A 114210-nucleotide genomic window follows, 5' to 3' on the forward strand; every position below is an offset into this window, starting at 1 on the left:
ATATTGGACCCGGACGCCATCGCCGAGGCATACTGGCAGCTGCACGTGCAGCCGCGCTCGGCCTGGACGCATGAGCTGGATCTGCGACCCTGGATGGAGAAGTTCTAGCGCCTCTGGATCAAGTGCGGGGCAGGCATCCAGGTAGAGCCCCCGCGAAACTCTACGCCCCCAACACGATCGGCAATTTCCGCACCGGTTTCCCGGTCAGCACGAACAGGGCATTGCACACCGCCGGCGCAATCGGCGGCAGGGGCGGTTCGCCGACGCCGCCCATGGGTTCGCCGGATTCGATGATGTGGCAATCGATGCGCGTCGGCGCGTCGGGCATGCGCAGTAGTTGGTAGCTGTCGAGGTTGCGGGTGGCGGCGGCTCCGCCTTCGATCAGCACGGCTTCGCCGAGTGCGGTGGAGAGGCCCTGCACCACGCCGCCTTCGATCTGGCTTATGGCGCCGTCGCGGCTGACGATGCTGCCGCAATCGATGGCGACGGTGACGCGGTGGACCTTCGGCTTGCCGTCGACGATGCTGACTTCGGCGACTTCAGCGCAGAGGCTGCCGTAGCTTTCCATATAGGCGAGGCCGCGGGCGCGGCCTGCGGGAAGCGGGGTGCCCCAGCCGGATTCCCGCGCTACGACATCCAGCACCTTCAGCGCGCGGGGGTCATGCGCCAGCAGCTCCCGGCGCAGCGTCAGCGGGTCTTTCCCGGCGGCCTTGGCGACCTCATCCAGAAAGCATTCGAGGAAGAAGCCGTTCTGCGTGGAGCCGACCGCGCGCCATGGGGCGGAGGGCACCGGCTCGCGGTGCATCGCATATTCCAGCAGCAGCGCGGGCGGCTTGTAGCGGGTGTCGGCGATGGATTGCAGGCTGGAGCCATCGAGGCCGCCCTCTTGAATCGGGGTGGCGGGGGCGGCAAAATCCATCACCATCGACGTGCCGGCCGCGCGGAACGACAGGCCCGTCACCTTGCCGCCGGCGTCCAGCGTCGCCTTCATGCGGGCCATCTGCGCCGGGCGATACCAGCCCTGCCCGATCTCGTCCTCGCGCCGCCAGAAGTAATGCACGGGCTTGCCCACGGCCTTCGCCACCAGCACGGCATCGCGCACGCCTTCCACATCGCGCAGGCGGCGGCCGAAGCCTCCGCCGAGCAGCGTGGTGTGAATGGTCACCTTGTCGGCTGTCAGGCCCGAGGCGGCGGTGATTGCGCCCAGAAGCCGGTCCTGCGCCTGCGTCGGCGCCCAGACTTCCAGCGTGCCGTCGGCGTTGAAGCGGACGACGGCGTTCCACGGCTCCAGCGGGGTGTGGGCGAGGAAGGGGACTTCGTAATCCGCCTCCACGACTTTTGCGGCGGATTTCAGCGCGCCGGCGAAATCGCCGTCGGCGCGGGGGGCGACTGCCGGTTTCGCGCTGCCGAGGGCGGCCTTCATGTTGGCGGAGATCGTGGCGCTGTCCAGCTTGTCGTGCGGGGTCGGCTTGAAGCGGATGGCGAGGGCATCCGCGCCCTTCATCGCCGCCCAAGTGGAATTGGCCACGACGGCGGCACCGCCGGGCAGCGCCACGACTTGCGTTACGCCCTTCACCGTCTTCGCGCTGGCCGCGTCGAAATCCTGCAGCTCGCCGCGAAACACCGGAGAGAGCCGGGCGCAGGCATAGACCATGCCGGGCATCTCCATGTCGAAGCAATAGATCGGCTCGCCCTTCACTTTCGCGGGCAAATCCAGCCGGGGCTGCCGCGTGCCGGTCAGCTTGCGCGTTGCCTTGTCGCGCAGCTGCGGCTCGGCCGGGGCTTCGCGCCGGGCAGCCCCTGCGGCAAAGGCGCCGATCGGGCCGACGGCCTTGCCGCCGCGCATCACCACGCCGTCGACGATGTCCAGCTCGCCCACAGGCAGCTTCTTCGTCTCTGCAGCCTCGGCCAGCAGCATCGCCCGCGCCTGCGCTGCGGCTTTCCGCAGCGGCACATGCCAGGCCCGCATCCCCCAGCTTCCGCCCGAGCTCATCGCGCCGGGGTTGGTCGCCGTCACACCGCGCCGGAAGGCGGGGGCAGGGTTTGCGGTTTCCACGCTGATGCGCTGCAGCGGCACGCCCAGCTCTTCGGCGATCAGCATGGCGTGGCCGGTGTGGATGCCCTGCCCCATCTCGGTGGTGGGCGACCACAGCTTCACCCGCCCGTCGGCGGCGATCTCCAGGAAGGCGGTTAACTTTGCGGCTGCGCCTTGCGCAAAGACCGGCGCGGCGCTGACACTCAGCGAAACCACCAGCGCGCCTGAGCCGGCGATGAAGCTGCGGCGGGAAAGCATCTCGTTCATGCCGCTACACCCCCGCTGCCTGCTTGATGGCCGCGCGGATGCGCACATAGGTGCCGCAGCGGCAGATGTTGCCCGCCATGCCGGCGTCGATCTCTTCGTCGGTCGGCTTTGGAATGTCCTTCAGCAGCGCCGTCGCCTGCATGATCTGCCCCGTCTGGCAATAGCCGCATTGCGGCACCTGATGGTCCAGCCAGGCCTGCTGCAGCTTGCTCAGCCCCTTCGCGCCAACGCCTTCGATGGTAAGGACGTCTGCGTCCGCCAGCGCTTCCACCGGTGTCACGCAGCTGCGGATGGCGGCCCCGTTCGCGATCACCGTGCAGGCGCCGCATTGGGCGATGCCGCAGCCATATTTCGCGCCCTTCAGGTCCAGCGTGTCGCGCAGCACCCACAGCAGCGGCGTATCCGGTTCCACATCCAGCCGATGCGTCTTTCCGTTCACGGTGAGGTTGATCATGGAGATGGTCCTGTTGCGGGGCCGTAACATACTAGCCGACACAGGCAGGCGGGCAAGCGCCCAATTTCAGTGCGAGCGATTGGGCCTGTAGGGTTCGCGCCCCGCGCTCGCCACAGCGGCAGCCTCGCAGGCTGCGCGGAAATCATAGAATTCCGCCACTTCCGCCACGCAGTCGGGCCATGCCCCGGACTGTGTCCAATAGTCATGCAGCCCCAGCCGCACGCACAGCTCCGCAAAGCGCGGATCCTGCCGCAGCCTGAGGCCCACCGGAGAGAATAGCCCCACAGACGCCAGCGCGCGCGAAAATCCACGCCCGTCGGGTGCCGGATCGAATGCCAGCGGGCGCCCCTCGTCGATTGCGGTGAACAGCAGCTCGAAGGCGCGGTCCATGTCTCCCAGCCGCGCCGTGCGGCCCACATGCACAAGGTAGAGCACCGGGTGCGCCTGCTGGATGCGCTTCTCGATATGCGCCTGTGCAGAGGCCCGCTCGCTTTCGGCGACATCGACAATCAGATTCGCGCGCGAGCGTGTCAGCTGGTCCAGCATGAAGCGGGCATAGGGCGAATCCGGAAAGTCGCGCACGGCGCCTTCGGCCATCTCGTGCGCCTTTTCCAGATGCCCGGCGCTGTGGTGGAAGAAGGCGCGAATGGCCCGCGAATAAGGGCTGGCGGGTTCGTTGGCGGCGATCTCGTCAAAGATCCTGCAGGCCTCGCCGTTGCGCCCCACGCTCATCAGCGCGCCGACATGGATATGCGCCACCGAACTGTCGTTGGTGGTCAGCGAAAAACCCCGCTCGGCCAGCCGCACCCGCTCGGCATGATCCTGAAAGGCAGGCGTCAGCAGCGCCAGCGCGGTGAAGGCAGGGCCGCATTCCGGGTCCAGCGCCAGGGCCCGCTGCGCTTCGCTCAGCGCCACCGGACGGATCAGCGCACCATCCGCATCGCTGCTCTTGGGCAGGCTGAAGCCGCGGAACATCGCCAGCTGGCCCCAGGCGGTGGCGAAATCCGGCGCCAGCGCCACCGTCTGCTCCAGCAGTTGCACGCAATGCACGCGGTCCTGAATGGTCGAATCCTGCGCATAGATCGCACGCGCCTGCAGGAAGAGATCGTAGGCGGCAGGGTCGATCGCGCCCATTTTCGGACCCGGCGTGAAATGTGCGTCCAGCTGGGCGGCGATGGCGGCGGCAATCTCGTCCTGCAGTTCAAAGATGTCTGTCAGCGAGCGATCGTAACGCTCGCTCCACAGCGTCATCTGGCTGTCGGTATCGACCAGCTGCGCCGTGATCCGCACGCGGTCTCCGGCACGCCGCACCGAGCCGTCCAGCATGTGCGTCGCCCCCAGCTCGTCGACGATGCGGCGCGCCGATTTCTCTGTGCCGCGAAACTGGAAGCTGGAGGATTTGCCGATCACCCGCATCCCCTTGGACCGGGAAACCGTGTGCAGGATCTCCTCGCTGATGCCGTCGGAGAAATAGGCCATTTCCGGATCGTGCGAGAGATTGTCGAATGCGAGCACGGCCAGCAGCGGCTCGGTCGGCATGCGCCGGGTTTCCTCGCCAGGCTGGCCGGGGGAAACCGGCCCGGTCAGCTCGGCGATGCTGGCAAGCACCTTCCGCCAGCCGACATTGTCGGCCTCGCCATCCCAGCCGGCCATGTCGGCGCACTGGATTTCGCTGAACGGAATGGGTGGCACCAGCGGCACCAGCCGAAGCTGCACCAGCTTGCCGGCCTCGCGCGCGAAATTCGCCTCGGCCCGCACCCACTGCGATTTCAGCGCATCCGGCGACCAGATCACCAGCACGGCGCGGGCGGCGCGCAGCCTCTCCTCGATCACCTCGGCAAAGGCGCGGTGCGCCGGCAGCTCGTCGTCGCGCCAGACGGAATAGCCCAGCGCCCTGAGCGCTGCACTGATCTGCCGGGCCTCTGCCTCCGTGGAGCGGGCATAGGATATGAAGATATCCGCCATTTCGCGGTTTCCCTATCACACAGCGCGCGTATGACCAGCCTGTAAGCCGCTAGGTTTGCAGCGGTTGTCGTGCCATGATGCGGCATCTCAGGGGGGAATGAGGATGGCCGTACCACAGCCGAGGGCGCCCGATGTGACGCTGGCCGATATCCGCCGTCAGGTGTGGATGGATGCCTATGGGAAGGAGGTGCAGAGCGCCGCCACCTATAGCTACACCTGGATGGCGGATCAGGTCGGGCACATGGGCGTCGGCATGCTGCTGGCCTTTGCCCTGATCGCCCTGTTCCAGCATCTGCCGGTGCTGTTCGGCTGGCATTGGTCGACGCTGATGTGGCCCGAGCTGCTGGGCCTTGCCGCGTCCGCCGCTCTCGTGGCCCTGTGGGAATATAATGCCTACAGCAGCGACGTGAAGCGCGCGCACGGCTCGCAGTTTCCGCTGCAGGTGGGGCTGCTTCGGCGCAATGCCGTCATCGCCACCTTCTATATGGCGCTGGGCGCGGCGATGGGCTGGGCGCTGCATCAGGATTGGTATTATTCTACGCCGCTGATCCTGGGGATGATCGTGCTGGGCGCCTGGCTGGCGATCCCTTGGGTGCGGCAGAAGATCATCTGGCAGAAGGCGTCGCTGCCCTATCTGTCGCGGCTTGCCGACATAAAGCCCAACATGCCGAAGAAGGATGCCGAAAAGCTGTGGGCCGGGATCTGCGATGCCTATCCGCCCGCCGGGCCGCCGCGCGTGGTGGTGCTGGGCGGCAAGGTGGGCAGCGGCCGCACCGAATTCGCCTGCAGCATCGGCACCGAGGTCGCCTTTCGCGGCGGCATGGCGCGCTACATGCCCTTCACCAAGCTGATCGAGCTGGCGCGCATTCAGGACTATCAGCTGAAACCGCCACCGCCGGGGCCTGCCAACATCGGTTGGTGGCCGTGGGGCGAGGCGCAGCTTCTCATCATCGACGATATCGGCCCGCTGCTGGAAGCCACCGGCATTTCCGAGGAGGGCTCTCCCTCAGATCAGCTGGAAGGCCTGCTGGAGCGCTGGCTGGACCCGATCCGCCCGGCGCTTTCGGCTCGCAGCACGGTGTGGATCCTGGGCGAGGATGGCTGGGGTTCGAAGGAGCATCTGGAGGAAGCGGCCAAGGCCATCGCCGACTTCCTGCAGCTGAAGGACCCGCTCGCTATCCTGCTGGGGCACGAACCGTCGCAGACCGTCGACCGGATGCCTGCCTGAGAGGCATCCGGTCGCGCAGCCATTCGGCCGGCTCACCCGCGGTGTCGACCAGCTCGACCGGCTCGAAATAGAGTTGCCGGTCGGCTTCGGAAATATCGGCCGGGATCTCGGCATATTGCGGGTCCAGCACGTCGTGCCCGGCCTTGTAGCTGCGCCGGGCGTCGGGCGTGCCCTTCGACCAGAGGTAGCAATGCAGGTTGGCCGAGGCCATCACCCCCCAGCGGATGGGGCTCCACAGGCGGGCGCGGACGATGCGCCGCACCGTCTTGGCGAGGATGTCCCAGCGGCCGATCACTTCCCACGGCCGGCGGAACACCTGCTCGCCGAACTGCGCCAGATTGTCGTGGCTGTCGGCGAGGTGGCGATAGCAGATGGTTTCGCCGTCGAGATCGCGCAGCCGCAGCCCCGGCGCCAGCCGGCCCTGCTCCAGATCTTCCCAGAAGCTCTGCGTGCCGGCCAGCGGGGCAATGAAGCTCATGTAGACGGGCATCGGCATCAGCGGATCTTCGGTGATCGCCGCGAGCTGCCGCCGCATTTCCGCGGCCGTCTGCGTCTGCGGATCGAACAGCAGGCCATAGGCGATGCCGATACCCCGGGATTCCGCATAGGCGACGTCGTCGAGGATGTTGGAGCGGCGGCTGAGGTTCTGCGTCTTGCGGAACTTCTTCAGCATCACCGGATCGAGGCTCTCGATGCCCGCGAACAGGCCGATGCATTTGCTGTCTGCCAGATGCCGCACCAGCGCCCGGTCGTTGACGACATTCTGCGTCACCAGAGCAGCCCATCCCCTGATGCGGCGGTCGGCCTTCAGCATCGCGCACATCTGCATCAGGAAGTCGCGATCGTCGGACAGATTGTTGTCGAGGAACAGGATCATCGGCGACAGGCGCTGGAAGCTGAACGGCGGGCTCGCCTCTATCGCGCGATCTATGCTGGCCTTCACGTCGGCGAGATCGAAGGTTGCGTGGCCGCCCACTTCGGAGGGCATCACGCAGAAGCTGCATTTGAAGCTGCAGCCGCGCGTTGCCTCGATCAGGTGGAAAGGCGGGGTGATCCCGGCCTCGGTCATCAGCCCATAGTCGGCGACATAGCGGGAGATCGACGTCATCCTGGAGCGGTAGATGGGCTTCAGTGCTCCCATCAGGAAATCTTCGGCGACCTCGCGGGTGCTGTCGGCGCCGCCGGCGCAGACGGCGTCGAAGAAGCGGCTGGCGAATTCGGGGAAGCTGGTGGCGATGCTGCCGCCGGCGACGGTCTTTGCACCGGAGCGGCGGAAATAGAAGGAAAGCTGGCGCATCCGATCGAAATCGACCTGCAGGCCGCTGAGGAAGACGAGATCATAGCCGGTTGCCCGCTCCGGATCGAAGGGGCCGTGCCAATCCTCGTGATACAGCTCCACCTGGAACCTGTCGCGATCCAGCAGCGAAGCGACATGCAGCCCGGATATCGGCTGCATCAGATAGCTGGATCGCCGCTTGTCGCGGCTTGGCCTCAGATGCGTGCAAATTACCAGCGCGCGCGCTTTGCTCCCGATCGTTGCGCCTTCGGCCATCCCCGTCCCCTGCATTGCAGGGCCCACTCCCCCCGCACGCCCCGACTTGGCCCAACTTGGGATTGCCAGGAAGTTACCCATTCCTAGACCTGCGCCGCCGCCAAGAAAAGCGCCCTTGCGGGGCGGGGCTGCCGCTGCTCTAGCTTTCGGCATGGCCCGCAAGCCCAAAGCCTGGAAACCGATGCCCCGCGCCGATGTGGAGGCGATGTTCGATACGCTGGGCGCCGCCAACCCGAGCCCGAAAACCGAGCTGGAGTTCGTGAACCCCTATACGCTGCTGGTGGCCGTGGTGCTGTCGGCGCAGGCGACCGACGTGGGGGTGAACAAGGCGACGCGGAAGCTCTTTGCCGAGGTGCAGGACCCGCTGGCGATGCTGGCGCTGGGGCTGGACGGGCTGAAGCAGCATATCCGCACCATCGGCCTGTTCAACGCCAAGGCCGCCAACGTCATCCGCCTGTCGGAACAATTGCTGGAGCATCACGACGGTGAGGTGCCGCGCACCGAGAAAGAGCTGATCGCACTGGCCGGGGTGGGGCGGAAAACCGCGAACGTGGTGCTGAACGAGGCCTTCGGGCAGGCGACGCTGGCGGTGGATACGCATGTGTTCCGGGTGAGCCACCGCATCGGCCTGTCGGCGGGCAAGACGCCAGACGCCGTGGAGCGCGACCTGCTGAAACAGGTGCCCGCCCGCTGGGGCCGCGAAGCGCACCACCTGCTGATCCTGCACGGGCGATATCTGTGCAAGGCACGGTCGCCGGAATGCTGGCGATGCCCTGTTGCGCAGTGGTGCCGTTTCGAGCCAAAATCCGACATGCCGACGGCCAAATTAAGCCGAAGTTCAGTGCCACGGGCAGAGCGTGCGCTGACATGAGGGAGGTTGAATCCATGCGCCACATCCTGACTATCGCCGCGTTCTTGCCACTGTTGGCTGCGCCACTGCTGGCGGCGCCCGCCATCGCCGGAAGCAGCCGCGCACCGGAACTGGTGCCCGCCGGCGATCCGGTGAACTGCATCCAGATGAACCAGATCCGCGACACCACCGTGCGCGACGACCAGACCATCGATTTCCGCATGCGCAACGGGCAGGTGATGCGAAACACGCTGCCGCGCAGCTGCCCCAACCTGGGCTTCCAGCGCGCCTTCGGATACCGCAACACCACCAACCAGCTGTGCAGCGTGGATATGATCACCGTGATCCAGCAGGGCGGCGGCCCCTCGCGCGGGGCCAGCTGCGGGCTGGGGCAGTTCGTGCCGATGAAACCGGCGCCTGCGGAGGATGCGGCGGCGCCGGCCAAGTAGGATTTGCCTCCGGCGGGCAGGGCTCTGCCCTGCACCCGGCAGGGGAATCTGTCCCCTGCACCCACGATTTGTGGGTGAACTTCCCAAACTTCACATGGAGTCGTGTACGCGAGCGGGCGCGCGCGTAGCTTGTGACTGGTGTGTAGGACAGCGGAAAATGCGGGTTGGTTCGATGCCTGCATTGGGGCTGTGGTGGCATGGATTGGGGGGTGTAGGACAGGGCTGATGGTGTGACGGCTCCCGCCAACATTTCTGTCATTACGACCCTGTCGTGCGAGCACCAAAAACAGACGATCAGAAAGCTGTCAGGTCCCCTCCGCATTTGCGGCATGCCCGTGCAGGCCAAGGGAAACTCAATGCAAACTGTTTGAGCTTGCGGAGAGATTGCCCTGTGGGTCCCAGCTTTCGCTGGGATGACGGGGGGGTGGGAGCGGGCGGCGGGGAGATTTGTGTACGCGTCGCGATTGGCCCCAGCCTTCGCTGGGGCGACTTTGGGGGTGTGAACGGGTCGGGTTGTTGAGGTCCTGAGACCCCGGCGTTCGCTGCGGCTACACATAACATTGAGGGTGCAGGGAAATCATTTCCCTGCCGGGTTGCAAGGGCAGAGCCCTTGGCCGCCGGAGGCAGAAAGAGAGGTCTGCCGGAGGCCAACCCCTTCCCTACCAGGCGGCTTCCTTCTCAGCCGCGCGGCGGTCGAGCTCGGCGCGGCTCAGCTTTTCGGAGGACGATTTCAGCTGGCCGCAGGCGGCCATGATGTCCCGGCCGCGGGGGCGGCGGACCGGGGCTGAGATGCCGCCCTTGTAGACGATATCGGAGAAGCGCTGGACTTGTTCGGGCGTGCTGGTTTCGTAGATGGCGCCGGGCCAGGGGTTGAAGGGGATGAGGTTCACCTTGGCCGGCAGGCGGTAGTGTTTCAGCAGGCGGACGAGTTCGTGGGCGTCTTCGTCGCGGTCGTTCTTGTCCTTCAGCATCACATATTCGAAGGTGATGCGGCGGGCGTTGTTGGCGCCGGGGTAGTCGGCGCAGGCCTGCAGCAGTTCCTCGATGCCGTATTTGCGGTTGAGCGGCACGATCTCGTCGCGGATTTCCTTGGTGACGGCGTGGAGGGAGACGGCGAGATTTACGCCGATTTCGTCTCCGGCGCGTTCCATCATCGGCACGACGCCCGAGGTGGAGAGGGTGATGCGGCGCTTGGAGAGGGCGAGGCCTTCGCCGTCCATCACGATCTTCAGCGCGTCGCGGACGTTATCGAAATTGTAGAGCGGTTCGCCCATGCCCATCATGACGATGTTGGTGAGAAGGCGGCCGTCGGGCTGGCTGGGCCATTCGCCGAGGCTGTCGCGGGCGAGCATCACCTGACCGACGATTTCGGAGGCGGTGAGGTTGCGGACGAGCTTCATCGTGCCGGTGAGGCAGAAGCGGCAGTTCAGCGTGCAGCCGACCTGGCTGGAGACGCAGAGCGTGCCCCGATCGGCGTCGGGGATGAAGACCATTTCATATTCTTCCGCGCCGGAGCGGAGGAGCCATTTGCGGGTGCCATCGGTGGAGACATGCGCTTCGACGATATCGGGGCGGCCGACGACGAAGTGGCGTGCGAGACCTTCGCGCAGGGGCTTGGAGAGATCGGACATCTGCTCGAAGCTTTGGGCGCCGCGGTTGTAGATCCAGCTCCAGATCTGCCTGGCGCGCATGCGGGCCTGTTTCTGCTCCACCAGGCCGACATCCAGCAGCAGTTCGGCGATCCGCGATTTCGGCAGGCCGACGAGGTCCGTCAGGCCGTCGGCGCGGATGGCGGGCGTGCGCGGCACGGTGACGGGGTCAACCGCGCCCGCAATGGGCATGAGTTCAGTATCCATGGAGCGCCGGCCCATAGCGCAAAATGGGGGAAAAGCGAAGAGGCGCCGATTGTGCGCGCCGGCAGCGCCTGGATTGCAGACGCGGAAAAGGTAGCCGGCCCCTGCGTCGGCTACCTCTTCAACCTGTCCGCGTCGACCGTGTCAGGCGTGGACGGAGCGGATCGTCTTGCGCCGAAGCGACATGCCGACCAGCCCGAAGCCGCCGATCATCAGTATCCAGCTCGCCGGTTCGGGAACCGGGGCGATTTCGAAGACGAAGCGGTGGTCGTCGTAATCCCAATCGTTGCGGAAGTTGGGATCGCGGGCGCCATTGATGTCTTCGAAGCCGACATAGAGATAGGTGCCGAGCGGAATGCCCAGATCCCCGCCGCCATAGGGCGTGGCGTGGATGTGGACGAAGCCATCCGGGTTGTTGGCGCTGTTGCTGGAGAAGATCGTTCCAGCGACATCCGGCGGCGCAAGGATATGCAGCAGCAGTTCAAGTGAATCCCCCGCCTGCACATAGCCGAGTGCAGCCTTGGTCGGAACCGGGGTGACCTGGTTGTTGAAGATCGGGCTTTCCGGGCTGGTTACGCCGTTGACCTTCATGGAGATCACGCTGGTGTACTGGGCTTCCTTGCCGAGGAACCAGGCATAAACGATGCCTGACGACGGGGCTACATAGGTGTCATATGTGGTATCTGTGATCCGCGTTCCGGGCGAGCCGTAGAGCGGGATGGCGGAATGTGCAGCGCTTGCCAACAACATGGTCGACAGCGCGAGGACAATCTTGCGCATGTTGAGCCCCTAGTTACTTGGGCCCCCTTGGCCCATTTGCAACATATCCCAAGTACGGAAGGTCAGCAAGCGAACTCGCAGTGCCAATTTCTTCGATTCGTCGAGTCCCGGACTCTGGATTGGCACGTCGTGGCGAGAGAAGCATGGTAAACGGCGTAAAAACGGCAAGTTACCCTTGATTCTCGTTTTGCTGCATTGCACAATTTCTTGTGCGAATCTTGGCTGTTGACCATCAAATTGTTAGCGATGTCTTGGCACTCCGGTGCCGATATCAGGCTGCTCTTGGCCCGCTAACGCCGGTTCCCTGAAGGGTGATGCGTTCGAATCCCGAGTCGATTCTGCAAATGCTGCCCTGGGAAAGGTCTGCGGCGATCGGCACACCGTGGAATTCGCGCCCTCCCACCAGCATGCCGCGCAGCACCCGCGCCGTGATGCCGTGGCTGATGACGAGGGCAGGGGCGGTGCCGGCGTCTGCCAGCCAGTCGCGCAGGCGTCGGGCGATGTCGGAATAGTGTTCGCCTTCGGGGATCGGCATTCGGAACAGCTTGTGTTCCATGTCGAGGATTTCGCCTTCGCTTGAGATGATCTCGGCATAGTCGCGGCCGGTCCAGCGGCCGACTTCGATTTCCCGCAGGCGACTGTCGGGGCGGATGTCGAAGAAGGCGCGATCGAGATGTTCGGCGATGATGGCGGCCGTCTGCAGGGTGCGCCCTGCGGGTGAGGCCCAGATCTGCGGTACGGGTTCGCCGCTGTCGCGGAAATGCCGGGCCAGCGCCGCACCCATCGCCTCGGCCTGGGCGATGCCGTCCCGGGTGAGGGGGGTGTGGGCGTCGTTCCCCTGCATGCGGCGGGCGCGGTTGAAGACCGTCTCCGCATGGCGGGCAAGGTAAAGCGGAGAGGGAGCGGAGGGGGGAGCGGAGGGGGGAGAGGCAAGGTTAGGCATGGAAGCGGGCAAAGCTTGCGGCTAGTGCTGGGTCAAGATTCGAATTATCTGAATCCCGAATCGCCTTTCAACTGTTGCCGATATCAAGACCGGGAGGGAATGTGGCGAACAAGGTTTACACGGACGCGGCTTCGGCGCTGGACGGGCTGCTGTTTGACGGGATGACGATCGTCTCGGGCGGTTTCGGCCTGTGCGGGATTCCGGAGAATTCGATTGCCGCCATCCGCGCATCGGGCGTGAAGGGGCTGACCGTCGTTTCCAACAATGCGGGCGTCGACGGCTTCGGGCTGGGGCTGCTGCTGGAGACGCGGCAGGTGAAGAAGATGATTTCCAGCTATGTCGGCGAGAACAAGGAGTTCGAGCGGCAGTATCTGGCGGGCGAGCTGGAGCTGGAGTTCGCGCCGCAGGGCACGCTGGCCGAGCGGATGCGGGCCGGTGGCGCCGGCATCCCGGGCTTTTACACCCGCACCGGCGTCGGCACGCTGGTGGCCGAGGGCAAGGAGCACAAGGAGTTCGACGGCGAGACGTTCATCCTGGAGCGGGGGATCGTCGGCGATCTTGCCATCGTGAAGGCGTGGAAGGCGGATCGGTTCGGCAATCTGGTCTATCGAAAGACGGCGCGGAACTTCAATCCGCCTGCCGCGACGGCCGGCAGGGTGACCGTCGCCGAGGTGGAGGAGATCGTCGAGGACGGGGCGCTGGAGCCGGACAGCATCCACACGCCCAGCGTCTTCGTGCAGCGGGTGTTCGTGGGAACGTTCGAGAAGCGCATCGAGCAGCGCACGGTTCGCAAGCGGGAGGCGGCATAATGGCCTGGACAAGAGACGAGATGGCCCAACGCGCCGCGCGGGAGCTGAAGGACGGGTTTTACGTGAACCTTGGCATCGGCATGCCGACGCTGGTGGCAAACCATGCCGGCGACCTGGACATCACCCTGCAGTCGGAAAACGGCATGCTGGGGATGGGGCCCTTCCCGTGGGAGGGTGAGGAGGATGCCGACCTTATCAATGCGGGGAAGCAGACCGTCACCGAGCTGCCGCGCACCAGCTATTTCTCCAGCGCCGACAGCTTTGCGATGATCCGCGGCGGGCATATGGATTTGTCCGTGCTCGGGGCGATGGAAGTGGCCGAGAATGGCGACCTTGCGAACTGGATGGTGCCGGGCAAGATGGTGAAGGGCATGGGCGGGGCCATGGACCTGGTCGCCGGGGCGCCGCGCATCGTGGTGCTGATGGAGCATGTCGACAAGGCGGGAAATCCGAAGTTCGTGCCGGCCTGCACGCTGCCGCTGACCGGGCGGAACGTCGTGGACGTGCTGATCACCGATATTGCCGTGTTCGACCGCGCCGACCGCAAGAGCCCGTTCCGGCTGGTGGAAATGGCGCCGGGGGTGACGCTGGAGGACGTGCAGGCGAAAACCAGCGCGATGTTTATCGGGTGAGCGCGGTTGCATTGAGATGCGCATCAGTTGATGCTAATTTTGATGCATGCGAACGACGATCACGCTGGACGACGAGCTGGTGGCGACGGCTATGGAATATACTGGCATCCACGAGAAGTCGGAGCTGCTGCGCCGCGCGCTGAAGGAGATGGTGGCGCGGGAAGCTGCCCGGCGGCTGGCGCTGTTGGGTGGAACCGAGCCTGACCTGAAGGCGCCGCGCCGCCGTCGCTTCGAATGATCGGGCAAAAGCCGATCCTCGCAGACTCGTCGATCTGGATCGAACATCTGAGCGACCGTCTGCCCGGCTTTGCGGAGTTGTTGCGCGACGGCCGAGTGGTCTGCCATCCCGCAGTAATCGGCGAGGTGGGCCTCGGATCGCTCCGAAACCGCGCCGGCATTCTGGAATCAATGGCGACCCTGCCGGCGGCAGACGTGGCGCGGGACGCAGAAGTGCTGGGGCTGGTGAACAGCATCCCCCTTCACTCTCGCGGCATCGGCTGGGTGGATGCACATCTTGTCGCTTCCGCGATTTTGAGCCACGCCCTGCTCCTGTCGCGCGACCGCCGGCTGAACGCTGTTGCGGCGGAGCTGGGAATCGCCGTCGCGATATAGGGCGATACAGGGCGATTTGGTCGGCGTTGCACCCTTCCCCTTTGCTTGCCCGATGCTAGGACGTGAACTCCTAGGCTTGGCGACAGTTCGACATGAAGGGTCCTTGATGAAGCGGCTGGCTTTTGCGTTTCTTTCCATTCTCGCCACCCCGGTGCTGGGGCAGGCCAAGCCAGCGGAACCGCCGAAATGGGATGTCTCGACCGCCGGCGGCGCGACGTTGCGGCAGATTCCGATCGACGTCACCGAAGGCACCTGGATGGACCTGGACGTTTCGCCGGATGGGCGGACGCTGGCCTTTGCGCTGCTGGGCGATATCTAAACGATGCCCATTTCCGGCGGCACGCCGACGCGGATTGCCGAAGGGATGGCGTGGGAAGTGCAGCCGCGCTTTTCGCCCGATGGGCGGCGGATTGCCTTCACCTCCGATCGGGGCGGCGGCGATAATATCTGGGTGATGAACGCCGACGGGAGCGACAAGCGGCAAGTGACGAAGGAGGATTTCCGCCTCGTCTATCAGCCGAGCTGGAGCCCGGGCGGGCAGTATATCGCGGCGAAGAAGCATTTCACGACGCAGCGTTCGCTCGGCACCGGGGAAATCTGGCTGTACCATGTGTCGGGCGGTGGCGGGGCGCCGCTGGTGAAGCGGCCGAACGAGCAGCACCAGAAGGAGCTGGGCGAGCCGGTGTTCGCACCCGATAAGGGCAATGGCGGCGGCAAAGTCTATTACACGCGCAACATCTCGCCCGGGCCGATCTTCGAATATGCGCAGGATGCGCAGCTGGATCTGTTCAACATCGAGGCGGTGGATATCGCCACCGGCGAGATCAGCACGGTTGCGTCCGGCCCCGGCGGCGCGGTGCGGCCGCAGCCCTCGCCCGACGGCAAAAGCCTGGCCTTCATCAAGCGCGAGGGGACACATTCCAGCCTCTATGTGAAGGATCTTGCCTCTGGCGTTGAAACGCGCGTCGTCTCGGGCCTCGATATCGACATGCAGGAAGGCTGGGCCGTTACCGGGGTGTATCCGAATTTCGCCTGGATGCCCGACAATCGCGGGCTGGTCTATTGGGCGAAGGGCAAGCTGAACCGGGTGAACCGCGATGGCTCCGGGGCGAGCGTAATCCCGTTTCATGTGGCCGACACCCGCGCCGCCGTCGCCTCGCTGCACCCGACCGTGGATGTGGCGCCCGACCGGTTCCCGACGAAGATGGTGCGCTTTGCCAGCGAATCCCCGGACGGGCGGTCGATCCTGTTCGAAAGCCTTGGCAAACTGTGGCTGAAGCCGGCCTCCGGTGGCGCTGCGCGACGCCTGACGCGTGACAAGGATGGTGCGCGCGAGCTGTTTCCCAGCTGGTCGCGCGACGGGAAATCCATCGCCTATGTCCGCTGGACCGACGACAGGCTGGGCGAGATCCGCGTCGTCGGCCCGTCGGGGTCGGGCCGCACCGTCACCTCGAATCCCGGTCTCTATGCGCGCCCGGCCTTCTCGCCCGACGGGCGGACGTTGGTGTTCGAGCAGCGGCAGGGCGGCGGGCTGACATCGGGCGACTGGTCGGAGAATGCCGGGATTTACCGGGTCGCCGTTTCCGGCGGCGAGGCGGTTCGCATTTCCGCGTCCGGATCGATGCCGCACTTTGGCGCTGCGAACGACCGCATCTTCCTGAACAGCTCGGGCGGCGGCAAGCAGCAGCTGGTGAGCGTCGATCTGAACGGCGAGGCGAAGCGCGTGCACGGCAGCGGCGAGCTTTCGACCGACTATCGCGTTTCCCCCGATGGCCGCTGGCTGGCCTTCCGGCAGAATTACGAGACCTGGGTGATGCCGCTGATGGCGGGGCCGCAGGATGTCTCCATCGATTCGAAATCCACCGCGCTGCCAGTCGTCCGCGCCAGCCGCGGCGGGGCGGAATATGCCGGATGGTCGGCCGACAGCAGCCGCATCGGCTGGAGCGTGGGGCCGCAATATTATGCGGCCTCGCTTGCCTCGATGATGACCGACCCGGCAAAGTTCCAGCAGCCGACCTCGGGTGTGTCGCTTTCGATGGAGGTCGCCGCCGACAAGCCGACCGGCACCCTGGCGCTGACCGGCGCGCGCCTCGTCACCATGTCGGCAGCCGATGGCGGGATCATCGATAACGGCGTGATCGTGGTGCAGGGCGACCGCATCCTTGCGGTCGGCCCGGCCGGCACTGCCATACCCGCCGGCGCCACCCGCATCGACGTTTCCGGCAAGACCATCATCCCCGGCCTGATCGACGCCCACGCGCACGGGCCGATCGGCACCGGCGACCTGATCCCGCAGCAGAACTGGGTGCAGGTGCAGGCGCTGGCGCTGGGCACCACCACCATCCACGACCCCTCCAACCGTTCGACCGAAGTGTTTGCGGCGCAGGAGTATCAGCGCAGCGGCAGCTTCCTTGCCCCCCGCATCTTTTCCACCGGCGAGGTCGTCTATGGCGCGAAGTCGGCGCGGGTCTATGCCGAGATCAACAGCCTGGACGATGCGCTGGCGCATGTCCGCCGGCTGAAGGCGCAAGGGTCGCAATCGGTGAAGAACTACAACCAGCCCCGGCGCGAGCAGCGGCAGCAGGTGGCGGAAGCCGCCCGCCGCGAGGGGATGCAGGTGGTGGCCGAGGGCGGATCGCTGTTTGGACTGGACATGACCATCATCGCCGATGGTAACGCCACGCTGGAGCACAACATCCCGATGCAGCGCTTCTATGCCGACATGATCGACTTCTTTGCGGCCAGCGGCACCAACTATACGCCGACGCTGGTGGTGTCTTTCGGCGGCATGGATGGCGACAAATACTGGCGGCAGGCAACCGACATGTTCGACCAGCCGCTGCTGAAGCAGCACACGCCGCCGGGCGTGCTGGCCGAGAGCCTGCGCCGGGTGAAGGCACCGGACCAACTGTTCTATGATGGAATCAACGCCCGCGAGGCAAAGCGGCTGGCGGAACGGGGCGTGCTGGTCTCCATCGGCGCGCACGGGCAGCAGCCGGGGATCGCCGCCCACTGGGAGCTGTGGAGCTTTGTGAAGGGCGGGATGACGCCGCTGCAGGCGCTGCAGGCGGGGACCATCGTGCCGGCAAAGTCACTGGGGATGGCGAAGGACATCGGATCGCTGGAAGCCGGCAAGCTTGCCGACCTGGTGGTGATCGACGCCGACCCGACCGCCGATATCCGCAACAGCGAGAAGGTGGCGCAGGTGATGCTGGGCGGGCGGCTGTATGATTCGGCGACGATGAACGAAGTGGCGCCGGCGCAGGTGACGCGCCCGCCGCACTGGTGGGTTTCGGGCGGCCGCTACAACCGCGAAACGGCAGCGGCCGAATCCGTCGGACATGTCCATTAGGCTGAAGCGCGGGGCCTGGCTGGCGCTGGGCTTCGTCCTGGTGGGGCTGGGGGTGATCGGCGCGATCCTGCCGCTGATGCCGACGACGATATTCCTGATCCTGGCAGCGGGGTGTTTTGCGCGCTCCTCTCCCCGGCTGGAGGCGAAGATCCTGGCGCATCCGCGCTTCGGGCCGCTGGTGCTGGACTGGCGGGCGCGGGGGGCGATCCCGGCGCGGGGCAAGATGTTTGCGGTGAGCGGGATGACGGCTGGCTATGCGGTGTTTGCGTTGGCGGCAAAGCCGGAGTTGGGGCTGGCGGTGGGAGTGGCGGCTGCGATGGCGGTTTGTGCGGCTTGGATTTTGACGCGGCCTTCTTAGCTTGAGCGGGGAGGGTGCCTCCGGCGGGCAGGGCTTTGCCCTGCACCCAGCAGGGAAATGATTTCCCTGCACCCTCGAAGTTGGAACTTTATCGGCGGAATCGGTTCAAGAGGGTTGATTGATTGCATGTGGCGCCCCGATGGTGCCCAATTATTCACCAGCGCTCTTGTTGCGAGTTTTATCTGCCCGCCTCTTTGCTGCCCGAGCCTGGTCGTCCTGATCACGCTCATCGCGAGCTTTTCGGATCGCACAAGGGATTCTCTTATCTTTGATATATCCCATCAGATGCCCGTCTATGAGCCGAGGCGTCCATTGTATTCCAGAATAGTAAGCTTCCGCGCAGCTCAGCATATGAACGCAATGCTTGCCATAAGGGGTTCGATACTGTTTCTCGAGGTCGCGGGGCCATGGTGCTCTCGCGCGGGGATTCCGCAACTTTCTCAGCGTCGCCGAAACGACCGAATCATAGATGAAAAACGACATCGGTGCATGGAAGTGAAGATACTTGGACACAAACGAGTATCGCGCCGGACGTTCACGGTCATGATCACCATCTCGACCTCTCCAGCCCCTAATAGAGTCAGATATAACACCATTTAGGAATGAATGAGCCTCAATGACGCTGCGGAGATTGCTGAGATCCAATCTTCCAAGGTGTCTGAGGCTATCGATCTGCTTGTCGAGTTCGCACCCTACGCTGACAATATGCTGGGCAAGATGGTCATACAGATCAATCGCGGCTTCAATTTCTCCCCCTCTCTCTCCAACACCACGTGTCACCGCCGCTGAGTAGACACGCCCAATGATCATCATTTTGTCGCGGACGATGTCTGGACAGGTGTGGCCGGGATAATCCTTCACCATCCGGTAGAGTACAGTATTGCCCATACCTCCCGCTGCCACTTTGTTCGTCGTCCAGTCAGGCTCACTCATACTGGCTCCTGATTCTCGCTGATGGCCAACGCGCGCATTGGTGAGGGTACTGGGGAGTTATAGGACACTTGGGAATTCCCGGGGGCTTCGACAAGCTCAGCCTGAGCGGGCTTTGAGATGGGTTTTGGGCGGCGTTTATGGCTGAAGTGTCGCGCGAAGCAGACATTCGCTTTGCCCGATGGCGCGCGAGACCGGCGGGCCGGGGTGCAGGGGCAGAGCCCCTGCGAATGTTCAATCGCCCGCCATCTTCAGGATCTGTGCCCATTCGGCGTCGCGCACTGGCACCACGCTCAGCCGTGACTGGCGGATGAGTTCGAAGCCTTCCAGCTTTGGTTCGGCTTTCATTTCGGCGAGTGTTACCGGGCGGGGGAGTTTGCGGACCGGTTCGATGGTGACGGCGATCCAGCGGTTGGTTTCGTCGGTGGGGTCTGGGGCTGCCAGTTTGGAGATGCGGCAGATGGCGACCACCTCCTTGCCGATGTTGGAGTGGTAGAAGAAGCCTTCGTCGCCTACCTGCATTTTCTTCATGTTGAGGGCGGCGGTGTTGTTGCGGACGCCGGTCCAGAGCGTGTCGCCGTCGCGGACGAGGTCGTCGTAGCTGTAGACGTCTGGTTCGGATTTCAGCAGCCAGTGGCTCATTCGGCGGCCTCGGCGTGGTTCAGGGACTGGCAGATGCGCCAGAGTTTTTCGGGGGAGGCGGGCATTTCCACCTGCGTGCCGTCGAGCGCGTCGATGATGGCGTTCATGACGCTGGGCATGGCGCCGATGGTGCCGGCTTCGCCGCAGCCCTTGGCGCCCAGCGGGTTGGTGGGGCTGATGGTGGGCAGCGTGTCAAAGCCGATGTGGCCGGGCATGTCGTCGGCGCGGGGGATGCCGTAATCCATGAAGCTGCCGGTGAGGAGCTGGGCGGAGTCATCATAGACGATGTTTTCGTTCACGGCCTGCCCCAGCCCCTGCGCGACGCCGCCGTGGATCTGGCCCAGCAGCAGCATCGGGTTCACGATGGTGCCGAAATCGTCGACCAGCGAATAGCGGGTGACGGCGACGCCGCCGGTTTCCGGGTCGATTTCGACTTCGGCGACGTGGCAGCCGTTGGGGAAGGTGGGGCGCGGCTGTTCCGGCGCGAAGCGGGCGCGGCCGTCGAGGCCGTTGGGGTGTTTCGCGGCCAGTTCCTCGATGGAGAGGGTGGCGTTGGAGCCCCGGGCGCGGAACAGGCCGCCGTCGTAGTCGACTTCGTCGCCGAGATCGGTTCTGGCGAGTTCGATGCCGCGCGCGATCATGTCTTCGGCAGCGACGAGGCAGGCGCCGCCGCCCCAGGCCATCGAGCGCGAGCCGCCGGTGCCGTGGCCGACTTCCAGGCGGCTGCTGTCGCCCTGCACGATCCGCACCTGCTCCATCGGGATGCCCAGGCGTTCGGCCAATACCTGCGCGTAGGCGGTTTCATGGCCCTGCCCGTTGGACTGGGTGCCGACGGCGGCTTCGACGATGCCGCCGGGCAGGATACGGATGTCGGCGAATTCCTCGGCCGAGCCGCCGCCGGCGATCTCGACATAGTAGCAGAGGCCGCGGCCGAGGCGTTTGCCGCGTCGGGCGGCGTCGGCCTTGCGGGCGGGGAAGCCCTTCCAGTCGGCGTTGGCGAGGGCCTTTTCGAGGACGGCGGGGAAATCGCCGATGTCGAAGGTGAGGCCAAGGCCGTTGGCATGCGGGAGTTCGGAAGGCGTCAGCAGGTTGCGGCGGCGGATTTCGTCGACGGGGATGTCGAGCTCGCGAGCGGCCTGCTCGACCAGCCGCTCCATGATGTAGGCGCTTTCGGGGCGGCCGGCGCCGCGATAGGCATCGACCGGGGTGGTGTTGGTGACGATGCCGTGCACGCTGTTGTGGATGGCGGGGATCCGATAGACGCCGCCGATGATGCGGCCGCCGGCGAAGGTCTGGATCGCCGGGCCGAACTGCGACTGGTAGGCGCCGAGATCGGACCAGGTTTCGACCTTCAGCGCCAGGATGCGGCCGTCGGCATCGAAGGCGAGCTGGCCGTCGGTTTCCATGGCGCGGCCGTGGGTGTCGCTCTGGAAGGCGTCGGAGCGCTCGCCGGTCCATTTCACCGGGCGTTTCAGGTCGCGGGCGGCGTGCAGGACGAGGGCATATTCCGGGTAGATGAAGCTCTTCATGCCGAAGCCGCCGCCAACGTCGCCGGTGACGACCCGCAGCTCCTCGATGGGGCAGTGGAGGATCTGCTTCGCCATGCTCTGCCGCATGCCGACGACGCCCTGCGAACCGGTGGTGAGGGTGAAGCCGGCGGCGCGATCCTGCTGGCCGCGAATTCCGGGCGCGGCCGGGTCCACCCATTCGCCCAGCGCGGCGCGGACTTCCATGCTGGTGGGGGCGATGCGGTTCTGGATGATGCGCAGGCGGGTGACGTGATGGGCGCCGGCCAGGGCGGTGTCGGCGGCGGCGCGGTCGCCGACTTCCCAGAGGAAAAGCTCGTTGGCCGGCGCATCGGGCCAGACGGGGTGGGCTCCGGGAGCGATCGCGGCCTCTATGCTGGCGACTGCCGGGAGCTCGTCGAAATCGATCTCTATGGCGTCGGCGGCGGCGCGGGCCTGTTCGCGCGTTTCCGCGACGACGAAGGCGATGCCGTCGCCGACGAAGCGCACCTGCCCGCCGGTGAGCAGGTGGCGCGGAGTCTTTATCGGCCCGGAAAGCGGGACAAGGCAGGGGACTTCGCCATAATGGGCGATGTCCTCGTGCAGGTAGACGGCGAGAACGCCGGGCATGGCGCGGGCGGCCGAAGCGTCGATGGAGGCGATGCGGGCGTGGCCGTAGGGGCTGCGCAGCGTGACCCCATAGGCCATTCCGGGGGCACTGAAATCATCGGTATAGCGGCCGCGTCCGGTGAGCAGGCGGGCATCCTCGACACGCTCCACGGATTTGCCGACGCCTGTCTGGCTGCTTCCGAATTTCATCGCCGCTCTCCTGCCCAGATGTCCGTCAGTCCTGCCTTATAGTCCGGAAACTGCAAGCGGTAGCCTGTCTCTCGTTCCAGTCTGGCGCCGGAAACGCTGCGTTGCTCGGTCCAGAAGCCGCGCGCCATCGGCGGCAGGCTGGCGAGGTCGATGGGGAGCAGCGGCGGCAGCGGCAGGCCGGAGAGGCCGCAGGCAAATTCGGTGACGTGCCGCGGCTCTCCCGGCAGGTCGTCGACGACGTTGAAAATGCCGTTTGCGCGGGCCTCCATCGCCGCCAGCACGGCGCCGGCGATGTCGGCGACGTGGATGCGGTTGAAGCGGTGGCCGGGGCGGTCGACGCGGCGGGCGGTGCCGGCGCGGAGCTGATCGAGCACGGAGCGGCCGGGGCCGTAGATTCCGGGGAGGCGGAAGATGGTGGCGCCGAGATCCTGCCAGGCAAGGTCGGCGGCCGAGCGCGAGGAACGGCGGCCGCCGCCGATGGGGGCGGATTCATCGACCCAGGCGCCGCCGGTGTCGCCATAGACGCCGGTGGAGGAGAGATAGCCGACCCATGCGCTGGAGCGGCGGATGGCGTTGGCGTAGCGGCTGAGCGCCATGTCCTCGCCGGTTTCGCCCTGTGGCGGGACGCTGGAGACGATGTGGGTGGCGCGGGCGATGGCCTGCTCCACTGCCGGGTCGTCGAAGGCGAGCAGGTCGGGCGCCGCCATGCGCCGCACCCCCAGCACGTCGTGGCCCGCCTTGCGCGCAGCCTGCGCGAGGAACCCGCCGGAATAGCCCTGCCCCAGAATCAACAGCATGGCGCCAGCCTAGGGCATCGGCTAGCCTCGCCGCCAGAGGGAGATGACCATGACGCTGGACGACAAGCCTTCCGATCCGCTGCCCGAAACCGAAAACTGGGTTCGCATGTCGGGCGTGAGCCGCCGCGCCGCACTGGGCGGAGGCGTCGCCGCTGTCGGCTATGCGCTGGCTGCCCAGCCGGTGAGCGCGGCCGCGATCACCACGCCCGCCGACGGCCTCACCGAAGGGATGCTCACCTTCCCCGCCTCGGCCGGGTTCGCCATGAACGCCTATCGCGCCAAGCCCGCCAACAGGAAGAATGCGCCCGTGATTCTGGTGGTGCAGGAAATCTTCGGCGTGCACGAGTGGATCAAGGACATCACCCGCCGCTTCGCGCAGGCCGGATATTACGCCATCGCCCCCGACCTGTATCAGCGCCAAGGCGACGCCACCAAGGTTGCCGACATCCAGACGCTGTTCAAGACCATCGTATCACAGGTGCCCGACGCGCAGGTGATGTCCGACCTCGACGCGGCGGCGGTGTTTGCGGGAACGGACGGTGGCAACGCCAAGAAGCTGGGGGTGACGGGCTTCTGCTGGGGCGGGCGCATCACCTGGCTGTATGCCGCACACAACCCGGCGCTGAAGGCGGGGGTGGCCTGGTATGGGCGGCTTGTTGGCGCATCGAACCAGCTGCAGACGAGCCAGCCGATCGACCATGCGGCCAAACTGCACGCCCCGGTGCTCGGCCTCTATGGCGGGCTGGACAAGGGCATCCCGGTCGCCGACGTCGAGAAGATGCAGGCAGCGCTGAAGGCGGCGGGTTCGAAAAGCCGCATCCGCCTGTTCCCGGACGCCGACCATGGGTTCCTCGCCGACTATCGTCCCAGCTTCAACGAGGCGGCGGCGAAGGAAGGGTGGGCGGACGCGCTGGGGTGGTTCAAGGCGAATTTGTAGGGCGGGTTGCCTCCGGCGGGCAGGGCTTTGCCCTGCACCCAGCAGGGAAATGATTTCCCTGCACCCTCAAAGTTGGAACTTTGCCGGCTGGCTTGACGAAGTAACCAGATTTGATTGCCTGCGGCGCCTGTTCCCGTCCCATTACTGACATTGCTCGGTTGCACGTTTGGATTCGCGGCGTTTAGGCTGTGTTCGATATGGCTTACAAAGGAACAGGCTACGAACTGGATCTCCGCTGGCTTTACTTGGCTAGCGCTGCTGCAATGATTGGAGCCTTCGTCTTTCTGCGGCCAAAACCTGTTCCGCCACCCGAAAATGCTGTCGCATTTGGCTGTTACGTTACACCCTCCAGCGCACCGATTAAGCTTGCGGCAGATGGAATGACCATCATGCAAGAGGGATTCCCGCGCATTGGATTTCACTTGGAGCGCCATAAGACTGGCATCGTACTAACAGCAGAGGCGCTGATTGTGGCCCGGCCCGACAATGGGCGGTATGTGTATAGCATCGCCCAGCGGGGTGAAGGATTGTATCTCGATTTCTTCAGGATCGACGGTGGACGTAGCTACGGTGTTTTTGATGAACGGGAATTGCTCCAATTCAACATGTTAGCGAGCGATGGGGTCTATCTGCCTTATCGGAGGGATGTAGATTCAGTCTGTGAGGAGGTCTGATTGTAGTAAGCTTTCCTCGAAAGCGCTGCCGGTCGGCTAACCACCTGCCCACAGACAAGCGCCGCAGGCAGTCAAATCCCCCCACCTGCCCAAAGCATACCAATTAAGCTCCAACTATGAGGGTGCAGGGAAATCATTTCCCTGCCGGGGTGAAGGGGCAGAGCTCCTTCGTTCTTACTTCCGCGTCAGGCTCAACGGCGCCAGTTCCAGCGAGCCGGTGCCGCTTACTTCTACTGGCAGGTAGGCGCCCTGGCCCAGGGCTTGCACGACGCCGTAGTGCATTTCACCGAGTTTGGCGTTCAGCACGAAGTCGCCGACGCGCTTTTCGGTGAGGGCCTTGTTGATCTTCACCTGCAGCTTGGCGATGTCTTTGGCGAAATTCTGTGCGAGCGCTTCCTCGATCGCCAGGCGCACGTCGGGGGAGTTGGCCAGCGGGACGAGCAGGTCTGCGGCGGCGTTGTCGGTGCTGGCGTCGATTACGAGGTCGCGCACCTTTACGACCGGGGAGTTCGGTTCGTTATAGGGGGTGCCGGTGAGCCAGACGGTGCCCTTGGTTCCATAGTTGCCGTCGGGTTTCGAGGCTTCGATTGCGAGGCCGAGCGCCAGCCGGCCGCCTTCGGTGGCGTAGATGGTGGGTTTGCCGAAGCGGACGATCACCGGGCCGATGGCGGGGAGGGTGATGCCCTTTTTCTCCAGCTTGCCGAGTGCCTTGTGCAGCACGGGTTCGAGTTCGGAATAGGCGGCGATGACGGGCGCGGTGACGCGGAAGCCCTGCATCGGCTGGACTTTTCCGGAAGGGGGGAGCGGGGTGGGTGTCGGGTTGGCGGGGCGGTCGCCGACGAAGGTTTCGGCCTTGGCCTCCAGCTCCAGCTTCAGGATCAGCCGGCCGTCGACGACGTGATAGCCGCCGTAATCCAGCTGCTGCGGGGTGAGGCGCATCCAGACGGGCGGGTTTTTGCGGTTCAGCTCCAGCGAGGTGAAGCCGGATTTCCACAGCTCTTCCAGCCGCTGTTTCGGTTGCAGTTTCGCGATTTCCAGCGGCAGCTGTTTTTCGATGCGGGCGATGATCTTCTGCACCTGCGGATCGGCCTTGCCGGCGAAGGTGATGCGCTGGCCCAGCAGTTCGATTCCCGGCTTTTTCGTCCAGTTATAGTCGATCTCGACCTTGGCGGTCGGCTGCCAGTCCGGTGTCATGCCCAGCCGGACGTTCGCGCGCACCTCGGCTTTGGCGGTGGCGGTTTCGGAGACGATATGGCCGACGTCCTTGGCGGCGATCTCGGCGGAAACCGGCATGTGCAGCTTGATCAGCTCGCCGTCGCCGGAGAGGCGGATCGGGCCGCGGCGGATTTCGCCGACGATGCGGCAGCTCAAGGTGGGCGTTATCTTCGCGTGCTTCACGCCGACCTTGCAGGGGACGTTTTTGCAGGCGTCGCCTTCGCATTTGCGGACGTGTTTCAGGCAGACGGTGATGCGTTCCGGCGGGACGCAGGCCTTTTCCTGCCGGTCGATGGCCATAAGGACAGGCGGGATCTCGCGTTCGAGCAGCTTTTCCAGCGCCGACAGCTCGGCCGATATCGGAACCGTTACGCGCGAGACCGTTACCGGCACCTGCGTTGTTTCCTCTACCCGGGGCGGCGCATCTGCCTGCCGCTTGCCGCAGCCGGCGAGCAGGGCCAGTGCCAGGAGGAAGGGGAGCAGGGCCTTCACAGCGCTTCCAGAAAATCCAGCATGGCGGCGGAAAGCTCGGGCCTGGTCACGGCCGACATGTGGGTGCCCGGAATCTCGAGGTAGCGGGCGTTGGGGAGGGCCTTTGCGAGATCGGGGGCGGAGCCGTTGTCCTGATCGTCGGCGCCGCAGACGACGGCGATGGGGAGCGACAGCGTTGCCAGCACCTCCGGCGGGGTGCTTTGCTGGCCGCGCAGCAGATCCTTGATGCAATCCGGGTTTTTCACGCTGGACTTCATGAAGGCCTCGGCGACGAACTCGGGGGTGCCGCGCTGCCAGGTGCCGCGCTTGTCGATCATGTTGATGAACCATTGGCCGCGTTCGGCGCCGCCGGTGATGCCGCGCAGCCCCATGCCGGCGAGGATCGCGGCGCGCGGGCGCAGGCCTCGTGCCAGAAGGCGCACCGAGGTGCGGGCGCCGAGCGAATAGCCGCCGAGGACGAAATCGGTGCCGAGCCCGAGCTGCTGCACCAGCGCCTCGATATCCATTGCGAGCACGTCTGCCGGCCAGAATTCCGGCCCCTCCGGCGCGTCGCTTGCCCCGTGGCCGCGGAAATCCGGCAGGATCAGCCGCCAGCCCGCCTCTGCCAGCCGCCGAGCGGTGCCATAGCGGATCCAGTTGGTGTCGGCGTTGGAGAACAGGCCGTGCAGGAGCAGCAGCGGCTGCCCCTCACCCATTTCGGTGACGTTGATCCGTGTGCCGTCGAACGAGGTGAATTGCATGGATGCACGGCTAGAATGAAGCGTTCCCGCCTGCAAGCCCGTGGCGGCTCTTGCGAAGATGGCGCGCCATGGCCATTCTTGTGCGTGAGAGAGGCCCTTAACGGACCGGAAAGTACCCATGGCTACCGAAACAAAGCTGAAGCTCGACGCGCCCGACGCGGTTCAGATCGTCGCGCCCGAAGCCGCCGCCGGCCTTGTGCCGCTGAGCGATGGGCAGAAGACCGAGCTGGAAACGCGCGTGGAGGGCTTTATCGCCACGCTTGTTGCGCAGGACGCGAACAGCCCGGAATTCGGCAAGCAGGTGGATCGGCTGGCGAATCTGGGCCAGCAGCAGATCGCCGAAGCGGCCGGGCAATCGAACCGGTTCCTGGATCGCCCGGTGCGGGCGATGGACAAGGACAATGGCATCGGCGCCGATTTGACGCAGCTGCGCCGCACCGTGGAAGACCTCGATCCGTCGAAGCGGGGCGACCTGATGACGCGCAAGAAGTTCTTCGGGATCATCCCGATGGGCAACAAGGCGCGCAATTATTTCGACAGCTACAAATCGGCGCAGGGGCATATCAGCACCGTGTTGAAGAGCCTGGCCAACGGCAAGGACGAGCTGCTGCGCGATAACGCCGCCATCGATACCGAGCGCAAGCAGCTGTGGGAGTCGATGGGCAAGCTTGAGCAGATGATCCACATGTCGAAGCTGCTCGACGCTAGGCTGGAAGCCGCCGCCATCGAGCTGGAGACGTCCGATCCGGCGAAGGCGAAGGCGATTCGGGAAACGGCGCTGTTCTATACCCGCCAGCGCAGCACCGACCTGCTGACGCAGATGGCGGTCTCGGTGCAGGGCTATCTGGCGCTGGATCTGGTGAAGAAGAACAATATCGAGCTGCTGAAGGGCGTGGATCGGGCCTCGACCACGACCGTCTCCGCGCTGCGCACCGCCGTTACCGTGGCGCAGGCGCTGACCGGACAGAAGCTGGTGCTGGACCAGATCACCGCGCTGAACACGACGACCGCGAATGTGATCGACGCCACCGGCACCATGCTTCGGGTGCAGACGGCGGAAATCCACAAGCAGGCCGCCGCCTCCACCATTCCGGTCGAGACGCTGAAGCAGGCATTCCAGAACATCTATCAGACGATGGATTCCATCGACACGTTCAAGATGCAGGCGCTGGAATCGATGAAGACCACGGTCAACACGCTTTCCAGCGAAGTGGAGAAATCCAAGGGCTATATCGCCCGCGCCGAAGGCATGGCGCAGATCGAGGGCAAGGGCGCAGCAGAACCGCTGACGCCGATCGCCGGCTGAGCCGATGAGCATCAGCCCGGAAACGCGGGAAGCGCTGGCCCGCTATGAGGAATGGGTGGCGCGGACGGTGAAATCACCCGACGCGATTGCCGTGCAGGCGCGCCGCGTCGGGCGCTCCGCGCGCTCGGTCGGGCGGCGGCTGCGGAACATGGTGTTCGGCGTTTTTGCCGTGATCCTGGCTGCCTTCCTCTATGGCAATCTGGTCGCACCGCTGGGCTTCCTGGGGATGATGCTGACGATGATGGCGGCGCTGGTCGCCATCGTGGTGCTGGCCAGCTGGCCCGGCGAACGCGAGCCGAAACTGGAAACCCTGCCCGACACCCCCCTGCCGGCGCTGCCCGCACAGGTGGAGGAATGGCTCTCCCACCAGCAACGTGCCCTTCCCGCCCCTGCTTCGCGCGATGTCGACCGGATCATGGCGCAGCTGGACCGGTTGGCGCCGGAACTGAAGATGCTGGACCCGGCCTCCACCGAAGCCGACGACGCCCGCCGCCTGATCGGTGACCACCTGCCCCGGCTGGTGCGCAGCTATGCCGAAGTGCCGGCGAGCCATCGCGCAACGCCGGAAGCGACCGCGCACCTGCGCGAAGGGCTGCAGGTGGTGGGAAGCGAGATCGAGCGGCTGACGACGGATATCGCCCGCGAACGGCTGCGGGCGCTGGAAACCGAGGGGCGGTTTCTGGAGAGCCGGTACGGGGGGAAGAAGGAGTAGGTGGCCGCCGGCCGCCGCTGGCTGGACCTCGACCAACTGTGGAGCGATCCGGGCTGGCCATTTGCGGAAATCATGGTAACGCTACCAGTGCTTTGAGGAGAGCGCTGCCGTGCGCGGATGGGACCGACGACAATATCTGGCGGGGATGGGCGCGCTGTCGGCTCTGGCGCTTGCCGGGCGCGCGAAGGCCGAGGTGCCGAAGCCGGTGGTTGCGCGGGCAGCGGCGGCTCCGGCGCGGGTCGGATCGATCCTCCGGCTCGATCCGGCCCTGGATGCCGTGGTCGACGTGAAATCTCCCATCGAGGTGATCGGCAGCGGCTACAGCTGGGCCGAGGGACCGGCTTGGGTGAAGGGCGGCGCTGGCAAGGAAGATGACGGCGGAGTCCTTCTCTTTTCCGATCCCCCGAACAACATCCTGTATCGCTGGAAGCCGGGCGGGTTGCCGGAGACGTTCCTGCATCCTTCAGGGCATGCGCTGCCGGTGCCGGCCGGCATCCGCGAACCCGGTGTCAATGGCATCGCGGTCGACGGCAAGGGCGGCCTGGTGATGGCCGACAGCGGCAACCGCTGCATCGCCCGTCTCGACCTGGCCTCTGGCAGGCGAACCGTGCTGGTCGACCGGTTCGAGGGCAAACGCTTCAACAGCCCCAATGATGTGGCCGTCGCCGCGGACGGGGCGATCTGGTTCACCGATCCGCCCTATGGGCTGGCGGACGCCGAGAAATCGGCGTTGCGCGAGCTGGATTTCAACGGCGTCTATCGGCTGGCACCGGACGGCCGGCTGACGCTGGTGGACCGCAGCCAGCATCGCCCGAACGGGCTTGCCCTCTCGCCCGATGGGCGCAACCTCTATCTTGCCCTCTCGGACGAGGCGCGCCCGCAGATCCTCGTCTATCGGCTGGGCGCGGATGGCTTGCCGGCCGACGGCTGGACCCTGTTCCACGATGCCACCCCGCAGGCGAGGCAGGGGCTTCCCGGCCTGCCCGACGGGCTGAAGGTGGACCGCGACGGCCGGGTCTTTGCCACTGCCCCCGGCGGCGTTCATGTCCTCTCGCCGGAAGGCAGGCTGCTGGGGATCATTTCCACCGGCGGGCCGGTGGCCAATTGCGCCTTTGGCGAGGATGGTCGCAGCCTCTTTCTCACCTCGCACAGGATCCTTGCCCGCGTCCGCCTGAAGGCGAGCGGCTGGTAACCAACTCAGGAGACCCCAGATGACCCTAACCGGCGAACTTTTCATCGCAGGCGAACGCCGCCGCACCGACAGCCATTTCGTCGCCCATGATCCGGCGGCCGGGGCCGATATCGCCGAGCCGAAGTTCAGCGGCGCAACGCTTTTCGATGTGGCCGATGCCTGTGCTGCCGCCGACGCTGCCTTTGACATCTATCGCGGCAAGCCCCTGGAGGAGCGGGCGCTGTTCCTGGAGGCGATCGCCGACGAGATCGAGGCGCTGGGCGATGTGCTGATTGAGCGGGCGTCGCGGGAATCCGGGCTTCCTGTCGCCCGCATCACCGGCGAGCGGGGCCGCACCGCCGGTCAGCTGCGGCTGTTCGCGAAGGAAGTCCGCGACGGCCAGTGGCAGAAGCTGCGGATCGATCATGCCGATCCGGCGCGGACGCCGCCGAAGCCCGACCTGCGCCTGAGGATGATCCCGCTGGGGCCGGTGGCGGTGTTTGGCGCGTCGAACTTCCCGCTCGCCTTCTCGACTGCCGGCGGAGACACGGCCTCGGCGCTGGCCGCCGGCTGCCCGGTGGTGGTGAAGGGCCACAGCGCCCATCCCGGCACGGCGGAGCTGATTTCCGGTGCGATTGCCCGGGCTGCTGCGAAAACCGGTATGCCGGCCGGCGTCTTCAGCATGGTCAACGGCACCACGCGGGCCGTTGGCGAGGCGCTGGTTGCCGATCCGCGGATTCAGGCGGTGGGCTTCACCGGATCGCGCGGGGGCGGCGAAGCGCTGATGCGGATTGCGGCCGCCCGGCCTCGCCCGATTCCGGTCTATGCGGAGATGTCGGCGATCAATCCGGTGATCCTGTTGCCGCACGCGTTGAAGGCGCGCGGGGGTGCGCTGGCAGAGGCCTATGTCGCGTCGCTGACGATGGGGTCTGGGCAGTTCTGCACCAACCCCGGCCTGGTGCTGGGGATCGACGGGCCGGATCTGGATGCGTTTGCCGGCAAGGCGGGCGACGTGTTGACGGGGGCGCCGGCGCAGACGATGCTGACGCCGGGCATCCACAAGGCCTATGAGAGCGGCAAGGAGGCGCTGGCGAACAGCGACTATGTGACGAAGCTGGCCGAGGGCGCCGCGCCGGAAGGGCCGACGCGCGGCCGGGCTGCGTTGTTCAGCGTGACGGCGAAGGATTTCTTCGCCGATCCGGTTCACCTGCACGAGGTGTTCGGCGCGTCTTCCGTGCTGGTGCGCTGCGCAGATCTGGACGAACTGATCGGCGTGATCGGGCAGCTGGAAGGGCAGCTGACGGCGACGCTGCAGCTGGAGGCGGAGGATCATGACGCCGCCCGCCGGCTGCTGCCGGTGCTGGAGCGCACGGTGGGGCGGATTCTGGCCAATGGCTGGCCGACCGGCGTGGAGGTGACCCATGCGATGGTGCATGGCGGGCCGTACCCGGCGACGTCGGATGCGCGCACCACTTCGGTGGGGACGCTGGCGATCGACCGTTTCCTGCGGCCGGTCTGCTATCAGGACCTGCCCGACGGGCTGCTGCCGTCCGCGCTGCGGGAAGGCGCGCAGGCGGGCGTCGTCGCCCGGATCGACGGGAAGTGGCAATCCTGATGCTATAATAATGGGGGAAGGGTAGAGACGGATGCGGTTGACGTTGGTGATGCTGGCGGCGCTTGCCGCCAGCCCCGGCAAGGAAATCCGGCCTGCCCTGCGGGCAAAGGCCGGGCGGGGCCCGACAGCTGCGAAGCCCCCTGCTATAGGCCTTGAATTGGACTATTTATTGGTCCAATATATCGGCCATGCAGATTTCCGTATCCGATGCCAAGGGGCAGCTCACGGACCTCGTCCGCCGCGCGGAGGCGGGCGACGAGGTCATCCTGACGCGACATGGACAGGCGGCCGTGCGGCTGGTGCCTGTCCGTGCACCGATTGACGGGGCGACGCGCCGCAAGCTGATCGAGGCAGTTCGTATGTCTGCCGCCGGCAAGGCGACCGCCGGGCCGGATGCCGCCCGAAGCCAGGATTTCCTCTATGGCGATGAGGGCCTGCCGGAATGATCGTGGTCGACACGTCGGCCATCCTGGCGATCCTGTTGAACGAACCCGAAGGCGATGCCTGTGCAGCGGCGATCGAGGCGGAAAACGACATCCTGATGTCGGCGGGAACGATTGCCGAAACGCTGATCGTCGCCGGCCGGCGCAACGTGGCGGCAGAAGCGCTTCATTTGCTCGACGGGCTGGGCGTGGAAATCGTGGCCGTCAGCTCCGCCTCTGCCAGGCGCATCGCGGATGTCTATGCACGCTGGGGAAAGGGCGTGCATTCGGCCGGGCTGAATTTCGGCGACTGTTTTGCCTATGAACTGGCCCGGGAACGCGCCTGCCCCTTGCTGTTCGTCGGCGACGATTTTTCGCGGACGGACATTCGGGACGCGCGGTCAGGCTGACAGCGCCTCCCGGGCGTCGGCGAGCACGGCGGCTGCCATTTTCTCGGCGATCATGATGGTGGGCGCGTTGGTGTTGCCGCTGACGAGGCGGGGCATGACGCTGGCGTCGATGACGCGCAGGCCTGCGACGCCGTGCACGCGGCCCGCCGGATCGACCACGGCGCCCGGGTCCGATGCCTGCCCCATGCGGCAGGTGCCGACCGGGTGATAGATTGTGGAGCCCATTTCGCGAGCATAGCCCAGCCAGTCGGCGTCGTTCATCGGGCCGGGGGGCGGGGTGAGGCGATCCACCACATAGGGTTTCAGCGCCTCCTGCGAAGCCAGCGTGCAGGCGAACTTCAGCCCCTCGGTGATGGTCTGCTGGTCGATCGGATCAGAGAGATAGTTGGGGCGGATGGCCGGCGCTTCGAACGGATTGTGGCTCTTTACATGGATCGTGCCGCGGCTTTCCGGGCGGAGCTGGCACGGCGCGATGGTGAGGCCGGGCGCGCGCTCCAGCTCCCACAGCTGCTTTTCGACGAAGCGCGGGATATCCACGGTGGCGGGGAGGATGTGATATTGCACGTCCGGCCCGGCTAGGCCCGGACGGGAGCGCCAATAGGCCTGGATATGGGCCGCCGACAGCGTCAGCAGGCCGGTGCGGTTGACTGCATATTTCGCCGCCTCCACCATCAGCCGCCAGCCGCGCGAGAGTTCGTTGACGCTGATGGTGCCGGGCTTCAGCCGGAACTGCACGGAGACGACATAATGATCCTGCAGATTGGCGCCGACGCCCGGCAGCGCGTGGCGGACGGGAATGCCCGCCGCCTTCAGCACCTCGGGGTCGCCGATACCGGCCAGCTCCAGCATCTGCGGGCTGTTCACCGCGCCGCCGCAGAGGATCACCTCGCGGTGGGCGCGCACCGTCACCTGCCGGCCATCCTGCACATAGGTGACGCCGACGGCGCGCCGGCCTTCGAACAGGATCTGCGAGACCTGCGCCTCGGTTTCGACCTTCAGATTCTGCCGCTGCATGGCCGGCTTCAGATAAGCCATCGCCGCCGACCAGCGGCGGCCGTTCTTCACCGTCATCTGGAAATAGCTGATGCCGTCCTGCACTTCGCCATTGCAGTCGTCGTTGAAGGGCAGCCCGGCCTCGACGCCGGCCTCGATCACGGCGTCCGAAACGGGGTGGTGGGTGGTGGGGTCGGAGACGTTCAGCGGCCCGTCGCCGCCGTGCAGCTCGTCCTTCAGCCGTTCATTGCCTTCGGATTTGCGGAACCAGGGGAGCACGTCGGACGATCCCCAGCCGGTGGCGCCGAGCTGCGCCCAGCCATCATAATCGGCCATCTGCCCGCGCACATAGAGCAGGCCGTTGATCGAGGAGGAACCGCCAAGCACCTTGCCGCGCGGCCAGACATGCACGCGGCCGTTGGAGCCGGGGTCTTCCTCGGTGTTGTAGAGCCAGTTGACCTTCGGGTCCTTCAGCGTCTGCGAATAGCCGACGGGGATGTGGATCATCGGGTTCCAGTCGGTCGGACCGGCTTCCAGCAGCAGCACCTTGTGGCGGCCATCCGCCGTCAGCCGGTTCGCCAGCACACAACCGGCCGAGCCCGCACCCACGACGATATAGTCGAAGTCCATCATCCCGCATTCCTCCCGGTGCGCACTGTGGCCGAGCGGCGCCCGCCCCTCAACCTCTCCCTTCAACCGGCCCCTTCATCCGCGACGCCGGCCGGACTATGGCAAGGCGCATGACGACTCGCGCCGATATCCAGCCCGTTCCGCTAAGCCTTGTGGAAAGCGATCTTGCCGAAGCCGCCCGCCGGCTTGGCGACAGCTTCCGCCGCACCGGTTTCGCGGTGATCGAGGGGCATGGTATCCCCGACGATGGCATCGAAGCGGCAAAGGCCGCCGCCAGGGCCTGTTTCGCGCTGCCCGAGGCGGAGAAGCGCCGATACCATCAGGCCGGCGGCGCCGGGCAGCGCGGCTATACGCCGTTCGGCGTGGAGACGGCGAAGGGGGCGACGCTATCTGACCTGAAGGAATTCTGGCATGTCGGCCGCGACCTGCCGGAAGGCCACAGGTTCAGCGCGACGATGCCGCCGAACATCTGGCCGGACGACAGCGTGCCCGAATTCCGCCCCGCCATGCAGGCGCTGTTCGCGGCGCTCGACACGGCCGGAAGGCGCGTGCTGCGCGCCATTGCCGTCCACCTGAACCAGCCGGCGGATTTCTTCGACAGCCCCGTGCAGGACGGCAATTCGATCCTGCGCCTGCTGCACTATCCGCCGGTTTCGCCCGATGCCGATGCCGTGCGCGCGGGGGCGCATGAGGATATCAATGTCATCACCCTGCTGCTGGGAGCGGAAGAGGCGGGGCTGGAGCTGCTGTCGCGCGATGGCGAATGGCTTGCCGTTCCCGTCACGCCGGGCAGCCTGGTGGTCAATGTGGGCGACATGCTGCAGCGGCAGACCGGGCGGCAGCTTCCCTCCACCACCCATCGCGTGGTCAACCCGGCGCCGGAGCGGCGGCACCTGTCGCGCTATTCGATGCCCTTCTTCCTCCACTATCGCCCGGACTGGCTGATCGAGCCCTTTGTCGGCGACGAGCCGCCGATCACCGCCCATGACTTTCTGTTGCAACGATTGGCTGAAATAAAACTGGCATGAAGAAACTTGTTCTCGCGGCGCTGCTGCTGACCGCGCCTGCCCTTGCTGCGCCGCTGAAGACCACCGCCTCGGCCGAACCGACGTGGAAGAAGTCCGAGGCGGAGCTTGCCGAGCGGCTGAAGACGCCGGGCGCCAACGCGCGGGCGAAGAACGTGATCCTGATCGTCGGTGACGGCATGGGCATCAGCACCATTACCGCCGCCCGCATCTATGAAGCGCAGAAAAAGGCGCGGGCTGCCGGTGGCACCTATCCGGGCTTTGAAGGCGGCGAGGAAAATCTGCTGAGCTTCGAGCGCCTGCCCAACCGGGCGCTGGTGAAGACCTATAACACCAATGCGCAGGTGCCTGACAGCGCCGGGACCGCCAGCGCGATGACGAACGGCGCCAAGACCCGCATCGGCGTGCTGGGGATCAATCCGGGGCAGGGGCCGCAGACCTGCGCCACGCCTGCCGAGTTCCCCACGCCGCTGGCCCGGCTGGCGCGCGATCGGGGCATGGGCGTCGGCATCGTCACCACCACCCGCGTTACCCACGCGACGCCGGCTGCCATGTATGCACATGCGCCCTCGCGCGATTGGGAAGGCGCCGACCGCGACTATGGCGCCGAGGCGCGCAAGTCGGGCTGCCCGGATATCGCCAGCCAGCTGATCGCCTTTCCCGGCGGCATGGACGTGGTGCTGGGCGGCGGGCTTTCGAAATTCCGCCCCCGTGCCGATGAAAAAGGCGCTGGCCGCGATGACGGCCGCGACCTGATTGCCGAATGGCAGAAGGCGAATCCGAAGGGCAGCTTCGTGGCGGCGGCGCCCGAGTTTCGGGCGCTGGACCCCAGGTCGAAAACGCCCGTGATCGGGCTGTTCAACGCCAGCCACCTCGATTTCGCGGTGGATGCCGACCGGCAGAAGGAGCCCTCGCTCGCCGAGCTGGCGACCTTTGCGGTGCGGAAGCTGCAGTCTCGCCCCGGCAACAAGGGCTATGTGCTGATGATCGAGGGCGGCAAGATCGACCACGGCCATCACCTTTCCAACGCCTATCGCGCGCTGGACGAAACCGCCGAGCTTTCCGAGGCGGTGGCGCAGGTGCTGAAGCTGGTCGACCTGAAGGATACGCTGGTGCTTGTCACCGCCGATCACAGCCATGTCTTCACGATGGCCGGCTATCCCCCGCGCGGGAACGACATCCTGGGCCTGATCCGGCCGCTGCCGGGCGGCGAGGGCGGCGGCAAGACGGACGAGGCCGGCAACAGCCTCGACCAGAAGGGCCGGACGATGCCGACGCTGGGCTATGCCAACGGCCCGGCCGAGGTGCGGGTGGGCAGCCGGGTGCTGAACTCCGACAAGGCCTCCACCGATCCGGACTTCCTGCAGCCCAAGACCTTCCAGACGGCGTCGGAATCGCACGGCGGCGAGGATGTGGCGCTGTTCGCCGGCGGACCGGGCAGCGCGCTGGCATCGGGCACCATCGAGCAGAGCACCATCTTCCACATCATGGCGCATGCGCTTGGCTGGGAATAGGCGCCGGGGTTCACCTCCGCTTCAGGCCGGGCGGGGCAGGTTGGCCCGCATGCGCCGGCTCCTCCTCCCGCTCGCCCTGCTGTGGGCTGCCGCCCCGGCTGTGGCCGAGCCTGAAACGCACAGCCTGACGGAAACGCAGAAGCAGGAAATCCTTACCCGCAAGACCGAGGCCGATCTTGCCCTGCCGGTGCAGACGCAGATCCTCACCGACAGGCGCCCCCATGGCGAGGTCGGCTTCATGGTGGGCACCGGCGGCACCCGCGGCGTCTATGGCGCCACGTCGGTTCCGCTGGGCGACAACGGCTGGGCGAGCTTTGCGTTCGAAAGCAGCCGCAGCAACTGGAGCGACCCCTATGGAAGCTTTGGGAGCGATCCGCGCCTGACACCGAGGCGCCCGCTTCCCTAGGATATAAATGGCCTAGGTTTTGCCGTCGGGCTCGTCGCGCGTCTCGCGCTCCTGCGCCTTCCGCTTGCGCAGATTCTCCCGGAGTGCGGCTTTCAACCGCGCTTCCTTCTCTGATTTCGCGTCTGCCATTGCCCTTGCTTTCCCGTAATTTGCACGCGATACCCGCCACGCAGGCAGACGCCAAGGGTCGTACTTCGCGAATCCAGCCGCACCCACCGCACAGGGCTGTCGAGGAATCCGACAGGCAGTGTAAATAAGCTTTACAGACTGGGGGCCGTATCAGGCTTCGAGTCTGGTTGCGGAGGGGTGTTCGGGCTACAGATGCCTGCCATGCTTGGGACAATAGGCCTGCTAAGCCATCTGGTGGCCGCCATCGCCTTCGCGATGCTGGGGCTCGCGCTTGTTCTGAAGCGCGTGCCCACCGGCGTCCGGCTGGCCGTTGCGCTGGCCGCGTTCATCACCGCCTTCTGGGCCGGCGGCCATGTGATGGCAGCCGCCTATGGACCGGAAACGGTGCCGTGGCTGTCGCGGCTGGAAACCGTGCGCACCGCCGGCTGGATCGGCGTGCTGCTGCTGCTGCAGCGGCGGTCGCTGGGCTTTACCGAGCGGCCGTCGCAATCCTTTGCCGTCGCCATGGGGATGGGTTTCATCATCGCCCTTCAGCTCGCGCTGGACATCATGTTCCAGTACGGCTCTCAGGACGGGCAGATGGCGGAGCAGGCGCCGGGCATGCTGCTGTTCGTGGCCTGCCGGCTGATCCTGTCGATCTCCGGGCTGGTGCTGCTGCATAACCTGTATGTGAACAGCGACAATTCCGGCGGTCTCAGCTTCCGCCTGTTCGCGGTCGGGCTGGGCGTGATCTTCGCCTATGATCTCAACCTCTATACGCTGCATTTCCTGCTGGGCGAGCCGAACGCGGCGCTGCTGGGCATTCGCGGTGCCGTGAATGCGATGGCTGCGCCGTTGATCTATCTGTCGCTGCGGCAGGACACGACGGGCCGGCTGCACCTGTCGCGGCAGGCCGCCTTCCAGACCGTCAGCTTCTCGATCATCGGCCTCTACCTGATCGCCATGTCGTTCCTCGCCTATGGGCTGAAGATGACGGGCGGCAACTGGGGCGAGCTGCTGCAGGTCACCTTCCTGTCGGTGACGCTGATCGCGGGGGCTCTGGTCGCGCTGTCGCCACGGGTGCGGGCCGAGCTGAAGGTGCGGATTTCGCGCAACTTCTATCGCTATCGCTATGACTATCGCGTGGAATGGCTGCGGTTCATCGACAAGATCGATGCGGAGCCGAGCCGTGCCGCCGGGCGTGGCGCCCCCACCCCCGTTTTCACGCCCTTCCGCGAGCGGCTGATCGAAGCGATCGCCACCGTGCTCGATTGCCCCGGCGGGGCGTTGCTGGAGCCTTCGGACGCGGGCGGTTACCAGTACAGCAGCCGCTGGCGCTGGCCCGACATGGAACCGCCCGAGGTGGCCGAGGGCGCCGCGCTGACGCTGTTCTTCCTGGAAACCGGCCGCATCGCCGATTTCGACCAGTTGCGCGCCGAGGCCACCGGCACCGCCACGCGCGGCAGCCATGGCTCGCTCCGCCTGCCGGCCTGGGCTGCGGAGGATCGTTCCATCTGGCTGGCCGTGCCGCTGGTGCACCGCGAGGCGCTGACCGGTATCCTGCTGCTGGAGCGGAGCCTCGCCGCGCGCGACCTGAACTGGGAGGATTACGACCTGCTCCGCACGCTGGGCCGGCAGGGCGCGTCGTATCTGGCCGAGGCGGAAACGCAGGCGCAGCTCGACGAGGCGAAGCGCTTTGAAGAGTATAACCGCCGCTTCGCCTTCGTGATGCACGATGTGAAGAATGTCGTCTCGCAGCTGGCGCTGGTCGCCCGCAACGCCGAGCGCCATTCCGACAATCCGGAATTCCGCGCCGACATGATCGCGACCCTGAACGGCAGCGTCGGCAAGATGCAGGACCTTCTGAAACTGATGGGCCGCGAGACGGAGGGCCTGGGGAGCAGCGACCAGCCGCTGGAAGGCCAGGCCGACATCGCCCGGGTTCTGACCATCGTCGCCGCCGCACTTCGCCGCCAGCACGGTGCGCTGGAACTGGTGGGCGCCGACGAACCGATATCCGTGCCCGGCGACGGCGAGCGGATCGAGGCGATGCTGACGCACCTGGTGCAGAATGCGATCGATGCCAGCGCCCCGGAGGCGGTGGTGCGGCTGTCGGTGGAGGCAAGGCCTGCCGAAGTCCGAATCCGCATCGCCGACCAGGGCCATGGCATGTCGAAGAGCTTTATCCGCGACGAGCTGTTCAAGCCGTTCCGCTCCACCAAGGACGGCGGCTTTGGCATCGGCGCCTTCGAAGCGCGGGAGATTGCCCGCGCCCATGGCGGCCGGCTGGAGGTGGAGAGCCGCGCAGGCGAAGGCACCAGCTTCACCGTCATCCTTCCGCGGCAGGCGTCCGCCCCGGCAGCGGGCCGGCGCAAGTCTACCCCGATCAAGCGCATTCATCAGCCGGAAGCCGGTTCCGGGAGACATCAGGAGAGGCCGGACGCCAGTTCCGGCGGGCATCACAAGAAGCCGGAAGCGAATTCCGGTCGGCAAAAGAGCGAGCACCCATGACCGAAGTAAAGCCTGCCCTGCTTGTCGTCGAGGACGACACCGGCCTGCAGCGCCAGTTGCGCTGGGCCTATGAGGACTATGAAGTGATCATCGCCGGCGACCGCGAAGCCGCGATCGAGGCGGTTCGCACCCATTCCCCGGCGGTCGTGACGCTGGATCTTGGCCTGCCGCCCGATGCCGATGGCACCTCCGAAGGTTTTGCAGCGCTCGAGGAGATCATCGCGCTTGCCCCGCACACCAAGGTGATCATCGCCTCCGGCCACGGGGCGCGCGACAGCGCCCGCCGCGCCATCGCGCTGGGCGCCTTCGATTTCTACCAGAAGCCCGTCGACATCGACGAGCTGGGCTTCATCGTCGGCCGTGCCTTCCATGTGGCGCAGATCGAAGCCGAAAACCGACGCCTCGCCTCGGCGCAGGTAAGCGGCCCGCTGGCGAATCTGATCACCGCCGCGCCCGACATGCTGAAGGTATCCGCGATGGTGGAGCGGGTTGCCCCGACCGATGTGTCGGTGCTGCTGCTGGGCGCCTCGGGCACCGGCAAGGAAGTGCTGGCGCGCGGCCTGCACAATGCCTCGCGCCGGGCCGCCGGGCCGTTCGTCGCCATCAACTGCGGCGCCATTCCCGATACGCTGCTGGAGGCCGAGCTGTTCGGCTATGAGCGCGGCGCCTTTACCGGCGCGGTGAAGACCACCGAGGGCAAGATCGAGCTGGCGCAGGGGGGCACGCTGTTCCTCGACGAAGTGGGCGACATCCCGCTGCCGCTGCAGGTGAAGCTGTTGCGCTTCATCCAGGAGCGGGTGATCGAGCGGATCGGCGGCCGCAAGTCGATCGAGGTCGACACCCGCATTGTCTGCGCCACCCACCGCAACCTGAAGAAGATGATCCTGGAGGGCGGTTTCCGCGAGGATCTCTATTACCGGATCGCCGAAGTCTCGATCAGCATCCCGGCGCTTCGGGAACGAGACGGCGATCCCGTGCTTCTGGCCAACCACTTCCTGAAGTCGTTCGGTGGCGCCCGGCCCGGGCCGCAGCTGCGCTTTGGCCCGGCGGCGCTGGCGGCGATCAACCTGCACAGCTGGCCGGGCAATGTGCGCGAGCTGGAAAACCGGGTGAAGCGCGCGACGATCATGGCCGACGGCACGACCATTACCCCCGCCGACCTCGATCTGGCCGACAGCCCCGAGGCTGCCATCCAGACTCTCAGGGAATCGCGGATGCTGTCGGACCGGCGCACCATCACCGCCGCGCTGACTGCCGCCGATGGCAGCATCAGCAAGGCGGCGCGGTTGCTGGGGATCAGCCGCCCGACACTGTACGACATGATCCGCGAGCTGGAGATCAACGCCGACTGAGCGACGAGGCTAGGCCCTGAGGCCGAGCTCGTCCTCGGCTGCCCGCATTCGCCGCTCCACCTCGTCGATCAGCGCGTCGATGCGCGGCTGGTCGTCTTCGGCTCCGGGCGAAACCCCGGCGCCTGGACCTGTGGTCGGGGTGGAAGCCGCATCCCGAACGGGCTCCGCCGGCCGCCGCCGATCGTCGCGCAGCGATTGCCACAGCTGCACCGTCGACTTGTCGGCCAGCTTCTCGCTCTGCAGCGCCTTCACCAGCTGGTCGATCAGCAGCGTTTCCGCTGCTTCCAGCCTGCCGGTGTCCGCCATTCTCCATTCCTCGCAGAATATCGGATCGTTCAGCCGTTGCGATACCACCTGCGACATGTTCGATCCGGCCGCCGCGCAGGCAGCTTTGAAATCCGGCCCTTCCATCAGCGCATCCAGGAACCGCCGGCGCTGGCGGCCGGTCATGCTGCCCGCGGCAAGGAAGGCCGTTTCGATCAGCCAGCGCGAGGCGGAGGAATGCGGCGCGAGATGCGCCAATTTCGAGGAAATCTGCCTGTTCATATCCCATACATAACCATAATGGTTCCTGTAGGACAGAAGCGCGGGGGTGATTGGTGGATTTGGCGGTCGAAATGCCGCAGATACTAGTCAAGGGGTTCCAATTTTTTACAGAGCGGTATAGTTAACGACAATGGATATGACAGCGAATCCAGTCGCCGAAGCGGCCAATTCCAGCAACGACGCGCCCAAGACGGACGGACGCCGCGAGCGTTCCGCCACCAGCCGTCGGCGGATCCTGGCTGCGATGATCGACCTCATCGAAAGCGGCCTTCCCTCTCCGACGGCAGAGGCAGTCGCCGCCAAGGCCGGGGTTTCGCTGCGCACCGTTTTCCGCCATTTCGAGGAAATGGAAAATCTCCACCTGGAGATTGCCGCGCAGGTGTTCGAGCGGGTCCGCCCGATCCTGGACCAGCCGCTGGAGCGGCGCGAATGGCCGGCGCTGCTGGAGGAATCGGTCGCCAGGCGGGCAGAATTCTTCGAGATCCTGGCACCCTTCAAGACGGCAATCGACGTGCATCGCCACCGCAGTCGCGCCATCTCGGCGCAACATCGCCGCATCACGGTGATGAGCCGCGACCTGCTGGCGGCCGCGCTTCCGGGCGAAGTCGTTTCCAACCAGCAGGTGTTCGAGCTGCTGACGCTGATCCTCTCCATCGAGACCTGGCAGCGGCTCCGCGACCAGCAGGGCATGACGATGGTCGAGGCGCGGGAAGCCGTGCTCCGGGCTGCGCGCGCCATTGTCGGAGCCACCTGAGGCCTTTACCTGAGGATTTCGGGAGGCCTTCTGCGGGCGAATCTGCCTGCCGTTCCCGTCGCTTGCTCCATCCTGCGCCTACATGGCGGCAATTGCGCGCTGCAGCAGAACATCGTAGTTAACGCGGCGCCGGCAGGAGGGCGCCGCAACATATGACGCGATATGTGGCTTTTCTCAGCTACAGCCACAGGAACCGGGCGGAGACGGAGTGGCTCCACCGGGCGCTCGAGCGTTATCAAATTCCCAAGAAGCTGGTGGGGCGCCCCACGGAAAAGGGGCCGGTTCCCGCCCGCCTGATCCCGGTCTTCCGCGATCGCGACGAGCTGCCGGCGTCGGCCGATCTCGGCAATGCCCTCCACGCGGGACTGGAAAACAGCGATCACCTGATCGTCATCGCCTCCCCCGCATCCGCCGGCTCCGTCTATGTTGAAGAGGAGATCCGCTACTTCAAGTCGCTGCACGGCGAGCAGCGGGTGTTCGCCCTTATCGTCGACGGCGAGCCCCATGCCAGCGCGATGCCCGGCCGCGAGGCGGAGGAGGCTTTCCCCCGCGCGCTCCGCTATCGGATCGATGGCGACGCGAAGATCTCCGACATCCCGGCCGAGCCGATCGCTGCCGATATCCGCAAGGGCAAGGACGGCCGCCGGCTGGCGCTGATGAAGCTGGTCGCCGGCATCACCGGCGTGCGTCTCGACGATCTTGTCCAGCGCGAGGCGCAACGCCGGGCCCGTCGGCTGACGTGGATCGCCACCGCCGCTTCGATCGGCATGCTGCTCACCACCGGCCTTGCCTTCTATGCCAACCAGCAGCGGCTGGTTGCCGTCGAGCAGCGCACCATTGCCGAACGCGAGACGGCGGCAGCGCGGGCCGCCACCGACTATCTGATCGGCACCTTCGAGCTGACCGATCCAGCGACCGAAAACCCGCGCACCGTCAGCCTTGTCACCATCCTTGCCCGTGGCGCCGAACGCGCCCGCACCGAACTGAAGGCGCAGCCGGAGATCGAGGCCCGCCTCGTCACCGCCGTGGGCCGCGCCTACAATAATCTGGGCCTGCTGGAGGAAGCGGAGACCGCGCTTGCCCGCGCCATGCCGGCGATCAAGCGTGCCGGGCCGGACGGGGCCCCGGCTCTGCTGGCGCTCGCCGCCACGCAGTTGAAGAAGGGCTCGCCCGAACAGGCGCTGAAGGCGCTTTCGGGCGCCGAACATCTGCTGGGGGGCGATCCCAACGAGCATCTTACCGTCCGCTCGCAGCTGCTCGCCGCGCGCGGCGGCATCGCCTATCTGAACGGCGATCCGGAGGCGGCGCTGAAGGATTATGACAGGGCACTCGCCTTCCTTGCCCGCGACCCCGGCGCCGATCCGCGCGAGCGTGCCGGCATGCTGGACTGGCGCGGGCGGGTGCTGAACGATCTTGGCCGCTACGACAATGCCGAAGCCTCGTTGCAGGAGGCGAACAGGCTGCTTGTTACCTATCAGGGCGAGCAGCACCTGCAGACCGGCCGCAACCTCTATTCCTTGGCGCTGGTCGCCTATTCGGCGGGCAACTATCCGCTGGCGCAGCAGCGAATCCGCAAGTCGCTGCAGGTGCTGGACCGGATGCTGGACAAGACCAACCCGATCCGCGCCGATGCGCTGTCGCTGCAGGGGTCGATCTATCAGGCCCAGGGCCAGCTTGTTGCGGCAGACCAGGCGCTGGATCAGGCCGTGACTGCCTATCGGCAGGTGTACAAGGGCGGCCACTATAATATCGGCATCGCCGAATTCTATCGTGCGCAGGTTTCATCGCAGCAGGGCGACTACCCGGGCGCATTGTCGCACCTCGACGAAGCCAGGCGAAATTACGAGGCCAGCTATGGCAAGGTGCACGCAAACATCGGTGAAGTGATGGTCAATCGCGCACAGGTGCTGTGGAAGATGGGCCGCAAGGCGGAAGCGCGCAGGGATTGTGCCAGCGGATTGCAGATGCTGGACGAGACAGTAGGCCCGGATCACAGCTTCACAAAGGGTCTGAGGGCGACATGTAACGGGTTGGAAGGAAAAGAGGTTAACACAAAAAGCTGACCTCGACTCAAATGCTTTCTGCGCGTAAAATGTCAACACTTGTAAACGGGGGCTGACATGCGAATCACTTTTGGAAGGATGGCGGCTGGCGCTCGTTTTGCGGCCGTCGCAGCTTGCGCGATCGGCGCAGCGGCCGGGGGCACGGCTGCTTTTGCGCAGATTTCCAACATCACGACGGAGCGGGATGCGGAACTTGTCATAGGCGGCAACCCTGTTCTGCTGGGCACGCCGGTGCCGTCGCCCTACTATCTGTCGCAGCCCAGCTCGCGCTTCGGCGCTGGCTATGCGTCCTATTCCAACATCGCCGGCAACGAAATCTACTTCGAGGCCGGCAGCATGGCGGCCGGCAACCGCAACAGCGCGAAGTCGGTGGTTGAGGTTTCGTTCGACGTCTTCAACAACGACGCCGTCAACACCATCACCCAGATCCAGTCGACGATCTTCGAATCCACCTTCGGATTCTATGTGTCGGACTTCTTCAACCCGTTCGTGAACGGGCTGGGCGACGTGGTGGAGGGCTGCTCCGGCGTGGTTCTGCCCAGCTGCGGGATCACCGATTCCGGGGCGGGCTTCAGCAATTTCACCAATTTTTCCCAACCGCCGGGCACCAAGGACCTGGCCTTCACCAGCTTCAAGTTCGAAGTGCTGCAGGATGGCGCCACGGTAAATGAGGTGTCGGGCAGCCTGGTCCTCCAGAACACCGGCGGCGTGATCAGCTATGTGGCCGGCGCGGGCAACGCCGACCTTTCCTCGCAACTGATCAACTTCCAGCAGCAGGAAGACAGCGGCTACGCCTATATCTTTGGCTGGGATCGCACGAACTTCATCGCCGACCTCGCCAACCCGCTGGCCTTCGGGGACAGTTCCACCTTCACCTATCGGATCACCACCGAGGCCTGGAGCTCGGCCACCGTCCTCGGCGCGCCGTCGACCAACATGATCATCTCGTTCGCCTGCTTCGCCGATCCGCTAGGCCGGGGCGGCAACTTCAGTGCGGCGATCCTGCCGCTGGGCGACCCCAGCGACGATACCTGTGACGATTACGGCCAGTTGGGCAACAACAGCCCGAAGGTCTACACGCTGGGCATCCCGACCATCAAGGACGGCCGGATCATCTTCACCGCGCCGGGCGTGCCCGAGCCGGATACCTGGGCGATGCTGATCGCGGGCTTCGGCCTGGTCGGGCTCAGCATGCGTCGCCGCAGGCCGATGGCGGCAGCCACCGTCACCGCCTGACGGGCAGCGAACGCCAGTATGTTCGGAAAGGGCGCCGCAAGGCGCCCTTTTCATTTCCGGCTGCCTGCGCGAACAGGCGATCTGCAGGTAGCTGGCAGGCGCAGCGAGCGCTGGATCGGGGCTGAAAACCGCGCCTTGGGCGGGTCGGGCAGGCGACATCAACGCCGTCGCCGACCGCACCGGGGGGCAAAGCCCCGCCTTCGCGTCGCGCCAACGCCGATTTCGCCTGCCTGACCCATCAAAGCGCCTTCCGTTTAGGCGTTCACGTCCTAGGATAGGCCATGGTCACCACCCTTGCTCAACCGCCCGTCGCCCAGCTCGAAGCGCTCGACACCCGCCTGCGCTGGCTGTCGGCCTGGATGATCCACAACGCCAACCACCTGCGCGAAAGCCCGGATGGCATCAAGGTCGGCGGGCATCAGGCCAGCTGTGCCTCGATGTCGGCGATCATGGCCGCGCTCTATTTTCACGCGCTCGGGCCCAACGATCGGGTTGCCGTGAAGCCGCACGCCGGGCCGCTGCTCCACGCCATCCACTATCTGCTCGGCAACCAGTCGCTGCAGGCCCTGCAGGCGTTTCGCGGCTTTGGCGGCGCGCAAAGCTATCCCAGCCGCACGAAGGACCTGATCCCGGTCGATTTCTCCACCGGTTCCGTAGGCCTCGGCGTTGCCGTCACCGCCTTTGCCAGCCTGGTGCAGGATTGGCTGATCGCCCACGGAAACCTGGCGCCGGAAGATGCGGGGCGGATGATCGCGCTGATGGGCGATGCCGAACTGGACGAAGGCAATATCTATGAAGCGCTGATCGAGGCCTACAAGCATGACATCCGCAACTGCTGGTGGGTGGTGGACTATAACCGCCAGTCGCTGGATGCGACGACGGCCGATCGCATGTTCCGCCGTTTTGACGACATCTTCGAAACCTGCGGCTGGCGCGTCGTCACGCTGAAGCACGGCCGGCTGCAGCGTGAAACCTTCGCGAGGCCCGGCGGGCAGGCGATTGCCGACTGGATCGAAACCTGCCCCAACGCCGATTACGCCGCGCTGACCTATCAGGGTGGCGCAGCGTGGCGGCAGCGGCTTACCGCCGATCTTGCCGGCGATGCCAGGGCGCTGAAGCTGATCGACCAGCATACGGACGAAGCCCTGCAGCGGCTGATGACGACGCTGGGCGGGCACTGCGTCGAAACGCTGGTGCAGGCGTTCGAAGCGGCGAAGGATGAACGCAACACGCTGTTCATCGCCTACACCATCAAGGGGCAGGGCCTGCCGCTCGCCGGGCACAAGGACAACCATGCCGGGCTGATGACGCCGGCGCAGATCGCCACCCTGCGCGAGAGCCTGCAGATAGCCGAAGGAACGGAATGGGAGGCGTGGGCCGGCCTTGGCGACAATGCCGCCGCCGAACTCGCCGCCTTCGTGCGCCAATCGCCCATCGCCTCAAAGGCTGCGGACCTGCCCCATGCCACCGTCCCGGTGCCGGCCATCCCGGTGCCGGCCGGAGACGAGCAATCGACGCAGGGCGCGTTTGGCAAGATCCTGTTCGAGCTGGCAAAGGGCAACAGCCCGCTCGCCGACCGCATCCTGACGACCTCGCCCGACGTCACCGTCTCCACCAATCTGGGCGCCTTCGTGAACCAGCGCGGGCTGTTTCGCCGGCAGGATCTGCCGGACGTCTTTCGCAAGGCCGGAATCCCCAGTCCGCAGAAGTGGCAGGGCAATCCCGCCGGGCAGCATGTCGAGCTGGGCATTGCCGAACATAATCTGTTCCTGATGCTCGCCGCCGCCGGGCTTTCCGCGCCGCTGTTCGGCCAGCGGCTGATCCCCATCGGCACCGTCTATGATCCCTTCATCGCCCGCGGCCTCGATGCGCTGAACTATGGCTGCTATCAGGACAGCCGCTTCCTTCTGGTCGCGACACCCTCCGGCTTCACGCTTGGTGGCGAAGGCGGCGCACACCAGTCGATCAACCCGCCGCTGCTGGCGATGGGCCAGCCGGGCCTCACCCATTATGAGCCTGCCACCGCCGACGAACTGGCGCTGTTCATGGAGCACAGCTTTCGCCACCTGCAGGCGGAAGAGGGCGGCAGCATCTACCTGCGCCTTTCCACCCGCAGCATCGCCCAACCCGACCGCGCCGACGACAAGTGGGCAGACGACAAGTGGAAGGCCGATGCGCTGCGCGGTGCCTATTGGCGGATCGCACCGACCGCACCGCAGCCGGTCGCCATCGTCGCCATGGGCGCGCTGCTGCCGGAGGCGCTGGAGGCCCATGCCATCCTTTCGGAAGATCTCCCCGGCCTCGGCCTGCTGCAGGTGACCTCGCCCGCCCGCCTGCACCGTGACTGGTCGGCCGGCGACAGCCATATCGAGCGGCTGCTGGCGCAGCTCCCGGCCGAAGCCGGCCTCGTCACCCTGCTGGACGGCGCGCCCGCCACCCTCAGCTGGCTTGGCGCCGTCCGCGGCCAGCGCGTGCAGCCGCTTGGAACCGACCGCTTTGGGCAGACCGGAACGCTGGGCGACCTCTATCGCGCCTATGGCCTCGATGCAGAAGCCGTGGTGGATGCTGCCGCCCGGCTTCTGGTGGATGGCTTGCGATGAACGGATGACAGCGAACGGGTGACAGCGCGGGCAAAAGCGGGCAGGCTTCCATCTGCAGGCAGCGGCCTGCTTCCGCAGGGGAAAGTTTCAAATGGTTGCCAACATCTTCCAAAGCATATTGGGTTTCGCTACATTCGCCTTTGTCGTCTTTATCTTCGTTCTCTGGCTTTGGCTGCTGATCTCGGTGATCGGCGACCTGTTCCGCCGCCACGACATCGGCGGCTTCGGCAAGGTTCTGTGGATCATCTTCCTGGTGCTGCTGCCCTATCTGGGCGTCTTCGCCTATATCCTGACGCAAGGCCGCGGCATGGGCGAACGGCAGGTGGAGCAGGTGAAGCAGGCGCAGAAGGATCTGCGCGAGTTCGTCGGCGTCAGCCCGGCAGACGAGCTGGAAAAGCTCGAGAAGCTGAAGGCTGCCGGCACCATCTCGCCGGAAGAGTTCAGCAAGCTTCGGGCCAAGGTGATCGGCTGACCGCCGTCCTTGCCTAAAGACCAGTGGCGGCGGGGTGTGGCGGTGCCATATCCCGCCGCTTCCATTTGGGAGAGAATGTCGACATGACCAGCCTGTTCGAAACCGCCCCCGTGATGGGCAAGGGCCCCACCTGGGAAGAGCTGAAGCCGGGCCTTGTCGGCCGTACCTTCCGCCGCACCGTCACGGAAGCCGATCTCGTCAACTTCATCGGCGTGACGGGCATGGTGGAGGCGATCTTCATCGACGCCGACTATCCGGGGAAGGCCATAGCCGGCCGACCGGTTCCGGCCGCGCTCACCCAGTGCCTGATCGAAGGCCTGCTGTTCCAGTCGGTGATCCAGGGCGTCGGCCTTGCCTTCCTGGAAGCGCATGTGAAGGTGCATGGGCCGGTGCGCGTCAACGACAGCATCTGGGCGACGCTCGACATCCACGACATCAAGCCGACGTCGAAGAACAACCGCGCCATCGTCACCTCCGAAGTGAAGGTGTTCAACCAGAACGAGGAACTGGTGCTGAGCTATGTGGTGAAGCGCATGGTCGCCGGCAAGCACTGACGGCAGTGGCGGGGGGCACGAAGCCCCCCGGCCCAGATCACTTCGGAGCAGCCGCAGCCCTTGGCGTCGGGAACTTCGCAAACGCGGCACTGACCGCCGAATCCAGCGCTGCCGGGACGTTCTTGGTGTCGCTTGAGCTGATGCTCTTCGTCACCGTGCCTTCCCACACCAGCTGCTTCTTTGCCGCATCGACCACGTCGATGGTCAGCGTGCCTTCCTGGTACTGCGTCACCTCGGTCTGGTTCGCATACATCGGCCAGGGCTGATAAAGCCCTGCGCGGAAACCATAATAGCCGCCTGCCATCACCGGCGCGGGATAGGAATCGACGCGCATCTTGTCGTTCAGCGTGGCGTTGAAGTTCACCAGCAGATGCGGGTTTGCGGCATCATAGCGGTAGCCGCGTGCCTCCATCTCGCGCTGCGCGGCGGATTTCAGATGCTGCGAGACGATCGACTGGTAGCCGGCCTTGTCGGTGCCCAGCGGATTTTCGAAGCCGAAGGTCTGATAGGAAGCGAAGTTCGCCGAAGGGTCTTGCATCGCCCGCACGTCCGGACCGCTGGAGCAGGCTGCCAGCGCCAGCAGCGGAGCGGTTGCCAGTGCAATCCACATTGCCTTCTTCATTATCGTCTCCCTGTTGCAGTCTGATCGTCTGGCTCCTGTGCCCGGCCCCGTGCCGGAACTTTGCCCAACGTCGCGCAATTGCCTCACTCTATTCCTGTACGACATACCTCTCAAGGGCTTGACCAACAAGCGCTTCGGGGCGCTAACTGTTCCCCGCGGTGCGCTGGGGCAGGCCGCAACGATGGGCTGGGGAGCGGGTCCATGAATGAGGTGGCGACAGTGGAGACGGACATGCCGGAACGTGCGACCGCATCCGCCGCGCGCCGCTTTTCGCTGCCCTCCACCCGCATCCTCCTCCTCATCGCCGGCGTCCTTGCGCTGCTGCTCGCCCTCTATGCCGCCGCCGGCTATCTGTGGGCGCCCAGGCTGATCGAGGATCAGGCCAGGGCCTGGACGCGCGAGAATCTGAAACAGGATCTCGCCATCGGCGACGTGAAGGTCGATCCGTTCGGCTTCAAGGTCGACATGTCCGGCATCGCCATCCCGGCTGCAGAGCCGATGGTTTCCGTTCGCCGGCTGCATCTCGATTTTGCCATCGGCTCGATCTTCTCCGACTCCTACCGCTTCGACGAGGTGCTGTTCGAAGGGCCGCAGGTGAAGGCGATTGTCCAGCCCGACGGCAAGCTGAACCTGCTGAAGCTGGTGCCGCCTCCCAATCCGGACCCGTTCCCGCCGGTGCTGATCGCCGACCTTCGGATCACCGACGGCGCCGCCTATCTCGCCGACCTGTCCAAGGCCAACAAGCCCGATACCCGCCTCACCCTCTCCAGCTTCGACCTGCAGAACCTGCACACCACCCGCGACGAGGGCGGCAATTTGCGGCTGGAGGGCGTCAGCGACGAGAAGGAGGAGTTCGTCTGGATCGGCAAGGTGTCGATGGCGCCCATCGCCTCGTCGGGAGGGCTCGCCATCCGCAACCTGCAGGCCAGCAGCGTGCAGAAGTTCGCCGGAGATCTGATGCCCGTCGTGCTCAACAGCGGCCGCATCGACCTCGATCTGTCCTACCTCGCCTCTTATGGCGACAAGGGAACGCATCTGTCCGCCACGCTGCCGAAGCTCGGCCTGACCGCGCTGAACGTCGGCGGCCGTCCGGAACTCTATCATGCCGATACCGACTTTGGCCGCGTCGACATCAAGGGCATCAGGTTCACCGCAGCCATCCCGCCCGGCGGCGAGATGGCCACCACGGCTGCCGTTGGCGGAATCGCCGTTCGCGATATCAAGATGGTCGGCACCGGCCCCGCCAAGGGAGAAGCCGCGACGCTGAAGTCGGCCGATGTCGAGGGGATCAACGTCGTCCCGGCCACCTCCGCCTTGTCGATCGGCGCCATCCGGCTGGCGGGTCTGGACGTGGCCACCACCCGAGCGCCAGACGGCACGATCGGCCTGATGCGGATCCTGCCGCCGGCGCGGGAAGCCAGGAAGGGTGTCGCTTCTGCCGGCTATCCCGCCATCGGCGAGTTCAGCCTGACGGACGCGAAGCTGAAACTTGCCGATCATGCGGTGAAGCCCGCTTCGACCTGGACCATCGCCCCGCTTACCGTTACGGCGCGCGGGCAGGACGGCAAGCTGGACGGGCCGCTGAAGCTGAGCGTGAACGGCAAGCTGAACGGTGCCACCGCCTTTTCCGCCACCGGAGACGTGAGCCCCGCCACCCCGAGCGCCGATCTTGCCGTGAAGATGGCCGGATTCCCGCTGAAGGCGGGCGTTCCCTATACCATCGATTTCCCGGCGCTGGAGATCGTCTCCGGCACGGCCAGCGCCGACGGCCGCCTGCGCTACAGCCCGAAGGCAATGGGCTATACCGGCAATGCCAGCATCGACAATCTGCAGCTGATCGAGACCTTCGGCCGCTCCGACCTCGTCGCGTGGAAGCGGCTGGCGCTGGCCGGCATCGACGCGACGCCGAAGAGGGTGCTGGTGGAGCGCGCCAGCCTGTCCGGCCCGGCCACCACGGTCGTCATCCTCCCTGATGGCACGATGAACTTCCAGCGCCTCGTCACCATGAACCCGGAGCCGGTTGTGGTGCCGCAGGCGGGCGTCGAGGCCGCCAAGCCCAAACTCACCCGCGCGCAACGGCGTGAGATAGCGAGCCGCGAGGAGGCCGAGAAGCAGGCGACAGCGGCCAAGGCCCGCGCCGCGCTGGCAGCCCCCGTCGTCGAGCCGGCCATCCCCGTCACCGTGAAGCGGCTCAGCATCGACGGCGGCACGCTGGACTTTGCCGACTATTCGCTTCGCCCCAACTTCGCCGCCAAGGTGCAGGGCGTCGGCGGCACTGTCACCAACGTCTCCAACAGCCCGCGCGCCGTCGCCAGGCTGGATCTTGGCGGCTTCGTCATCGACAAATTCTCCCCGGTGACGATCAAGGGCGAGATGACGCCGATGCAATATGATCGCCGCACACAAGTCGACATGGCCTTCCGCAACATCGAACTGCCGGTCTTCAACCCCTATTCCGGCCGCTGGGCCGGCTATTCCATCGCCAAGGGCAAGCTGACGACGGAGCTGAGCTATACCATCGACAACCGGGCGCTGGACGCGAAGCACCATATCATCATCGACCAGCTGGAATGGGGCGAAGCTACCGACAGCAAGGAAAAGGTCGGCCTGCCGGTAAAGTTCATCACCTCGCTGATGAAGGACAAGAATGGCGTCATCGACCTGGAGGTCCCCGTTACCGGAACGCTGGACGACCCCAGCTTCAAGATCGGCCCGATCATCTGGAAGATCATCGGCAACCTCTTCGCCAAGGCGCTGGCCGCCCCGTTCAAGCTGTTCGGCGGCGACAAGGAGGATGTGCAGTTCATCGATTTCGCCCCCGGATCGGCGGCGATTCCACCGGGCGTCGCGCCGAATTTCGCCACCATCTCCAAGGGGCTGGGCGAAAAGCCCGAACTCCGTCTCGACATCCCCTCCGGCCCCGGCCTGCCGCTCGATGCACAGGGCCTCGCCGACCAGAAGATCGCCGCCGCCGCCATGCCGAAAACGGTGAAGAAGGGCGAGACACCGGACATGTCGACGATGGACCTCGCCACCCGCCACGACCGGCTGAAGGATCTCTACAAGGCCCGATACAAGAAGGGCCCCGAGTTCCCCGCCGGCCCCGAAGGCGAAGACAAGGAGGCGCGTCGCAGCCGCGAAGTGGAGTGGCTGATGGTCGAGCTGCGCAAATCCTTCGCGCCCACGGCCGAGGAACTCGCGGCATTGGGCAAGGCGCGTGCAGAGGCTGTCCGCCTGGCCCTGCTGGAGGGGGAGAACAAGGTCGACCCGGCCCGGGTCTTCCTTTCGGGCCGCGATTCCGCCACCGAGAAGGACGGCAAGGCGCGGATGGAACTGAAACTGGAAGGCAGCTGAGAATCCCGTTTCGCAACTGCAACAACCGCACTAGGAAGGGAGTCATGCTGCGCGCGATCCTCACGATTCTTGCCGTGACCCTCGCGCTTCCCGCATTTGCCCAGACGGCCCAGCCGCCCGAACCGCAAGATCGACCGCGCATCGGCCTTGTGCTGGGCGGCGGCGGCGCCCGCGGCTTTGCCCATGTTGGCGTGCTGCAGGTGCTGGAGGAGAACCGGATCCCGGTCGACGTCATCTCCGGCACCAGCATGGGTGCGGTGGTGGGCAGCCTCTATGCCTCGGGCAAGGACGCGCAGCAGCTGACAGCCATCACCGAAGAGATCCCCTGGACCACTGTCTTCAACGACGACATCCCGCGCGAACGCCTGCCTTTCCGCCGCAAGCGCGACGAGCGCGACGTGCTGATCGATTACCGCATCTCCTTCGACAACCGTGGGCTGGTGCTGCCCAAGGGCGTGCTGCGCGGGCAGGAGCTGTTCCTGACGCTGGCCGAATATCTGGCCCCCGCCCGTGGCGTCTCCGATTTCGATCATCTGGCGCTGCCGTTCCGCGCCGTCGCCACCAACATCGAGACGGGCGAGGCCGTGGTGCTGGGCAATGGCGACATCGCCACCGCCGTCTTCGCCTCGATGTCGGTGCCCGGTGGCCTTCCGCCGGTCGAGCGCGACGGCATGCTGCTTGTCGACGGCATGATCGCCGACAATCTGCCGATCGACACGGCGCGGCAACTGGGAGCCGAGCGGTTGATCGTCGTCAATGTCGGCACGCCTTTGCGCACCCGCGACCGCATCACGAGTTTCGTCTCGGTACTGGACCAGATGCAGCTGCTGCTGGGCCGCGAGAGCGTCGAGCGCGGCATCGCCAGCCTGTCGCCGGCCGATGTCCTCATCCTGCCGGACCAGCCGGACATCAGCTCCACGGCGTTCGAACGCAGCGTCGACGGAATCGCCGCCGGCCGCAAGGCGGCCCTTGCCATGCTCGACAAGCTGAAGCCCTACCAGCTCTCGGAAGCCGATTGGCGGGCGTATATCGCCGCCCGCGCCGCCCGCGCGCCGCGCTATGCGCCGACGCTCGATTTCGTGCACATCGTCAACAACTCCGACATCCCCAGCGAGAAGATCACGGGGATGGTCAGTGCCCGCTCCGGCGAACCGCTGGATGCGCGGAAGATGACCGAGGACCTGCAGAATATCTATGCGCTGGGTGGCTTCCGCAGCGTCCGCTACGATATCGGCCCCGCCACCACCGAAGAAGGCACAACTGCCGACGGTCGGCCTGCCATCACCACCTCCAAGGGCGGCGGAACGCCCGAAGGCAGGCTGCCGTTGGGCGAAGGCGTCACCATCCGCGCCGAGGGCGATCCGACATCGGCCAACTGGATGCAGTTCGGGCTGGGCATCACCACCGATTTCAACCGCATCTCCTCCATCCGCATCGGCGCCTCCTATACCGACCGCAACTTTGCCGGCACCGGCGCGGAATGGCGCACGGATGTCCGCGTCGGCTCTGACCTTCTGTTCTCGACCGGGCTCTACAAGGAATGGGGCCGCTTCTTCGGCGAAGTCACGCCCTATTGGTCGCGCATAGACACTTTCTTCTACATCAATGGCGAAGCCGCCCTCCAGGTCCGCGACTCGCGCGTCGGCAGCACGTTCGAAGCCGGCTATCTGTTCGGCAACTGGGGCGAGCTGCGCACCGGAATCAACGTCGCCGCGGTCGATCTGGACGTGATCGTCGGCGCCCCGCTGGTGGGCGACTTTGACGGGCAGACCGACCTCAGCTGGCGAACGCGGTTCACCGCCGACAAGCTCGACAGCCTGGATTTCCCGACGAGGGGTGTTTTCGCGCAGGCCTCCTACACCGATCACAGCAACCTCTTCGGCGGCGATCTCGATTATAACAGCGTCACCGCCAAGGTGCAGAAGCCGTTCAGCTGGGGCCGCAACACCATTCTCTTCGGCGGCGAGATCGGGCTCACCACCGATGGCAATGGGCGCTCGCTGGCCGATTTCCGCCTTGGCGGTTTTCTGAATCTGTCGGGCCTCGAGCCGAACGAGCTGATCGGCCGCCACAAGATCCTCGGCCGCGCCATCTTTTATCACCGGCTGTCCGAAGTCGCGCCGATCCTCAACGTGCCGGTCTATCTTGGGGGCTCCGTCGAGGTTGGCAACACCTGGATCGCGCTCGAAGATGTCGGGCTCGACAGTCTGCGACCGGCTGGCAGCCTGTTCGTCGGCGCAGACACGCCGCTGGGGCCGGCCTTCCTTGCCGCCGGTCTCGCCCGGGGCAACGGCGCCTTTTACCTGATCCTTGGCCGGGTGTTCTGACCGCGGCTTTCCAACGAGGCTATATCCGGCCATAACCATCGCCATGCTGCGCCGGATCTTTCTCGCCCTGCTGCTTCTGGTTGCCGCCCCAGCGATCGCGCAGGCCCCGCCTGCCGTCGCCGCAGCCGCCAGCCTGCGCTATACCCTCGACGAAGCCGCCGCCGCCTTCGCCCGCGACACCGGCAAATCTGTGCGGATCACCTATGCCGCGTCGGGCAATCTGGTGCAGCAGATCCAGAACGGCGCGCCCTACCAGCTCTTCCTCTCCGCCGACGAGGCGCATGTGTTCAAGCTGGCCGAGCAGAAACTGGCCGTCGATCGCGGCACCGCCTATGCCGTCGGCCGCCTCGCCCTTGTCGCCCCACCCGGCTCCCGGCTGGTGGTCGATCCCAAGCTGAAGGGTCTTACCCGCGCGCTCACCGACGGCAGCCTGAAAAAACTGGCCATCGCCAACCCCGAAACCGCCCCCTATGGCACCCGCACCCGCGAAGTGCTGCAGCGACTGGAGCTGTGGAAGCTCGCCCAGCCCAGGCTGGTGGTGGGCGAGAATATCGGACAGGCCTTCCAGTTCGCTACCACCGGCGGCGCCGACGGCGGCTTTGTCTCGCTTTCGCTCGTCCTAAGCCCGGGCTTCAAGGGCCGCTATGCCGTCGTCAACGACAGCTGGCACCAGCCGCTGGTGCAGCGCATGGTGCTGCTGAAGGGCGCCGGCGCCGATGCCCGCGCCTTTCACGACTGGCTGCTCGGCCCGAAAGGGCAGGCCGTTCTCAGCCGTTACGGCTACAGTCCGCCCCCACGCTAGTGGCCCCGCCGCTCTGATGGACTGGCAAGCGCTCGCCCTTTCGCTGCGGCTCGGCCTGTTCACGGTCCTGCTGCTGTTGCCCCCCGCGATCCTGCTCGGCCGCTGGCTTGCCGTCACCAGCTGGCGCGGCAAGCCCTTCATCGAGGCGCTCGTCGTCCTCCCGCTGGTGCTGCCGCCCACCGTTCTGGGCTTCTACCTGCTCGCTGCAATGGGCCCGCATTCCCCCGTCGGCCAGCTCTGGACCCAGCTCTTCGGCCAGGGCCTCGCCTTCAGCTTTCCCGGCATCCTCGCCGCCTCGATCCTCGTCAACATCCCCTTTGCCGTGCAGCCGGCCCAGCGCGCCTTCGAAGCCGTCGGACAGGATCTCCGCCACGCGGCAGCCACCTGCGGCCTCTCCCCCCTCGCCAGCTTCCGGCAGATCGAACTGCCGCTCGCGGCGCCCGGAATCCTCACCGGCGCCGTCCTCGCCTTCGCCCACACGCTGGGCGAATTCGGCGTCGTGCTGATGGTTGGCGGCGCCATCCCCGGCGAAACGAAAACCCTCGCGCTCAGCATCTACGATCGTGTGCAGGCGCTGGACAACGCCGCCGCCGCCAGCATGTCGGCGCTGCTCCTCGCCATCTCGCTGACCGCCGTCGCCCTCACCTTTGCCCTCAGCCGAAAGCGACCCAATGTCGGGGCTTGATCTCGCGCTGCGGGCGACCACGCCGGTCCCGCTGGACCTCGCTCTCACGGTCGCCCCCGGCGAAATCCTAGCGCTCATCGGCCGCTCCGGCGCCGGCAAATCCAGCATCCTGAAGGCCATCGCCGGTCTGCTTCCCGGCGGCAGCGGCCACATCCGCGTCAACGGCGAAAGCTGGTTCGACAGCGACGCCGGCATCCGCCTCTCCCCACACCGCCGCCGCCTCGGCTATCTCTTCCAGAACTACGCCCTCTTCCCGCACAAGACCGCGCTCGAGAATGTCATGGCCGCCGCGCCGGACGAAACCGCCGCGCGCCGCCTGCTCGCCGCCGTCCAGCTCGGCGACCTGAAAAACCGCCGCCCCGCCCAACTCTCCGGCGGCCAGCAACAACGCGTGGCGCTGGCCCGCGCCCTCGCCCGCGAACCCAGGCTCCTCCTCCTCGACGAGCCCTTCTCCGCCGTCGACCGCCCCACCCGCCGGGCGCTGGCGCAAACCATCCGCGACCTGCGCGCGAGCCTCGATATGCCGGTGATCCTCGTCACCCACGACATCGAAGACGCCGCCCACCTTGCCGACCGCATCGCGATCCTGGAGGCGGGGCGGATCGTGCAGTGTGGGCCTACTGCGGAGGTGATCGCGCGCCCGGCGTCGGAGTTGGTGCGCGATCTGGTTGCCTGAAGCCTCCGGCGGGCAGGGCTCTGCCCTGCACCCGGCAGGGGAATTTATCCCCTGCACCCCAGCAATCTCTGCGTCATCCCGCGTAGGCGGGGGTCGACGCGTGGCTTGATTGCCTGCGGCGCTAGGAAGGCGATGACATCTTCATCAGCACCAGCCCGCCCACGATCAGCCCGGCAGCCGCAATCCGCATCGGCGTCGCCTGCTCCCCCAGCACCAGCACGCCGACGGCAAATGCGCCGACGGCGCCGATGCCGGTCCAGACCGTATAGGCTGTGCCCAGCGGCAGCGACCGCATGGCCAGCGAGAGCAAGCCAAAGCTTGCAAACATCGCGATCAGCGTGATCGCCGCAGCGCCGGGCTTCGTGAAGCCCTCCGATTGCTTCATGTAGAAGGCCCAGACGACCTCAAGAACACCGGCGACGACAAGATAAACCCATGGCATGGCAGCAGCCTCCTTCAGAAAGCCGCCGGGCCGTCCCGGTCTTGAGCACCCCAAAGTCAGGGGACGGGAACGTGGTCACCGCGCCGCCGATGTAGGAAGCACCACCCCCCAAGTCAAACCAGCGCCGCAGGCAATCAACCCGAGCTGCCTAGCCGCCAGAAGCCCAATCAAAACTGAAAGGGGTGAAGGGGTCAAGACCCCTTCCGGGTTCCAAGGGCAGAGCCCTTGGGTTCTTGTTGGCCATCGCCTGATGGCGCTGGGCCGGCAAAGCCCTTGGCCGCCGGAGGCCCGCTTACGTCAGCCGCTCCGCGTGCCAGGCCACATGCTCGGCCAGGAACGACGAGATGAAATAATAGCTATGGTCATACCCCGGCTGCACCCGCAGCGTCAGTGGCACCTCCATCGCGTCGCAGGCCGAGCGCAGCAGAATGGGTTTCAGCTGCTCGTCGAGGAAGCTGTCGGCGCCGCCTACATCGACCAGAATCTCGGGCACGCGGGCGCCGGCTTCGATGAGGGTGACCGTGTCGTGCTGCGCCCATGCTGCGCGGTCCGGGCCGAGATATGCGCCGAGGGCCTTCTTGCCCCACGTCACCTGCGAGGGCGCGACGATCGGGGCAAAGGCGGAAACGGAGCGGAAGCGATCGGGGTTGCGGAGCGCCACGGTTAGCGCGCCATGGCCGCCCATGGAGTGGCCGGTGATGCCCTGGCGGGCCATGTCGAGCGGAAAATGCTGCGCAGCAAGGGCGGGCAGTTCCTCGGTGATGTAGCTCCACATCCGGAAGTGCGGCGCCCATGGCGCCTGCGTCGCATCGACGTAGAAGCCCGCGCCCTGACCCAGATCATAGGCTGTGTCGTCGGCGACGCCCTCGCCGCGCGGGGAGGTGTCGGGGGCGATGAAGGCGATCCCGAGCCGGGCGCAGGCTTCGCGGAACTCGCCCTTTTCGGTGACGTTGGCGTGGGTGCAGGTAAGGCCTGAGAGGAACCAGAGCAACGGAAACGGTCCGTCGCCCGGCGGCAGGAAGATCGAGAAGACCATATCGGTGCCGGTGGCGGTGCTGGCGTGTTTCCACACCTGCTGCCGCCCGCCGTGGCTCTGCCAATCCTGCAGCTTTTCCATCAGAAGACGACCACGCTGCGGATGCTTTCGCCCCGGTGCATCAGGTCGAAGGCTTCGTTGATGCGGTCCAGCGGCAGGCGGTGGGTGATCATCGGATCGATCTCGATCTTGCCGTTCATGTACCAGTCGACGATCTTCGGCACGTCGGTGCGGCCCTTGGCGCCGCCGAAGGCCGTGCCGCGCCAGTTGCGGCCGGTCACCAGCTGGAACGGGCGGGTGGTGATTTCCTTGCCGGCTTCGGCGACGCCGATGATGATGGAGGTGCCCCAGCCGCGGTGGCAGCATTCCAGAGCCGTGCGCATCACTTCGGTGTTGCCGGTGGCGTCGAAGCTATAGTCTGCGCCGCCGTCGGTCAGCGCCAGCACTTCGGCGATCACCTCTTCGCGGCTTTTGCCCTTGCCGTTGATGAAGTGGGTCATGCCGAACTTGCGGCCCCACTCCTCGCGGTCGGGGTTGATGTCCACGCCGACGATCACGTCGGCGCCCACCATCCGCGCGCCCTGGATCACGTTCAGGCCGATGCCGCCCAGGCCAAAGACGACGATCTTTTCGCCCACCTGCACCTTGGCGGTGTTGGTGACGGCGCCGACGCCGGTGGTGACGCCGCAGCCGATGTAGCAGCTGGTGTCGAACGGCGCGTCTTCGCGCACCTTCGCCACGGCGATTTCGGGCAGCACGGTGTAGTTGGAGAAGGTCGAGCAGCCCATATAGTGGAAGATGGTCTGCCCCTTGTAGCTGAAGCGGCTGGTGCCGTCCGGCATCAGCCCCTGGCCCTGCGTGGCGCGGATGGCGGTGCAGAGGTTGGTCTTGCCGGAGAGGCAGGACTTACACTGGCGGCATTCCGGCGTGTAGAGCGGGATCACATGGTCGCCCGGCTTCACGCTGGTGACGCCTGCGCCCACCTCGACGACGATGCCGGCGCCTTCATGGCCCAGGATCGAGGGGAAGATGCCTTCGCTGTCCAGTCCGTCCAGCGTGTAGGCGTCGGTGTGGCAGATGCCGGTGGCCTTGATCTCCACCATCACTTCGCCGGCCTTCGGGCCTTCCAGATCGACTTCCACGATCTCCAGCGGCTTCTTCGCCTCGAATGCTACTGCCGCGCGCGTCTTCATGAATCTTGCCTCCAGCTATATCCCCCCGCCATAAAAGCGGAAATGCGAGAAGGGGAGGGGAAAATGCCCGCTATCAGTCATCGGGGTGGGATGGACGAGGAGGTTTTCACCGCCTTCGCCGAGCAGCTGAGCCGCTATGTGCGGGAGCGGCTGATCCCCGCCGAGCCGCAGATGATCGAAGCGAATGCGGTGCCGCCCGAGATCCTCGACGAGATGCGCGACATGGGCCTGTTCGGCATCACCATCCCCGAGGGCTATGGCGGCGCCGGCATGAATGTCTCGCAATATGTGGAGACGATCCGGCGGCTGGCCTATGCCGCGCCGGCCTATCGTTCGGCGATTTCCATCGGTGTCGGCATGGTCGCCTCGGCGCTGAAGAACGGCGGCACGGCGGACCAGAAAAGCTATTGGCTGCCGCAGCTGGCGGCCGGCGCGATTGCCAGCTTCGGGCTTACGGAGCCCGGTTCAGGCTCGGATGCAGCGGCACTGCAATGCCGCGCGGTGAAGTCGGGTTCGGGCTACGTCCTCAACGGCACCAAGCGCTACATCACCAACGCCCCGCAGGCGAAGATCGCCCTCATCATGGCCCGCACCCACGCGGAAAACCTGCCGAAAAACCGCCACGTCTCGGGCTTCATCCTGCCGATCGACACGCCGGGCGTCACCGTGGGGCGGCCCGACCGCAAGATGGGGCAGGCCGGCGCCACCATAGCCGACATCATCCTGGAGGACGTCCATGTCCCGGCAGACGCGCTGCTGGGCGGCGAGGAAGGCAAGGGCTTCGAACATGCGATGAAAAGCCTCGACAACGGCCGGCTCTCGGTCGCCGCGGCCGCCACCGGCTATGCAAGGCGCGCGCTCGACAGTGCGATGCGGTATGCCGTCGACCGCAAGGCCTTTGGGCAATCGATCAGCAACTTCCAGCTGATCCAGGCGATGCTGGCCGACAGCCAGGCTGAAATCTACGCGGCGGAATGCATGCTGGCCGATGCCTGCCGCATGGCAGACGAAGGCCAGCGCACGACGATACAGGCCTCCGCCACCAAGATGTTCGCGTCTGAAATGTGCGGCCGCGTGGTCGACCGCTGCGTGCAGATCTTCGGCGGCGCAGGCTATCTCGCCGAGTATGAAGCCGAGCGCTTCTTCCGCGACGCCCGGCTCTATCGCATCTATGAAGGCACCACGCAGATCCTGCAGCTGCTCATCGCCCGCAACATGCTGAAGGAGCTGGAAGGGGCGGCCTGAAGCCGCCCCCTTCCGGCAATCTTCATCAGGCGAAGATTTCGGCCAGCGTCTCGGTGCCGGCACCTTCGCGCACGTCCTTCAGCTCGAAGTAGAGCGACGCAAGCATCGTCGCCGAAAGCGGCAGGAAGATCGTGTTGGCGGCTGCGCTGATGAGTGCGTTCAACACCCCGCTGTCCGGCGACAGGAATACCGCCGCATAGATGGGCGCTGAAATCACCATCAGCACCAGCCAGCCGATCAGCAGCAGCAGGAATATGCGCCAGCGCGACCCCTTGGTCAGTTCCCGGCTTCGCTTCAGGCTGCCGGTCACCCCCGCCCGCTCCTCGGTCAGCACAGGCAGCGAAACGCAGAACATGATGTAGATGATGATCCCTGGCACCAGCAGGAACAGCCAGCCGACCATGCTGGCGAGCAAGTGCAGCAACAGCACCGCAAACGTCGCAGGCGCCAGCTTCAGTCCCTCCAGCAGCATCCCACCAAGTTCCGGCGTTTCCCCGGCCCGCTTCTCCCCCAGGAAGCGGAGCATCGCCGGCAGCGCCACAAGGCTTCCCACCAGCGTGAGCAGCAGCGGAACAAAGTAAGCCGCCCCGAATGACGCCTGCAATTGCTGCGTGGCAGTCGGGAAACCACGGACCGCCGCAGCCGCCAGCCCCGGAAAGCCATAGAACACAAAGCCAAGTATCAGGAATGGAACGGCGTTTTGCCGCAACAGCAGGAACCCGTTCGAAAGTACCCGCCCGATGCCGATCTTTTCACCCACACCATACGCCACGCAACTCTCCTTCAACTGTCCGCATGTGTGCGAAACTTATGGCACCTGTCCAGACGGTTTCATCTTGCACGCCGCCGTCAGCCATGAATAGAAGTACAGCTTGTGTAAGCGTATCGGGTTGGAGCTCGGGTTTGGCCGAAGGTGCAGGTGCGGAGATCGGTGCAGAGCAACAGTTCGCCCACGCGCATGCCGAGCTGCTGCAAAGCAGGTCCATCCAGTTCGAGCTGCCACCGTTCCAGCAGCCGGAAGTTCCCGACTGGCTGAAATGGCTGGGGCAGGCGTTGAAGGTGCTGGAACCGTTCCTGCCAGCCATCTTCTGGACCATCGTCGGCATCGGCGCGCTGATCCTCCTCTATCTGATCGCGGCAGCCCTGCTGCCCGGCCGCCTGAAACTGCCGGGCTGGTTCCGCCGCCGCCCAGCACCCGAAGCCCCGCACCTGCTGCAGCCCACGGAAGAAACCGCCCGCGAACTGCTGGCGGAGGCCGACGCGCTGGCCGGAGCGGGCCGCTATGACGAGGCCGCCCACACCCTGCTCGCCCGCACCATCGAGGAGATGGACAAGCGGCTTCCGGGCGAAGTCCGCCCCACCCTCACCAGCCGCGAACTGGGCGGATCCGCGCTGTTGCCGGCGCGACCGGCCACGCATTTCCGCGCAATCGTCGCGCTGGTGGAGCGCAGCCTTTTCGCCCGCCGTTCGCTCAACGCCACGGATTGGGCAGACTGCCGCGCCGCCTATGCCAGCTTTGCCGGAGCCGAGGGCTGGACCAGAGGCCGGAGCGGCCCGCGATGACACGCGACAGCCCGTTCAACCCGCGTCTCATCATCGGCATCGTCGCTGCCAGCGCGCTGGCCTTCGCTGCCTTCCTCATTCTCTTTGCCTATGCGCCGCAATGGCGCGGCTCGGGCGACGGGCAGGCGCATGCGCTGTCGCGTGGCGGCACCGGCTTTGCCGGCATCGTCGAGCTGCTGCGCCTTGAAAGCGACCGGGCGGTAATCGTCCGCGATGCCGATGCAATCGCTTCCGAGGAGCTGATGGTCGTCACCCTCGAACCGATGCAGAACGCGGACGTGCTGAAATCGGTGGTCGAGGCGCGCAAGGTCCTGCCCACGCTTTACATCCTGCCGAAATGGGTGACGTCGCCGCATCCCGCCGTGCCGGGCTGGGTGGTGCGGCACGATGTCTTCGATACCGGCTATCTTTCCAGACTGATCGAGCCGGTTGCGGATGTCCGCCTGGCACAGCGATCGGAACAGGCCGGTGCCCGGCAGCTGATCGGCTCGGAAGTGCTGGCTGGCCTGCACATGCCCGCGCCGGAGCGGCTGCAGAGCCTGAAGGGAGCCGAGCTGGAGCCGCTGCTGGCGACGCCCGAGGGGCTGGTCGTGCTGGCGGTGAAGCGCGACACCCAGACCTATATTCTCGCCGATCCGGACCTCCTCAACAACCAGTCGCTTCGCACGCTGGCAGGTGCGCGCAACGCCGTGGCGCTGCTGGAGGCGCTGCGCAACGATGCAGAGGCGCCCATCCTGTTCGACGTGACAGTCAACGGCTTCGGCGGGAAGCGCAGCCTGCTGACGCTGCTGTTCGAGCCGCCCTTCGTTGCCCTGACGCTGCTGCTGACGGTGGCGGCGCTGCTGGCCGCCTGGGCGGCGCTGATCCGCTTTGGCCCTGCCCGCACACCGCCGCACGCCATCGCGCTCGGCTCGACGGCGCTGGTGGAGAATATGGCCGGGCTGCTGACGATGGCCCGGCGCGAGCATCTGGCCGGGGCGGGCTATGCCGAGCTGCTGGGCGCACAGGCCGCGCAGGAAACCGGCGCCCCCGCCGGGCTGGCCGGCGAAGCGCTGGACGGCTGGCTGGACCGACGCAGCCCCGCCGACAAGCTGTGGTCCGCGCGCTCGGCCGAGCTGCGCGCCGCAACCGACAAGACCGGGCTGCTGTCAGCGGCCCAATCGCTGTTTCAATGGAAGAAGGAACTCACGGGTCGATGAGCACCAGTATCGGCGCACAGATAAGCATCCTGCGCGACACCATCCGCGCCGAGCTGCAGCGCGCCATCGTCGGCCAGGACGATGCGATCGACCTGCTGCTGGTCGCCCTGCTGGCGCGCGGCCACATGCTGCTGGAGGGCCCGCCGGGCACCTCCAAGACCTTTCTGGCCCAGTGCTTCGCGCGGGTGACGGGGCTGGACTATGGCCGCATCCAGTTCACGCCAGACCTGATGCCCGGCGACATCCTGGGTTCCAGCCTGTTCAATTTCCAGACCAGCAGTTTCACGCTTACCAAGGGGCCGATCTTCTGCGAGCTGCTGCTCGCCGACGAAATCAACCGGACCCCGCCCAAGACGCAGGCCGCTCTGCTGGAAGCGATGCAGGAACGCTCGGTAACGATCGACGGCCAGACCCTGCCGCTGCCCGAACATTTCCTGGTGGTCGCCACGCAGAACCCGATCGAGCATCAGGGCGTCTATCCGCTGCCCGAGGCGCAGCTCGACCGCTTCCTCTTCAAGCACCAGATGCAATATCCCGATGCCGCGGAAGAGGCCGCCATCGTCACCCTGCACGGATCGCGGATCGGCACCGTCCGGCCGGAGGCGCTGGGCCTGTCCGCCGTGGTCGCGCCGGGCCAGATCGCTGCGGCGCAGGCGGAAGTGGCGGCCATCCCGATGGTGCCCGAAGTCGTCGACTATGTGGTGCGCCTCGTCCGTGCCACGCGGGAAACGCCGGACATCGAGTGCGGTGCCTCTCCGCGCGCCGGCGCCATGCTTGCCAGCGCCGCGCGCGCCCGCGCCGCACTGGAGGGCCGCGATTATGTGATCCCCGACGATGTGAAGGCGCTGGCCCCGGCGGCGCTCCGCCACCGCCTGATCCTGTCGCCGGCAGCGGAGATCGAGGGACGTCGCGCCGACGGCATCCTGGCCCGCCTGATCGAAGAGGTGGGCGCGCCGCGTTGAGCATTTCCCCGACGCCCAAGCTGATCCTGATCGTCGCGCTGGCGTCGCCGCTGGCGCTGCTGCTGGCTGTCCGTGCGCCGAATGCCTGGGCGGCGATACTGGGGCTGCTGCTGCTTCTGGCCTTGCTGATGCTGCTGGATTGGGCGGTGTCGCCGAAGGCCGGCCGGCTTGCGGTGCAGGCGGCGGCGCCCCGCAGCATCGGCGTCGGCGAGACGCTGGATGTCCGGCTTTCGCTCGGCTTTCCGGCCAGCGCCCCCGCCAGCGTCGAAATCGCGCTGGCCCGTGATCCGCTGCTGCAGCCACTTTGGCAGGGGCCGGGAACGTTCGATCCTGCGGCCGGACCGGCAACCCTGCCGCACGCGACGCTGAGGCGCGGGACCGCCGCGCTCGACCGGCTCTGGTGCCGCTGGCAGGGGCCGCTGGGCCTGCTGCAGCAGACCCGCACGCTGGATCCCGGCCTGCGCGTGCGGGTGTTGCCCGATATCCGGCCTGTGCGCGAGCAGGCGCCGCAGCTGCTGGCAGAGGCCGGCGCCTGGGGACTGATGTCGCGCCGGCAGGCGGGCGCCGGCACCGAGTTCGAGGCGCTGGCCGATTTCCGCCCGGGCATGGACCGCCGCCATATCGACTGGAAGCAATCGGCGCGCCACCACAGCCTGCTCGCCAAGGAATTCCGGGCCGAGACCAACAACAATCTGGTGCTGGCGATCGATTGCGGCCGCGCCATGTCCGATCCGCTGGACGGCATCCCGCGCGTCGACCACGCCATTTCGGCGGCGCTGCTGGCGGGCAATGTGGCGCTGCGGCAGGGCGACCGTGCCGGAATCGCCGCCTTTGACGCAAGGCCGCGGGTGCACCTGCCGCCGGTCGGTGGCCTCAGGGCCTTCCCGCTGCTGCAGGAGGCGGCCGCCGGCATCGACTATTCGCCGGCCGAAACCAACTTCACGCTGGGCCTGTCCGCCATCGCCGCCGGTCTGAAGCGCCGCTCGCACCTGGTGGTGTTCACCGAGTTCGCCGATTCCACCGGCGCCGCGCTGATGCTCGATGCAGTCGGCCCGCTGGTCAGGCGGCACATGCTGATCTTCGTGGTGATGCGCCATGCCGAGCTGGAGGCAATCGCCGCCGCGCCGCCGGAAACGGCAGAGGCCGTGACCCGCGCCGCGACCGCCGGCGCCCTGCTGCGCGAACGCCAGCTGGTGATTGCCCGGCTGCAGCGGCAAGGTGTGCATGTGCTGCAGGCCGATCATGCGCAGGTGGGGGCCGTGCTGGTCCGCGCCTGGACCCGGCTCGCCCGCGGGAGGCCGGCATGACCGCCCCCGTCGCCCACCCCCTGCGCGTCGCCCACGAGGCCGACTGGCAGCGACTGGAGTCGATCCTGACCATCGCCGAAAGGCGCGGCGCGCGCAGATTGTCCGACGATGATCTGCTCGCCTTGCCGATCCTCTATCGCACGGCGCTCTCAGCCCTGTCGGTCGCGCGCGAGACCTCGCTCGACGCCGAGCTGATCGCCTATCTGGAGGTGCTCTGCGCGCGGGCCTATCTGTTCGTCTATGGCGTGCGCAGTTCGCCGGTGAAGCGCATCGCCAGCTTCTTTCGCCGCGACTGGCCGGCCGCCGTCCGCTCGCTGTGGCGCGAACTTCTGGCTGCGACCCTGTTCCTGCTGCTGGGGATCGCGGCGGGGGCGCTGCTGGTGATGGCGGATTCCGAATGGTACGCGATGCTGGTGCCGACAGAGATGTCGTCGGGCCGCGATTTCAGCGCCACGCCTGCATCGCTGGCCGAAACGCTCGACGCATCGGGGGAATCCGAGGGCCTCGCGGTCTTCTCCACCTTCCTGTTCACCCACAATTCGCAGATGGCGATCACCTGCTTCGCGCTTGGCTTCGCCTTCGGCATCCCCACCCTGCTGCTGCTGGTCTATAACGGCTCCATGCTGGGGGCGATGGCCGTCCTGTTTGCCAGCAAGGGTCTGGGCCTGCAGTTCATGGGCTGGATCCTGATCCACGGCACCACCGAGCTGCTGGCCATCGCCGTTGCAGGCGCCGCCGGGCTGCGGATCGGCCTCGCCGTGCTGTTCCCCGGCGAGCAGGATCGCGTGACGTCGGTGAAGGCCGCCGGCCGCACGGCCTCCCGGGCGATGATCGGCGTGGTCCTCATGCTGTTCCTCGCCGGGCTGCTGGAAGGTGTGGCGCGGCAGACCATCGGCCATGTCGGCTGGCGCTATGGCATCGGCCTTGGCGTGCTGCTGCTGTGGACCGTCTATTTCGGCTGGGCCGGGAGAGAAGCAGAAGGGCGGGAACGAGAAGGGCGGGACCAGCATGCGCGCTGACGCGGAAGCCGCGCTGCAGCGCGATCTGGTCACGCCCGAGGGCGTCGCGCTGCGGCTGAAACTGGCCGACGGCGGCAGCCGCGTCTCTGCGTTCGTCATCGACCTGCTGATCATGCTGGGATTGCTCATCGCTCTCACGCTGCTGGTGGGGATGGCGTTGCTCGCCGTGGGCAGCAGGGACAATGTCGAGTTTATCGCCGTCGTCTGGCTGCTCGGCTTCTTCCTGCTTCGGAACGGCTATTTCATCCTGATGGAGCTGGGGCCGCGCGGCGCCACCTTCGGCAAGCGCATCATGGGCCTGCGGGTCTGCGCCCGCGGCGGCGAGCGGCTGACCGCCGATGCGGTGATCGCCCGCAACCTTATCCGCGAGATCGAAGTGTATCTGCCGCTGACCTTCCTTCTGGTCCAGGCCGGCACGGACAATGTCACCGGCCTGCTGGCGCTGCTGGGGCTGGGCTGGACGGTGATGCTGCTCGCCTTCCCGCTGCTCAACCGCGACCGGCTGCGCATCGGCGACCTGCTGGCCGGCACCTGGGTCATCGCCGCGCCGCGCCGCACGCTGCTGGAAGATCTTTCCCGCGCCCATGTCGCCACCCCGCCTTTCACCGACCGGCAGCTGGCCATCTATGGCGTGTTCGAGCTGCAGGCGCTGGAACGCCTGTTGCGCGCCGAGGACCCGGACGGGCTGGCGGTCGCCGCCGCCGCCATCCGCAACAAGATCGGCAGCTACGGGCGGATCCCGCGCGAAAACGATCGCCTGTTCCTCGACACCTACTACACCGCGCTGCGAAAACGGCTGGAGCAGGACCTGCTGTTCGGCAAGCGCAAGGCCGACAAGCACGCCGTCGGCTAGGCCTCAGCCGCCGGACTAGATAGCGGCTCAGCCGCGGGTCAGCTCGGCGATCTCCACCACCCGCTTCTCGCGTGCGCTCAGCTCGGCGGCGGCGCCGATCGTCACCGCCTTCAGCCCGTCCAGCGCCGTCACTTCCACGGCGCCGCCGTCGCGCACGGCGCGGGCAAAGGCCTCATGCTGGTGGAAGGTGGCGCCATGGTGCGAGCCGGCCTCCATCGCCGCTTCGTCCACCTCGATCCGCTCGCGCACCACCTGCTTCGGCGCGCCCAGCGGCACGCGCGGGGAAAACACCAGCTCGCCCGGTGGCACCAGCACGTCCAGCCGCGCCCTGTCGCCGGTCGCGGAAATCTCTTCCTGATTCTCCACCCCTTCGGCAAACATGCAGAGGTCCAGCATCGCCCGCGTGCCGTCGGCGAAGTCCACCACCGTATAGCTGTTGTCGAGTATGTCCGGCTTTTCGCCGCCATAGCGCTCGTCCAGATGGTTCACGTCCATCGCGCCCGAACAATAGACCCGCACCGCCTCGCTTTGGGTGATGTGCCGCATCAGGTCGAAGAAGTGGCAGCATTTCTCCACCATCGTCCCGCCGGTGTTGCGCGAGAAACGGTTCCAGTCGCCCACCTTCACCAGAAATGGAAAGCGGTGCTCGCGCATGGAGAGCATCTGCAGCTTCCCCACCTTGCCGCCGTGCACCTCCTGAATGAAGCGGGCGACGGGGGGCATGTAGCGATACTCCATCGCCGTCCAGAAGGGCGCGGCGGATTTCGCCGCCTGCTCGACGATCCACTGCGCGTCGGCGATGGTGGTCGCCAGCGGCTTCTCGCAGAGGATGGCGACGTCGCGCGCAAACAGCTGCTCCAGCACCTCGCGGTGGGTGTTGTTGGGCGAAACGACGACCACCGCATCCACTTCGCCCTTTTCGGCGAGCTCGGCGGCACTGCGGAAACGCGCCGGCTTCCACGCGCCCAGATTGCCGTCCGCCCACTCCAGCGAACGTTCCACCGGGTCGGCAATCGCCGTAATCTCCACATCGGGCAGCAGACGGATGTTGCGGATATGCTCGCAACCCATCATTCCGGTGCCAACAATGCCATAGCGGATCCTGCGTGCCATACCGGTGCCCAGCTTCCAGGGAGGATTTTTGTGACACCCCTTTCGCCCCAACCCGTGCCGCTCGGCAAGAGCGGACTGACCGTTTCGCCGATTGCCTGGGGCATGTGGCGCTTCGCCGGAGACGATGTGCGGGCGGCGCAGGCCCGTGTAGAGGCCGCGCTGGAGGCAGGAATCGACCTGTTCGACACCGCCGACATCTATGGCCCGGACAATGGCGAGGCGTTTGGCGCTGCCGAGGCGCTGCTGGGCCGGGTGTTCCGCGCGGCGCCGCAGCTGCGCGGCGGCATGGTGCTGGCGACCAAGGGCGGCATCATCCCCGGCGTCCCCTATGACAGCAGCGCCACCTATCTCGCCGCCGCGCTGGACGCCTCGCTCAGGCGGCTGGGCGTCGAGCAGGTCGATCTGTGGCAGGTGCACCGCCCCGATCTCCTTACCCACCCGGCCGACCTCGCCGACACGCTGGCCGCCATGGTCTCCTCGGGCAAGACGCGCGCCGTCGGCGTCTCCAACTTCTCCGTCGCCGAAGTGCGGGCGCTGCAGGCGCACCTGCCATTCCCGCTCGCCACCATCCAGCCGGAATTTTCCGCCTGGCACAGCACGCCGATCTGGGACGGCGTTCTGCATCAGGCGATGGAGCTGGATCTCGCGGTGCTCGCCTGGTCGCCGCTGGGGCGCGGCGCCGTTTCGCAGGAGTCCTCCGTCTCCGCCCTGCTGCAGGCCAAGGCCGATGCCTCCGGCGTCTCCCGCTCTGCCGCTGCCTATGCCTGGATCATGGCGCATCCGGCGCGGCCCATCCCCATCGTCGGCAGCCAGCAGCCCGATCGCATCCGCGAGGCGAAGGGCGCCTTTGCCGTCAGCTGGACGCGGGCGGAATGGTATGCCGTGCTGGAGGCTTCGACCGGGCAGAAGCTGCCCTGAACGGCAATTGATTATCGCCGCGCACTGGTTTCTAAGCTGGATTCGGGGCGGGAAAGGACGGACATGCGGTTCGCGGATCAGGCGGAACAGTTCCGGAAGAACGGCTTTGCCGTCTTCGAGCGCGCGCTTTCCGACGAGCAGCTGGAACTGCTGCGCGCCAATTGCGACGATTTCGTCGCCCGCGAGGACGCAAGGCTAGACGCCGCCGGAGCCGACACGCTGGGCATCACCATCCGCGGCCGCCGCTATTTCGCCAACGAATGCCAGCGCGAGCAGCCGGACCTCCGCCGCCTGCTGTTCAGCGAGCTGATGGCCGATGTTTGCCGCGCGACGCTGGGCGACACCGCCTATTTCTTCTTCGACCAATATGTCGTGAAGGGCCCGGATGGCGGCACCTCGTTCAGCTGGCATCAGGATTCCGGCTATGTGATCCACAATGGCGGGCCTGAGGATCACCTCCCCTATCTCACCTGCTGGATTCCGCTCGACGACGCCACCGTCGCCAACGGCACCGTGCGGCTGGTGCCCGGCAGCCAGACCGGCGGCGTCGCCCCGCACATCTGGCGCGACGAGACAAAGGACATCGCGGTCGATGTCGATGAAGCCGCCGCCGTGGCGGTCGAAGTGCCCGCCGGCAGCATCGTCGCCTTTTCCAGCCACACGCTGCACGCGACCGGCTCCAACAGCACCGACAAGCCGCGCCGCGTCTATCTGGCGCAATATACCGCCGAGGCGATGCTGAACCCCGGCACCCGCCAGCTCCGCCGCAATGCCATCCCCATCGTCCAGGGCGGCCGGCAAGTGACGTTCGCCTGACCCCCGGCATGACGACACCCGCATGACATTACCGCCCTCGCGCCGCCGGGCGATCTTTGCGCTGGTGCTCGCCGCCGGCATCCTGAACCTTGTCGACCGGCAGATCATCGCCGTGCTGAAGCCGGTGATTTCCGCCGATCTCGGCTGGACCGACGATGATTACGGCACGCTGGCCGCCTGGTTCCAGGGGGCAGCCGCCATCGCCTTCCTCGGCACCGGCTGGATCGCCGACAAGCTGGGGGTGAAATGGGCGAACCCGCTGGGCGTCGTTTCGTGGAGTCTCGCCGCCATCGCCCACGCCTGGGCCTTCACCATGGGCCAGTTCGCGGCCGTCCGCGCCGCGCTGGGCGCCACCGAGGCGATGGGAACCCCCACCGGCGTCAAGACCATCGCCACCATCTTCCCGCCGCACCTGCGCTCTACCGGCTTCGGCATCCTGAACGCGGTGAACAGCGTCGGCGCCATCCTCGCTCCGCTCGCCATCCCGCTGATCGCCGCCCTCTATGGCTGGCGCGCGGCGTTCGTCTTTGCCGGCCTGCTCGGCCTCGTCTGGGCGGCCTTCTGGCTGATCGCCACCCGGGGTGTCAGCTTCGAGGACACCCCCGAGGAAACCGCCGATGCCGCGCCCGAAGCCAGCGACTATGGCCCCATCGTGCAGGAGCGCCGCACCTGGGCGGTGGCGATTGCCAAGGTGCTTTCCGATTCCACCTGGTGGCTGCTGCTGTTCTGGATGCCGGATTTCTTCAACCGCCAGTTCGGGCTTTCCGGCACCGATCTGGGCCCGCCGCTCGCCGTCGCCTACACCGGCTCGGCCATAGGCTCGCTGCTGGCCGGCACCATCGCCTCGCGCCTGCTGGCGCAGGGGCACAGCGTGAACCGCGTGCGCAAGGGCGTGATGCTGGCGGCGGGCCTGTTGGTGCTGCCGATCCCGCTGGCGCTGTTTGCCGGCAATGTCTGGGGGGCAACGCTGATCCTCGCCGTGGCGCTCGCCGGGCATCAGGCCTTTTCCACCACCGTCTTCTCGCTGATCTCCGACATCGCCCCGCGCGAGAAGGTCGGCCGCGTCACCAGCTTCGGCGCCTTTTGCGGCAACATCGGCGGCATGGCGATCGTCAAGGTCGCCGGGCTCGTGCTGATGGCCGGGCTCGGCTATCTGCCGCTGTTCCTGTTCGCCAGCATCTCCTACCTGCTGGCGGTCGGCTGGATCCACCTGCTGCTGCCCGAGATCCGCCGCGCGCCCGGCGCCGGCGGGCTGGCGGTCGGGCACTGATGGAAAGGCCGGTCTTCGTAAAATTGCGACGAAAGAAGCGCCTGCGAGGTCGAAAGTTAATATTATTTAGACAAGTGATTTGGTAGAGTTATCGCCTTCGAGCCCGCGGCCGACAGAGCCGCCCGAAGGATCAGGGAGTGAAAGACATGCGCACTGAAACCGGACAACCGCTTCGCCTGGCCTTGCTGGCAGGTATCGCCGCCGTTTCCGCCCCCGCCCTTGCCGCCGATCCGGCCGCTGACCCGGGCAACGAAGGCGACATCGTCGTCACCGCCCGCTTCCGCACGGAATCCCTGACCGACGTGCCGATCGCCATCACCGCCGTGCAGGGCGAGGACATGGCCCAGCGCGGGCTTTCCAACATCCAGGATCTTTCCCGCTCGGTACCGACGCTCGATTTCCGCGCCGGTTCCTCGAACAAGGATCGCTCCTCGTTCATCCGCGGCGTCGGCACCATCACCACCTCGCCCGGCGTCGAGCCATCGGTGGCGACCGTGGTCGACGGCGTCGTGCTGGCCCGCCCCGGCCAGTCGACTCTGGACCTGCTGGATGTGCAGCGGATCGAAATCCTGCGCGGGCCGCAGGGCACGCTGTTCGGCAAGAATGCATCGGCCGGTGTCATCAGCATCGTCTCGCGCGATCCGTCGCAGACCTTCGGCGGCAATGCGCTGGCAAGCTGGTTCGAGGGCAATGAGTGGCGCCTGAAGGCGACCGTTACCGGCCCGATCGACGACGAGGTCAGCTATCTGCTCACCGGCCTCGTCTCGCAGTATGACGGCAATGTCCGCAACATAAAGACCGACGAGGACGTCAACGGCTATGAGCGGCGCGGCGTGCGTGGCAAGCTTCGCTATTCCCCGGCGCCGAACGTCAACTTCACCCTCGCCGGCGACTGGGCCTACGCCTATGAAAACGTCCCCACCGGCGTCTTCATCTCCACCCAGCGCGTCGCCTTCCCCAGCGGCGCCATCAGCCAGAACCCTGCGCTCGCCGGCGTCCTCGCCTCCGAAGGCATCACCCCCGGCCTCAACAACAGGGAAGTCAGCCCCAGCTTCAACGCCGACGTGCGCGACAAGAACGGCGGCCTGTCCTTCACCGCCGACGTGGCCCTGGGCGACTACACCCTCACCTCGATCACGGCCAAGCGCTGGTGGGACAATGTCCAGCATCAGGATTGGGATTCCACCGGAACGCTCGCCGTCGGCGTGCCCGCAGGCGAGGATCTCGGCCGCGTCGCTTCCAACCAATTCTCTCAGGAACTCCGCCTCTCCTCGCCGGAGGGCCAGTTCATCGACTATGTGGTTGGCCTTTATTATTTCACCACCGTCGCCCGCGAGCGCTACCAGCGCGACGTCACCCAGCTGATCGGTGGCAACCAGATCCGGAACAGCGGGGTCGCCAACTATCGCACCGAGCTCAGGAACTACTCCGTGTTCGGCGAAGCCAACATCAACTTCACCGAGCAGTTCCGCGCCATCGTCGGCGGTCGCCTGATCCGCGACGAGCTGAACTACAACCACGCCCGCGTCTCCGACACGGCAACGGGCGTCGCCGGCATCCGCCCGAGCTTTTCGAGTTCCGGCAGCACCAGCGCCACCGACTATTCCGCGCGCCTCGGCCTGCAGTACGACATCTCCGACCGCATCAACGCCTATGGCACCTGGTCGCGCGGCTACAAGGGCCCGGCCTACAACGTCTTCTTCAACATGCAGGCCTTCGACGTGAACCCGCTGGACCCGGAAACCTCCAGCAGCTTCGAGATCGGCCTGAAGGGTTCCGCCTTCGACAATCTCGTCAGCTTCTCGGTGGCGGGCTACATCACCAAGTTCACCGGCTTCCAGGCGAACTTCCAGGACGAGTATCTGGGAACGCTCGTCACCCGTCTTATCAACGCGGGCGATGTCTCCACGCGCGGCATCGATGCCGACTTCACCGTCCGCCCGCTGGAGGGCCTGCAGCTCTCCGGCGCAGTCGCCTATACCAAGGCCCGCATCGACCAGTTCAACTGCCCGGCCAACGGCGTCAACTGCGCCGATGCCAGCGGCAACGCTTATGTGAACGGCCACCCGCTGCCCTTCGCGCCGGACTGGAAGTTCAACCTGGACGGCAGCTACAGCTTCCCCGTCTCCGACAGCTTCGACCTGGAGCTGCAGTCGGACTTCACCTGGCGCAGCGACACGCAATTCTCCATCACCCAGACGCCGGACACGGTGCAGCCCGCCTATGGCATCTGGAACGCCTCGGTCGCGATCCTGGCCGATGGTGGCTGGTCGGTTCGCGGCGTGGTGAAGAACATCGCCAACCAGCACTATAGCCCGGCAATCGCCTATGGCTCGGTGGCGGGCGTCTCGCGCTTCGTCCCGCGCGACAACGACCGCTTCTTCGGCGTGATCGGCAGCGTCAACTTCTGAGCAGGCGGCCGGCGAAGGGCTTTAGATCTCGCCTGGATCTCGCCTATATCTCGCCTAGATCTCTACGCAGATCTTGCCGAAATGCGTGCCGGATTCCTGGTGGCGGAACGCTGCGCCCAGCTCCGCCAGCGGGAAGCTCCGGTCGATCACCGGGCGGATGCCGTTCGCCTCGACGGCGCGCACCATGTCCTGCTGGTCCCGCCGGCAGCCCACGGTGATACCGATCAGCCGGATCTGCTTGCCCATGATCTGCACCGTCGGGATCGGCCCGCCAAAGCCCGCCAGCACACCGATCAGGCTGATATGCCCGCCGATCCGCGCAGCGGTGATGCTCTCGGGCAACGTTCCCGACCCGCCGATTTCGACGACATGGTCGACACCCCGGCCCAGCTTCTTCACGGCCTCCGCGCCCCAGCCCGGCGTCGACTTGTAGTTGAGGAGGATATCGGCCCCCATCGCCTTAAGCCGTTCCAGCTTTTCGTCGCTGGACGAGGTGGCGATCACCGTCGCCCCCATCGCCTTGGCGAATTGCAGCGCAAAGATCGAAACCCCGCCGGTGCCCTGCACCAGCACGCTGTCGCCGGCCTTCAGCCCGCCTTCGGTCACCAGCGCCCGCCAGGCCGTCAGCCCGGCGCAGGTCAGCGTCGCGCCCTCGGCATGGCTCCAGCCCTTCGGCGCATGGGTGAAGGCGCTGACCGGACCGCGGAAGAATTCACAGGCAAAGCCATCCGCCCCGTCGCCCGGCACATCGCGAAATCCGCCGTCGATCGGCGGCCCGCCCGGCCAGCTCGGGAAAAAGGTGGAAATCACCGAGTCGCCCACGGCAAACTCGGTCACGCCCTCGCCCACGGCGACCACTTCACCGCCGCCGTCCGACATCGGAATGCGCCCGTCCGGCGTCGGGATGCCGCCCACCACCACGATATAGTCGTGATAGTTGAGGCTGGACGCCTTCACCCGCACCAGCACTTCACCGCGTGCCGGGGCACCCGGCTCCACCAGCTCCTCCAGCTTCAGATTGTCGATGCCAGCGGGGTGGCGCAGCCGGATCGCCTTCATCTCAGGCCGCCTTCGTCTTGGCGGCCGGGTTGCGGAATCCTGCCAGCCGCTGGTCCAGGATCGCATCCGCCTCGGCGATGATGCGGTCGATCAGCTCCTTGCAGGTGGGGATGTCGTGGATCAGCCCCTGCACCATCCCGGCCCAGAACACCCCGGCGGAAAGGTCGCCGGTTTCCAGCAGCACCTTGCCGGCAGCCCCCGCCACCAGCTCGCGCACATCCTCGAACTTCGCGTCCGGGTTCTTCAGACGGCGCACCACCTCGTCGGAGACATCGCTCTTCCCGACGCGGGCGGTGTTGTGGAAGTTGCGGAAAATGAGGTGCGAGCCGCGCTCGTCATTCTCCACATATTTCGCCTTCACATTGTCGTGGATCGGCGCCTCCTTGGTGGCGCAGAAGCGCGTGCCCATGTTGATGCCCTCGGCGCCCAGCGCCAGCGCCGCCACAAGGCCGCGCCCGTCGCCGAAACCGCCCGACGCGAGCATCGGAATCTTCACCTTGTCGGCCGCCGCCGGGATCAGGATCAGGCCGGGGATGTCATCCTCGCCCGGATGGCCCGCGCACTCGAAACCGTCGATCGAAATCACGTCCACGCCCTTGCGCTCGGCCGACAGCGCGTGGCGGACAGCGGTGCACTTGTGCAGGATCACGGTGCCGGGCACCGACTTCACTACTTCCCACACTTCGGAAACCGCCTGCGTGCCCGCCGTCTCGAAGATGCGCACGCCCGCATCCAGCGCCGCCTTGGCATAGCCGACATAATCGGGCGACATCGTCGTCGGGAACACGGTCACGTTCACGCCGAATGGCTTCGATGTCATGCTGCGGCAGCGCTCGATCTCCGCCGAAAGCGCCTGCGGCGACGGCTGCGTCAGCGCCGTCAGCAATCCCAGCCCGCCGGCGTTGGAAACGGCGGAGGCCAGCTCCGCCACGCCCACGGACTGCATGCCGCCCTGCACGATCGGATGCTCAATTCCCAGCATCTCGGTGATGCGCGTCGTGAATGCCATGTTGCTTCTCCCGCTATTTCGGATTCCATTCGGATTCGACATGCCGAAAAAGCGAGGCCAAGCCTGCCTGTGGATTCGGACAGCCCGCCCCCGGCCCTGCCGGGGGCGGGCCGCCTCTATTGCCGCGCCATCGCAGCCTTCAGATAGGCCTCGATCACCTGCTCCTTGTCCTCCAGCGGCTCGCCCGTCACGTCCACCAGCGCCTTGTGAATGGTGCCGGCATATCTGAACGGTGGCAGATATTCGTCCGCCAGCATCACCGGCGACCCATTGTCGCTTCCCACCGAGACGCCCGCGCCCAGCCCCAGCGACAGCGGGATGGTGACATCCACCTCGCCCTCGCCCACCTGCCTGCCGTCGACAAACAGCTTGATGTTGGCGGGGGTCCCCTTGCCCTGCATCACGTCGGCAGGGCCGGTCGGCGTGAACTCGAAGCTCAGCACATGCTGCCCGGCCGGCACCGCACTTGCGGCCTGCACCTTGAAGCGCCGGTCGGCGACATAGTTGTAGCCATAGCTGAGCTTGCCGTCCTTCACATAGAAGACAAACCCGCCGTCATTGCCGCCCATGGTGAACAGCGCGCCGTCGGCGCCGCCCTCGGGCACCGTTGCGTGCACCGACACGCTGTGGGCCACGTTCAGCACGCGCGGGGCCGCACTGCCCGGTATCACCTGGGTGTTCGGGTAATAGACGTATTTCGTACGGCCAACGGCGATCTGCGGCCGCGACTCGCCGAAGCGGAGCGTGCCCCGGCTGTCGATGGGGAAGACTTTGTACTTGCCGGCCTCGGCATACCACATGCCGATCATCTCGATCAGCCGGGCCTTTTCGCTGGCGGCCAGATCGTTGGTTTCGGCCGGGTCCTTGCTCAGGTCGTACAGCTCCCAACTTTCCGCATCGAGCTTCGTCAGCATGTCCTTGTCGATCGGCGCGCCGAAGAAGCGGCCGCTTTCCGTGAACGACGTCCCCGGCCAGGGGCAAACCGCGCGCCAGCCGTCGTGATAGAGCGAGCGGTGGCCGAACATCTCGAAATATTGCGTGCGGTGCAGCCCCTCGGCCTTGGCATCGTCGAACGTATTGCGCAGGCTGAAGCCCTCTATCGGCGACTGGGTGATGCCCTTGATGGCGGCCGGTGGGGTCACCCCGGCGCAGTCCAGCGCGGTCGGCACCAGGTCGATCGCGTGGCAGAACTGGGTGCGCACCTCGCCCTTCGCCTTGATGCCCTTGGGCCAGCTGACGATGAACGGGTCCGAGACGCCGCCCCGATAGGTTTCGCGCTTCCAGCGGCGGAACGGAACATTGCCGGCGTGCGTCCAGCCCCAGGGGAAATGGTTGAAGAATTTGGGGCCGCCGATCTCGTCGATCGCCGCCAGGTTCTGCTCCAGGCTGTCGGGCACGTTGTTGAAGAACTTGTTCTCGTTCACCGAACCCGTCGGACCGCCTTCCGAGCTGGAGCCATTGTCGGATACCAGCAGGATCAGCGTGTTGTCATACTCGCCGATCTCTTTCAGGAAGCCGATCAGCTCGCCCAGATAATGGTCGGTGTGCTCCAGGAAGCCGGCGAACACCTCCATCATCCGCGCATACAGCCGGCGCTCGTCGGCAGAAAGCTTGCCCCAGTCCTGCACATCGGGGTCGTGGCCCGACAGCACCGCGTCCTTGGCGATCAGCCCCATCTGCTTTTGCCGCGCGAAGGCCTTTTCGCGGTAGGCGTCCCAGCCGTCGTCGAACTGGCCCTTGTACTTGTCCGCCCATTCCTTCGGCACATGGTGGGGGGCGTGCTGGGCGCCGGTGCAGAAATACATGAAGAACGGCTTGTCGGGCGCGACCTGCTTCGAATCGGCGATCATGCTCTTCGCTTTTTCCATCAGGTCCGGGGTCAGGTGATAGCCTTCCTCCGGCGTCTTCTCGGGCTCCACCTGGGTGTTGTCCCGCACCAGCTCGGGATAATATTGGTGCGTGTCGCCCCCCATGAAGCCATAAAATCGCTCGAACCCGCGGCCCAGCGGCCAGCGGCTATAGGGGCCGGCGGCGGATGTCTGCTCCGTCGGCGTCAGGTGCCACTTGCCGATCGCATAGGTGTTGTAGCCCTGCTCCAGCAGGATTTCCGAGATGAAGCCGTTCTCGAACGGGATGATGCCGTTGCCGCCCGGAAAACCGGTGGAACCCTCGGTGATGCACGACATGCCGTTGGAGTGGTGGTTGCGACCGTTGATAAAGCACGACCGCGAGGGCGAGCACAGCGCTGTGGTATGCATGTTGGCATAGCGCAGCCCGTCGGCCGCCAGCGCATCGATGTTGGGCGTGTGGATCGGGCTTCCATAGCAGCCCAGATGGCCGAAACCGGTATCGTCGAGAACGACGAACAGGATATTCGGCGCCCCCGCCCTCGCCCGCAGCGGTTCCGGCCATGCCGGTTCGGAAACGTCGAACGTGCGCCCGATGACGCCATTGAACGCCTGCCCGGCCTTATACTCTTTCAGTGCCATGCCTCAGTCCCCTCTCTGCAAGCTGTGCTGCGGAACCCCATGGAACATCTGCCGGCGCCCGTCCGTACCCGCCCTGCTTGCCCGCAGTTCCGGTTGGGGCCATATCGTATCGCCACATCTTCCGCTTCGGTTTGGAGGACAAAATTGCAGCCGCAACCGGGGGTACGGCCACAATTCCATGTGCATCAGGGCGGAATGCAGCGCGCCGGCCTCTTCTCTGCGCTCCCCGGCCTCCTGCGGGAAATGGGGTGCGATCCCGACGCCCTCCTCGCAGCCGCGGGCTTTGCGGTCGACGGCTTCGGGCCAGAGACACTGGCGCCGATGGGGAATTTCCTGCGTCTGATGGAAGGGGCCGCGGCTGCCGCCAATTGCCCCGATCTGGGGCTGCGTATCGGCCTGCGCTACGAGCTGCACCACCATGGGCTTATCGGGGCGCTGATGCAGACCGCGCCCACCCTGCACCGCGCGCTCCTGGATCTCGTCACCTGGCAGCCCGGATACTCCAGCGGCGCCATCGTCTATCTGCGACCGGAAGGCGAAGGTGCGCTTCTGGGTTATGGCACGTATGACCGCGGACCGGTCAGCAGCAGCCACCTGCTGCACCTCGCGATGGGCAACGGCATCCGCATGATCGAGCTGTTGACCGCGGGCAAGGCGACTCCGGGGGATCTGAACCTGGCCTGTCGGCCGATGGACGGCGTTGCCCGGCCGGCGCTGCCGTTGCGCTACAACCAGCAGCAGACCTGCATCGTGCTGGATCGGGAGGCGTTGCGCACCCCGGTCGTTACCGCCGATCCGGAGAGGCGCTTGCGGCTGCTGCTGCAGATGGAGGCCATGCCGGGCCTGCGTCTGGGCACGACCGCTGCCCGGGTCCGTCACCGGCTGCGGCCGCTGATCCAGTCGCACCAGCCCGGCATGGCGGCGGTTGCCGCCGAGATGGGGCTGCACCCGCGGACGTTGCGGCGGCGGCTGGCGGCCGAAGGCGAACGGTTCGAGGACATTCTGGACGATGTGCGCCTGTCGCTGGCGCAGGAACTGCTGGAGCTGACCGACATTCCCACCAGCGATATCGCCGATGCGCTGGCCTATGCCGCGCCCGGGATCCTGTCCGACGCCTTCCGCCGCTGGAGCGGCTGTTCCCCCTCCGCCTGGCGCGCGGCCTCCCGATTCCCACAGTAGAGGCTTTCGCGCGGAGGCTTATCGGTCTCCGCCGAAGGAGAATACAGATGGCAGACGCCTATATCATCGACGCAGTCCGTACCCCGCGCGGCGGTGGCAAGCCCGGCAAGGGGGCGCTTTCGCACCTGCACCCGCAGCATCTGGCCGCCACCGTGCTGAAGGCGATTGCCGAGCGCAACAAGCTGGACACCGCCACGGTCAACGACGTGATCTGGTCTACCAGCACGCAAAAGGGCAAGCAGGGCGGCGATCTGGGCCGGATGGCGGCGCTGGACGCCGGATATGACATTCGTTCCTCGGGCATGACGCTGGACCGCTTCTGCGGCGGCGGCATCACGGCGGTGAACCTGGCGGCCGCGCAGATCATGAGCGGCATGGAAGACTGCGTTGTCGCCGGCGGCACCGAAATGATGAGCCTGACGACGACGATGGCGCAGGAAGAACGCGCCGCCGGCTTCGCGCCGATGATGATGGGCTCGGGCAACGCCCACCTGCAGAAGATCCACCCGCAATCGCACCAGGGCGTCTGCGGCGATGCCATCGCCTCCATGGAAGGCATCACCCGCGCCGATGTCGATGCGCTGGGCCTTGAAAGCCAGAAGCGCGCCGCAGTCGCCATCGCCGAAGGGCGGTTTGCGAAGTCGCTGGTCCCGGTGCTGAACGAAGACGGCACCGTGGCGCTGGACAAGGAAGAATTCCCCCGGCCGCAGACCACCGCCGAGGGCCTTGCCCAGCTGGAAGCCAGCTTCACCAAGATCGCCGACATGCCGCTGGACGAGCGCGGAACCACCTTCCGCAGCCTGATCAACCAGAAATACCCTGACCTGAAGATCGAGCATGTCCACCATGCCGGCAACTCGTCGGGCGTGGTCGACGGCGCCGCCGCCGTGCTGCTGACATCGAAGGCATATGCCGACAAGCACGGCCTGAAGCCGCGCGCCAGAATCGTTGCCATGACCAACATGGGCGATTGCCCGACGCTGATGCTGAACGCACCCGTGCCGGCGGCGAAGAAGGTGCTGGAAAAGGCCGGCCTGACGGTTGACGACATCGACCTGTGGGAAATCAACGAAGCCTTTGCCGTGGTGGCGGAAAAGTTCATCCGCGACCTGAAGCTGGACCGCGACAAGGTGAACGTGAACGGCGGCGCCATCGCGCTGGGCCACCCCATCGGCGCGACGGGCTCGATCCTGATCGGCACAATCCTGGACGAACTGGAGCGGCGCGACCTGAAGCGCGGGCTGGTGACGATGTGCGCCGCAGGCGGGATGGCTCCGGCGATTATTATCGAACGCGTGTAACGTGTAGGCGGCCGCAGCCTGGAGGCGGATTGCAGCGCAATCCGCCGAAGGCCTGCGGACTCGCCGCAACGCACGGCCGGCGGGGCGTGGGCCATCAGGCCCACGAGCCCGTTCGACGAGCGGGCTATGCCCGCAACCTTTCTTTCTTCTGATTCCTGAAGCGGACTCGGCGGCTGTGCCGCCGGCCGCGCCTCTGTGCGCCCGCCTGTTGGAGATTTACCCAGGCAAACTTCACAAACTTCACACTGACTCGTGCGTACGTGCGGGTGCGCGCGTAGCTTGTGACCGGTGTGTAGGACAGGGAAAAATGCGGGTTGGTCTGGCGCCTGCATTGGGGTGGTTTTGGCACGGAATGGGGGCTGTAGGACAGCCGCATCGACGGTGGCAGCTTAGCGCCGCCATTTCGGTCGTTCGGTGGCCTAATCCATGAGCCTGAAAACTACCGTGAATCAAATGCAGTGGCGTTGGCAGTGCCGCTTTAAGGCTAAAGGTTTTGCCACTGGACCGGCGTGGCTGAATGTTGGATCTTATGAATTCGAAACGAGTAGGCATCAGACTGATGAATGCCTTACGTGGCCGCAAACCGATCGCGTTCACGGATATCCAAAATAAGATTCATAAGCTCGTCTGGCCGATTGGTAATGCCAAACAGACCAGCGGGGCGGTCCTTGTCACTCTGGTCGGTACCAGTGTAGATTAAAAAAGGCGTTCCAATCTCCGCTTCTCGAGCCTTCTTAAGCAGATCGAGACCAGCAGTATTCCCCTCGGGACGGCTCATGTCGGTAATGACCGCGTCGTAACTTGCTTGTGCCATCAATTTCAAAGCGTCATTTGTCGTTGTGGCTGCAGCAATTTTTACTCCGAATCTGCGCAAGAGCACCTGTTCCGCAACGTTATTGCCAGGCTGGTCGTCAACCCAGAGAATCCGCATGCCTACGAGAATGTCGGACGTGCGATCCAGTCTTCGAGTCAGCGCGCCTGTGCCGCCGGGTTCTAATGGGACACCCCGTTGTTGCGAGGCTTGCGTTAGGTCTGCGATCGCAAGTTCTAGCTCGACGCCCAATCCCTTGAAGCTTTTCAGGCGAGGCAACAAATCAAGCAATTGTGGAAGGAATTTGACGAGAACCCAAATGCCGAATGCCGCCCAAACCAAAGCAGGAACCACCGTCGCACCGGCACCCTCCCAGAATCCGCTCCAGACATCCGTTGCGGCCTGAGGCTGCTCCGTCGCAGTAGCTACCACAGGCGCAGTCGCTTCACCAGTTTTGGCAGGGGTTGGGGTGGGCATGGGCGGCCTTCAGATCGAGGGAGTTTAGGCAAGCTCGTAGGCTAGCTCTCGCATGAAACGGGTTGCATTTCCGGCGATTGGTATCGCTTTGAGGTGTGCAGTCCGGTCGCGCCGGATTAAGGCAACATGGATCATAAGCAGGATCCAATCGATCAGGCTGTTGGCTGGTGCCAATGAGTTCCATGCAATGGCATTTGTCTGAAGAAGCGCAATTCTGTTCTCATAGTTGTATTCGCGCATGGCTAGTGCCGATTGGCCTGCAAAAATCCCGCTGGCTCGGGCAGTCTCCATTGAGTCGGGCGAGTATTCGTGTATCAATTCCTCTGGATCGAAGAACATGAACCCTCGCACGCGGAAGATACCGAAAAGGTTAAGGATCGCAGAATCAGAGCTGGCGAGGAACGACAATCGCGCGATATAAGATACTCTGTCTGCACCATATGCGGTCATCACGATCCTCGCATGGGAATCTGGCTCTCCCGTGGCGAGTGCCGCAAAGATCAGTCCGGGAAGGTTGGCATCCATTTCGACAATGGACGTGAATTCACGCCAACTCCTATTGAAATCATCGATGCGGAGATTGCCGTCGCCAACGTATATTTCCGTGCTAGTGGTCAGAGCGGAGTAGAACGCTTTCCGTGCGACAAGCAGCAGTTCCGGTGACGGCTCGCGCAGCAATTCCACGGCTTGCTGGATGAGACCCTTCCCTCGGCTGGTCTCGTTCGTGCAGAACGCCAATTCGGCTGCAGATACTAGCAGATCAATCTTGAAAAGTCGGCTAGGCGCGCCTTGAGCGGCCAGAGGATCAAACAGACTTCCTTCAGGGACCATTGGAAACGTTGGCCCAAAGCGCCGGGCAAGCGACTCTGAGTTGTTAGCACATTTTTCGAGAAACGTCGAACGCACCCGAATATCACCCAGCCAACCTTCTGGCCCGTTCAAAGTGCTCATGCTATTGCCTCAAGCAAGTTTGAAAGCCTATCCGGCGACACAAACTTGCCATTGAAGATCTCCGGACGCGCGTGTCCGGCAAAATTCAACGAATTTGTATTCTTGTCGATTTTGTGCACCCGCTCGATCTGCCGGGCAGGCACGGTAAGCTTTGCAGCAATCTCGCCCTCTCCATGAAAAATCCAGTACTTGCGGAATATATTTAGGTCGCGGACTGCATCTGCGATACAGGCGAGCTCAGGGACGGCTTTAGGTGAGAGAACGCACCAGCAGCGGTACACATAGCCGGACGTGCGGCCATAGTTAGTCGCGAAGGCTGCAGCGGTCAGCCAAGCGGGCAACACGCTTACACCTCCAACCGGGTCTGGCAGCACGATGCCCGCCGACAGAGAGATGTAAGGTGTGCGATCCCAGACCGAGGGAAAGTTGTTTACATGGTCATTTAATGCCGTTTCACTCAAGTCGTCGTGGGCGTCATGAATGGCGGGTACAAATTGATTGCAAGAGTTCCGCTTGACTGCGCTACTCAACATTCCGGAGGAGAGTAACTTCTCAGCCTCAGGGTCCGAAAATTTCGGCTCTCCATTATCCCCTGGTTGTTCAGGAATCCCTTTCAGGCATCATTGAATTTGCACGATAAGCCCCCATCGCCATCGGACCTCTGCAGTTGAGACTATCGTATTCGCAGCTGTTTTCAATGGTGGGTCAAACGACAGCTCTAGGCGACTCCCCCTTCCAAGCGGGCAGGCAGTTCGCGGCCGAACTCCTGACGCACTGAACCACCATCGAGGGTGCAGGGAAATCATTTCCCTGCCGGGGGTGAAGGGGGCAGCGCCCCTTTCTTCCCAGCCTACCCGATCAGTGCCGCCACGATGATCTCGGCTGCTTCCTCGGGCGTTACCTGCGTCGTGTCGATGCGGAGGTCCGGGGTTTCCGGCGCCTCATACGGGCTGTCTATGCCGGTGAAGTTCTTCAGCTTGCCTTCGCGGGCCTTGCGGTAGAGGCCTTTTACGTCGCGTTGTTCGGCTACGCTGAGCGGCGTATCGACATGCACTTCGAGGAACTCGCCCGGGGCCATCATGGCGCGGACCATGTCGCGTTCGGCGCGGAAGGGGGAGATGAAGGCGGTTATGACGATGAGGCCGGCGTCGGTCATCAGGCGGGCGACTTCGCCGACGCGGCGGATGTTTTCGATGCGGTCGGCTTCGGTGAAGCCGAGATCGCGGTTGAGGCCGTGGCGGACATTGTCTCCGTCGAGGAGGAAGGTGTGGCGGTTCATCCGCGCCAGCTTCTTTTCGACGAGGTTGGCGATGGTGGATTTGCCGGCGCCGGAGAGGCCGGTGAGCCAGACGACGGCCGGCTTCTGGTTCTTGAGCGCGGCGTGGTGTTCGCGGCTGATGTCTGTCGCCTGCCAGTGGACGTTCTGCGCGCGGCGGAGCGAGAAGTGGAGCATGCCGGCGGCGACGGTGGCGTTCGACATCTTGTCTATGAGGATGAAGCCGCCGAGGGCGCGGCTTTCGGCATAGGGTTCGAAGACGATGGGGCGGTCTGTCGCCAGGGTGACGACGCCGATGGCGTTGAGATCCAGTGTTTTCGCCGCCAGATGCTCCAGGGTGTTGACGTTCACCTGGTATTTCGGCTGCTGGACGGTGGCGGAGACGGTCTGCGTGCCGAGTTTCAGCCAGTAGGAGCGGCCGGCGACCATGTCGTGCTCGTCCATCCAGACGAGCGTTGCCTCGAACTGGCTGGAGGTTTGCGGGGGGTTGTCGGCGATGGCGATGACATCGCCGCGCGAGCAATCGACTTCGTCGGTGAGGGTGAGGGTTATGGATTGGCCGGCGACGGCCTGGGGGAGGTCTCCGCCCATGGCGACGATGCGGGCGACCTTGGTGAGCTTTCCGGAGGGGAGGATGCGGACGGCGTCGCCGGGGCGGATGGTGCCGGAGGCGATCAGGCCGGAGAAGCCGCGGAAATCGAGATTGGGGCGGTTTACCCATTGCACGGCCATGCGGAACGGGCGGGTTTGGTCGGCGGTGGCGTCGACCTCCACGCTTTCGAGGTGCTGGATGAGGGTGGGGCCGCTGTACCAGGGGGTGTTGGCGCTGGGGGCGGTGATGTTGTCGCCCCTGAAGCCGGAGATGGGCATGGCGGTGAAATGGGAGATGCCGATGCTGGTGGCGAAGGCGCGGTAATCGGCGACGATCTCGTCGAAGCGGGTTTGATCGTAGGCCACGAGGTCCATCTTGTTTACGGCGAGGACGATGTGGCGGATGCCCAGCAGGTGGGCGAGGTAGCTGTGGCGGCGGGTCTGGGTGAGGACGCCCTTGCGCGCGTCGATCAGGATCACGGCGAGATCGGCGGTGGAGGCGCCGGTGACCATGTTGCGGGTATATTGTTCGTGGCCGGGGGTGTCGGCGACGATGAACTTGCGCTTTTCGGTGGAGAAGAAGCGGTAGGCGACGTCGATGGTGATGCCCTGTTCGCGCTCGGCGGCGAGGCCGTCGACGAGGAGGGCGAAATCGATTTCCTGCCCTTGGGTGCCGACGCGCCGGCTGTCGGCTTCGAGGGCGGCGAGCTGGTCTTCGAAGATCATCTTCGAATCGTAGAGGAGGCGGCCGATGAGGGTGGACTTGCCGTCGTCTACGGAGCCGCAGGTGATGAAGCGGAGCAGGCTCTTGTGCTGGTGCAGGCGGAGGTAGGCGTCGATATCCTCGGCGATGAGGGCGTCGACCGTGTATTGGGGGGCGGACATCAGAAATAGCCCTCCTGCTTTTTCTTTTCCATGCCGGCGCCGCCGGCGTCCTTGTCTATGGCGCGGCCCTGGCGTTCGGAGGTGGTGGTGAGGAGCATTTCCTGGATGACTTCGCTGAGCGTGGCGGCTTCGCTTTCGACGGCGCCGGTGAGGGGGTAGCAGCCCAGCGTGCGGAAGCGGATGGAGCGCTGGACGGGTGCTTCGCCGGGGGCGAGGGGGAAGCGGTCGTCATCGACCATGAGGAGGAGGCCGTCGCGCTCTATGGTGGGGCGCGGGGCGGCGAAATAGAGCGGGACGATGGGGATGTCGTTCAGCTGGATATATTGCCAGATGTCGAGCTCGGTCCAGTTGGAGATGGGGAAGACGCGGATGCTTTCGCCCTTGGCCTTGTGGACGTTGTAGAGGTTCCAGAGCTCGGGGCGCTGGTTTTTCGGGTCCCAGCGGTGGGTGGCGGAGCGGAAGGAGAAGATGCGTTCCTTGGCGCGGCTCTTTTCCTCGTCGCGGCGGGCGCCGCCGAAGGCTGCGTCAAAGCCGTATGTGTCGAGTGCCTGCTTCAGGCCCTCGGTTTTCCACATGTCGGTGTGGAGGGCGCCGTGATCGAAGGGGTTGATGCCCCGGGCCCTGGCTTCGGGGTTCTGGTAGACGAGGAGTTCCATGCCGGATTCCGCGGCCATGCGATCGCGGAGAGCGTACATGTCGCGGAACTTCCAGGTGGTATCGACGTGGAGCAGCGGGAAGGGCGGGGGCGAGGGGTAGAAGGCCTTGCGCGCGAGGTGGAGCATGACGGCTGAGTCTTTGCCCACGGAATAGAGCATCACCGGCTTTTCCGCCTCGGCCACCACTTCGCGCAGGATGTGGATGGCTTCGGCTTCCAGTCGTTCCAGATGGGTCAGCACGTCGGGCAAGGCAATCTCCTGTGGCACCACGTATCGCGTGCCGGCGGCGGGCACCATATCGCCGTGCGGTTTCGTCTCAAGATGCTCCTGCTTTATCGGGGGAAACCGCAGGTGCGGGCGCTTCAGCGGCGGGCCGGGCCGGTGGAGCCGCGTACCACGAGCGAGGCCTCCACCACCACCGGGTCGTGCGAGGGCTCCTCGCCTGCGCAGTCGGCGATGATGAGCTCGGCCGAGCGTGCGGAAACGGCGGCGATGGGCTGCACCACGGCGGTGAGCGGCGGATGGCTGAAGCGCACCGCCGGGGTATCGTCGAAGCTGATGATGGAGAGGTCGCTCGGAACCTCCAGACCGCGGGCGCGGGCGACGGCCAGCGCGCCGAACGCCATCTGGTCGCTGCTGCCGATGATCGCCGTCGGCGGATCGGCGCCGTCGAGCAGCGCGGTGGCGGCGGCTACGCCCGAGGTGTAGCTGAAATCGCCCGGCTTCAGCAGGCCGTCCGTCGCCAGCCCGGCCTCGGCCATGGCCGCGCGCCAGCCCTGCACCCGCCAGCCGCTGAGTTCATAGTCGGGCGAGCCCGCCACGAAGCCGATGCGCCGGTGCCCCAGCTGCAGCAGATGCTCCGTCGCCAGCCGGGCGGCATGTTCGTCGTCCATCGTCAGCCGGAAGCCCGGCCCCTCCAGCAGCGAGCCTATGCGGGCAAAGCGGATGCCCTGTTCGTCGAGCAGGCGGGTGATGAGCGGGTTCTGCGAGTGCGGCGGCGTGAGGATGACGCCATCCGGGCGGACGGCGGCGATGGCCGCGCCCAGCTCGCGCTCGATATGGTCGGAGTGGGTATCGACCAGTTCGATTATCATCCGATAGCCGTGCTTCGCGCAGGTGAGCATGCCGCCAAGGAGCATCTGGTCCACCCAGTCGGCGCCCATGCGGCTTTCCCAATCCGCCAGCGTCCGCTCGCGGTCGTTCAAGGCCAGGATCAGATAGGAGCGGGAGCCGCCCATCCGCCTTGCGGCGAGGCTGGGGACATAGCCGAGCTTGTCGATGGAGGCCTGCACGCGCTCGGCCATTTCCGGCCGCACATTGGCGTCGCGGTTGATGACGCGGCTGACGGTCTGCATGGAGACGCCGGCATGGGCGGCGACATGCCTGATGGTGACGGCCTGTTTCCTGCGCGGCATGGTTCAGGCAGCCGCCCTTGCACTGCAATATTGCCGCACATAGGTGGCGTGATCGGGCAGCTGGCCCAGCGTGTGCGCCACATGCGCGCACACATTCTCCAGCAGCTTTTCCAGCTCTTGCGGAGTCGGCTTTTCGGCGATGGGGTGCCACGACCCTGGCAGGATGCCCTGCCCCATCCTCACCTGCACCCAGCTGTTTTCGGCGAACATCTTGCGCGCACCTTTCCGGCGCTTGCCCCGCGACAGTTGGTTAACGGCCTTGGGAACGTTCACAATCTTGCGGCTGCGGCTTGTTGTCAACCCCCCGCTCCGATCGCGCTGCAAGATTTGGGAACGTTCCCAAGAGTAAATCGGGCTTGAATCAGCGAAAATGCACGGAAAATCCGTAGCATGGCGTTTGCCACCGGCCGTTCTGCCGGCGCCGTCGGCTTCCTCGTCTATTCCGTCGGGGCGCAGACCTTCCTGGCGCTGCATTCCGCCTTCTTCATGCTGCTGTTGCCGCGCCCGGCGCACCGGGGGAGGGATCTGGGGGGGCGGGATCTGGGGGGGCGGGATCTGGGGGTGCTGAACCTCGCCAACACCATTCCGGCGATCCTTGGCCCGCTGCTGGCCTGGGCATTGGCGACGCCGCAGGATTTCCGCACGCTGATGCTGCTGCTGGCGCTGCTGACCGTCGTTGGTGGCGTGCTGACGCTGCAGATCAGGCGTTTGCGCCAGGGCGCCGCCGGACGTCGCACCAGTGGGCGCAGGCCGGCGCCTGTTCGCTGCCGGGGGCGGGCACGCGCTTTCCGCTGCCGCTGGCCGAGCAGACGACAACCGTGGCCGGGCCGGCGAGTGCGGCCATCGGCAGGGCGAAGACGGCGAGGGCAACGGCGAACCTCAACGCTCGTCCTCTTCGTCGAGCAGGATGCGCTGTGCAGCGCCTTCGAGATCGTCGTACTGACCGGAGCGGACCGACCAGAGGAAGGCAATCAGCGCCAGCAGCCCGGCTCCCAGCGCGATGGGAATGAGGATGCCGAGCGTGTTCATCGCGCCCCTTTCGCCGGAACGGCCCACCTGAGCCGCAGCGCATTGGCGACCACCAGGATCGAGGAGCCGGACATGGCGATGGCGGCGATCATCGGGGTGGCAAATCCTGCAATGGCAATCGGAACGGCCAGCACATTGTAGCCGATCGCGGCGGCGAAGTTCTGCCGAATGTGGCGGTCCGCCGCCGTCGCCAGACTGAGCGCCTCTGGCACCGCCATCAGCCCGTCCTGCAGGAACAGCAGGTCCGCCGCCGTCTGCCCGGCGTCGCTGGCGCTGGACGGCGCCATCGAGACATGGCCGGCGGCGAGCGCCGGGGCATCGTTCAGCCCGTCGCCCACCACCAGCACGCGCCTGCCCTGTCGCGCCCGGACGCGGATCAGATCCAGCTTGTCGGCAGGCGTCATCGCGGCGTGCCAGTCGTCGATGCCCAGCTCCCGCGCGACTGCATCCACCGCCTCGGGCCGGTCGCCGGAGACGATGCCGACGCGCAACCCGCGCGTGCGGATGGCGTCGATGGCGGCCCTTGCATCGGGCCGCAGCGGATCGTGGAACGGCAGCACCACGGCCGCGCCATCGCCCTTGCGGAAGGCGAGGCTGAGGAGCGCGCCCTCCGGCCCGGCCTCGGCGCCGACCCAGTCCAGCCGGCCCAGCCGCAGCAGCACGCCGTCCACGCGGGCCTCCATCCCGCAGCCGGGCACCTCGCGGACATCGGCCAGTGTTGCGGGCACCACGCCCTGACGCCGGGCGGCGGCGAGCAGGCCGCGCGACAGCGGGTGGCGGCTTCTGGCGGCCAGACCCGCCGCACGTGCGAGATCGGCCTCGACAAGCGGCAGTTCGCCCGCCGGCTCGGGCCGCCCCAGCGTCAGCGTTCCGGTCTTGTCGAACAGCACGGAATCGGCCTCCACCAGCCGCTCCAGCGCGCCGCCGTCCTTGAGGAGGACGCCGCGCTGCATCAGCAGGTTCGCCGCCGTCACCTGAACGGCGGGCACTGCGAGCCCCAGCGCGCAGGGGCAGGTGATGATCAGCACGGCGGTCGCCGTTAGCAGCGACTGGTGCCAGCCGGCCCCCGCCGCCATCCAGCCGAGGAAGGTGCACAGCGCCAGCAGGTGCACGGCGGGGGCATAGAGCCGCGCGGCGCGGTCGGCGATGCGCACATGCCGGGCGCGGCCGCCTTCGGCCGCCTCCATCATCCGCAGCACCTGTCCCAGAAAGCTCGCCTCGCCCACCGCCGTCGTCTTGACCGTGAGCGGTGCGTCGAGATTCAGCGTTCCGGCGGAGAGCAGGCTGCCGGGCTGCACCGCCTGCGGCAGGCTCTCACCCGTCAGCAGCGCGGAATCCAGCGCCGAGCGGCCTTCTGTGACCACGCCGTCCACAGGCACCCGCTCGCCTGCCGCCACCAGCACCAGCATGCCCGGCGCCACCGCCTCTATCGGGCGATATTCCTGCGTGCCGTCCGCCCCCAGCACCAGCGCCCCGCGCGCTGCCTGCTTCATCAGGGTGGCGACGCCCGCGCGCGCCTTGTCGCGCATCACGCTGTCGAGATAGCGGCCGACCAGCAGGAAGAAGATCAGCATCGTCGCTGCATCGAACCAGACGTGGGGTGCGTCGGTCAGCATTTCGTGGAAGCTCATCCCCGTCGCCAGCAGGATGCCGATGGAGATCGGCACGTCCATGTTGGTGCGGCCATGCCGCAGGGCGCCCCAGGCGGAGGCGAAGAAGGGGCGGCCTGCGTAAGCGACTGCCGGGATTGCGATGGCGGCGGAAAGGATGTGGAACAGGTGCCGCGTCGCGCCGTCCGCGCCGGACCAGACCGAGACGGAGAGCAGCATGATGTTCATTGCCGCAAAGCCGGCCACCGCCATCGCCGTGAGCAGCCGGCGGGATTGCGGGTCGGCCTCGGTCGCGGCGGCGTCTGCGGGGTTGAACGGGCGTGCCTCGAAGCCCGCTCCCTCCACCGCCTCGACGATGGCCTCGGGCGTGACCTGTGCGTCCTCCCACTCCACCGCCAGCCGGCGGGTGGAGAAGTTGACCCGTGCCAGCGTGATGCCTTCGAGGGGCCGCACCGCGCCTTCCACCTTGCGGATGCAGTTGGCGCAGTGGACGCCCGGCACGTGCAGGTCCAGCCGCCGCTTGCCCGGCGCCGGCTCGGTGGTGAAGGTGAGGAGCGGCGAGCTGGCCATCAGCCGACCTCGATCCGCTGCCGCAGCCAGTGGCGCTCGCCGCCGCGCTGCACGGTCAGCTCCATGTCCCACAGGCCCTGCGGCAGGGTGGCGCTGTAGCGGCCTTCCGGCCCCGGCAGCAGCGCCAGCCGCACCGGCGGCACCTGCCCCAGCGGGTGCGTCAGCAGCGCCTCCACCTGCGCGCCCTTGAGCGCTGCGCCGGCGGAGGTGCGCGCCGTCACCAGCAGGGCCTTGTCCTTCACTTCGGGCGTCACCTTCCAGCCCCGCGCCTGTTGCGCGCGCCCGGCCTCCAGCCCCGCGTTGAAATTCTGGCTGGCGACATAGCTGTTCTCGACCACCATTCCGGGGAAGGTCCGCGTCGCCAGCACGGCCATCGTCAGGTTCACCGCGAGGATGATGCCGAAGCCGGCGGCGAAGATCGCCAGCACCCTTCTTCCGGTCAGCGGCTTGCTCATCCGCCGTCCCCGGCAGGTGGCGGCCCGGTGAAGCGGGCCGCCTGCCGCGTTTCGCCCTGGCCGTCGGCCGCCCGCGCGACGAACGCGAAATCCCTGTGTTCCTTGCCTTCCAGCGCGGCTGGCGGCACCCGTACCTGCAGGTGCCGCGTTTCCACGCCGTCGGCGCGCGCCGTCAGGGCGATCTGCGTTCCGGGCTCACCTCCCAGCAGCGGATCGGAAATCCGCGCCTCGGGCAGGCCTTCCACCGTCAGGATGAAATCGCGGGGCTGCAGCTCCTTGTTCAGCAGCTTCACGGTGAAGCCGTTGCGGATGTCGCCTCCGGAAAGCTGCACATAGACCGGGTTGCGATCCTGCGAGACGAGCAGCTCCATCCGCTCGCGCCCGGCCAGTGTTACGGCCATGCCGATGCCGATCGCCGCCCACAGCGCGAAATAGAGGAGGAGCCGGGGGCGCAGCAGCGTCTGCCAGATCGGCTTCAGCGCCGCCCCCTTCCGCTCCTCCTCGTCCCGCTTCAGGGTTGTGTATCCGATCAGGTCGGGCGCCCGGCCCAGCTTGTGCATGGTGTCGTTGCAGGCATCGATGCACAGCGCGCAGGTGATGCATTCCAGCTGCGGGCCGTTGCGGATTTCGATGCCGGTGGGGCAGACGTTGACGCAGGCCATGCAGTCCACGCAGTCGCCGATCCCGGGCTCGGCCAGCTTTTCCTTGACGCTGCCGCGCGGTTCGCCCCGCCACGTCTTGTAGGTGACGATGAAGCTGTCCTCGTCGAGCATCGCCGACTGGATGCGCGGCCAGGGGCACATGTAGGTGCACACCTGTTCCCGCATCAGCCCCGCCAGCGAATAGGTGGTGAAGGTGAGGAGGGCGATGGCGCCATAGGCGGCGAACGGCGCCGTGCCGCTGACGATCTGCGAGAGCAGCGTCGGCGCATCGGCGAAGTAGAAGACCCACGCCCCGCCGGTGAGGAGCGCGATGACCAGCCAGACGCTGTGCAGCGAGATGCGTTTGGCGATCTTCTCGGGGCCCCACGGTGCCTTGTCGAGGCGCATCCGGGCGTTGCGGTCACCCTCGATGAAGCGCTCGACCGCCATGAACAGGTCGGTCCAGACCGTCTGCGGGCAGCTGTAGCCGCACCACGCCCGCCCGAAGGCCGAGGTGACGAGGAACAGCCCGATCCCGGCCATGATGAGGAGGCCGGCGACATAGTAGAATTCCTGCGGCCAGATCTCGATTCCGCCGAAGAAGAAGCGCCGCCCGGCGAGATCGACCAGCACCGCCTGATCCGGCGCATGGGCGCCCCGATCCCAGCGCAGCCAGGGCGTTATGTAATAGATGCCCAGCGTGACGCAGAGGATGATCCACTTGGCGCGGCGATAGGGGCCGGAAACTTCCTTCGGGAAGATCTTCTCGCGCTTCTTGTAGAGGCCGGCCGGCGGCTGCGGCGCCGGCTTCAGCAGGCCGGGCATCTTGTTCACTCCCCGCCGCCGAGGCTGTGGACATAGGCGGTGAGCTTGCGGATGGTTTCCTCGGACAGATGCGTCTTCCAGGCCGGCATCACCCCGGCGTGGGCGTTCCACACCGTGTGGCGGATGTCGGCGCGGCTGCCGCCATAGAGCCAGATGCCGTCGGTGAGGTTCGGGGCGCCGAATTCGCGCAGGCCCTTGCCGTCGATGCCGTGGCAGGCGACGCATTGCTGCTGGAAGATCACCCCGCCCTTTGCCGCCAGCGCCGGGTTTGCCTTCTGGCCGGAGATCTGCACCACATATTCCACCACGGCGTCGACTTCGGCGGGCTTCAATATCCCGTCGCGACCAAAGGCGGGCATGGCCGAAATCCGCGTATCGTCGTCGTCGGGCTGGCGGATTCCGTGCTGGATGGTGGTGTGGATGCTCTCCATGTCGCCGCCCCACAGCCAGTCGTCGTCGTTGAGGTTGGGATAGCCCTTGCTGCCGGCAGCGCCGGTACCGTGGCACTGCACGCAATAGATCTTGAACGCCGATTGCCCGCCGGCGACCGCCGCCTGCATCAGCTGCGGATGGTTGGGCAGATCGTTGATGGGGATGTCCATCATCCCTTTCACCGCCTGCTCGCGCCCGGCCTCCACGGCAGCGATTTCCGCCCGCACATTGGCACGGCTGCTATAGCCCAGAAGGCCCGGCGTTGCGCCGCGGATCCCCGGAATCGCCGGATAGAGCAGCACCCAGACGCCGGCGAAGACGATGGTGGCGTAGAAGATCCACAGCCACCAGCGCGGGATCGGCTTGTTCCACTCCTGGATGCCGTCCCACTCGTGACCGGTGGTGCCGGGTTCGGTGCTGCTCGGGTCGCTCATCTGTCCGCCTCTTCATCCCGCAACTCTTCATCCAGCAACGGGATCATCCGTGCATCGTCGTGGTAGCGCCGGGCCGAGGGCCGCATCGCCATCCACACCGCCAGCGCAAAGCAGGCGAAGAGGAAAACCAGCCCCCAGCTGTCGGCCAGATGGCGCAGTTCGTTATAGTCCATCTTCAGCGGCTCTCGGCCGGCACATAGGTGTCGAAGTCCACCATCGTGCCCAGCACCTGCAGATAGGCGACCAGCGCATCCATCTCGGTCAGCCGCGCCGGATCGCCGTCGAAATCGCGCACCTGCACCTTGCCATAGCGTTCCAGCAGGCCCGCCGTGTCGGCGTTGGGATCGGCCTGCGCGCGCAGGTCGGCGGACGCCTGCGCGATCGCCGCGTCGCTGTAGGGAACGCCGACCGCGCGGTTCGCCCTCAGATGCGCTGCGGCATCCGGCATCAGCAGATCGCGGTCCTTCAGGAAGGCATAGCCGGGCATGATCGATTCCGGCACCACGGCGCGCGGATCCATCAGGTGCTGCACATGCCATTCGTCGGAATAGCGGCCGCCGACGCGCGCCAGATCCGGCCCCGTCCGCTTGGAGCCCCACTGGAACGGGTGGTCGTACATGCTCTCGGCCGCCAGCGAGTAATGGCCATAGCGCTCATTCTCGTCGCGCAGGGGGCGGATCATCTGCGAGTGGCAGGTATAGCAGCCCTCGCGGATGTAGATGTTGCGCCCGGCCAGCTCCAGCGGGGTGTAGGGGCGCACGCCTTCGACCTTTTCCACCGTGTTCTGCAGCCAGAACAGCGGCGCGATCTGCACCAGCCCGCCGATCGAGACCACCAGCAGGGTCAGCACCAGCAGGATGGTGACGTTGCGCTCGATAGTGCCATGGGAAATCTGCATCGTGCGCCCCCCTATTCTGCAGCTGCGGGTTGCGGCAAAGGCCGCTCGGCGGACTTGCCGGAGCTGTCGACCAGCGGCGCCTCCGCACGCACATCGCCGCGGATCGTCCGCCACAGATTATAGACCATCACCAGCGAGCCGCCGAAATAGAGCAGGCCCCCCAGAAGGCGGATCACATAATAGGGGTGCATCGCCGCCACGACTTCCGAGAAGCCATAGACGAGGTAGCCCTCGGCGTTGAATTCCCGCCACATCAGGCCCTGCATGATGCCGGCCACCCACATCGACGAGGCGTAGAGAACGATCCCCGCCATCGCCAGCCAGAAGTGCCAGTTTATCATCCGCAGCGAATAGAGCCGTTCCCGCTTCCACAGCCTGGGCGTGAGGAAATAGAGGCAGGCAAAGGTGATCATGCCGTTCCAGCCAAGCGCGCCGGAATGGACATGGCCGATGGTCCAGTCGGTGTAGTGGGACAGCGAGTTGACCGCCCGGATCGACATCACCGGGCCTTCGAACGTGCTCATCCCATAGAAGGCGAGCGAGGCGACGAACATGCGGATGATGGGATCGGTGCGGATCTTGTCCCACACATTGTCCAGCGTCATCAGCCCGTTGATCATGCCGCCCCAGCTGGGCATCCACAGCATGACCGAGAACACCATCCCCAGCGTCTGCGCCCAATCGGGAAGCGCCGTGAAGTGCAGGTGGTGCGGCCCGGCCCAGATGTAGAGGAAGATCAGCGACCAGAAGTGCACGATGGACAGGCGATAGGAATAGACCGGCCGGTTCGCCTGCTTGGGCACGAAATAATACATCATCCCCAGGAAGCCGGCGGTGAGGAAGAAGCCGACGGCATTGTGCCCGTACCACCATTGCGTCAGCGCATCCTGCACGCCGGAAAACAGCGAATAGGATTTGGCCGAGAAGCCCGCCGGCACCGCCAGATTGTTGACGATGTGCAGCATGGCGATGGTGACGATGAAGGCGAGGTAGAACCAGTTTGCCACATAGATGTGCGGCTCGCGGCGCTTCACCAGAGTGCCTAGGAACACCGCCAGATAGGCGACCCAGACGACGGTCAGCCACAGATCGACATACCATTCCGGCTCGGCATATTCCCTGGACTGGGTGATGCCGAACACATAGCCGGTCGCCGCCAGCACGATGAACAGCTGATAGCCCCAGAACACGAACCAGGCGAGGTTGCCGAACGCCAGCCGCGCCCGGCAGGTGCGCTGCACCACCCAGAAGCTGGTGGCGATCAGCGCATTGCCGCCAAAGGCGAAGATCACCGCGGAGGTGTGCAGCGGCCGCAGGCGCCCGAAGGTGGTGAATTCGGTATCGAGGTTCAGAAGCGGGAACGACAGCTGCGCCGCCACCACCACGCCGACCAGCAACCCCACCACGCCCCAGAAGCTGGTGGCGATGACGCCGGCGCGGATCACATCGTCCTTGTAGCGATCCTCGGGATGGTCGGGGAGGATCCAGCTGCCGTTTGGCGTGAAGCGCGCGCCGCCCACCGTATAGACCGCCGCAATCGCCGCCGCCGCCAGGATGACCACCCCATGGGCCGCGAACGGCCAGGTGGTCGCCGTGGCGATCATGAACAGCGCCATGAAGGCCGCGAGCAGATAGGCCCCGGTCTGGAATAGGACGTTCATGGCAACTGTACCTTCTGAAGCGCTTCGGGCGTACGAGTGCCCGCCCGCCCCCATGCACCTCGCCGCGAAGGCAATGCTTGATTCAGATCAAGAAAGGGGGGATCGTCCGGCGGAAACCGCGGGTTTCGAAGCGACAGAATGTCGCCATCGGGCAGATTCATGCCGCATGGCGACGGAATTGCGGGTAGGGGGCCAGGCGAAGTGAATGCTCGTGCTTGATATTCCATCCCCTCCATTGCCTGCCGCTGTTCCCACGCCCAGGTCGCAGGATTCCGGCTGCGAGAGCTGTGCCGTCCGCAGCCGCAGCATCTGCGCCTCGCTGCAGGCCGAAGCCCGCAACCTGCTTGGCCGCGACGGCCGCATCGTCTCTGTCCCGCGCGGCCGCACGCTGGTGTGGGAGGGCGAGGACAGCGCCCTGGTCGCCAATCTCATCGAAGGCGCGCTGAAGCTTTCGACCTCCACCACCGACGGCCGCGAGCAGATCGTCGGCGTCGCCTATCCCGGCGATTTCATCGGCCGCCCGTTCAACGACCGCAGCCCGCACAGCGTGACGGCGCTGGTCGACAGCCGCTGCTGCCTGTTCCCGCGCGCCGCCTTCGATCGCTTTGCCCACGACCATCCCGAGCTGGAGCACCGGCTGCTGGGCACCGTGCTGGACGAGCTGGACCGCGCCCGCCGCTGGATGCTGCTGCTGGGCCGCAAATCCGCCTCTGAACGAGTCGCCAGCTTTGTGCTGGAACTGTCCGAACGGCTGGGCGACAATGGCTGCGCGCCTGCGGCGCCGCTGGACAGGTTCGACCTGCCGCTGGACCGGCAGCAGATCGCCGACATCCTTGGCCTTACCATCGAGACGGTCAGCCGCCAGCTGTCGGCCCTGCGCAGCGCCGGGATCCTCGACCTGCCGGCCCGCCGCACGGTTCATATTCTCGACCGCCCCCGGCTGATCGCCCGCGCCGGCAACTAGGATGTGAGCCGCGCGCATAGCTGCCAGCGCGGAATATAATATTGCTGTTTATAAGCATCGTTATTATATGCCGCGCATGGCAGACAGTCTTGGATTCCTGATCAGCGATGTTTCGCGCCTTTTGCGCAAACGCTTCGACGAGCGCGCGCGGTTGATCGGCGTTACCCGCCCGCAGTGGCGGACGCTGGTGATCCTGCAGCGCAACGAGGGGCTTAACCAGGGCGCCCTTGCCGAGCGACTCGAGGTGGAGCCGATCACGCTCTGCCGGATGATCGACCGGCTGGAAGAGGCCGGCCTTGTCGAGCGGCGCCGCGATCCGCAGGACCGCCGCGCCTGGCGCATCTTCCTGACGGAAGGCGCGCGCCCGATCATCGCCAAGCTCGCGGTCATCGCCGACGAGCTGTTTGGCGTGGCGCTAGACGGCATTGCCGAACCCGAGCGCGACGCGCTGGCCGACATGCTGGAACAGATCCGCACCAACCTTGCCGCCAACCAACCCGAATTCGAAGACGAGCAACTGACACATCATGGCTGACATCGATCCCGATCCCCCCTTTCCCCGCCGCGCGCCGCAAGCCGCCGAGGCCGAACCGCAGCCGGTGCCGGCGCTGGCGGTCGAGAAAGTGGAGCGCCGCCCCTGGGTGCGCCCGCTGATGCTCAGCGTGCCGCTGCTGGCATTGGGCGTTGCCGGCTATATCTGGATGTCCGAGGGCAAGTCCGTCTCTACCGACAACGCCTATGTGAACCAGGACAAGGTCTCCGTCTCGGCCGACGTCGCCGGGCGTATCGTCGAGGTGAACGTGCAGGAGAACCAGCCGGTGAAGGCCGGCGACCTGCTGTTCCGCATCGATCCCGAACCCTATCGCATCGCCCTTTTGCAGAGCGACGCCGCCCTTGCCGCTGCACGCGTGCAGGTGAACACGCTGGCGACCGACAAGGGCAGCGCTGCTGCCGACCTTGCCAGCGCCGACGCCGACATCTCGCTGGCGCAATCCACCTATGATCGGCAGGCGGCGCTGATGCGGCAGGGCTTTACCACCCGGGCCAACCTGGATTCGGCCGCGCATGCGCTGGCGGCGGCCAAGGCCGAACGCGCCACGGCGCAGGCGACCGCCGCCCGCGCCCGCAGCCAGCTGGGCAGCGGCTCGGCCGCTTCCGGCTCGCCCGCCGCCATTCAGGCAGCGCAGGCGCAGCGTGCCAAGGCGGAGCTCGATCTCGCCCGCACCGCCGTCTATGCCCCCGTCGACGGCACTGTCAGCCAGTCGAGCCGGCTGCAGGTGGGGCAGATGATGATCACCGGCCTGCCGGCCGTTTCCATCGTGCAGAGCAACCGCTCGTGGGTGGATGCCAATTTCAAGGAAACCGACCTCGACAGGATGCGCGTCGGCCAGCCGGCGGAAGTGACCTTCGACGCCTATAAGGGGCTGAAGCTGAAGGGCCATGTGGAATCGATCGGCGCCGGCACCGGCGCGCAGTTCTCGGTGCTGCCGGCGCAGAACGCCACCGGCAACTGGGTGAAGGTGACCCAGCGCGTGCCGGTGCGCATCGCCATCGACGAAGCCAGCCCGCGCCAGCTGATCGCCGGCCTCAGCGCCGATGTGACGGTGGACGTAAGAGACGATGGCAAGCGCTAGCGCCGCGGCCGGCGCAGTGCCTCTCCCGGACGAGGAACGCCCGGCGCTCCATACCCGCAACCGGCCGCTGCTGGCGTTCGGGGTGATGGCGGCCACCATCATGCAGATCCTCGACACGACGATCGCCAACGTCGCCGTGCCGCACATGCAGGCGGCGCTGGGTGCCACCGCCGACACCATCACCTGGGTGCTGACCAGCTATATCATCGCCTCGGCCGTCGCCCTGCCGCTGACGGGCTGGCTCTCCGACCGCTTTGGTTCGCGCAACCTGTTCCTCGTCGGCGTGTTCGGCTTTGTCGCGGCCTCGATGCTGTGCGGGCTTGCCACCAGCCTCAACCAGATGGTCGCCTTCCGGCTGTTGCAGGGGGTCATGGGCGCCTTCATCATGCCGCTCAGCCAGACGGTGATGATGGATATCAACCCGAAATCGCGGCAGGCGAGCGCCATGGCGATCTGGGGCATGGGGGTGATGATCGGCCCGATCCTGGGGCCGGTGATCGGCGGCTGGCTCACGGAATATTACAACTGGCGCTGGTGCTTCTATGTGAACGTCCCCATCGGCATCGGCTGTTTCGCCATCCTGTGGGCGCTGCTTCCCACCCGCGAGCAGAGCATCCGCCGCTTCGACATCTTCGGCTTTGCCATGCTGGCCATCGCCCTCAGCTCGTTCCAGCTGATGCTGGACCGCGGGCAGACGATGGACTGGTTCAGCTCGTGGGAAGTGCGGATCGAGGCGATCGTGATGGTCAGTGCCGCCTGGATGTTCGGCATCCACATGGCGACCGCGCGCGAGCCGATGTTCGATCGCCACATCTTCGCCAACCGCAACCTGATGATGGGCATGCTGTTCATGGCGGTGAACGGCATGCTGATGACGGCGACGCTGGCGTTGCTGCCGCCGCTGCTGCAGGGGCTGTATGGCTATCCGGTGCTGACCACCGGCGTGCTGCTGATGCCGCGCGGCGTCGGCATACTGATCAGCATGTTCGTCACCAGCCGGCTGATCGCCCGCGGCATGGACCCCCGGATTCTGGTGGCGTTGGGCCTGATCGTTGCGGCCCAGTCGCTGCACCAGATGAGCGGCTGGTCGCCGGAAATGGGCTCCACCCCGTTCATCGTCTCCGGGCTGGTGCAGGGGCTGGGCATGGGGCTGGTCTTCATGCCGCTGAACCTGCTCGCCTTTGCGACGCTGCCGCCGAAATATCGTACCGACGGCTCCAGCCTGCTCACCCTGTTCCGCAGCATCGGCGGCTCGGCCGGGATTTCGCTGGTGACGGTAATGCTGGCGCGCAACGTGCAGGTGAACCACATGGAACTGGGCGGGAAGGTCACCGGCTACAGCATCAGCTCGGTCGATCCGGGCATGGCCTCGGCGCTCGGCTCGGCCGGCGAGACGGTGACGGCGATGCTGGACGCGGCGGTGAACCAGCAGGCGCTGATGATCGCCTATCTGGATGACTTCAAGCTGATGATGTTCCTGACGCTGGCGGCGCTGCCGCTGGTGATGCTGCTGCAGCGGCCACCGAAACAGCCCGCCGCCGGCAAGGACGAGGATATGCACGTCGCTTTCGACTAGGGTGTGAACCCCTGAACGGAAGGCGTTTCGGGCAGGTCTCTCCGCATCAGGCCGGGTCGGCGATGCTTTCCTGCTGCACGGGCTGCACGTCGCCCAGCCGCCCCTTCCAGATCGAGCCGGAAATCTGCTCGGCCTGCAGCCCCGGTGCCAGCCGCGTGGCGACCGCCGACAGCGGCAGGAACAGCAGCGCCAGCCCCAGCACCCCCAGCAGACCCAGAACCCAACGCCACATGCCCTTGTTCCCCCTTATTATCCGTTTTCCCCTGATCCGTCGCGGCGGGCTGCGGCGCCCCGGGTGATCAGCCGCGCGGCTGCATGGCGCACCGTCTCGAACGGCGGCGCCTGCCCCAGCTTCCCGGCCATCTGCAGCACGATCAGCCCATGCAGGCTCGCCCAATAGACATGCGCCAGGGTGGCCGGATCGCCTTCCAGCAGCCCGGCCTCCACCATCTCGGAAACATATGTCGTCAGCGTGAACTGCGAGCGCGCCTCCGCCGCGCGCAGCTCGTCGGTCTTTTCCGTGTCGGCCTGTTCATAGGCGAACAGCAGTTTGTAGGCGGCAGGCTCGTCGAAGGCGAAGGCGACATAGGCGTCGCCGATGGCGCGCGACCGGCCCCACGGATCGGATGTGCTGGCATAGGCCGTCTCGATCGCGTCCGAGAAGCGGTTGTAGGCGGCCGCGCGTGTCGCCGCGAGCAGCTCGGCCTTCCCCGCATAATATCGATAGAGCGAGGCCGGCGACCAGCCCATCTGGGAGGCGATCGAGCGCAGCGATGTCGCCTGCAGGCCGCGTTCCGCCAGCTGCTGTTCGGCCACCTGCCGGATGCGCTCGCGCACTTCGCGCACTTGCATTTCCGTGAGGAGAACGGCCATCCCCCTTGTCATACCGAACGGCGTTCAGTACGCAACACTAAACAGTGTTCAGCATGGGGAGAGTCGACGCGTGGACTATCAGACCATCACCGTCGAGAAGCGGGGGGAAGTCGATTGGCTCACCCTCAACCGCCCGGAGGCGATGAACGCCATTTCGCTGCAGATGGTGCATGACCTCAGCGACTATTTCGGCCGGCTCTATAACGACAGCTCGGTGCGGGTCGTGGTGATGCGCGGCGCCGGCCGCGCCTTTTGCGCCGGGCTGGATATCAAGGAGCATAGCGAGCGCGATGCCGTTCCCTTTGGCGGCGGCTTCGGCTTCCAGGGCTATCTGGCCGATGTCTATATCCGGATGCGCCGCTGCCCGCAGCCGATCCTGTCGCTGATCCACGGCCCGGCCTGCGGGGGCGGCTTTGCCTTCGCGCTGGCGTCGGACATCCGCCTTGCCGGCCAATCCGCGCGCATGAATGCCGCCTTCATCCGCATCGGGCTTTCCGCCTGCGACATGGGCGTCAGCTATTTCCTCCCCCGTCTGGTGGGCGGCTCCATCGCCTCGGAGCTGATGCTGACCGGCCGCTTCCTGAAGGCGGAGCGGGCGCTCGCCGTCGGCCTTGTCGCCGAAGTCGTCCCCGACGAGCAGCTGGAGGCAGCCGCCCGGCCGTGGATCGACGACCTGCTGCATGCCTCGCCGCTCGGCCTCCGCATGACCAAGGAAGGCCTCGCCATGGCGACCGATTCCGGCAGCCTGGAAGCCGCCATGGCCATCGAGAACCGCAACCAGGTGATGGCCGCCAAAAGCCCCAATTTCGCCGAGGGCATGCGCGCCTTCCTGGAAAAGCGCACCCCCAGCTACGTTTCGGAGTAAGCCCGATGACCACGCGTTATCCGCACATCTTCTCGCCGCTGAAGATCGGCCGCCAGACTGTCCAGAACCGCATCCTGATGGGCTCGATGCACACCGGCCTTGAGGATGTGGAGGACGCCGGCGATCGGCTTTCGGCCTATTTCGTCGAGCGGGTGAAGGGCGGCGTCGGCATGATCATCACCGGCGGCATTGCCCCGAACCGGGTGGCGGGATCCGGTGCCAAGCTCTCCGAACCCTCTGAAGTGCCGATGCACCGGCAGGTGACGGACGCGGTTCATGCAGCCAATCCGGACTGCAAGATCTGCATGCAGATCCTCCATACCGGCCCGCTTGCCTATACCCCCGATTGCGTCGCGCCTTCGGCCATCAAGTCGCGCATCGGGTCGTTCGTGCCGAAGGAGCTGGACGAGGACGGCATCGAGGAACAGATCGCCGCCTTCGCCAATTGCGCGGTGCTGGCGAAGGAGGCCGGCTATGACGGGGTCGAGATCATCGGCTCGGCCGGCTATCTCATCTCCACCTTCCTCGTCGAGCGCACCAACCGGCGCACCGACCGATGGGGCGGCAGCTGGGAAAACCGCATGCGCTTCGCGGTGGAGGTCGTCCGCCGCGTGCGCGCTGCCGTCGGCCCGGAGTTCATCCTGATCTTCCGCATCGCCGCGATGGACATGCTGCAGGGCGGCCTTGCCTGGGAGGAGGTCGTCGAGCTGGCGCAGGCGCTGGAGGCGGAGGGGGTCGATGTCATCAGCACCCACTTCTGCTGGCACGAGAGCTTCGTTCCCACGATCGCCACCATGGTCCCGCGCGCGGCCTTCGCGCAGGTGACGGGGCGGCTGCGCAAGCATCTGAACATCCCCGTCATCACCTCCAACCGCATCAACATGCCCGATGTGGCAGAGGCGGTGCTGGCGCGTGGCGACGCCGACCTCGTTTCGATGGCGCGGCCGATGCTGGCCGACGCCGAGCTGGTGAAAAAGGCGAGGGAGGGCCGCGAAGACGAGATCAACACCTGCATCGGCTGCAACCAGGCCTGTCTGGACCACACCTTCTCGGGCAAGCTCACCACCTGCCTCGTCAACGCCCGTGCCGGGCGCGAGACGGAGCTGAACTTCTCGCCCGTGGAAGCGGCGAAGCGCATCGCCGTGGTCGGCGCCGGCCCTGCTGGCCTGGCGTTTGCCACCATCGCCGCCGAGCGCGGGCACAAGGTGACGCTGTTCGACGCCGGCAGCGAGATCGGCGGCCAGTTCAACCTCGCCAAGCGCATCCCCGGCAAGGAAGAGTTCTACGAAACGCTGCGCTATTTCCGGCGGATGATCGACGTGCACGGGGTGGAGCTTCGCCTCGACACCCGCGTCGACGCCGACGCGCTGCGGTCTCAGGGCTTCGACGAAGTGGTCGTCGCCACCGGCATTTCCCCGCGCACGCCGGCGCTGCCCGGCATCGACCACCCGAAGGCGGTTTCCTACATCGACGTCATCCGGGGCAAGGCCAGTGTGGGCCGGAAGGTCGCCATCATGGGCGCCGGCGGCATCGGCTTCGACGTTGCCGAGCTCATCACCCACGCCGGCACGTCGGCCGCGCTGGACGTCAATATCTTCGCGAAGGAATGGGGGATCGACTTCGAGAACCACCCGCGCGGCGGCGTCACCGGCGTCGAGCCGCAAGTCGCCGCCAACGACCGCGAAGTCACCCTGTTGCAGCGCAAGCCAACCGCCGTCGGCCGCAACCTTGGCCGCACCACCGGCTGGACCCACCGCCTGACGCTGCAGCGCCGGGGCGTCGGCATGGTCGCCGGTGTCGAATATACCGGCATCGACGATCAGGGGCTGCACACCGTCGTCAATGGCGAACCGCAGCTGTTCGAGGCAGACACGGTCATCATCTGCGCCGGGCAGGAGCCGGAACGCAGCCTGTTTGACGCGCTGGCGGAATCGGGCATCTCCACCCACCTGATCGGCGGCGCCTATGAAGCGGCCGAGCTGGATGCGAAGCGGGCGATCAGGCAGGCGTCGGAGCTGGCGGCGGTCATCTAAAAGGCGATCTGCCCCACCAGATAGCTGACGACGATCGTTACCGAACCGATGACGAGCGAGCGCAGGATGGTGCGCGGCACGTGCATGCGCCCCGCCCGCGCGCCGACGATGGAAACGAAGGTCAGCGACACCAGCACGGCAAAGACGATGACGCCGATCCCGATATCCATCGGCAGGTAGTAGGCAATCGCAAAGGGGATGGCCGCCCCCAGGCCGAAGGCGATGGCGGCGCCTATGCCGGAAATCACCACTTCCGCGCCGGAGGTCAGGCGGAAGATGCCGTGCTCGCTTTCCAGCGCCGCCTTCAGCGGCGAGCGACGCATCAGCTCGTCCGCCACCTGTTCGGCGAGGCCGGGGCTCAGCCCCTTGCGTTCATAATGTTCGACCAGTTCGACGCGCTCCCGGTCGCGCTGAAGCCGAAGGTCTGTAAGCTCGTCCTCTATGGCGCGCAGCTGCGCTTCCCGCTCGACTGCCGTCTCCGACCATTTCGCGCCGCCAACGGTCAGCATGCCGGCGACGATCGCGGCGGTGCCGGCAATCGCCAGCGTTGCCGGGCTGGCGCCGGCGCCGGAAAAGCCCAGCAGGATGCCGGCGGTGCTGATGATCCCGTCCTGCGCCGCCAGGCTCCAGGCCCGACGCGTCTCCGCATCGCCCAGATAGTCGCGCAGCTCGCCCGAAAGCGTCCGTCCCCCCATCGGCCCTCACCTTCAGCCGCTCTTCACCTCGCGGAACGGCATGTCGCGGTCCACCTCCGGCTCTTTCGGCAGGCCGAGCACGCGTTCGCCGATGATATTACGCTGGATCTGGTCGGTTCCGCCACCGATGGAGGTGAAATAGGCGTTGAGGCTGAGGAAATTCGCATCCTCGGCGCGCGGGAAATCCGCCCCCTCCAGCATGCTTTCGGCCCCCAGCATCTGCGTCCTCAGCCGCGCTTCCTGGTGCAGGATGCGGCTCATCGCCAGCTTGCCCAGCGACATGATCGGAGAGCTGGTGCCGCGCTTCAGCTCCGCCTTCGCCCGCGCATTGTTCAGCCGGTTCAGGATCTTCCAAGCCGTGACCTGGGCGATGTCCTGCCGCACCAGCGGGTCTTCCAGCACGCCGGCCTCGCGCGCCAGCTCCACCAGTGCGCCGTCACCCTTGGGACTGCTCTTGCCGCTGCGCGGCCCGCGCGCCGCATCGCCCATCACCGAGCGCTCATAGGCGAGCGCCGTCTGCAGCACCCCCCAGCCGCCGTTCAACGGCCCCAGTAGATTGGCGGCGGGCACCAGCGCATCGGCGATGAACACCTCGTTGAAATGCGCCTCGTCGGTGATCTGCCGCAGTGGCCGCACGTCGATCCCCGGCTGCTTCATCGGCAGGAAGAAGAAGCTGATGCCCTTGTGCTTGGGCGCATCCCAATCGGTGCGGGCGATCAGCATGCCATAGTCGGCGATCGCCGCGCCGGAGGTCCAGACCTTCTGTCCGTTGACGCGGAAATTGTCGCCCTCGCGGTCGGCGCGGGTGCGCACCGCCGCCAGATCGGAGCCGGCCCCCGGCTCGGAATAGAGCAGGCACATGCCCACCGATCCGGTCAGCAGCTTCGGCACGATCTCGTCGCGGAATTCGGGCGTCGCGTGGGCCAGCGCCGTGTTGGCCCAGAGGTTGTGCCGGTCCTGCCCGGCGCCCGGCGCGCCGACGGCGGCAAATTCCGCCTCGATGAGGCGGCCCTCGGCCGGGGTCAGCCCCAGCCCGCCGATTTCCTTCGGCCAGGTCGGCACCGCCCAGCCGGCGGCCACCACCTTCTGCAGAAATGGCTGATAGGGGCTGCGGCCGAAGCTCTCGGCCTTCACCTTCTGCTTCGCGTCCCAGTTGGCGGACAGCCAGGCGCGGACCTCGGCTGCCAGTTGTTCTTCCGTCATCTCAGCCTCCCAGCTGCTGCACGAACCGCTCGCGCATGGCGGCGGGGGTTCCGAAAAGCTGCGCGTCGGCGCGGGCCCGGCGCAGGTAGAGGTGCACCGGATTGACCCAGGTGAAGGCGATGCCGCCATGCATCTGGATGCTGTCCGCCGTCACCCGGCTGAAGGCGTCGGCGCAGGCGAAGGCGGCGAGGCTCACCGATTGTCCCGCATCCTCGGCCCCCTCCGCCAGCGCCGTGCCCGCATGTCGCGCCGCCGAGATCGCCGATTCACTTTCCAGCAGCAGGTCGGCGGCCATATGCTTGATCGCCTGGAAGCTGCCGATGGAGCGGCCGAACTGGTGCCGTTCCCGGGCATAGTCGACGGTGATCTCGAACACTCGCCGGGCGCCGCCGGCCTGCTCGCCCGCCAGCGCTACCCGCGCCAGATCCAGCGCCTGTTCCACCTCGGGCCAGAAATCCCCTGCCGGCGACAGGCGCACGGCATCCGCCCCGGCAAACCGCACATCCGCCATGGAGAGCGTCCGGTCGAACGCCGGCAGCGCCGAAACCGCAACGCCCTCTGCCTTCGGGCTCAGCTCGAACAGGCCGATGCCGTCTGCCGTGCGCGCCGCCACCAGCAGCACGTCCGCCAGCCCGGCGTGCAGCACGAAGGCCGCCCTGCCCTCCAGCTGCCAGCCATTGCCGCGCGGGCTCGCCTCTACGCCCACCGTTTCAGCCGTCCATTTCGCCTTTGGCCCGGTCAGCGCCACGGCGGCGATGGTCGATCCATCGGCAATACCGGGCAGCAGCCGTCCGGCGGCCTCCAGCCCTTCCAGCAGCGATGCCGCCAGCACCGACGACAGGATCGGGGTCGGCGCCAGCACCGCCCCCAGCTCTTCCATGGCCCGCTCCAGCACGGCGGGGCCGGCGCCCAGCCCGCCATGCTCCGGCTCGATCGCCAGCCCGGCGACGCCCATTTCCGCCAGCTGCTTCCACAGTGCTGCATCATGGCCGTCGCGGCTTTCCATCACCCGGCGCACGTCCGCCTCGGTGCAACGGTCGGCCAGCAGCCGCCTGAGCGAGTCGAGAAAGGCCTCCAGCTCCTCGGTGGAAAGGCGGTTGCGCATGCAGGTCTCCGAAACAGTTCGCAGCCCTTCAACCACGCCGTGCGATCACCCGTAACCTGCCTAAATCAGTCGTGCCGTCGCGCCCAGATCAGGGCCAGCAGGCTCAGGATGCCGGCCGCGCTGAGATACAGCCCCACCGGCATCAGCCCGAAGCGCAGCGCCAGCGCCTGGGCGATCACCGGTGTCAGCCCGCCGCCGATGACGCCGGCGATGTTGAAGGTCATCGAGGCGCCGGTATAGCGCACCCGCGGCGGAAACAGCCCCGGCAGCCAGGCGCCGAGCGGGCCATAGGCAAAGCCCATCGCGAACAGCAGCAGCGACAGGAACAGGAAGATGCCCGGCAGCCCCGCCCCCATCAGCGGCGCGATCGTCAGCCCCAGCACCGCCACCATCGCGCAGCCGCCCGCCAGCACCCGGCGCGGATCCCAGCGCACATCGGCCAGCCACGCCGCCAGATAGATGCCGGCCGCCATGCAGAAGATCGCCACCAGCTGCACGCCGAGGAAATCCTGCATCGCATAGCCCAGCGACTTCGTCCCCCAGCCCAGCAGGAAGGCAGTCGCCACATAATAGGTCGCAAAGCAGCAGACCGCGCCGATGGTGCCCGCCACCAGCGCGCCGCCATGGTTCTGCACCACCTCGCCCAGCGGCACCTTCGGCGGCGGCGCTTCCTTCAGCGCCGCGGAAAACTCCGGCGTTTCCTCCAGCTTCAGCCGGATCCACAGCCCCACCGCCACCAGCCCGGCCGAGAGCAGGAAGGGAATGCGCCAGCCCCAGGCCGCGAACTCGGCCGGTGTCAGCCACAGCCCCATCAGCAGGAACAGGCCGTTGGCGACGAAGAAGCCCGCCGGCGCCCCCATCTGCGGCGCGCAGCCAAAGCGCGCGCGCCAGCCCGGCGGCGCATTTTCCACCGCCAGCAGCGCCGCGCCGCCCCACTCCCCGCCCAGGCCGAAGCCCTGCCCGAACCGCAGCGCGCACAGCATCAGCGGCGCGATCCAGCCGGCCATCGCATAGGTGGGCAGAAAGGCGACCAGCGTTGTCGACAGCCCCATCGTCAGCAGCGAGGCGACGAGAGTCGCCTTGCGGCCGATGCGGTCGCCATAATGGCCGAACACGGCAGCGCCCACGGGCCGGGCGAAGAAGGCCACCGCCAGTGTCGCAAAGGCGGCCAGCTGCGCGAGCCCCGGATCGCCGGGCGGGAAGAAGATCTGCCCGAAGACGAGGCTCGCCGCCGTCGCATAGATATAGAAATCGTAGAACTCGATTCCCGTGCCGACAAAGCTCGCCCACAACGCGCGCCGGTGCCGTATCCGGTCTGCCAGCATGATCCCTCCCCGAAATGAAGGAGGCGCTTTCGGCCAGACAGGCCCGCGCGTCAATCCGCGCGGGCGCTGCGGTCTAGCGGGCCACGTTCACCACCTGCGGCACCATGAATTCCAGCAGCCCCTCCATGCCGTTCTCGACGCCGAAGCCGCTTTGCTTGTGCCCGGCGAACGGCGTGTTGGGCCCCAGCTCCAGATTCTGGTTCACCCAGATGGTGCCGGTTTCCATGCGGCGGGCGATGTCGATCCCGGCCTTCACGTCCTTGCTCCACACGGCGCCCGCCAGCCCATATTCGCTGGCGTTGGCGCGGGCGATCACCTCGTCCACATCCTTGAAGCGCAGCATCGGCAGGATCGGGCCAAAGGCTTCCTCCTGCACCACGCGGCTGTCCTCGGGCGGATTGTCGACGATGGTGACGGGGATGAAATAGCCGCCCTCGGGCACGTCTGCGCCCTGCAGCACCGTCAGCCCGGTTTTCTTCGCGTCCTCCAGCAGCTCCAGCACGCGTGCATACTGGCGCTTGTTCTGGATCGGCCCCAGCACCGTCCCCTGCTCGGCGCCGTCGCCCACCTTGATCGCTTTCGCAATGCCCAGCAGCCGGTCGCGCAGGCCTTCATAGACATCCTCGTGCACATAGAGCCGCTTGGTGGCGACGCAGATCTGCGCGGTGTTGAAGAAGGCGCCGAAGAAGATCTTCTGGGCGATTTCGTCGAGGTCGACATCGGGCATGACGATGGCGGCGTCGTTGCCGCCCAGCTCCAGCGTTAGCCGCTTCAGATCCTTCGAGGCGCTCTCCATCACCTTCTTGCCGGTCGCGGTGGAGCCGGTGAAGCTGATCTTGGCAAAGCCGGGATGGCTCGTCATCCAGACGCCCAGCTCGTCGCCGCCGCTGATGACGTTCAGCACGCCGGGGGGCAGGATCTCGCGGAAGATCTCGCCCACCTTCAGCACGCAGAGCGGCGTGAAGGGCGAGGGCTTCAGCACCATGGTGTTGCCGGCGGCGAGCGCGGCGGCGACCTTCCACATGGAGAGCATCACCGGGAAGTTCCACGGCGAAATCGCACAGACCACGCCCAGCGGCACATAGCGCGTCTCGATCCAGCGGGTGTCGGTTTCCTCCAGATGCACCGGCGGCGTCATCTGCGAGAAGGAGATCAGCCAGGCGGCGCCGCCCTGGATTTCCTGCTTCGCCGCATCGGTCGGCCGCCCCTGCTCGCGGGTGAACAGCCGGGCCAGCGCCTCGGTGTGGGTGAGCAGCGCTTCGCCGCACTTGCGCAGCAGCGCCTGCCGCTCCTCGATCGGCATGGCCTTCCACGCCGGGAAGGCGGCGCTGGCGGTGGCGACTGCCTCATCCAGCTCGGCGCGCGAGCAATCGGGCGCATTCGCAAACACCTCGGCGGTCGCCGGGTTGAAGACGTCGATGCTGGCCGCGCCGCTGACGCCGCGCCCGCCGATGGTCATCTGATAGCCGGTTTCGAAATCCATCTGCCTGTCTCTCCCAATCTGTGCTCCCGGCGGAACGCCGCAAGTGCGACTGCACGCCGGCCGGTAGGTCGAACCCGATCGGCTACGCCGATGCGCTCAATCAAACACCAGCACCGGTTTCACCGTGCTGCCCTCATGCGCTTCGTGGAGCGCCTTGTTGATCTGGGCGAAGGGATAGGTTGTCACCATTTTCCCGACCGGCAGCTCGCCGGACTGCGTCCAGCTGACCAGCTGCGGCAGGAAATCCTTGGGCACGCTGTCGCCTTCGATGATGCCCATCACCTTGTGGCCGAAGGTGATCGCCTGCGCGATAACCACGCTGAGCGTCGCGTCCATTGCCGGCGGCACGCCGATCAGCCCCAGCGTCCCCATCGGCGCCAGCATCTGCAGCGCCGATTGCAGCGCACCGACATGGCCCGAGGTATCGAGCACATGGTCCGCCCCCAGCGGCGAGATCGCCCGCACCGCTTCCGATGTTTCGCCGGCCGCCGGATCGATCGCGTGGTGCGCCCCCATGGAAAGGCCCAGCGCCCGCCGGTCGGCGCGCGGCTCGATCAGGATGATGGTTTTGCAACCGGCGATCTTGCCGCCCATCACCGCCGAGAGGCCGACCGCGCCGCCGCCGATCACCACCAGCACATCCTGAGGCCCGGCCCCGAGCGAGCGCAGCACGGCGCCGGCCCCCGTCTGCACGCCGCAACCCAGCGGCGCGAACAGCGCCAGATCGGCATCGGGGGCGAGCTTCACCGTGTTGCCCACGCGCGAAATCGCGTGGCTGGCAAACGACGACTGGCCGAAGAACTGCCCCGTCAGCGGCGTTCCATCCAGGCTCAGCGCGGTGGTGCCATCCGGACGTACCGGCGAATAGTTGCGCGTGGTGAAATCCTGGCAATAGGCGGGATGCCCCTCGGTGCAGCGGCGGCAATGGCCGCAGCTGTCGAAGGTGAGCAGCACCTTGTCGCCCACGGCGAACCCGGTCACGCCGGGGCCAACAGCCTCCACGATTCCCGCGCCCTCGTGGCCGAACACGGCCGGCAGCGTCATCTCCGTCTGCCCGGAGGCAAAGACGAGGTCGGTGTGGCAGATTCCGACCGCCTTCACCGCCACCCGCAGTTCGCCGGCCTTCGGCGCCTCCACCAGGATTTCCTGAAGCTCGAACGGCCCCATCGGCTGATGAACGATTGCGGCGATGGCCCGCACGGCTTCCGTCACTGCTGCTTCCTTTCGCTGTCCCGTCGCTTGTCCTGCCGCTTGCGGAAGTCCGAGGCCGCCTCCCCCGTTTCGCGCCGGAAGGCGCGGGCGAACTCGGCCTGCGTCTGGAATCCGGTCGCCTCGGCGATCTGGCAGATCGTGCTTCCGCTTTGCAGCAGCAGCTCCTTCGCCCGCTCGATGCGGGCCTTCAGCACATAGCGATGGGGGCTGTCGCCCGTCGCCTGTTTGAAAATGCGGGAAAAGTGCGAAGGCGACACCCCCGTCAGCGCCGCCAGCGCCTCTACGTCGTGCGGCGCCTCGGGCGCCTCCAGTATCGCATCCAGCACCTTGTGCAGCCGATAGGCGGAAAAGTCCGCGGTCGGGATCTGCAGCGGCCCCGAAGGCCCGCGCAGCATATGCGCGCGCAGCGCCCCCACCAGCGCCCCCAGATAGGCCTCGCGTCCGGCATCGGCGGGGGCATAGAGCTCGGCCAGCACCTGCCGGGTCAGCGCCACGCCCAGCGGGTCGGCAAAGGCGAACTGCATCGCCTGAAACTGCCGCGCGGCCGGCGCCCCGCGCAGTTCGGCGGAGCCCATGCTCAGCGTCACCACATCCAGCTCGCCGTCGACCAGCCAGCCGGTCGGCTGCCCGGCCGGCACGATGGTGGCGCAGCCGGGGATGGAGGCGCTCTCGCTCCAGCTGTCGCGCTGCCAGGTGCGCACCTGCGGCTTTCCGGCGATGTGCACGACAAAGATCGGGTCCGGCAGGGAGGGCAGGCTGTAGCTGCCGACGAACTGCCGCCAGCGGCTCAGCCGCCAGCCCTCCTCGCCCAGCTGCACGTCGGGCGCGCGGCCAAGGCAGTCGGATATGATGTCCTCGCCGGTCACTCGCGATTGCGCCGTGGCCATCTCAACCCTCCTCCAGCACCACCTTCAGCGATTTCAGCCCGTTGATGAAGTTGGACCGGAATCGCCGCGGCTCTCCCCGCACTTCGAACCCTGCCACGCGCCGGGCCAGCGCGCCAAACAAAACCCGCAGCTGCATTTCGGCGATCCGCGATCCGGCGCAGACATGCTGGCCGCTGCCAAAGCCGACATGCTGGACATTGCCGCGCCGGAGGTCGAACGCGTCCGGCCGCTCGAATGCGGCCGCGTCGCGGTTGCCGGAGGGATACCACATCACCACGCGGTCGCCCCGGCGGATGCGCTTGCCGCCCAGCTCGGTATCCGCGGTCGCCGTCCGCCGCATGTGCAGCACCGGGCTGGCGTGGCGCACCATCTCGCGCGGGGCTGTCGGCATCAGCTCCGGCTGTTCGCGCAGGAGCGCCCACTGCCCCGGATCCCGGGCAAAGGCGATCACGCTGTGGCTGATCGAGTTGCGCGTCGTCTCGTTGCCGCCCACCAGGGTCAGGATCAGGTTGGCAAGGAAATCACTGTATTTCGCCGGCTCGCCATCCGGGCCGCTGTTCGCCAGATGCGAAGCGATATCGTGCCCCGGCGCCCGCCG

At 66.2% G+C, this 114210-nt stretch carries 103 protein-coding genes and 1 pseudogene (2 of these 104 running past the window's edge); 54 read left to right on the forward strand and 50 right to left on the reverse strand.

Annotated features, from left to right (window positions below):
• Positions 1–108 carry the 3' end of an SDR family NAD(P)-dependent oxidoreductase gene (locus IM784_RS14260; RefSeq protein ID WP_199556015.1) on the forward strand. The gene continues 612 nt to the left of window position 1, outside the view, so the window shows 108 of its 720 coding nt (coding positions 613–720); its start codon lies off the left edge, out of view; its stop codon occupies positions 106–108.
• Positions 109–160: 52 nt separating this feature from the next.
• On the opposite strand, the gene IM784_RS14265 is transcribed toward IM784_RS14260, so the two are convergent.
• The 3 genes from IM784_RS14265 to IM784_RS14275 form a co-directional block, all read right to left on the reverse strand.
• On the reverse strand, positions 161–2302 hold the full coding sequence (locus IM784_RS14265) for a xanthine dehydrogenase family protein molybdopterin-binding subunit (RefSeq protein ID WP_199556016.1): 2142 nt from the start codon (positions 2300–2302) through the stop codon (positions 161–163).
• A gap of 4 nt (positions 2303–2306) precedes the next feature.
• Entirely contained in the window at positions 2307–2756 is a 450-nt protein-coding gene (locus IM784_RS14270) for a (2Fe-2S)-binding protein (RefSeq protein WP_199556017.1), read from the reverse strand.
• 66 nt (positions 2757–2822) lie between these two features.
• On the reverse strand, positions 2823–4721 hold the full coding sequence (locus IM784_RS14275) for a TIR domain-containing protein (protein WP_199556018.1): 1899 nt from the start codon (positions 4719–4721) through the stop codon (positions 2823–2825).
• A gap of 103 nt (positions 4722–4824) precedes the next feature.
• Between IM784_RS14275 and IM784_RS14280 the strand changes: the two genes are divergently transcribed.
• A complete protein-coding gene (locus IM784_RS14280; RefSeq protein ID WP_199556019.1) occupies positions 4825–5949 on the forward strand; it encodes a hypothetical protein in 1125 nt (374 codons plus the stop codon).
• Here IM784_RS14280 and IM784_RS14285 read toward each other — a convergent pair.
• Positions 5897–7501 (reverse strand): B12-binding domain-containing radical SAM protein, encoded by a 1605-nt coding sequence (locus IM784_RS14285; RefSeq protein ID WP_199556020.1) that lies wholly within the window; start codon positions 7499–7501, stop codon positions 5897–5899. The genes IM784_RS14280 and IM784_RS14285 overlap by 53 nt on opposite strands.
• A gap of 181 nt (positions 7502–7682) precedes the next feature.
• On the opposite strand from IM784_RS14285, the gene nth reads away from it, so the two are divergent.
• Both nth and IM784_RS14295 read left to right on the forward strand, forming a co-directional pair.
• Positions 7683–8372, forward strand: coding sequence for an endonuclease III (nth, locus tag IM784_RS14290; RefSeq protein WP_199556116.1), 690 nt, complete (start codon positions 7683–7685; stop codon positions 8370–8372).
• 14 nt (positions 8373–8386) lie between these two features.
• Positions 8387–8800: a DUF6491 family protein gene (locus tag IM784_RS14295; protein WP_235977397.1), complete on the forward strand. Its 414-nt coding sequence runs from the start codon at positions 8387–8389 to the stop codon at positions 8798–8800.
• Positions 8801–9459: 659 nt separating this feature from the next.
• Here IM784_RS14295 and rlmN read toward each other — a convergent pair.
• The 3 genes from rlmN to IM784_RS14310 form a co-directional block, all read right to left on the reverse strand.
• Positions 9460–10656 carry a 23S rRNA (adenine(2503)-C(2))-methyltransferase RlmN gene (gene rlmN / locus IM784_RS14300; protein ID WP_235977398.1) on the reverse strand — a complete coding sequence of 399 codons (1197 nt, stop codon included), beginning with the start codon at positions 10654–10656 and terminating at the stop codon, positions 9460–9462.
• Between the two features lie 141 nt (positions 10657–10797).
• A complete protein-coding gene (locus tag IM784_RS14305) occupies positions 10798–11433 on the reverse strand; it encodes a PEPxxWA-CTERM sorting domain-containing protein (RefSeq protein ID WP_235977399.1) in 636 nt (211 codons plus the stop codon).
• 271 nt (positions 11434–11704) lie between these two features.
• On the reverse strand, positions 11705–12376 hold the full coding sequence (locus tag IM784_RS14310) for a histidine phosphatase family protein (protein ID WP_199556021.1): 672 nt from the start codon (positions 12374–12376) through the stop codon (positions 11705–11707).
• Positions 12377–12477: 101 nt separating this feature from the next.
• On the opposite strand from IM784_RS14310, the gene IM784_RS14315 reads away from it, so the two are divergent.
• The 7 genes from IM784_RS14315 to IM784_RS14340 all read left to right on the forward strand — a co-directional run bounded on the left by IM784_RS14315 (position 12478) and on the right by IM784_RS14340 (position 18139).
• Positions 12478–13185, forward strand: coding sequence for a CoA transferase subunit A (locus IM784_RS14315; RefSeq protein WP_199556022.1), 708 nt, complete (start codon positions 12478–12480; stop codon positions 13183–13185).
• Positions 13185–13817 carry a 3-oxoacid CoA-transferase subunit B gene (locus tag IM784_RS14320; RefSeq protein ID WP_199556023.1) on the forward strand — a complete coding sequence of 211 codons (633 nt, stop codon included), beginning with the start codon at positions 13185–13187 and terminating at the stop codon, positions 13815–13817. The genes IM784_RS14315 and IM784_RS14320 overlap by 1 nt, the downstream gene beginning before the upstream one ends.
• Before the next feature lie 46 nt (positions 13818–13863).
• On the forward strand, positions 13864–14055 hold the full coding sequence (locus IM784_RS14325; RefSeq protein ID WP_199556024.1) for a type II toxin-antitoxin system VapB family antitoxin: 192 nt from the start codon (positions 13864–13866) through the stop codon (positions 14053–14055).
• Positions 14052–14429 carry a type II toxin-antitoxin system VapC family toxin gene (locus tag IM784_RS14330; RefSeq protein WP_199556025.1) on the forward strand — a complete coding sequence of 126 codons (378 nt, stop codon included), beginning with the start codon at positions 14052–14054 and terminating at the stop codon, positions 14427–14429. Before IM784_RS14325 ends, IM784_RS14330 begins: the two co-directional genes overlap by 4 nt.
• 106 nt (positions 14430–14535) lie before the next feature.
• The gene (locus IM784_RS17665; protein ID WP_328799552.1) at positions 14536–14748 is read left to right on the forward strand and encodes a hypothetical protein; all 213 of its coding nucleotides are present in this window, start codon (positions 14536–14538) and stop codon (positions 14746–14748) included.
• Between the two features lie 3 nt (positions 14749–14751).
• A complete protein-coding gene (locus IM784_RS14335; RefSeq protein ID WP_328799553.1) occupies positions 14752–17781 on the forward strand; it encodes an amidohydrolase family protein in 3030 nt (1009 codons plus the stop codon).
• Positions 17771–18139: a YbaN family protein gene (locus IM784_RS14340; protein WP_199556026.1), complete on the forward strand. Its 369-nt coding sequence runs from the start codon at positions 17771–17773 to the stop codon at positions 18137–18139. The genes IM784_RS14335 and IM784_RS14340 overlap by 11 nt, the downstream gene beginning before the upstream one ends.
• Positions 18140–18289: 150 nt before the next feature.
• Here IM784_RS14340 and IM784_RS14345 read toward each other — a convergent pair whose 3' ends face one another.
• From IM784_RS14345 to IM784_RS14360, 4 genes are all read right to left on the reverse strand, one after another.
• Positions 18290–19072, reverse strand: a complete 783-nt coding sequence (locus tag IM784_RS14345) for a hypothetical protein (protein WP_199556027.1) — start codon at positions 19070–19072, stop codon at positions 18290–18292.
• Between the two features lie 231 nt (positions 19073–19303).
• A complete protein-coding gene (locus IM784_RS14350; RefSeq protein WP_199556028.1) occupies positions 19304–19711 on the reverse strand; it encodes an EVE domain-containing protein in 408 nt (135 codons plus the stop codon).
• Positions 19708–22035 carry a xanthine dehydrogenase family protein molybdopterin-binding subunit gene (locus IM784_RS14355; protein WP_199556029.1) on the reverse strand — a complete coding sequence of 776 codons (2328 nt, stop codon included), beginning with the start codon at positions 22033–22035 and terminating at the stop codon, positions 19708–19710. Before IM784_RS14355 ends, IM784_RS14350 begins: the two co-directional genes overlap by 4 nt.
• A complete protein-coding gene (locus tag IM784_RS14360; protein WP_199556030.1) occupies positions 22032–22832 on the reverse strand; it encodes a Rossmann-fold NAD(P)-binding domain-containing protein in 801 nt (266 codons plus the stop codon). The genes IM784_RS14355 and IM784_RS14360 overlap by 4 nt, the downstream gene beginning before the upstream one ends.
• A 49-nt stretch (positions 22833–22881) precedes the next feature.
• Here IM784_RS14360 and IM784_RS14365 point away from each other — a divergent pair, with 49 nt between their 5' ends.
• Together IM784_RS14365 and IM784_RS14370 are read left to right on the forward strand one after the other, a co-directional pair.
• Complete coding sequence (locus IM784_RS14365) at positions 22882–23769, forward strand: dienelactone hydrolase family protein (RefSeq protein WP_235977400.1); 888 nt, start codon at positions 22882–22884, stop codon at positions 23767–23769.
• A 188-nt stretch (positions 23770–23957) separates the two neighbouring features.
• Positions 23958–24443: a hypothetical protein gene (locus IM784_RS14370; protein ID WP_199556032.1), complete on the forward strand. Its 486-nt coding sequence runs from the start codon at positions 23958–23960 to the stop codon at positions 24441–24443.
• A 174-nt stretch (positions 24444–24617) separates the two neighbouring features.
• Here the strand turns inward: IM784_RS14370 and IM784_RS14375 are convergent, their stop codons facing one another.
• The gene (locus IM784_RS14375) at positions 24618–26150 is read right to left on the reverse strand and encodes a DUF4403 family protein (protein ID WP_199556033.1); all 1533 of its coding nucleotides are present in this window, start codon (positions 26148–26150) and stop codon (positions 24618–24620) included.
• Positions 26147–26890 (reverse strand): alpha/beta fold hydrolase, encoded by a 744-nt coding sequence (locus tag IM784_RS14380; protein ID WP_199556034.1) that lies wholly within the window; start codon positions 26888–26890, stop codon positions 26147–26149. Before IM784_RS14380 ends, IM784_RS14375 begins: the two co-directional genes overlap by 4 nt.
• A gap of 118 nt (positions 26891–27008) precedes the next feature.
• On the opposite strand from IM784_RS14380, the gene IM784_RS14385 reads away from it, so the two are divergent.
• The 6 genes from IM784_RS14385 to IM784_RS14410 all read left to right on the forward strand — a co-directional run bounded on the left by IM784_RS14385 (position 27009) and on the right by IM784_RS14410 (position 32526).
• Entirely contained in the window at positions 27009–28196 is a 1188-nt protein-coding gene (locus IM784_RS14385) for a toxic anion resistance protein (protein ID WP_199556035.1), read from the forward strand.
• 4 nt (positions 28197–28200) lie between these two features.
• Positions 28201–28908 (forward strand): hypothetical protein, encoded by a 708-nt coding sequence (locus IM784_RS14390; protein WP_199556036.1) that lies wholly within the window; start codon positions 28201–28203, stop codon positions 28906–28908.
• A gap of 109 nt (positions 28909–29017) precedes the next feature.
• Positions 29018–30100, forward strand: a complete 1083-nt coding sequence (locus tag IM784_RS14395; protein ID WP_328799555.1) for an SMP-30/gluconolactonase/LRE family protein — start codon at positions 29018–29020, stop codon at positions 30098–30100.
• Positions 30101–30119: 19 nt separating this feature from the next.
• The gene (locus tag IM784_RS14400) at positions 30120–31694 is read left to right on the forward strand and encodes an aldehyde dehydrogenase (NADP(+)) (RefSeq protein WP_199556037.1); all 1575 of its coding nucleotides are present in this window, start codon (positions 30120–30122) and stop codon (positions 31692–31694) included.
• A gap of 188 nt (positions 31695–31882) precedes the next feature.
• Positions 31883–32140: a type II toxin-antitoxin system Phd/YefM family antitoxin gene (locus IM784_RS14405; protein ID WP_199556038.1), complete on the forward strand. Its 258-nt coding sequence runs from the start codon at positions 31883–31885 to the stop codon at positions 32138–32140.
• Positions 32137–32526, forward strand: coding sequence for a type II toxin-antitoxin system VapC family toxin (locus IM784_RS14410; RefSeq protein WP_199556039.1), 390 nt, complete (start codon positions 32137–32139; stop codon positions 32524–32526). Before IM784_RS14405 ends, IM784_RS14410 begins: the two co-directional genes overlap by 4 nt.
• On the opposite strand, the gene IM784_RS14415 is transcribed toward IM784_RS14410, so the two are convergent.
• On the reverse strand, positions 32518–34152 hold the full coding sequence (locus tag IM784_RS14415) for a GMC family oxidoreductase (RefSeq protein WP_199556040.1): 1635 nt from the start codon (positions 34150–34152) through the stop codon (positions 32518–32520). The two genes, IM784_RS14410 and IM784_RS14415, sit on opposite strands and share 9 nt — an antisense overlap.
• Before the next feature lie 107 nt (positions 34153–34259).
• Between IM784_RS14415 and IM784_RS14420 the strand changes: the two genes are divergently transcribed.
• The 5 genes from IM784_RS14420 to prsR all read left to right on the forward strand — a co-directional run bounded on the left by IM784_RS14420 (position 34260) and on the right by prsR (position 41065).
• Positions 34260–35177 (forward strand): isopenicillin N synthase family dioxygenase, encoded by a 918-nt coding sequence (locus IM784_RS14420; RefSeq protein WP_199556041.1) that lies wholly within the window; start codon positions 34260–34262, stop codon positions 35175–35177.
• Complete coding sequence (locus tag IM784_RS14425) at positions 35174–36688, forward strand: alkaline phosphatase (protein ID WP_235977401.1); 1515 nt, start codon at positions 35174–35176, stop codon at positions 36686–36688. The genes IM784_RS14420 and IM784_RS14425 overlap by 4 nt, the downstream gene beginning before the upstream one ends.
• Before the next feature lie 49 nt (positions 36689–36737).
• Positions 36738–37094 carry a hypothetical protein gene (locus IM784_RS14430; protein ID WP_199556042.1) on the forward strand — a complete coding sequence of 119 codons (357 nt, stop codon included), beginning with the start codon at positions 36738–36740 and terminating at the stop codon, positions 37092–37094.
• Positions 37095–37424: 330 nt separating this feature from the next.
• Entirely contained in the window at positions 37425–39713 is a 2289-nt protein-coding gene (gene prsK / locus IM784_RS14435; protein ID WP_199556043.1) for an XrtA/PEP-CTERM system histidine kinase PrsK, read from the forward strand.
• Positions 39710–41065 (forward strand): PEP-CTERM-box response regulator transcription factor, encoded by a 1356-nt coding sequence (gene prsR, locus IM784_RS14440; RefSeq protein WP_199556044.1) that lies wholly within the window; start codon positions 39710–39712, stop codon positions 41063–41065. Before prsK ends, prsR begins: the two co-directional genes overlap by 4 nt.
• 9 nt (positions 41066–41074) lie before the next feature.
• Here the strand turns inward: prsR and IM784_RS14445 are convergent, their stop codons facing one another.
• Positions 41075–41611 carry a hypothetical protein gene (locus tag IM784_RS14445; protein WP_199556045.1) on the reverse strand — a complete coding sequence of 179 codons (537 nt, stop codon included), beginning with the start codon at positions 41609–41611 and terminating at the stop codon, positions 41075–41077.
• A 130-nt stretch (positions 41612–41741) separates the two neighbouring features.
• On the opposite strand from IM784_RS14445, the gene IM784_RS14450 reads away from it, so the two are divergent.
• From IM784_RS14450 to IM784_RS14475, 6 genes and pseudogenes are all read left to right on the forward strand, one after another.
• Positions 41742–42365 carry a TetR/AcrR family transcriptional regulator gene (locus tag IM784_RS14450; RefSeq protein WP_199556046.1) on the forward strand — a complete coding sequence of 208 codons (624 nt, stop codon included), beginning with the start codon at positions 41742–41744 and terminating at the stop codon, positions 42363–42365.
• Positions 42366–42517: 152 nt separating this feature from the next.
• On the forward strand, positions 42518–44428 hold the full coding sequence (locus IM784_RS14455) for a tetratricopeptide repeat protein (protein ID WP_199556047.1): 1911 nt from the start codon (positions 42518–42520) through the stop codon (positions 44426–44428).
• Positions 44429–45550: 1122 nt separating this feature from the next.
• A pseudogene (locus IM784_RS17785) lies at positions 45551–45664 on the forward strand (PEPxxWA-CTERM sorting domain-containing protein); the annotation flags it as partial.
• A gap of 281 nt (positions 45665–45945) precedes the next feature.
• A complete protein-coding gene (locus IM784_RS14465; RefSeq protein ID WP_199556048.1) occupies positions 45946–48264 on the forward strand; it encodes a transketolase in 2319 nt (772 codons plus the stop codon).
• Between the two features lie 91 nt (positions 48265–48355).
• A complete protein-coding gene (locus IM784_RS14470) occupies positions 48356–48736 on the forward strand; it encodes an SHOCT domain-containing protein (protein WP_199556123.1) in 381 nt (126 codons plus the stop codon).
• An 83-nt stretch (positions 48737–48819) separates the two neighbouring features.
• Entirely contained in the window at positions 48820–49290 is a 471-nt protein-coding gene (locus IM784_RS14475; RefSeq protein WP_199556049.1) for a MaoC family dehydratase, read from the forward strand.
• Between the two features lie 37 nt (positions 49291–49327).
• Here IM784_RS14475 and IM784_RS14480 read toward each other — a convergent pair whose 3' ends face one another.
• Positions 49328–49912 (reverse strand): DUF4136 domain-containing protein, encoded by a 585-nt coding sequence (locus IM784_RS14480; RefSeq protein ID WP_199556050.1) that lies wholly within the window; start codon positions 49910–49912, stop codon positions 49328–49330.
• A 201-nt stretch (positions 49913–50113) separates the two neighbouring features.
• Between IM784_RS14480 and IM784_RS14485 the strand changes: the two genes are divergently transcribed.
• The 5 genes from IM784_RS14485 to IM784_RS14505 are packed head-to-tail and all read left to right on the forward strand — an operon-like array spanning position 50114 to position 57756.
• A complete protein-coding gene (locus IM784_RS14485) occupies positions 50114–53266 on the forward strand; it encodes a DUF748 domain-containing protein (RefSeq protein ID WP_199556051.1) in 3153 nt (1050 codons plus the stop codon).
• 44 nt (positions 53267–53310) lie between these two features.
• The gene (locus tag IM784_RS14490) at positions 53311–55593 is read left to right on the forward strand and encodes a patatin-like phospholipase family protein (RefSeq protein WP_199556052.1); all 2283 of its coding nucleotides are present in this window, start codon (positions 53311–53313) and stop codon (positions 55591–55593) included.
• A gap of 43 nt (positions 55594–55636) precedes the next feature.
• Positions 55637–56395 carry a molybdate ABC transporter substrate-binding protein gene (modA, locus tag IM784_RS14495; RefSeq protein WP_199556053.1) on the forward strand — a complete coding sequence of 253 codons (759 nt, stop codon included), beginning with the start codon at positions 55637–55639 and terminating at the stop codon, positions 56393–56395.
• A gap of 16 nt (positions 56396–56411) precedes the next feature.
• Entirely contained in the window at positions 56412–57080 is a 669-nt protein-coding gene (gene modB, locus IM784_RS14500; RefSeq protein WP_199556054.1) for a molybdate ABC transporter permease subunit, read from the forward strand.
• Entirely contained in the window at positions 57067–57756 is a 690-nt protein-coding gene (locus IM784_RS14505) for an ABC transporter ATP-binding protein (protein WP_199556055.1), read from the forward strand. Before modB ends, IM784_RS14505 begins: the two co-directional genes overlap by 14 nt.
• 121 nt (positions 57757–57877) lie before the next feature.
• Here IM784_RS14505 and IM784_RS14510 read toward each other — a convergent pair whose 3' ends face one another.
• From IM784_RS14510 to IM784_RS14520, 3 genes are all read right to left on the reverse strand, one after another.
• Entirely contained in the window at positions 57878–58198 is a 321-nt protein-coding gene (locus IM784_RS14510; protein WP_199556056.1) for a DMT family transporter, read from the reverse strand.
• Between the two features lie 292 nt (positions 58199–58490).
• Positions 58491–59315 (reverse strand): S-formylglutathione hydrolase, encoded by an 825-nt coding sequence (gene fghA / locus IM784_RS14515; protein ID WP_199556057.1) that lies wholly within the window; start codon positions 59313–59315, stop codon positions 58491–58493.
• The gene (locus IM784_RS14520) at positions 59315–60427 is read right to left on the reverse strand and encodes an S-(hydroxymethyl)glutathione dehydrogenase/class III alcohol dehydrogenase (protein WP_199556058.1); all 1113 of its coding nucleotides are present in this window, start codon (positions 60425–60427) and stop codon (positions 59315–59317) included. The genes fghA and IM784_RS14520 overlap by 1 nt, the downstream gene beginning before the upstream one ends.
• Before the next feature lie 63 nt (positions 60428–60490).
• Here IM784_RS14520 and IM784_RS14525 point away from each other — a divergent pair, with 63 nt between their 5' ends.
• Positions 60491–61672: an acyl-CoA dehydrogenase family protein gene (locus IM784_RS14525; RefSeq protein WP_199556059.1), complete on the forward strand. Its 1182-nt coding sequence runs from the start codon at positions 60491–60493 to the stop codon at positions 61670–61672.
• 25 nt (positions 61673–61697) lie between these two features.
• Here the strand turns inward: IM784_RS14525 and IM784_RS14530 are convergent, their stop codons facing one another.
• A complete protein-coding gene (locus IM784_RS14530; RefSeq protein WP_199556060.1) occupies positions 61698–62444 on the reverse strand; it encodes a hypothetical protein in 747 nt (248 codons plus the stop codon).
• A 131-nt stretch (positions 62445–62575) separates the two neighbouring features.
• Between IM784_RS14530 and IM784_RS14535 the strand changes: the two genes are divergently transcribed.
• The 6 genes from IM784_RS14535 to IM784_RS14560 are packed head-to-tail and all read left to right on the forward strand — an operon-like array spanning position 62576 to position 68575.
• Entirely contained in the window at positions 62576–63235 is a 660-nt protein-coding gene (locus IM784_RS14535; protein WP_199556061.1) for a DUF4129 domain-containing protein, read from the forward strand.
• Positions 63232–64434, forward strand: coding sequence for a hypothetical protein (locus tag IM784_RS14540; RefSeq protein ID WP_199556062.1), 1203 nt, complete (start codon positions 63232–63234; stop codon positions 64432–64434). Before IM784_RS14535 ends, IM784_RS14540 begins: the two co-directional genes overlap by 4 nt.
• The gene (locus IM784_RS14545) at positions 64431–65396 is read left to right on the forward strand and encodes an AAA family ATPase (RefSeq protein WP_199556063.1); all 966 of its coding nucleotides are present in this window, start codon (positions 64431–64433) and stop codon (positions 65394–65396) included. Before IM784_RS14540 ends, IM784_RS14545 begins: the two co-directional genes overlap by 4 nt.
• Positions 65393–66703 carry a DUF58 domain-containing protein gene (locus IM784_RS14550; protein WP_199556064.1) on the forward strand — a complete coding sequence of 437 codons (1311 nt, stop codon included), beginning with the start codon at positions 65393–65395 and terminating at the stop codon, positions 66701–66703. The genes IM784_RS14545 and IM784_RS14550 overlap by 4 nt, the downstream gene beginning before the upstream one ends.
• Positions 66700–67722, forward strand: a complete 1023-nt coding sequence (locus IM784_RS14555; protein ID WP_199556065.1) for a stage II sporulation protein M — start codon at positions 66700–66702, stop codon at positions 67720–67722. The genes IM784_RS14550 and IM784_RS14555 overlap by 4 nt, the downstream gene beginning before the upstream one ends.
• Positions 67712–68575 carry an RDD family protein gene (locus IM784_RS14560; RefSeq protein ID WP_199556066.1) on the forward strand — a complete coding sequence of 288 codons (864 nt, stop codon included), beginning with the start codon at positions 67712–67714 and terminating at the stop codon, positions 68573–68575. The genes IM784_RS14555 and IM784_RS14560 overlap by 11 nt, the downstream gene beginning before the upstream one ends.
• 27 nt (positions 68576–68602) lie before the next feature.
• Here the strand turns inward: IM784_RS14560 and IM784_RS14565 are convergent, their stop codons facing one another.
• Positions 68603–69688 (reverse strand): Gfo/Idh/MocA family protein, encoded by a 1086-nt coding sequence (locus IM784_RS14565; protein WP_199556067.1) that lies wholly within the window; start codon positions 69686–69688, stop codon positions 68603–68605.
• Positions 69689–69718: 30 nt separating this feature from the next.
• On the opposite strand from IM784_RS14565, the gene IM784_RS14570 reads away from it, so the two are divergent.
• The 4 genes from IM784_RS14570 to IM784_RS14585 all read left to right on the forward strand — a co-directional run bounded on the left by IM784_RS14570 (position 69719) and on the right by IM784_RS14585 (position 75103).
• Positions 69719–70606, forward strand: coding sequence for an aldo/keto reductase (locus IM784_RS14570; RefSeq protein WP_328799556.1), 888 nt, complete (start codon positions 69719–69721; stop codon positions 70604–70606).
• Between the two features lie 63 nt (positions 70607–70669).
• On the forward strand, positions 70670–71422 hold the full coding sequence (locus IM784_RS14575; protein ID WP_199556068.1) for a phytanoyl-CoA dioxygenase family protein: 753 nt from the start codon (positions 70670–70672) through the stop codon (positions 71420–71422).
• 22 nt (positions 71423–71444) lie between these two features.
• Positions 71445–72692, forward strand: a complete 1248-nt coding sequence (locus IM784_RS14580) for an MFS transporter (RefSeq protein WP_199556069.1) — start codon at positions 71445–71447, stop codon at positions 72690–72692.
• Positions 72693–72838: 146 nt separating this feature from the next.
• The gene (locus IM784_RS14585; protein WP_199556070.1) at positions 72839–75103 is read left to right on the forward strand and encodes a TonB-dependent receptor; all 2265 of its coding nucleotides are present in this window, start codon (positions 72839–72841) and stop codon (positions 75101–75103) included.
• Between the two features lie 54 nt (positions 75104–75157).
• On the opposite strand, the gene IM784_RS14590 is transcribed toward IM784_RS14585, so the two are convergent.
• From IM784_RS14590 to IM784_RS14600, 3 genes are all read right to left on the reverse strand, one after another.
• Positions 75158–76162 (reverse strand): zinc-dependent alcohol dehydrogenase family protein, encoded by a 1005-nt coding sequence (locus tag IM784_RS14590; RefSeq protein WP_199556071.1) that lies wholly within the window; start codon positions 76160–76162, stop codon positions 75158–75160.
• Position 76163: 1 nt separating this feature from the next.
• Positions 76164–77171 carry an NAD(P)H-dependent flavin oxidoreductase gene (locus IM784_RS14595; protein WP_199556072.1) on the reverse strand — a complete coding sequence of 336 codons (1008 nt, stop codon included), beginning with the start codon at positions 77169–77171 and terminating at the stop codon, positions 76164–76166.
• Positions 77172–77287: 116 nt separating this feature from the next.
• On the reverse strand, positions 77288–79660 hold the full coding sequence (locus tag IM784_RS14600; protein WP_199556073.1) for an arylsulfatase: 2373 nt from the start codon (positions 79658–79660) through the stop codon (positions 77288–77290).
• Positions 79661–79840: 180 nt separating this feature from the next.
• Between IM784_RS14600 and IM784_RS14605 the strand changes: the two genes are divergently transcribed.
• Together IM784_RS14605 and IM784_RS14610 are read left to right on the forward strand one after the other, a co-directional pair.
• Positions 79841–80839 carry an AraC family transcriptional regulator gene (locus IM784_RS14605; protein WP_199556074.1) on the forward strand — a complete coding sequence of 333 codons (999 nt, stop codon included), beginning with the start codon at positions 79841–79843 and terminating at the stop codon, positions 80837–80839.
• 47 nt (positions 80840–80886) lie between these two features.
• Complete coding sequence (locus IM784_RS14610) at positions 80887–82140, forward strand: acetyl-CoA C-acetyltransferase (protein WP_199556075.1); 1254 nt, start codon at positions 80887–80889, stop codon at positions 82138–82140.
• A 568-nt stretch (positions 82141–82708) separates the two neighbouring features.
• On the opposite strand, the gene IM784_RS14615 is transcribed toward IM784_RS14610, so the two are convergent.
• The 16 genes from IM784_RS14615 to ccoN form a co-directional block, all read right to left on the reverse strand.
• A complete protein-coding gene (locus IM784_RS14615) occupies positions 82709–83428 on the reverse strand; it encodes a response regulator (RefSeq protein ID WP_199556076.1) in 720 nt (239 codons plus the stop codon).
• 24 nt (positions 83429–83452) lie between these two features.
• Positions 83453–84379: a hypothetical protein gene (locus IM784_RS14620; RefSeq protein WP_199556077.1), complete on the reverse strand. Its 927-nt coding sequence runs from the start codon at positions 84377–84379 to the stop codon at positions 83453–83455.
• Positions 84376–84840 carry a hypothetical protein gene (locus IM784_RS14625; protein WP_199556078.1) on the reverse strand — a complete coding sequence of 155 codons (465 nt, stop codon included), beginning with the start codon at positions 84838–84840 and terminating at the stop codon, positions 84376–84378. The genes IM784_RS14620 and IM784_RS14625 overlap by 4 nt, the downstream gene beginning before the upstream one ends.
• Before the next feature lie 389 nt (positions 84841–85229).
• Entirely contained in the window at positions 85230–87131 is a 1902-nt protein-coding gene (gene cysN / locus IM784_RS14630; protein ID WP_199556079.1) for a sulfate adenylyltransferase subunit CysN, read from the reverse strand.
• Positions 87131–88084 (reverse strand): sulfate adenylyltransferase subunit CysD, encoded by a 954-nt coding sequence (gene cysD, locus IM784_RS14635; RefSeq protein ID WP_199556080.1) that lies wholly within the window; start codon positions 88082–88084, stop codon positions 87131–87133. The genes cysN and cysD overlap by 1 nt, the downstream gene beginning before the upstream one ends.
• A 65-nt stretch (positions 88085–88149) precedes the next feature.
• A complete protein-coding gene (locus IM784_RS14640; RefSeq protein WP_199556081.1) occupies positions 88150–89202 on the reverse strand; it encodes a LacI family DNA-binding transcriptional regulator in 1053 nt (350 codons plus the stop codon).
• A 3-nt stretch (positions 89203–89205) separates the two neighbouring features.
• Positions 89206–89412, reverse strand: coding sequence for a hypothetical protein (locus tag IM784_RS14645; protein ID WP_199556082.1), 207 nt, complete (start codon positions 89410–89412; stop codon positions 89206–89208).
• 490 nt (positions 89413–89902) lie between these two features.
• Positions 89903–90085, reverse strand: a complete 183-nt coding sequence (locus tag IM784_RS14650; RefSeq protein WP_199556083.1) for a hypothetical protein — start codon at positions 90083–90085, stop codon at positions 89903–89905.
• Entirely contained in the window at positions 90082–90231 is a 150-nt protein-coding gene (gene ccoS, locus IM784_RS14655; protein ID WP_199556084.1) for a cbb3-type cytochrome oxidase assembly protein CcoS, read from the reverse strand. The genes IM784_RS14650 and ccoS overlap by 4 nt, the downstream gene beginning before the upstream one ends.
• Complete coding sequence (locus IM784_RS14660; RefSeq protein ID WP_199556085.1) at positions 90228–92411, reverse strand: heavy metal translocating P-type ATPase; 2184 nt, start codon at positions 92409–92411, stop codon at positions 90228–90230. The genes ccoS and IM784_RS14660 overlap by 4 nt, the downstream gene beginning before the upstream one ends.
• Positions 92411–92866, reverse strand: a complete 456-nt coding sequence (locus IM784_RS14665; protein ID WP_199556086.1) for a FixH family protein — start codon at positions 92864–92866, stop codon at positions 92411–92413. Before IM784_RS14665 ends, IM784_RS14660 begins: the two co-directional genes overlap by 1 nt.
• Positions 92863–94332, reverse strand: a complete 1470-nt coding sequence (gene ccoG / locus IM784_RS14670; protein WP_199556087.1) for a cytochrome c oxidase accessory protein CcoG — start codon at positions 94330–94332, stop codon at positions 92863–92865. The genes IM784_RS14665 and ccoG overlap by 4 nt, the downstream gene beginning before the upstream one ends.
• Before the next feature lie 5 nt (positions 94333–94337).
• Positions 94338–95198: a cytochrome-c oxidase, cbb3-type subunit III gene (gene ccoP, locus IM784_RS14675; protein ID WP_199556088.1), complete on the reverse strand. Its 861-nt coding sequence runs from the start codon at positions 95196–95198 to the stop codon at positions 94338–94340.
• Positions 95195–95371 (reverse strand): cbb3-type cytochrome oxidase subunit 3, encoded by a 177-nt coding sequence (locus IM784_RS14680; protein WP_199556089.1) that lies wholly within the window; start codon positions 95369–95371, stop codon positions 95195–95197. Before IM784_RS14680 ends, ccoP begins: the two co-directional genes overlap by 4 nt.
• 2 nt (positions 95372–95373) lie before the next feature.
• Positions 95374–96096, reverse strand: coding sequence for a cytochrome-c oxidase, cbb3-type subunit II (gene ccoO / locus IM784_RS14685; protein ID WP_199556090.1), 723 nt, complete (start codon positions 96094–96096; stop codon positions 95374–95376).
• An 11-nt stretch (positions 96097–96107) separates the two neighbouring features.
• A complete protein-coding gene (gene ccoN / locus IM784_RS14690; protein ID WP_199556091.1) occupies positions 96108–97757 on the reverse strand; it encodes a cytochrome-c oxidase, cbb3-type subunit I in 1650 nt (549 codons plus the stop codon).
• 205 nt (positions 97758–97962) lie between these two features.
• Here ccoN and IM784_RS14695 point away from each other — a divergent pair, with 205 nt between their 5' ends.
• The 4 genes from IM784_RS14695 (at position 97963) to IM784_RS14710 (ending at position 101931) form a co-directional block, all read left to right on the forward strand.
• Positions 97963–98721 carry a Crp/Fnr family transcriptional regulator gene (locus tag IM784_RS14695; protein ID WP_199556092.1) on the forward strand — a complete coding sequence of 253 codons (759 nt, stop codon included), beginning with the start codon at positions 97963–97965 and terminating at the stop codon, positions 98719–98721.
• A gap of 76 nt (positions 98722–98797) precedes the next feature.
• On the forward strand, positions 98798–99256 hold the full coding sequence (locus IM784_RS14700) for a MarR family winged helix-turn-helix transcriptional regulator (protein WP_199556093.1): 459 nt from the start codon (positions 98798–98800) through the stop codon (positions 99254–99256).
• Positions 99249–100355 carry an HlyD family secretion protein gene (locus IM784_RS14705; RefSeq protein ID WP_199556094.1) on the forward strand — a complete coding sequence of 369 codons (1107 nt, stop codon included), beginning with the start codon at positions 99249–99251 and terminating at the stop codon, positions 100353–100355. The genes IM784_RS14700 and IM784_RS14705 overlap by 8 nt, the downstream gene beginning before the upstream one ends.
• 16 nt (positions 100356–100371) lie before the next feature.
• Positions 100372–101931 carry a DHA2 family efflux MFS transporter permease subunit gene (locus IM784_RS14710; RefSeq protein ID WP_328799560.1) on the forward strand — a complete coding sequence of 520 codons (1560 nt, stop codon included), beginning with the start codon at positions 100372–100374 and terminating at the stop codon, positions 101929–101931.
• A 46-nt stretch (positions 101932–101977) separates the two neighbouring features.
• On the opposite strand, the gene IM784_RS14715 is transcribed toward IM784_RS14710, so the two are convergent.
• Together IM784_RS14715 and IM784_RS14720 are read right to left on the reverse strand one after the other, a co-directional pair.
• Entirely contained in the window at positions 101978–102163 is a 186-nt protein-coding gene (locus tag IM784_RS14715; protein WP_199556096.1) for a hypothetical protein, read from the reverse strand.
• A 17-nt stretch (positions 102164–102180) separates the two neighbouring features.
• Positions 102181–102804: a TetR/AcrR family transcriptional regulator gene (locus IM784_RS14720; RefSeq protein WP_235977404.1), complete on the reverse strand. Its 624-nt coding sequence runs from the start codon at positions 102802–102804 to the stop codon at positions 102181–102183.
• 70 nt (positions 102805–102874) lie between these two features.
• Here IM784_RS14720 and IM784_RS14725 point away from each other — a divergent pair, with 70 nt between their 5' ends.
• Together IM784_RS14725 and IM784_RS14730 are read left to right on the forward strand one after the other, a co-directional pair.
• Positions 102875–103669 (forward strand): enoyl-CoA hydratase/isomerase family protein, encoded by a 795-nt coding sequence (locus IM784_RS14725; RefSeq protein ID WP_328799561.1) that lies wholly within the window; start codon positions 102875–102877, stop codon positions 103667–103669.
• Between the two features lie 5 nt (positions 103670–103674).
• Positions 103675–105702 (forward strand): NADPH-dependent 2,4-dienoyl-CoA reductase, encoded by a 2028-nt coding sequence (locus tag IM784_RS14730; protein WP_199556099.1) that lies wholly within the window; start codon positions 103675–103677, stop codon positions 105700–105702.
• On the opposite strand, the gene IM784_RS14735 is transcribed toward IM784_RS14730, so the two are convergent.
• The 8 genes from IM784_RS14735 to IM784_RS14770 all read right to left on the reverse strand — a co-directional run.
• Positions 105699–106397: a VIT1/CCC1 transporter family protein gene (locus IM784_RS14735; RefSeq protein WP_199556100.1), complete on the reverse strand. Its 699-nt coding sequence runs from the start codon at positions 106395–106397 to the stop codon at positions 105699–105701. The two genes, IM784_RS14730 and IM784_RS14735, sit on opposite strands and share 4 nt — an antisense overlap.
• 12 nt (positions 106398–106409) lie before the next feature.
• Positions 106410–107600: an acyl-CoA dehydrogenase family protein gene (locus IM784_RS14740; protein WP_199556101.1), complete on the reverse strand. Its 1191-nt coding sequence runs from the start codon at positions 107598–107600 to the stop codon at positions 106410–106412.
• Between the two features lies 1 nt (position 107601).
• Entirely contained in the window at positions 107602–108705 is a 1104-nt protein-coding gene (locus IM784_RS14745; protein WP_199556102.1) for an acyl-CoA dehydrogenase family protein, read from the reverse strand.
• A 65-nt stretch (positions 108706–108770) separates the two neighbouring features.
• On the reverse strand, positions 108771–110030 hold the full coding sequence (locus IM784_RS14750; protein ID WP_199556103.1) for an MFS transporter: 1260 nt from the start codon (positions 110028–110030) through the stop codon (positions 108771–108773).
• 73 nt (positions 110031–110103) lie between these two features.
• A complete protein-coding gene (locus IM784_RS14755; protein ID WP_199556104.1) occupies positions 110104–111513 on the reverse strand; it encodes an aldehyde dehydrogenase family protein in 1410 nt (469 codons plus the stop codon).
• 96 nt (positions 111514–111609) lie between these two features.
• On the reverse strand, positions 111610–112725 hold the full coding sequence (locus tag IM784_RS14760; protein WP_328799562.1) for an NAD(P)-dependent alcohol dehydrogenase: 1116 nt from the start codon (positions 112723–112725) through the stop codon (positions 111610–111612).
• Positions 112722–113612 (reverse strand): helix-turn-helix domain-containing protein, encoded by an 891-nt coding sequence (locus IM784_RS14765; protein ID WP_199556105.1) that lies wholly within the window; start codon positions 113610–113612, stop codon positions 112722–112724. The genes IM784_RS14760 and IM784_RS14765 overlap by 4 nt, the downstream gene beginning before the upstream one ends.
• 1 nt (position 113613) lies before the next feature.
• A protein-coding gene (locus IM784_RS14770; protein WP_199556106.1) for a cytochrome P450 crosses the window boundary here: on the reverse strand, positions 113614–114210 show its 3' portion. The gene runs 624 nt beyond the window's last position; only the last 597 of its 1221 coding nucleotides appear in the window; the start codon falls outside the window, past its right edge — the gene reads right to left on this strand; the stop codon is at positions 113614–113616.

This window comes from Sandaracinobacteroides hominis, assembly GCF_016464365.1.
GTDB classification, from domain to species: domain Bacteria; phylum Pseudomonadota; class Alphaproteobacteria; order Sphingomonadales; family Sphingomonadaceae; genus Sandaracinobacteroides; species Sandaracinobacteroides hominis.

Coding starts and splice junctions, on each gene's coding strand:
- IM784_RS14265 (WP_199556016.1), bottom strand. CDS start 2,302: ATGAACGAGATGCTTTCCCGCCGCAGCTTCATCGCCGGCTCAGGCGCG.
- IM784_RS14270 (WP_199556017.1), bottom strand. CDS start 2,756: ATGATCAACCTCACCGTGAACGGAAAGACGCATCGGCTGGATGTGGAA.
- IM784_RS14275 (WP_199556018.1), bottom strand. CDS start 4,721: ATGGCGGATATCTTCATATCCTATGCCCGCTCCACGGAGGCAGAGGCC.
- IM784_RS14280 (WP_199556019.1), top strand. CDS start 4,825: ATGGCCGTACCACAGCCGAGGGCGCCCGATGTGACGCTGGCCGATATC.
- IM784_RS14285 (WP_199556020.1), bottom strand. CDS start 7,501: ATGGCCGAAGGCGCAACGATCGGGAGCAAAGCGCGCGCGCTGGTAATT.
- nth (WP_199556116.1), top strand. CDS start 7,683: ATGCCCCGCGCCGATGTGGAGGCGATGTTCGATACGCTGGGCGCCGCC.
- IM784_RS14295 (WP_235977397.1), top strand. CDS start 8,387: ATGCGCCACATCCTGACTATCGCCGCGTTCTTGCCACTGTTGGCTGCG.
- rlmN (WP_235977398.1), bottom strand. CDS start 10,656: ATGGATACTGAACTCATGCCCATTGCGGGCGCGGTTGACCCCGTCACC.
- IM784_RS14305 (WP_235977399.1), bottom strand. CDS start 11,433: ATGCGCAAGATTGTCCTCGCGCTGTCGACCATGTTGTTGGCAAGCGCT.
- IM784_RS14310 (WP_199556021.1), bottom strand. CDS start 12,376: ATGCCTAACCTTGCCTCTCCCCCCTCCGCTCCCCCCTCCGCTCCCTCT.
- IM784_RS14320 (WP_199556023.1), top strand. CDS start 13,185: ATGGCCTGGACAAGAGACGAGATGGCCCAACGCGCCGCGCGGGAGCTG.
- IM784_RS14325 (WP_199556024.1), top strand. CDS start 13,864: ATGCGAACGACGATCACGCTGGACGACGAGCTGGTGGCGACGGCTATG.
- IM784_RS14330 (WP_199556025.1), top strand. CDS start 14,052: ATGATCGGGCAAAAGCCGATCCTCGCAGACTCGTCGATCTGGATCGAA.
- IM784_RS17665 (WP_328799552.1), top strand. CDS start 14,536: ATGAAGCGGCTGGCTTTTGCGTTTCTTTCCATTCTCGCCACCCCGGTG.
- IM784_RS14335 (WP_328799553.1), top strand. CDS start 14,752: ATGCCCATTTCCGGCGGCACGCCGACGCGGATTGCCGAAGGGATGGCG.
- IM784_RS14340 (WP_199556026.1), top strand. CDS start 17,771: ATGTCCATTAGGCTGAAGCGCGGGGCCTGGCTGGCGCTGGGCTTCGTC.
- IM784_RS14345 (WP_199556027.1), bottom strand. CDS start 19,072: ATGAGTGAGCCTGACTGGACGACGAACAAAGTGGCAGCGGGAGGTATG.
- IM784_RS14350 (WP_199556028.1), bottom strand. CDS start 19,711: ATGAGCCACTGGCTGCTGAAATCCGAACCAGACGTCTACAGCTACGAC.
- IM784_RS14355 (WP_199556029.1), bottom strand. CDS start 22,035: ATGAAATTCGGAAGCAGCCAGACAGGCGTCGGCAAATCCGTGGAGCGT.
- IM784_RS14360 (WP_199556030.1), bottom strand. CDS start 22,832: ATGCTGTTGATTCTGGGGCAGGGCTATTCCGGCGGGTTCCTCGCGCAG.
- IM784_RS14365 (WP_235977400.1), top strand. CDS start 22,882: ATGACGCTGGACGACAAGCCTTCCGATCCGCTGCCCGAAACCGAAAAC.
- IM784_RS14380 (WP_199556034.1), bottom strand. CDS start 26,890: ATGCAATTCACCTCGTTCGACGGCACACGGATCAACGTCACCGAAATG.
- IM784_RS14385 (WP_199556035.1), top strand. CDS start 27,009: ATGGCTACCGAAACAAAGCTGAAGCTCGACGCGCCCGACGCGGTTCAG.
- IM784_RS14390 (WP_199556036.1), top strand. CDS start 28,201: ATGAGCATCAGCCCGGAAACGCGGGAAGCGCTGGCCCGCTATGAGGAA.
- IM784_RS14400 (WP_199556037.1), top strand. CDS start 30,120: ATGACCCTAACCGGCGAACTTTTCATCGCAGGCGAACGCCGCCGCACC.
- IM784_RS14405 (WP_199556038.1), top strand. CDS start 31,883: ATGCAGATTTCCGTATCCGATGCCAAGGGGCAGCTCACGGACCTCGTC.
- IM784_RS14410 (WP_199556039.1), top strand. CDS start 32,137: ATGATCGTGGTCGACACGTCGGCCATCCTGGCGATCCTGTTGAACGAA.
- IM784_RS14415 (WP_199556040.1), bottom strand. CDS start 34,152: ATGATGGACTTCGACTATATCGTCGTGGGTGCGGGCTCGGCCGGTTGT.
- IM784_RS14420 (WP_199556041.1), top strand. CDS start 34,260: ATGACGACTCGCGCCGATATCCAGCCCGTTCCGCTAAGCCTTGTGGAA.
- IM784_RS14425 (WP_235977401.1), top strand. CDS start 35,174: ATGAAGAAACTTGTTCTCGCGGCGCTGCTGCTGACCGCGCCTGCCCTT.
- IM784_RS14430 (WP_199556042.1), top strand. CDS start 36,738: ATGCGCCGGCTCCTCCTCCCGCTCGCCCTGCTGTGGGCTGCCGCCCCG.
- prsK (WP_199556043.1), top strand. CDS start 37,425: ATGCTTGGGACAATAGGCCTGCTAAGCCATCTGGTGGCCGCCATCGCC.
- prsR (WP_199556044.1), top strand. CDS start 39,710: ATGACCGAAGTAAAGCCTGCCCTGCTTGTCGTCGAGGACGACACCGGC.
- IM784_RS14445 (WP_199556045.1), bottom strand. CDS start 41,611: ATGAACAGGCAGATTTCCTCGAAATTGGCGCATCTCGCGCCGCATTCC.
- IM784_RS14450 (WP_199556046.1), top strand. CDS start 41,742: ATGGATATGACAGCGAATCCAGTCGCCGAAGCGGCCAATTCCAGCAAC.
- IM784_RS14455 (WP_199556047.1), top strand. CDS start 42,518: ATGACGCGATATGTGGCTTTTCTCAGCTACAGCCACAGGAACCGGGCG.
- IM784_RS14465 (WP_199556048.1), top strand. CDS start 45,946: ATGGTCACCACCCTTGCTCAACCGCCCGTCGCCCAGCTCGAAGCGCTC.
- IM784_RS14470 (WP_199556123.1), top strand. CDS start 48,356: ATGGTTGCCAACATCTTCCAAAGCATATTGGGTTTCGCTACATTCGCC.
- IM784_RS14475 (WP_199556049.1), top strand. CDS start 48,820: ATGACCAGCCTGTTCGAAACCGCCCCCGTGATGGGCAAGGGCCCCACC.
- IM784_RS14480 (WP_199556050.1), bottom strand. CDS start 49,912: ATGAAGAAGGCAATGTGGATTGCACTGGCAACCGCTCCGCTGCTGGCG.
- IM784_RS14485 (WP_199556051.1), top strand. CDS start 50,114: ATGAATGAGGTGGCGACAGTGGAGACGGACATGCCGGAACGTGCGACC.
- IM784_RS14490 (WP_199556052.1), top strand. CDS start 53,311: ATGCTGCGCGCGATCCTCACGATTCTTGCCGTGACCCTCGCGCTTCCC.
- modA (WP_199556053.1), top strand. CDS start 55,637: ATGCTGCGCCGGATCTTTCTCGCCCTGCTGCTTCTGGTTGCCGCCCCA.
- modB (WP_199556054.1), top strand. CDS start 56,412: ATGGACTGGCAAGCGCTCGCCCTTTCGCTGCGGCTCGGCCTGTTCACG.
- IM784_RS14505 (WP_199556055.1), top strand. CDS start 57,067: ATGTCGGGGCTTGATCTCGCGCTGCGGGCGACCACGCCGGTCCCGCTG.
- IM784_RS14510 (WP_199556056.1), bottom strand. CDS start 58,198: ATGCCATGGGTTTATCTTGTCGTCGCCGGTGTTCTTGAGGTCGTCTGG.
- fghA (WP_199556057.1), bottom strand. CDS start 59,315: ATGGAAAAGCTGCAGGATTGGCAGAGCCACGGCGGGCGGCAGCAGGTG.
- IM784_RS14520 (WP_199556058.1), bottom strand. CDS start 60,427: ATGAAGACGCGCGCGGCAGTAGCATTCGAGGCGAAGAAGCCGCTGGAG.
- IM784_RS14525 (WP_199556059.1), top strand. CDS start 60,491: ATGCCCGCTATCAGTCATCGGGGTGGGATGGACGAGGAGGTTTTCACC.
- IM784_RS14540 (WP_199556062.1), top strand. CDS start 63,232: ATGACACGCGACAGCCCGTTCAACCCGCGTCTCATCATCGGCATCGTC.
- IM784_RS14545 (WP_199556063.1), top strand. CDS start 64,431: ATGAGCACCAGTATCGGCGCACAGATAAGCATCCTGCGCGACACCATC.
- IM784_RS14555 (WP_199556065.1), top strand. CDS start 66,700: ATGACCGCCCCCGTCGCCCACCCCCTGCGCGTCGCCCACGAGGCCGAC.
- IM784_RS14560 (WP_199556066.1), top strand. CDS start 67,712: ATGCGCGCTGACGCGGAAGCCGCGCTGCAGCGCGATCTGGTCACGCCC.
- IM784_RS14565 (WP_199556067.1), bottom strand. CDS start 69,688: ATGGCACGCAGGATCCGCTATGGCATTGTTGGCACCGGAATGATGGGT.
- IM784_RS14575 (WP_199556068.1), top strand. CDS start 70,670: ATGCGGTTCGCGGATCAGGCGGAACAGTTCCGGAAGAACGGCTTTGCC.
- IM784_RS14580 (WP_199556069.1), top strand. CDS start 71,445: ATGACATTACCGCCCTCGCGCCGCCGGGCGATCTTTGCGCTGGTGCTC.
- IM784_RS14585 (WP_199556070.1), top strand. CDS start 72,839: ATGCGCACTGAAACCGGACAACCGCTTCGCCTGGCCTTGCTGGCAGGT.
- IM784_RS14590 (WP_199556071.1), bottom strand. CDS start 76,162: ATGAAGGCGATCCGGCTGCGCCACCCCGCTGGCATCGACAATCTGAAG.
- IM784_RS14595 (WP_199556072.1), bottom strand. CDS start 77,171: ATGGCATTCACGACGCGCATCACCGAGATGCTGGGAATTGAGCATCCG.
- IM784_RS14600 (WP_199556073.1), bottom strand. CDS start 79,660: ATGGCACTGAAAGAGTATAAGGCCGGGCAGGCGTTCAATGGCGTCATC.
- IM784_RS14610 (WP_199556075.1), top strand. CDS start 80,887: ATGGCAGACGCCTATATCATCGACGCAGTCCGTACCCCGCGCGGCGGT.
- IM784_RS14615 (WP_199556076.1), bottom strand. CDS start 83,428: ATGCCCACCCCAACCCCTGCCAAAACTGGTGAAGCGACTGCGCCTGTG.
- IM784_RS14620 (WP_199556077.1), bottom strand. CDS start 84,379: ATGAGCACTTTGAACGGGCCAGAAGGTTGGCTGGGTGATATTCGGGTG.
- cysN (WP_199556079.1), bottom strand. CDS start 87,131: ATGTCCGCCCCCCAATACACGGTCGACGCCCTCATCGCCGAGGATATC.
- cysD (WP_199556080.1), bottom strand. CDS start 88,084: ATGGTGCCCGCCGCCGGCACGCGATACGTGGTGCCACAGGAGATTGCC.
- IM784_RS14640 (WP_199556081.1), bottom strand. CDS start 89,202: ATGCCGCGCAGGAAACAGGCCGTCACCATCAGGCATGTCGCCGCCCAT.
- IM784_RS14645 (WP_199556082.1), bottom strand. CDS start 89,412: ATGTTCGCCGAAAACAGCTGGGTGCAGGTGAGGATGGGGCAGGGCATC.
- ccoS (WP_199556084.1), bottom strand. CDS start 90,231: ATGAACACGCTCGGCATCCTCATTCCCATCGCGCTGGGAGCCGGGCTG.
- IM784_RS14660 (WP_199556085.1), bottom strand. CDS start 92,411: ATGGCCAGCTCGCCGCTCCTCACCTTCACCACCGAGCCGGCGCCGGGC.
- IM784_RS14665 (WP_199556086.1), bottom strand. CDS start 92,866: ATGAGCAAGCCGCTGACCGGAAGAAGGGTGCTGGCGATCTTCGCCGCC.
- ccoG (WP_199556087.1), bottom strand. CDS start 94,332: ATGCCCGGCCTGCTGAAGCCGGCGCCGCAGCCGCCGGCCGGCCTCTAC.
- ccoP (WP_199556088.1), bottom strand. CDS start 95,198: ATGAGCGACCCGAGCAGCACCGAACCCGGCACCACCGGTCACGAGTGG.
- IM784_RS14680 (WP_199556089.1), bottom strand. CDS start 95,371: ATGGACTATAACGAACTGCGCCATCTGGCCGACAGCTGGGGGCTGGTT.
- ccoO (WP_199556090.1), bottom strand. CDS start 96,096: ATGCAGATTTCCCATGGCACTATCGAGCGCAACGTCACCATCCTGCTG.
- ccoN (WP_199556091.1), bottom strand. CDS start 97,757: ATGAACGTCCTATTCCAGACCGGGGCCTATCTGCTCGCGGCCTTCATG.
- IM784_RS14695 (WP_199556092.1), top strand. CDS start 97,963: ATGCTCGTGCTTGATATTCCATCCCCTCCATTGCCTGCCGCTGTTCCC.
- IM784_RS14700 (WP_199556093.1), top strand. CDS start 98,798: ATGGCAGACAGTCTTGGATTCCTGATCAGCGATGTTTCGCGCCTTTTG.
- IM784_RS14705 (WP_199556094.1), top strand. CDS start 99,249: ATGGCTGACATCGATCCCGATCCCCCCTTTCCCCGCCGCGCGCCGCAA.
- IM784_RS14715 (WP_199556096.1), bottom strand. CDS start 102,163: ATGTGGCGTTGGGTTCTGGGTCTGCTGGGGGTGCTGGGGCTGGCGCTG.
- IM784_RS14720 (WP_235977404.1), bottom strand. CDS start 102,804: ATGGCCGTTCTCCTCACGGAAATGCAAGTGCGCGAAGTGCGCGAGCGC.
- IM784_RS14730 (WP_199556099.1), top strand. CDS start 103,675: ATGACCACGCGTTATCCGCACATCTTCTCGCCGCTGAAGATCGGCCGC.
- IM784_RS14735 (WP_199556100.1), bottom strand. CDS start 106,397: ATGGGGGGACGGACGCTTTCGGGCGAGCTGCGCGACTATCTGGGCGAT.
- IM784_RS14740 (WP_199556101.1), bottom strand. CDS start 107,600: ATGACGGAAGAACAACTGGCAGCCGAGGTCCGCGCCTGGCTGTCCGCC.
- IM784_RS14745 (WP_199556102.1), bottom strand. CDS start 108,705: ATGCGCAACCGCCTTTCCACCGAGGAGCTGGAGGCCTTTCTCGACTCG.
- IM784_RS14750 (WP_199556103.1), bottom strand. CDS start 110,030: ATGCTGGCAGACCGGATACGGCACCGGCGCGCGTTGTGGGCGAGCTTT.
- IM784_RS14755 (WP_199556104.1), bottom strand. CDS start 111,513: ATGGATTTCGAAACCGGCTATCAGATGACCATCGGCGGGCGCGGCGTC.
- IM784_RS14765 (WP_199556105.1), bottom strand. CDS start 113,612: ATGGCCACGGCGCAATCGCGAGTGACCGGCGAGGACATCATATCCGAC.